Raw genomic sequence first — 111,901 nt, forward strand, 5'->3', positions numbered from 1 at the left:
CCGAGGAGTTGCTCGAGCATGTGTGGGACGAGAACGCGGATCCGTTCACGCAGAGCGTGCGCGTGACCGTCGGGACGCTGCGGCGCAAGCTCACCCAGGAGGGCGAGGACCCCTTGCTGGAAACGGTGATCGGCCGGGGCTACCGGCTACGAGGTGAGACATGAAGCTCTTCCGGCCCGGGATGACGTCGAGGCTGCCCGGTTGGGCGCAGACGATCCGCTTCCGGCTCACGCTGGCGTACTCCGCCGTGCTGATCGCGCTGTCGGCATTGCTGCTCGGGGGCCTGTACTTCGCGCTGTCCGCGTACCTGGATCCCAAGCCGCTCGACCCGATCACGGTCAAGAAGGTCATCTACGACCACGACGAGATCAAGCTCAAGCCCGGGTACGTGATCCAGGCCGCGGAGATCTCCAGCATCCAGTCGGCGGTGAACTACCAGACCCTGCAGACGCTGCGGAACTACTCCGCGGCGGGGATGGGCGTGCTGTTCCTGGTCAGCCTCGGCACCGGCTGGTGGTTGTCGGGTCGCGCGCTGCGGCCGGTCCGCGCGATCACGGCGACCGCGAAGGACATCTCCGCGACCGATCTCTCCCGGCGGATCGCGTTGAGTGGTCCGCGTGACGAGCTGCGCAACCTGGCCGACACGGTCGACGACATGCTGGTCCGGCTGGAGTCGGCGTTCGTCGCCCAGCGGCAGCTCGTCGACGACGCGTCGCACGAGCTGCGCAATCCGCTGGCGGTGATCCAGGCGAACGTCGACGCCGTACTTGCGCACGACGACACGCCTGCTGAGGACCGGGCGCAGGCGACCGCGATCGTGTCGCGCGCGATCCAGCGGATGACGCGGCTCGTCGAGGATCTGCTGGCCTCCGCTCGCCGTTCGTCGCCTGCTTTCGTTGACGCGGACGTAGACCTCGCCGCGATCGCTGGTGAAGCCGCCGAGGAGTACGCGCTGCTCGCTGCTGACCGAGAGATCCACCTCGTACGCCGGCTGGCGCCTGGCCCAATCGCCGCCGGTGACGCGTCGGCGCTGCGCCGAGCCGTCGACAATCTGTTGTCGAACGCCGTCCGCCTCGCCCGAGGCGGCAGCGAGCTGGTCCTGGCCGTAGGCAGCCGCAACGGCTGGGCGTGGATCGCCGTCCGCGACGAAGGCCCCGGTATCGCCGAGGAGGACGCCGACCGAGTCTTCGACCGCTTCTTCCGCTCCGGCCAACGCCAGTCGCCCGCCACAGTCCCGTCGACAGGCCAACGCCGAGCCGGCCTGGGCCTCGCCATCGTCCGCCAGATCGCCGAGTCCCACGGCGGCTCGGTCACCCTCTATTCGGAGGTAGGCGTAGGCAGCACCTTCGTCCTCTGGCTCCCCGAACGCTCCCTCACCAGCGACACCCGCCGTACCCCGACCCCACCCGCCGACGAGGACCCCCTGGGCCCACGGGCCTAGCCGTCACCCTTAGCCGCCTGCGACAGCCGCCGGGCCCCCGTCCCCCGTCCCCCGGCCCCCGTCCGTCCCCCCGGGCCACCCGTCCGTCCCGCCGGCCATTCGTGGGTCAACCCGTGAGGTTGCCCCTTGGCCCACCGAATTTCGGTGGGCCAAGGGGCAATTTGGTGGGTTAACCTACCAAATGCGAGCGGTGCTTTCGGGGGAGCCCTCCACCGCCGGTGGCCGTAGCCGTGCGCGGAGGGTCGGGTCGCGTGTGGTGCGACCTCTTGGTTGCTAGGTTCGGGGGATGCCTGCTCTGACTGTGGATGATGCGCGTGGCCGGGCCGAGGTGGTGGAGGTTCGGGGGTACCAGCTGGACTTCGACTTCACGGGTGGGGACGAGACGTTTCGGGCTGTGTCGACCGTGTGGTTCGCGGCGAAGGGTGGCGCGACCTGGGTGGATGTGAAGGCTCGGGAGGTGCTGTCCGCCAAGCTCAACGGCGTACCGGTTGAGGTGGGGCTGGTAGAGGACGGACGGTTGCCGCTGACCGGGCTGGCGGGGGAGAACGAGCTCGTGGTGGACGCGGTGATGGCGTACGCGCGCGACGGCGAGGGGATGCAGCGGTCGGTGGACGCTGCCGACGGGCGGGTCTATCTGTACGGGATGTCCTCGCTGGAGTCCGCGCCGCGGTACTTCGCGTGCTTCGACCAGCCTGACCTCAAGGCGCCGTACCGGATCACCGCGACCGTCCCGCCGGAGTGGATCGTGCTCGGCAACGGACCGGCCAAGGAGATCGCGCCAGGGCGGTGGGAGATCGCCGAGACCAAGCCGCTGTCGACGTACTTCGTCACGCTGGTCGCCGGCCCGTACCACCTCATCCGTTCCGAGTACGACGGAATCCCGCTCGGCCTCGGCTGCCGCCAGTCGCTCGCGCCGCACCTCGATCGCGACGCCGAGGACCTGTTCACGGTGACCGCGCAGGCCTTCGACGAGTACCACCGGCTGTTCGGCTACCGCTACCCGTTCGGCGAGTACCACCAGGTCTTCGTGCCCGACTTCAACCTCGGCGCGATGGAGAACCCGGGCTGCGTCACGGTCGCCGACACCCTGGTCTTCCGGTCGGCGGTGACCGACGCCGAGCGCAGCACCCGCGCGCGGATCCTCGTGCACGAGCTGGCGCACATGTGGTTCGGCGACCTGGTGACGATGAAGTGGTGGAACGACCTGTGGCTCAACGAGTCGTTCGCGGAGTACATGGCGCACCGCGTCTCGCACGACGTGACCGACCACCGCGGGCACTGGGAGGACTTCGGCTACGTCCGCAAGTGGTGGGGCCTGCAGGCCGACCAGCGTTCGTCGACGCACCCGGTCGCGTCCGATCCGGTCAAGGACGCGCGCGAGACGCTCGAGGACTTCGACGGGATCTCGTACGCCAAGGGCGCGGCGGTGCTGAAGCAGTTGGCGGCGTACCTGGGTGACGACGTGTTCCTGCGCGGCGTGACCGCGCACCTGGCCGCGCACGAGTACGGCAACGCGGACCTGCCGGAGTTCGTCGCGAAGCTCACCGAGGCCGGCGCCGTGGGGCTCGCGGAGTGGTCTGCGCAGTGGCTACGGACGTCGGGCCTGGACACGATCAGCGTCACCCGTACGGCGGACGGCGTCGTACTGCACCGTTCCCGACCGGACGACGCCGAGCGGCCGCACCGGCTGAAGGTCGGCGCGTACGACGAAGCGGGCCGGCCGACGTCGGTCGACGTCCTGCTGGACGCCGACGAGGTCGCCGTTGCGCTGGACCCGTCGGCCGCGCTCGTCGTACCGGACTCCGGCGACGACACCTGGGCGAAGATCCGGCTCGACGCGGCCGGCCTCGAAGCGCTGCCGCGCGTGCTCCCGCTGATTGCCGACGGCACCACCCGGGCGGTGATCTGGAACAGCATCCGCGATTCGGTGGCCGACGGCGACCTGAATCCCCAGCAGGCGTTGGAGATTCTGCTCGCGGCGCTGCCCGCGGAGGACAGCGACATCGCGGTCGGGTCGTTGCTGCGGTGGGCCGAGGACAGCCTGCTCGGCCGGGCCCTTCCGTACGAGCCGTTCCGCGGGCAACTCGCCGACGTGCTGACCGAGCGCCTCGCGACCTGCCCGCCCGGCAGCAGCCTGCAGCTCGCGATCGCGCGCGGCGTGATCGCCACGACGAGCGACGCCGATCTTCTCCAGACCTGGCTCAGCGACTCCTCGAACAGGCCGGGCAACTCTTCAAGTAGGCCGGGCAACTCCTCAAGCAGGCCGGGCAACTCCTCGAGCAGGCCGGGCAACTCCTCAAGTAGGCCGGGCAATTCTTCAAGTAGTCCGGCCGGTCTGGAGGTCGACGCCGATCTCCGCTGGGCCCTCACACTCCAGCTGGTCCGTCTCAACGCCTTCGGCGCCGCCGAGATCGACGCCGAGCTCGCCCGCGATCACTCGACCGAAGGCACGATCCACGCCGCCAAGTGCCACGCCGCGTTGCCGGACGGCAAGGAAGCCGCCTGGAACCGCGTGATGACCGACCCGACGGTCGGCGTCAACGAGCTGTACGCGCTGTGCTCCGGCTTCTGGCACCCGTCGCAGGCCGAGCTGACCGCGCCGTACGTCGACCGCTACTTCGCCGAGATCGCGGGGACCGCGAAGATCCGCGCGGGGATCGCGGTCGGGCTGACCGCGGGCCGGTTCTTCCCGCGGTTCGCGGTGGAAGAGCGGACCGTCGTACGGGCTGAGTCACTTGTTGCCGACGACACCGTCCCGCCCGGCATCCGGCGAGCGGTTGCCGATGCGGCCGACGATCTCAAACGCACGTTTGACGCCTTGAGCCTGTGGACGAACACCTCGCGGTAACAGGCGATCCGGCCTAGTCTTTGGAGCTGTCGCCCCCAGCAGAGGAGCCGTCATGCGCCGGTTCGTTGCCAGTGTTGTCGCAGTACTCGTTGCCGCCCTGATCGGATCTTCGCTCACGCCCGCGGTGGCCTCGGCCGCCGTCCTGGACGACGTCGCCGCGAAGCTCGCGACGATCCCGGGGCTGCGGATCGAGAGCAGCGCCGTGATCAGCGGCAAACCGTTCTTCGTGCTGCGCTACACGCAGCCGGCCGATCACAAGAAGCCGAACGGGGAGAAGTTCGAGCAACGCATCACGTTGTGGCACCGCGACTTCGCCCGCCCAACCGTCCTGCACACCACCGGGTACGGCGGGGTCGGCGGCGCGTTCACGTCGGAGCCGACCCGGCTCGTCGACGGCAACCAGCTGAACGTCGAGCAGCGCTTCTTCAACACCTCGACGCCGGCCAGCCAGGACTGGTCGAAGCTGAACATCTGGCAGGCCGCGACCGACCACCACCGCATCGTCCAGGCGTTCAAGAAGGCCCTGTACGGCGGCAAGTGGGTGTCGACCGGCGCCTCGAAGGGCGGCATGACCTCGGTCTACCACCGCCGCTTCTACCCGAACGACGTCGACGCCACGGTCGCGTACGTCGCCCCGCAGGACGTCATCAACAAGGTCGACTCGTACGTCTCGTTCATCCAGAAGGCCGGGACCGACCCGCAGTGCAACCTCGCTCTGCGCAACATGCAGCGCAACACCCTGCTCCGGCGGCCCGCGATGCTGGCGAAGCTGAAGGAGTACGCCGCCGCGAACAACCTGACCTACGAGAGCACCTTCGGCTCGGCGGACCGGGCGCTGGAGGCCGCCGTACTGGACACGCCGTTCGCCTTCTGGCAGTACGACACGCAGGCGAGCTGCCCTTCCGTCCCGGGGACCGCGGCCGCGACGGATCAGCAGCTGTTCGACTTCATCGACCGGATCTCCGGCTGGTCGTTCTACTCCGACGAGGGCACGGCCGGCTTCCTGCCGTACTACTTCCAGGCGACGCAGCAGCTCAACTGGCCGGACGTCGCGAGCAAGACGACGTGGCTGAAGGGCCTGCTGCGGTACCGCGAGGCCGGTGACGCGCCGGCCGCCGTACCGGACAGCATCGAGCCGCGGCACGAACCGTTCGCGATGCTCGACGTCGACCTCTGGGTGAAGACGCAGGCGCGGCGGATGCTGTTCGTGTACGGCGAGAACGACCCGTGGAGCGCGGAGAAGTTCGCGCCGGGACCGGGGACGCGGGACTCGCACTGGTACACCCAGCCGGCCGGGAACCACGGGTCGAGCATCGGCGGGTTGCCGGACGCCCAGCGGGTGGAGGCGACGACGATCCTGCAGAAGTGGATGGGCGTCGCGGCCCAGCCGGCGGTTCAGCAGACGACGGTGGATCCGGGGGCGCGGCAGTTCAAGGCCCGCTAGACCTGCTTGGCTGACCGGCCGCGGCCGGGGATGACGAGAACCGCCGGCGGGAGACTCCAGCGTCTCCGGCCGGCGGTTCGCCGTACGGGCCCTCAGGCCAGCGTGGCCTCGATGATCGACTGCGAGGACGGGGTGTCGATGATCCGGTCGACGGGGAACCCACCCTCGGCGAGCAGCGTGTACCACTGGTCCGCGGTGCGCTCGCGGCCGCCGAGCAGCGTCATCATGATCATGTCGGTCGTCGCCGCCGGGTGCGTCGTACCGTCTTCCGGCAGCACGGCCTCGAACACGACCAGCCGCGCCTTCGGCGGCGCCGCCTGGGCGATCGTGCGCAGGATCCGCACGCACTGCTCGTCGCTCCAGTCGTGCAGGACGTACGACATCACGTAGAGGTCGGCCGCCGGCACGGACTCGAAGAAGTCACCGCCGACGACCGCGACCCGGTCGGCCAGACCGGCCTCGGCGATCCGCTTGCCGGCCCCGTCGACGACGCCGGGCAGGTCGAAGACGATGCCCTGACGCTCGGGGGAGCGGCCGATCAGCTGCAGCAGGATGTTGCCGTCGGCGCCGCCGATGTCGGCGACCGTGCGGCCCTCGGGCAGGTCGTACGCGTCGAAGGTGCCTTCGCGCAGCGCGTTGCCGTAGCCGGCCATGAAGTTGCTCATCACCTGCATGCGCTCCGGCGACTCGACCACGTGGTCGAAGAACGGCTTGCCGTAGTAGTTGCTATGGGCACCGGTCTTCACGGTGCCGACCAGATCCGACAGCGGCAGGTAGTGGGTGCCGACCCAGAAGCGGGCGATGTCGTAGCCGACGCCGCCCTCGACTATCGTCGTACCGATCTCGTCCAGCTCGATCAGGTCACCCTGGCGGCGGAAGACGCCGACCGGCTCGAGGAACCGGATCACGCGCTCGAGTCGGCCGGCGTCGAGGCCGGTGGCCGCGGCCAGTTGCCCGATGGTCAGCGGACCGGCGGCCAGCGGGGTGGCGATGTTCAGCTCCGCGACGGCGTACAGCGCCTGCGAGACGATGAAGCCCGCGCTCAGGTCCGCGACCCGCTGCGTCAGTTGACGGTCGTTCATGAAGGTCCCCTCCGAGGATTTCCGTACCAGTTGACGGCGAGCTGGTTGAGTTCTGAACCAACTGCTCGCGATGCAAGCTAGTGCGAAAACCGCGCCGGAAAGGCTGTGGAAGAGGTCTGCGGCAAGAAGTCGCCGGGTCAGCGGCTGCCGAGGCGCTGGGCTACTTCCTTGCGGGCCTGGTGGATGCGGGCCTTCACGGTGCCGAGCGGGACCTGGAGTTCTTCGGCGATCTCGGCGTACGTGAGCGCGCCGAGATCGCGCAGTACGAGCGGCTGGACGAGCTGCGGGTGGTGGGACTCGAGCTGCTCCAGCGCCTCCAGCAGATCGAGGCGCGAACCGGCGATCACCGAGGTCGTCCGCGGGTCGATCGACTCCGGCATGACCTCGGCCGACTGCTCGACCGAACGCCGCTTGAGCGTGCGGTAGGTCTGGCGGGCCTGGTTCGTCGCGACGATCGTCAGCCAGCCGGCGAACGTCCCGGTGCCCTTGAAGGTGTGGATCTTGGTGGCGACCGTCATCAGCGTGTCCTGCGCGGCCTCTTCGGCGTCCTCCCGGTGCGGCAGGAACTTGGCCACCCGACGCTGAACCTGCGGCCGGATCGCCTGCAGCAGCTCCGGCAGGGCAGCCTCGTCCCCACCCGCCGCGCGCACCGCCAACTCCTCGAGCTCGTCGTTCATGCTCCCCCAGGTGTTCGCCATGATCCTCTCTGTCACCGACAATAGTCGTGATGGATGCCATCGGAAGGTATCGCCTGCAGTCGAAGGTTGGCGCGGGTGCTTTCGCGACGGTCTGGCGCGGGTACGACGACGACCTCGATGTCGACGTCGCGGTGAAGGTCCTCGCCGACAACTGGGCCTCGCGGGCGGACGTCCGCGAGCGGTTCCTGTCCGAGGCGCGGCTGATGCGCCGGATCGCCAGCGATCGCGTGGTCCGCGTCTTCGACCTTGGCGCGCTCGAGGACGGGCGGCCGTACTTCGTCATGGACTACGTCAGCGGGGGGACCCTGGCCGACGTACTGGCTGCTGGTCCGGTCGATCCGGCGGACGCGCTCTGGTGGGGTGCTGATCTCGCGCGGGCCGTTGCCGCGCTGCATGCCGAGGGGGTCGTGCATCGGGACATCACGCCTGCCAACCTGTTGCTGCGGCCGTCTGGTGGCAAGGAGTCGGGTGGTGGCACGCATCGCATCGTTCTCGCTGATCTGGGCCTCGCCAAGCGTGCGGCCGAGGCCTCCGGGCTGACCGAGGCGGTCGGCACGCCGTCGTACATGGCGCCTGAACAGGGTCGAGGCGACGGCGGTTTCGACGAGCGTGCCGATGTGTACGCCGTGGGCGCTGTCACCTATGCCCTGCTCACCGGGCGCGCTCCCTTCGTGGCGTCGTCGATCACCGATGTCGTCGGGCGAGACCCCGACCAGGATCCGCCGAGCCTCCATCCGTTGCTGCACGACGCCATCGGTCAGGTCGACGAGCTGTTGGCCCGCGCGCTTGCCTACCGCGTGGGTGACCGCTGGCCTCAGGCGCACACGCTTGCCGAGCGGTTGGAAGCGGAGGCCTACCGGTTGGAGCAGGAGGCGCCGCTGCTTGCGTCTCTGCGTACGGCGGCTGGGGACCAGGACGCCATCAGCACCACAGTCGGTTCGCCCAGTACGCCGTCGTCACGCTCAGCCGCCTCCACCGAGTCGGCCACCAACTCATCCACCCAACCTGCCGCCGCATCCACCGGATCAGGCTCTGGGCTGGCCGCCGCTGTCCCGCCGGGTGACGTCGCCGGAACGTCCCGCCGCGGCCGGCGAGGAAAGCGGTGGAGGGGCCTGGCCGTCATGGTGCTGGTGCCGGTGGTGTTCGCGGCAGCTGCCGTGGGGGCTTGGTACGTGGCCGGGCGCTGACCCGCGTCCCGCCGGCTCCGCGTTCGCGGGTGCTGCTGCGAGGCTTGGTACGTGGCTGGGCGTTGAACGGCCGCCCACTGGCTGAGACGGCAGGTCTCAAACCACCGGGTGACTGCTTAGAGTAATCATATGACTACTCTACGGAAGTTCCTTGCTCCCGTGATGGTTGTCGGGTTGGTCTTCGTTCCATTGACTGCACAGGCTGCCGGGGCGGCGGTTAGTTACGCGTGTCGGGCTGACACCAAGTTCGGGCAGCATCAGCTTTCGTTGCGGCAGGGGGCTGAGGCCAAGGCGCCGGGGACTGTGCGGCCTGGGGCTCATTTCTATGTGGTGGTTGATCTCAAGCCGGGCTCGCTGCCGGGTGAGGTCAAGGGGTTCAAGTTGAAGGAGGTTCGGGATCTCTCCCTGCGGATTCCGATTCCGGCCAATGCGCAGTACGTGTCGGCCTGGCTCTCGGGTGGGTCGGGGTTGAACTCCACACCGACCATCCAGGCCTCGAACGGGGTGGCGACGCTGAGGGTGGCCGGGCCGATCGCGGGTGGGGCGTCGTACAAGCTGCCGCAGTTGACCGTGCATCTGAAGGCGGGACGCTCGGGAGTGGTCGAGACCAAGTTGCAGGGGTCGAGCTTCGACAATCCGGGGCTCGAGCTGCAGGCCACGATCAAGTGGAAGTTCGTCACCATCAAGTCGCCGGTGAAGTGCTACCCGGACCCCAACCCGGCACTCACCCGCACGGAGATCCGCTGAGTCAGTAGGTGACGGTGATCCGGCCTGCCGCCGGGTCGACCTCCGCGTGCCCGCCGTACGGGAGGATCAGCTGCGGATCCGTGTGGCCGATGTCGAGGCCGGTGACGACGACGGCGTCGGGGTTGTACTCGGCGATCGTCGTACGCGCGGCCTCGTACTGATCGACCGCGTACGCCGTCGCGACCTCGTCGCTGACCTGGTGATCGAGCGACCACCCCTTCGGCCGGGCCCAGAGCACGGCCTGGAAACGCTCCAGCAGCCCGCGTTCGCCGAAGTTGCGCAGGATGCGGTGGACCTGCTCGGCGCTCGGAACTTCCTCACTGGTTTCGAGGAAGAGAACACCGGAGTACGAATCGACCGGCAGCATCCAGCGACCGACCGCCAACTGCCAGTCCAGGATCTCCAGACACCCGCCCCACAACCGCCCACTGACCGGCGTCGACGGCCCCGACCACTGCCAATCCGTCCCCGCGAACAGCTCCGGCGACGACTCGAAGGACCTCGGATCGGCCCAGTCCCGATCGCGATCCGTCCAACCATCCGCAGCCGTCAACTCGAACGGCCCCGACGAAAAGAGGGCCGCACGCAACGACTTCTCCGTGTCGGCGTGCATCGCGCCGCCGCGCCCGAGCTGCACCATCACGCTGCCGCCGTGGAAGGCCGGAATCCCCAACGAGTACAGGAAGTTCAGCAGGTTCGTGTTGTCGGAGTACCCGAAGAACGGCTTCGGGTCCGCGCGGAAGATCTCCGGGTCGAGATGCTTCAGCACGGTGATCTGGTCGTCCCCGCCGATGCTCGCGAACACCGCGCGGATCGACGGGTCGGCCCAGGCCGCGTGCAGATCGGCGGCACGCTCGGCCGGCGTCGTGGCCAGCCGACGAGTGGTCGGATACTCAACCGGCTCGAGGCCGAGGGATCGGAGCCGCTGCAGGCCGAGCTCGTACGGCGCCGGGAACAGCTCCGGCAGTCCGCGCGACGGCGACACCACCGCGACCTTGTCACCCGGCTTCGGCTTGGCAGCGAAGATCATGGCCCGACCCTAGTGCGACGGATCGGGTCGGCGCACCGAAGTTTCGGTCCAGTACGGCGAAGCGACCACCGCGAAGCCCTTGGCGCCCGACCCCCGCGCGGAATAGGTTGCAGCATGACGGACGCAGGCACGGGCGGCGGCTACGACCCGGCAATCTTCGAGAAACTGTTCGCGCTCGAGGCGAACAGCTTCTGGTACCGCGCACGCAGCGACCTGATCAACTGGGCGCTCGACAAGTACTTCCCCGGCGCAGGCTCGTTCCTGGAGCTCGGCTGCGGCAACGGCTACGTGCTCGACCGCGTGCGTCAGATTCACCCCGACTGGCGACTGGTCGGCACCGAGCTGTTCGAGGAAGGCTTGGTGAACGCCCGGATCCGGATGCCGGACGTCGAGCTGCGGCAGATGGACGCGACGCGCAACCCGTACGACGCGGAGTTCGACGTCGCCGGTGCGTTCGACGTGATCGAGCACATCGAGGACGCACCGCTGGTCCTCAAGGGCATGCTCCAGACCGTCAAGCCCGGCGGCGGAGTCCTCATCACCGTGCCGCAGCACCAGTGGCTCTGGAGCAACGCCGACGTCGCGGCCCACCACGTCAAGCGCTACAGCCGCGGCATGCTGATCGACGAGCTCCGAACCGCCGGCTTCGAGCCGGTCAAGGTGACGTCGTTCGTCTCGCTGCTGCTGCCCGCGATGATGGCCGCCCGCCTGCGCAGCAAGGAAACCGCCGACGTGGAAGGCGAGCTCGGCATGGCGGCCCCGCTGAACAGCGCGTGCTTCGCAGTCATGCGACTGGAAGCCGCGCTGATCCGGGCAGGGGTGCCCATGCCGGCGGGCGGCTCGCTGCTGGCCGTCGCCCGCCGTCCGAGCTGAGTTTCAGACGCCGATCGGGTGCCAGACGGTCTTCAGTTCCAGGTACTGCGTGAGGCGCGACAAGCCGGGAGACTCGAGCCAGTCCTCGTCCGCGGGGCGACGGACGCGCTTGAGGTTCTCGGCGGACGCGGCCTCCAGGTCGCGGGCCTCGTCGGCCGACTCGATGCCGCACAGGTCGATGGCGTTGACGTCCATGTGGGACGCGAGCCAGGGCCCGATCTCGGTCGCTGAACCGGTGAGGATGTTCACGACTCCACCGGGCAGGTCCGACGTGGCCATCACCTCGCCGAGCGTGATCGCGGGGATCGGGCGCTCGAAGGACGTGACCACGACCGCGGTGTTGCCGGACACGATCGCGGGCGCGATGACGCTGGTCAGGCCGAGCAGGCTGGAGTCCTGCGGAGCCAGCAGCGCGACCACACCCGTTGCCTCAGGCACCGAGAAGTCGAAGTACGGGCCCGCCACCGGGTTGCTCGACCCGACGACCTGGGCCAGCTTGTCGGCCCAGCCGGCGTACCAGACCCAGCGGTCGATGGCGGCGTCGACCAGCGGCCGCGCCTTCGCCAGCGACACGCCCTCGGCCGCGGCGACCTCGGCGCTGAACTGGTCGTGTCGGCCTTCCATCACCTCGGCGATCCGGTAGAGCACCTGGCCACGGTTGTACGCCGTACGGGCCGACCATCCGCCGAACGCCTTGCGGGCCGCGACGACCGCGTCCCGGCCGTCCTTGCGGGAGGCCTGCGACGCGTTCGCGAGGAACTTGCCCTTGGCATCGTTCACCACGTACGACCGGCCCGACTCGCTGCGCGGGAAGGCGCCGCCGACGTACAGCTTGTAGGTCTTGCGCACGTCCAGCCGCGCGTCCGACTTAGTGGGCAAGGTAGGCCTCCAGACCGTGGCGGCCGCCCTCGCGGCCGTAGCCCGACTCCTTGTACCCGCCGAACGGCGAGGACGGGTCGAAGCGGTTGAACGTGTTCGCCCAGACCACGCCGGCGCGCAGCTGGTTGGCCATCCACAGGATCCGCGAACCCTTGTCGGTCCAGACGCCCGCGGACAGCCCGAACGGCGTGTTGTTGGCCTTCTCGACGGCCTCTTGCGGGGTGCGGAAGGTGAGCACCGACAGGACCGGCCCGAAGATCTCCTCGCGGGCGATCCGGTGCGCCTGGGAGACGCCGGTGAAGATCGTCGGCGGGAACCAGAACCCCTGCGTGGGCAGCTCGCACTCGGGCGACCAGCGCTCGGCGCCCTCGTCCTCGCCGACCTGCGACAGCTCGCGGATCCGGGCCAGCTGCTCGGCGGAGTTGATCGCGCCGATGTCGGTGTTCTTGTCCAGCGGGTCGCCGACCCGCAGCGTGCCCATCCGGCGCTTCAGCCGCGCCAGCACCTCGTCGTACACGCTCTCCTGGACCAGCAGCCGCGAACCGGCGCAGCAGACGTGGCCCTGGTTGAAGAAGATGCCGTTGACGATGCCCTCGACGGTCTGGTCGATCGGCGCGTCCTCGAAGACGATGTTCGCGGCCTTGCCGCCCAGCTCGAGGGTGACCTTCTTGTCGGTGCCCGCGACCGAGCGGGCGATCGCCCGGCCGACCGCGGTCGAGCCGGTGAACGCGACCTTGTCGACGCCCTCGTGCTCGACCAGCGCCTGCCCGGTCCGGCCGGCGCCGGTGATGATGTTCACGACGCCCGGCGGCAGGTCGGCCTGCTGGCAGATCTCCGCGAACGCCAGCGCGGTCAGCGGCGTCGTCTCGGCGGGCTTCAGTACGACGGTGTTGCCGGCCGCGAGCGCCGGCGCGATCTTCCACGCCAGCATCATCAGCGGGAAGTTCCACGGGATCACCTGCGCGGCGACGCCGAGCGGCTGCGGGTCCTCGCCGGCACCGGCGTACTCGAGCTTGTCGGCCCAGCCGGCGTAGTAGAAGAAGTGCGCGGCCACCAGCGGCAGGTCGACGTCGCGGGACTCGCGGATCGGCTTGCCGTTGTCCAGCGACTCCAGCACGGCCAGCTCGCGCGACCGCTCCTGGATCAGCCGGGCGATCCGGTACAGGTACTTGGCGCGGTCGCGGCCCGCCATCGGGCCCCAGACCTTCTCGTACGCGCGACGTGCCGCGCGGACGGCCTTGTCGACGTCAGCCGGTCCGGCCTCGCTGACCTCGGCCAGCACCTCCTCGGACGCCGGGCTGACGGTCTTGAACGGCTTGCCGTCGGTCGCCTCGGTGAAGCTCCCGTTGATGAACAACCCGTACGACGACTTGATGTCGACGATCGCGCGCGACTCCGGCGCGGGTGCGTACTCGAATCTGCTCATGCCTCAGTCCAGCGTGAAGTAGTCGGGGCCGGGGTAGTGCCCGGTGGCCAGCTTGGTGCGTTGCATCAGCAGGTCGTTCAGCAGACTGGACGCCCCGAAGCGGAACAGCTCGGGGTCCAGCCAGTCCGGTCCGGCCGTCTCGTTGACGGTGACCAGGTACTTGATCGCGTCCTTCGCCGTACGGATGCCGCCCGCGGGCTTGACGCCGATGTGCAGGCCGGTCGCCTCGTGGTAGTCACGGACCGCCTCGAGCATCACCAGCGTGACCGGGAGGGTCGCGGCGGGGGAGACCTTGCCGGTGGAGGTCTTGATGAAGTCGGCGCCGGCCAGCATCGCCAGCCAGGACGCGCGCCGGACGTTGTCGTAGGTGACCAGCTCGCCGGTCTCCAGGATCACCTTCAGGTGCGCGTCGCCGGCGGCCTCGCGGATCGCGGCGATCTCGTCGAAGACCAGGCCGTACCGGCCGGACAGGAACGCGCCCCGGTCGATCACCATGTCGACCTCGTCGGCGCCGGAGGCGACCGCGTCCTTGGTGTCCTGGATCTTGATCGCCAGGCTGGACCGGCCGCTCGGGAACGCCGTCGCGACGCTGGCCACGTTGATGCCGGAGCCGTGCAGCTCGAACTTCGCGGTCGCCACCAGGTCCGGGTAGACACAGACGGCGGCGACCTGCGGCGCCGTCGGATCGGCCGGGTCCGGCCGCTTCGCCTTCGCGCACAGGGCCCGGACCTTGCCCGGGGTGTCCTGACCCTCCAGCGTGGTCAGGTCGATCATCTGGATCGCCAGGTCCAGCGCGTACGCCTTCGCGGTGGTCTTGATCGACCGGGTGCTCAGCGTCGCCGCCCGCGCCTCGGCGCCGACCTGGTCGACCCCCGGCAGACCGAGCAGGAACCGGCGCAACCGGTCCTCGGACGAGGTCACGTCGGCGAGGCTGTCCACCCCTGCGCCGGGGCTGCTGTCGGTAGTCGTCACCTGTCGCAGTCTAGGGCGTGTCGCCCGAACCTGTGTGGTCGCAGGTACTACTCGAAGGTGTAGGTCCCCGAGGCCGGACGCCAGCCTGCGGGCGGGTCCTCGCCGACCCGGCCGTCGACCGCTTCGCGCAGGAGGTCGGCGTGGCCGGTGTGGCGGCCGTACTCCTCCAACCGGTCGAACAGCAGCCGGCGCAGGCTCGCGTGGTTGCCCTCGGGCCAGGCGACGTCGGCGTCCTGGTCCAGACCGCCGTTGGCCAGCGCCTCCGTGACCATCTGACGCGACCGGGCCACGGCGTCGTCCCAGTACGCGTAGAGCTGCTCGGGGGAGTCGTGGGCCGCCGTCTCGAACTCCCAGGTCTCGCTGCCGTCCGCGCCGAGCTCCTCCCACGGCGACCCGAGCTTGCCGCCCAGGAACTTCACCCGCAGCAGGTAGTCCTCGTTCATCGCCAGATGCTTCAGCAGCCCGCCGATGGTCAATGACGACGCCCCGATCCGCAGGTTCAGCCCCTCGGCGTCCAGCCCGTCGGCCTTCCAGCGGAACGTCGCCTGCATCCTGCCCAGCGCTCCCAGCAGGTGCTCGACCTCCGTCCCGGCCATCGGCGGCTCCCACGGGTACTCGGTCGCGTTCCGGTCATCACTCATGCACAGCACGCTAAACCGCTACCCGGACGATCCCCGTCCGCGAAGCCTCCGCTCGTCCGGCTGGGCCCGAGCGGCTACCTTGTCCGGGTGAAACCGAAGGTGACCGAGAACGAGCAGTACCTGTCGGCGTCGAACCGCATCACCGGCGTCGTCGTGATGGTGATCGGCCTGGCCGGGCTGGTCGACATCGTGCTGGAGTGGCGGACGGCGGGCGGCCTGCTGGTCGGTGCCCTGATCGGCATCCTGATCCTCGTCGCGTACGTCGGCCTGGTGCGTCCTTCGGTGACGCTGCGCCCCGACGGACTGCTGATCCGCAACCACGTCCGCGACCACCACGTCCCGTGGCACCAGATCGAGGAGGCCGACGTGACCGACATCCTCCGCGTGCACACCACCGCCGGCAAGATCCGCTGCCCCGGCGTGCAGTTGGTGATGAAGGACCTGCGCAAGAGCCGCGTCGGCGGCCGCAAGCTCGCCGCCGAGAACTCGATCAGCCGCGCCGAGTTCGTCGTCGACCGGATCGACAACCACCGCGAACGCCACGCCGCCACCGCCGAGGGCGAGGTCGTCACCACCTGGGCCGTCCCCGAGCTCGCCGCCATCGCGGTCCTGGCCGTCGTCGCGGTAGTCGCTCAGATCCTGCGCTGACCTGCCAACCACACAGCTGTTGGCGTCGTCTCACCCCGCGTGACCCCACGACTGACGCGCCGCCGCCTGTTGCTGTCCGCCGCGGGCCTCGGCGTCGCCGCGGTCGGCGGCCTGGAGAGCGGGATCGTTCCCGGCCGCACCCGCGTGCACACCGCCCTCGGCCTGACCGGTGACGACGGAGTAGTCCCCGAACTCACCGCCGGTCCCGTGGTCAGCGGTACCTTCCGGTCCGCAGCACGCCGTACGACGGTCGGCTGGTCCGTCATCTATCCGCACGGCCACGCACCGGACGCCAAGCTCCCGGTCGTCGTCGTGATGCACGGCCGCGGCGGAGACCACACCTCGGCGATCAACGATCTCGGCGCCGACAAATACCTCACCCAAGTGGTCCAGTCCGGCACGCCACCCTTCGCGCTCGCCGCCGTCGACGGCGGCCGCGACTCGTACTGGCACCGGCGCTCCACAGGCGAAGACCCGCAGCGCATGGTCACCGCGGAACTCCTTCCCCTGCTGGGGAAACGCGGCCTCCGGACCGACCGGTACGGCGTACTCGGCTGGTCGATGGGCGGGTACGGCGCACTGCTCGCCGCCCGCGACAGCGACGGCCGTGTGGCGGCCGCCGCGGCGATGAGCCCGGCGTTGTGGAGCGCCGCCGACGAGACGGCGCCGGGAGCGTTCGACGGCGCGGACGACTTCGCGACGTACCGGATCAGCGCGGACCGCCTCGGATCAGTTGCCCTGCGCATCGACTGCGGCCGGGACGACCCGTTCGCCGGTGCCGTCCGGAAGCTGCGCCGCGACGTCGTCGCCGAGGGCGGTCTCCAGGCCGGGGCGCACACGGCCGGCTACTGGCGGCGGATGCTGCCGGACCAGCTCCGGTTCCTCGGGAATCGGCTGGCCGGAACCTGACACAGCGCGACGACGGCCTGACGGAACGGAGAAAATCGGCGAAGTGAGGGGAACTTCACGCCCAGATGCTGCGTCCGAACCCGTGTTCAGGCCGGAGTGAACCTCTTGGTGATCCAGGATGGCTCCGGTATGTCCCCCCAGTACTCGAGAGTGGAGCGCATGAACTATCTCTCCAGCAAGAAGCTGCGCGTCCTGGCCGGCGCCGTCGCCGTGGCCAGCTGCGCGGTCCTCGCGATGCCGAACGCGCAGGCGGCGCAGTCCTCGCCGGCCGGCGTTCAGGCCGAACGCCCGGTCCCGGGCGTCATCGACACCCCGGCGAACGTGCCCGACGCCGGTCGCGACGCCGGCTGGAACGCGGCCAGCGCGCTGAAGGCCGTCAAGAACAACAAGCTCTACGCCACCGGCAACATCGCGGCGTCGAAGTGCAAGCGGCCGGCCGTCGCCCTGAACACCGAGGCCAACGTCCGGTACTTCGAGACCGAGCTGGTCCGCTGCCTGTACGCCGCCTGGAAGCCGAACCTGTGGCGGATGGGTGCCCGCTGGGACGTCAAGCCGGCGCTGGTCGTGCACGGGTACAACACCGTGAAGACCATCTGCGGCTCGGTCACCGGCTGGACCTCGTTCTACTGCTCCTACCGCGCGGGCACGATCTACATCCCGTGGCGTCAGCTGGTCACCTGGTACGCGCAGAACCCGACGTACACCGTCGCCTACGCGACCAACACCATCGCGCACGAGTACGGTCACCACATCCAGAACATGACCGGCATCCTGACCGCGTCGCACTGGCGTGGCAGCAACATGACGTACGACGCGTCGCTGGCCGAGAGCCGTCGTCGTGAGCTGCAGGCGTCCTGCCTCGGCTCGGCGTACATCGGCGCCAACAAGGCCTACTACCCGATGAGCGGCGGTCTGCTCACCGAGTGGAAGTACGTCGTCTCGCACTCCGGCGACATGCCGGGCTACCCGCGTGACCACGGGTCGTGGACCAACCACAACTTCTGGTCGCTGGCCGGCTTCACCGGCAACGGGAAGAACACCCACCCGGGCAGCTGCCAGACCTGGTCGGCACCGGCCACCCGGATCGCCTGATCCAGGCATGAGTTCGGTTCGGTGAAGGCTTGGGCCTGAGCCGTAACGAAGGCGCCCGGAGAGCGTTGGCTCTCCGGGCGCCTTCGCGTTTTGCCGACACGTACACGATCTGCGATCGTGTGGTTACCGCGTTTCGGGTCCGCACGCCTTAGAGTCTGGGTCGAACGTCGAACGGCAGGAGTCAAGGACAGTGAACTACGACGAGTTCAACACCGAGTACACCAAGGTGCTGGACAAGATCAAGAGCGGTAAGTGCAGCTGGTCGGAGCTGTCCGGGCATGTCACCCGGCTCCGCCAGTCGACCGCGGGCATCACGGTGCCGGTCGAGCGGAGCCAGATCGACAGCGATCTCGCCGCGCTCAGCCAGATGGTCGACCTGTCGCGCCGCACCAACGACAAGGAGGACGTCTGGACGGTCACGTCCGAGGCGATCCGCCGCGCCAGCAGCCAGGAGGGAACTGTCGCCGACCGCATCGCCCGGATCGAGGCGAGCATCAACGACATCACCGCCCTGGCCAACCGCAACCCCGACGAGCGTGACGCGCTGATGCAGTCCACCAGCACGCTGCGCATCCTCCACTCGTCCCTGCAGAGCTCGCTCCGTTCCGAGCAGGCCGAACAAGAAGCCGCCGCGGTCCGTTAGGACCTCAACCGCAGGGAGTTTCCCGCCAGGTACTCCCTCACCTCGTACACACAAGTTGAAGGGCCCCTCGTTGAGGGGCCCTTCAACTTTTACTTTTTGTTCTTAGATTCCAGCGGCTGCGGCGAGGTCTTGCTTGATGGCAATCAGTTCTTCGGTGGCCTGGGTGCGGGCTGCTGGGACGTCGTCGCCGTCGACGGGGATGACGACCTCCAGGTAGCACTTGAGCTTCGGCTCGGTGCCGGACGGGCGGACGACGACGCGGGCGCCGGCGGAGAGCGTGTAGCGCAGACCGTCCGTGGGTGGCAGGTGTTCGCTGCCCTCACTCAGGTCGTCGATGCGGTCGACGCTGTGGCCGCCGAGTGTCGTCGGCGGGGTCGCCCGCAGGCGATCCATCGCGGCCGCGATCAGGCTGAGGTCCTCGACCCGCGCGGACAGTTGGTCGGTCGCGTGCAGCCCGTACTTCTTCGCTAGATCGTCCAGCAGGTCGAGCAGCGTGCGCCCCTCGGCCTTCGCGCGGGCGCCCAACTCCAGCACACGGACGAGCGTCGAGATGCCGTCCTTGTCCTTCACCGCCGTCGGATCGACGCAGTAGCCGAGCGCTTCCTCGTACCCGAAGACCAGCTCCGGCACCCGGCCGATCCACTTGAAGCCGGTGAGCGTGTCCGTGTACTTCACGTCGTACGCCGCCGCGATCTTGCCCAGCAACGACGACGACACGATCGAGCACGCCGCGACCCCGTCGGGCCTGCTGGAGAGCAGGAACTCGCCGAGCAACGCCCCGAGTTCGTCGCCGCGCAGCATCCGCCAGCCACCGTCGGCCGCAGGATCAGGTACGGCGACCGCGCAGCGGTCCGCGTCGGGATCGTTGGCGACCGCGAGATCGGCGCCCTCGGAGCGCGCCAGGTCCAGCGCCGCGTCGATCGCACCGGGCTCCTCGGGGTTGGGGAACGCGACGGTCGGGAAGTCGGGGTCCGGGTCGGCCTGCGTCGCCACGACAGCGGGAGCGGCGAAACCTGCCCGGCGTACGGCGTCCTCGACGAGCAGCCGGCCGACGCCGTGCAGCGGGGTGTAGGCGACCTTGAGGTCCCGCGGGGCGTCGGCGGGGACGAGCGTGGCGATCCGGTCCAGGTAGGCGTCGAGCAGGTCGTCGCCGGCGGTCTGCCAGTCGTCGCCGCGCGGGACCTCGGCCAACGCGCCGACGGCGTCGATCGCCGCGGCGATCTCGTGGTCGGCCGGGGGGACGATCTGGGAGCCGTCGCCGAGGTACACCTTGTAGCCGTTGTCCTGCGGCGGGTTGTGCGACGCGGTCACGACGACACCCGCGACGGCCTTCAGATGCGGGATCCCGAACGCGACCACCGGGGTCGGCGTCGGGCGATCGAGCAGTACGGCGTCGAGCCCGGCGCCGCGGATCACGGCGGCGGTGTCCTGCGCGAACACGTCGGACTTGTGGCGCGCGTCGTACCCGATCAGCACGGGACCGTCGGTGAGTCCGTTGTCCTTCAGGTACGCCGCCAGCCCCGCGGCGGCGCGGATCACGACGACCCGGTTCATCCGGTTGGGCCCAGCCCCGACAGCACCCCGCAACCCGGCCGTCCCGAACTCGAGCTTCCCACCGAACCGGTCGGCCAGCTCGGCATCAGCCCCAGCATCCAGCAGCCCCCGAAGCTCGGCCCGAGTGTCCTCATCGGGATCCTCAGCCAGCCAGGCCTCAGCAGCAGTACGAATCAGAACGGCGTCGTTGACGGTCACCACCGCACGATACCGCCCGGTACACCGAGCGACAGATCAGTGACCTGAAGACTGGCAAGGGCGGGCGCGGATGTCTGCGACGTAGTCGTCGGGGGCTCCGGCTGCTTCTGCTGCTTCCGCGAGGATGCCCAGGTAGCGCGCTGAGGGGAGGCCGCCCTCGTAGGCGTTCAGGACGTACATCCAGGCGAGCTGGGTGCCGTCGAGGGTTTGGACGCGTACCTGGATCTTGCGGTAGACGCCCTGGTCGATCCACTCCCACTCGTCCAGGCGCTCGACGTCCTTGGGGTGGACGTCGTACAGGGCCACGAAGACCTGGTTGGTCGGGTCGGCGGGGTCCTCGACGACCGTGGCCATCGAGCCCTCCCAGCCGAGCTCCTCCCCACCGAAGGTGAGGCGCCAGCCGACGATCCACCCGGTCCCGCGCAGGGGCGAGTACGGGCACCGGTCGGACATCAGATTCGGGTCCAGATTCGACGCAAACGCGGCGTACAGGGTCACGAGATCACAGGATACGGAACAATGGCCTCTCGTGGCGCGAGTTGTGATCATCGGTGGCGGTCCTGGCGGGTACGAAGCGGCGAGTGCGGCCGCCCAGCTGGGAGCGGAGGTGACGGTTGTCGATTCCGACGGGATCGGCGGTTCAGCCGTGCTCACCGACTGCGTCCCCAGCAAGACTCTGATCGCCACCGCCGAGGTGATGACCGAGGTGGAGGAGGCCGGCGAGCTTGGCCTGCGGGTCGACGACGGCGACGACGACCCGGCCAACTCGGTCAGCGTCGAGTTCACGGTGGTCAACCAGCGCGTCAAGGCGCTCGCGGCCGCCCAGTCCGACGGCATCGCCCGCCGACTCGCCGACGAGAAGATCCGCCTGATCCACGGCCGCGGCAGCCTCGACGGCCCGGAGACGGTCGTGGTCGGCGACGAGCGCCTGGAGGCGGACGTCGTCCTGATCGCCACCGGAGCGAGGCCGCGGATCCTGCCCGGCTCCGAGCCCGACGGCGAGCGGATCCTGACCTGGGAGCAGGTCTACGAGCTGCAGGAGCTGCCCGAGAAGCTGATCGTGGTCGGCTCCGGCGTGACCGGCGCCGAGTTCGCCAGCGCGTACGACGCGCTCGGCAGCGAGGTCGTCCTGGTGTCGTCGCGCGACCGGGTCCTCCCGGGCGAGGACGCCGACGCCGCCGCCGTACTGGAAGACGTTTTCCGCCGCCGTGGCCTGACCGTCCTCGGACGCTCCCGCGCCGAGTCGGTGAAGCGGCAGGGCGACGGGGTCGTCGTGACGCTCACCGACGGCCGGACGGTGCACGGTTCGCACGCGCTGCTGGCGGTCGGTTCGCTGCCGAACACGGAAAACATGGGACTTGTCGAGTCGGGCGTGTCGCTCGACGACGGCGGCTTCATCAAGGTCGACCGGGTGTCGCGGACGTCGAGCCGTGGGGTGTACGCCGCGGGCGACTGCACCGGCGTCCTGATGCTCGCGTCGGTGGCCGCGATGCAGGGCCGGATCGCGATGTCGCACGCGCTCGGCGACGCGGTCGCGCCGCTGGACAAGTCGACGGTCTCGTCGAACGTCTTCACCGCGCCGGAGATCGCGACGGTCGGTCTGACCCAGGCGACGCTGGACGCCGGCGGCAGTACGGCGATGGTCGCGAAGGTCCCGCTGGCCGACAACGCGCGCGCCAAGATGCAGGGCGTGCGCGACGGTTTCGTGAAGCTCTTCTGCCTGCCGAACACCGGCATCGTGGTCGGCGGCGTGGTCGTCGCGCCGCGGGCGTCCGAGCTGATCCACCCGATCTCGCTCGCCGTCGCCGGGCGCCTGACGGTCGACCAGGTGGCGCAGGCTTTCACCGTCTACCCCTCGGTCACCGGCTCGATCGCCGAAGCCGCACGACGGTTGCACCTGCGGTCATGAAGTTCCTCGTGCTCTGGCAGATGGAGCTGAGCCTGCTGTCGCCGGAGATGGCGCGGGCGGTCGGCGCCATGCCGGAGTACGGCGAACGCCTGCAGCGCGAGGGCAAGGTGCTCGCGCGCTACCACGTGGTCGGATCGCACGGCGGGGCGTGGATCTACGACGTCGAGTCGCACGAGGAGTTCGAGCGGCTGCTCGGGCGGGCGCCGGTGTTCAACTTCGCCCGGTACACCGTGCACGCGCTCGCCGAGATGGAAGCGCCTTCGTAGCCGGTCCGCGATTGACGGACTTCCTGACCCGGAGGATGGTGGAACCGACGGGAGGTCCCGCATGTTCGACGACGTGGACGACCCGACCCTGGACCGGCACCTGATCGTCACGCACCGGCTCCGGACCCGGCGGATGCAGCTCGGACTGACCCAGAAGCAGGTTGTCACCCGGCTGGCGCGCCGCGGGATCCGTACGACGAACAAGACCCTGAGCTCCTTCGAGCACGGCGCCGGCGTCGATGTCGTCCGTCTACCTGAGCTCGCGGCGGCCCTTGATTGCACGGTCACCTACCTGCTCGGCCTGACCGAGCACCCGGCCCACTGGGAACCGGACCACCATCCGCCAGTACGCCGTACGCCGGACACCACGACCCCCAGCTGGATCCTCGGCCCCGACATCCCGAACCGGCCGCACCGGCATCTGTAGACCATCCGCCCCGGTCGCCCCCCGCCCCAACCTTGACTTTGAGCACGGGCCAGCCACCCTCACGCCGGTCTGGTGGCTGGCACGTGCTCAAAGTCGGCGATGGGTCTGCGCCCGGGCCGGAGAGGGGCCGGGCCCGGGCGCAGATCAGCCGCGCGACTACGAGGAGGCCGCGCGGCTGGACGGCGCCAACCGGTTGGGGTCAGCTGGGGGTGTTGGCGGAGTTCGCCGTGTTGGTGTCGCCGGGGGTGTTGGCCGAGTCGGCCGTACCCGGGGTGTTGGCGGAGTTGGTGTCGCCCGGGGTGTTGACCGTGTTGGTGTCGCCCGGGGTGTTGGCGGACGCGGCGCCGGCGGGAGTGTTGGCCGATGCCGTGTCGCCGGGGGTGTTCGCCGAGGCGGGCTCGCCCGGGGTGTTAGTGCTGGCGGTCTCGCCGGGGGTGTCGGCGGACTGGACCGCGCCGCTGGTCGGCTGGGCCGTGCTGCCCTGGTTCACGGTCGTGGTCTGGGTCGGCTGCGCCTTGGCGGGATCGTTCAGATCGGCGGGGGCGGCGTACGCCGCGGTTCCGATCCCGATGCCGGAGATGGCGGCGACGGTTCCGACTACGGCCCACTTACGCGTTGCTCTCATGGTGGTTCCTTTCTTCGAGGGGGAGCGCGATGCTCCGGTGAACCCGGTGGGCGGCGTCGTACCAGCGTTCGGCCAGTGCGACCCGCTCCCGGGTGGCTTGCTGCCAATCGGCGTCCTGCACGCGGTGCGGTCCGGTGGCGAGTGAGAGGACGACCGACGCGATCCGCAGCCGTAGCTGGCCGGGATCGACCTGCCGGTCGAAGGTGGACAGGCAGTGCTCGGCCAGTCCGTCGATGGATTCGGTGTGCGCAGGCAGGACCTGCGCGAGCACACTGAGATGCCCGACCAGGCAGGCCAGATCGTCGAGCCGATCACCCGGCCCGGCCGTGTCGACGTCGAGCAGCCCGACGATCGCGCCGGACCGGTCGACGTGCACCTGCGCCTCGTAGAAGTCGCCGTGCACCGGCACCGTCGGCCCGATGATGCCCTCGGCAACAATCGCCGACGACAGGTCGGTCGGCCAACTGCCCAGCTCCGGTACGACGTGCGCGACCGAGCGTGCGTAGTACGCCGTCCGCTCGAGCCACGAAGTACGTCGAGGAGCCTCGAGCAACTCGGCCGGCAACCGATCGAGCATCCGGGTCAACTCAGCCGGATCGGTGCCGACGTGCCCGGACCGCAGCGCCGACCGAAGCGTCCGCCCACCCAGCGCCTCCAGCACCACGAGCCCGTCGTCGGTCCACCCCAGACTCCGCGGAGCCGGTACGCCGGCGCCGTTGAGCAGCCGATGCCGATCGTGCAGCGCTTGCCCTTGGTCAGTCGGAACAACCTTCAGAAACAGCCGTCCGAGCGGCCCGACAGCCTCAACTACAGCCCGCCGCAAGGGCCGGTAAGCCCGCAGCTTCACGGAAACCGGGTGGTCCCCCAACCCACATCGAGCAAAGAGGGAAGAGACAGCAACCGGATCCATTGCAGACCGCAGCCCAGGAAGCCGAGGATCGTTGGCAGCACTCCAGACACCGATCTGTGTCTCAGCGTCTCCGACCACCGTGACACCGGCTGGTACTTGTCCTCCTGCAGTCGCCCCGAACACCTCTTCGCTGACAGCCCCTGCTGAAGAGACAGTGACCCGGTAAGCGACCGTGGCGGTTTCAGCGTGGTGGGCGACCTCGGTGGAGCGCCACTCGATCAGCTCTCCGCCGGCGGCCTCTACCGCGGCGGCGAGGATCTCGCCGGCGGTCGGGCCGGTGAGGAGCTCCAGGGCCTCGCCGTGTTCTGCCATGCCCTGAACACTGCCGGGCCACCATGAGCGACCCGTGAGCCCAATCTGAGAGACCTCTCATCAAGACGCGAACCCTGCGTTGGCGATCGTGAGGTGGTACGACGAGTAGGCGCGCAGCGCGGTGAGCTGCTTGGCCGTGAGTCGGTCGCACACCCACTGCCAGTGCAGCGAGACCCACTCACCGGGGACGAGCGGGGCGAGCAGGTCGTGCCGTCGGACGGTCTCCCGCCGAAGGGGGCCGAGGGCAAGCAGTCGCCCGTTCCAGGTCAGCGGCCGCGACTCGACCACCACCTCCGAGCCGGTATCGGCGACCACCCGCCCCCACCGGATTCGGCACTGGTCGAGCACGTGCAGTGCCTGCACCCCTGCGCGCTCATCGCCAAGCAGCGCGACCCACGGATAGACGCAGAACACCTGGTAGCTGTGGTGCGGCCGCCCACCCGCCTCGAACATCGCACCGAGATCGTCGAGCAGCGGATTGCCGATCCAGTACGCCTCCACCACCTGCTGGTCGAGCGGATCGTTCAGCCCAGCCCCACGTGCGATCAGCTGCAGGCACGGCCAAGCACTCTCGAACTGCCGCGCCAGATCGCGCACCTCGTCCACCGCGCCTCGCACGGACGAGGTCATCAGCGCGCCTATGTCGGTAGGACCGCAGTACCCGAGCAGATTGGGCGCCATCGCGTACCGCACGAACAGCAACGGCCCGGCATCCGTCGCCGCGGTGATCATCACTCGCCGCCGAAGAACGCCAGCGCGTCGGCGGCGCGCTCAGCAGTCATCCGTTCCAGCGCGAACCCACTGTGGATCAAGATGTACTCACCCGGCACGAACGGCCCGTCCAGCAGCGCCAGGTTGATCTCCCGCACCACCCCGGCCACCTCCACCTGCCCGAGGTCGAAGCCCTCGACAGTGCTGACGATCCGGCCCGGAATCCCGAGGCACATTACGGCGACACCCGCTCACCGACGACGAGTTCGGTCACCAACCGCGCCGCGGTCTCCACCGCGCCCTGAACCGCCGGAGTCAACCCGATGCCCGCCTCGAGATCAGCCGGCTCACACCCGACCACCACCACCCGCCCCAACGTCCCACCCAACCGCGGCACCAGCGCCAGCACGGCATCCGGCCCGAGATCGTGCGCGTCCATCGCGACCTCGTCCTCCGGTACGGCGCCTGGCTCGGCCTCCATCACGTACACGGTCCCCGGCACCTCACCCCGCTGGACAGCATCCACCAGTACGACGAGCTCGTACGGCTCCAGCAACTGGTACGCCAGGTGAATCCCGCGGATCCCGAAGTCGCGCACCTCCACCGCGTCGGCCCACGACTGCCGCGCCAGCACCTCGATCACCGACACCCCGAACGCGTCGTCGGTGCAGAACACGTTCCCCAAGCCGGCAATCAGAACAGTCATCCCGCACCCACCAAAGGCTCCAGCTCGTCCGGCGCGAAGTACAGGTACCGCCCGTGCGACCGCTGCACCTCGCCCTCCACGCCGTCCAGCGCCACCGCCACATGCGTCTGCCCGTCGACATCAGCCAGTACGGCGACCACGGTCCCCATCCGATCCGCCAGAAACATGTCCTGCGCGTCAGCCCGCCGGATCCCTGGCCGCAGCCGCACCCGTACGCCGTTGCCCACGGCAACCCCGCCGACCTCGACCGTGTCCGTCTCCGGCGACACCGACGAGTCGTTCCCCGGATCCCACCACGGAACCTCCGTCGGCTCCGGCGCGGTCACCTTCCGGACGTACCGCAACGTCCCGTGCAGCCGGTCGAGCAGCTCCTGCGGCATCGCGTCCACCCGGTCGAGCATCGCCGCCGCCCGCGGATCGGTCCCGCGAACCTCGCGCTTCTCCTCGTCGGTCAGCGTCATCGTCCGCAGGCTGAGGATCTCGTCGATCTCGGTCGCGTCGAACAGATCCCCCTGACTCTCGGGCGCGATCTGCGGGTGGTCGTACAGGATGATCGGCGACGACAGCAGCAGGTCGCCCGCGAGCACCGGGAAGATGCCGACGTTCTCGCACGCCGCGACGTACCCGGTCGCCCACTCCGGCGGTTCGAGCAGCGACAGGAACCGCGCCCCCTCCGCGGCGACCAGCACGTGATGAGCGATCAACGCCCGCTGCAGAGCACCCGCCCGTTCGCGATCGCCCTCGGCACTGGTGTTCTCGACCCGGAGCCGCAGCCGGCACACGCCGTACGGCCCAGGCAGCTCGACCACGCTCAGCTCGACGAACCCGGCCAGCGGTTCACGCGCACGGCGAAGCTGCCCGACGCCCAGGTCCTCGTAGATGCTCCCACCCGGGATCGAGAACGCCTTCCGCAGCGGAAGCTCCGACAGCCGCACCACGAAGTCGACACACTGCTCGACCGCCTCGTCCCACGGCACGTACGTCGCGTCCGCGGTCTCCAACGCCTCGACCTCAACCCCGGAAGCATCCAGAACCGTCCGCCGCTGCGCCTGCAGAAACCGCAGCCGAATCGTCACCTCAGCATCCGAGCCGTCCAGCAGACAGTCGGTCTGCGACCACGACCGCTCCGACGGATCCGCGTACCCCGGCGGCATCAGTACGCCGAACTGCCAGCGCACCCGGTTCTTCCCGTCCGACGCCCGGTACGGGTACAGCACGTACCCCTCGAACAGCAACGCGTCCGCGACCTGCTGCACCGCCTCGAAGCGGCTCATTCCAGCTTCTCCTTCAGCAGCCGCTCGATCGCGTCGTCCCAGCCGGGCAGCGCCTCCCGCGCCCGGTAGTCGTACAGCTTGTCGAAGGTCTCCCGCCGCAACCGCAACCACGCGGCGCCCGGGAAGTGCTGGTCCATCGCCGCCCGCCAGGTCGGCACCGGCAGCGCGTACGACGTCTCCTTCTGCCACGCGACCGGTGTCACCGACAGCGTCCCGGGCCGCCCGGTGAAGATCGTCCCGTTGAAGAGCAGCAGCAGCGGTACGCCGCCCTCGCGCAGCGCGTACAGGTACTTGTGCGCTGCAACATCGAAGTCGTAGCTGCACGGCAGGCCCAGGTCGACCTCGGCCGACCCGGTGAACCCGGGCACCATCTGCGTGACGAACGCCAGCTGCAACGGCTTCAGCGTCTCGCCCCACCGAGCCCGCTCGCCGAACAGGTCCGCGAGCGCCTCGCCCTCCGTGTCGTCGTACCGCCGACGGATCGGCTCGATCCGGATCTGGCAGCGCAGCGCGAGCGCATGCACCGGCGTACCGGTTGTCTCGGTGATCCGCAGGTGCAGCTGGATCGTGGGCGTCGCCGCGTACCGGTCGGCATCGGCGCCCAGGCAGGTGAACTCGAGGTCAACCACGGCACTTCTCCGCGACCCCGGCGAAGAACGCGTCGATCTGCTGCCAGACCTCCTCGCCGCCGGCGAACCCTTCCCAGTACTGCCGGACCAGCCCGACGAGCTCGTAACAGGCGTCGATCGGCACCAGGTAGCAGACGAACCCGTCGTCCAACCGCCGCAGCAGCACAGCCTCGACATCCGGTACGAGCCCTGCCAGCAGGGGATCGCCGGCCACGACCTCGGCCCAGCTCGCCAGATCCAGCAGTGACTCCGTCGCCCCACCGGGACTTGGGTAGAAGGCGACGTGCCGTCCTTGATCGGTCTGGTGGAACATGAACGCCAGGTCGACCGGGATCCCGAGCGATTCCCACTGCACCGAGGTCATCGCGAAGTCCACGTCGTGCCGGTAGTTCTCCGGGACGGCGCGGTAGTGCCCGCGCGACGCCGCCTCGACGTCGAACAGCAGGTAGCACGGCCGGCACGTGCACAACAACCGATGATCCGGTACGTCGGCCACATGCGGGTGCATGGGCCCGATCGGGACCGCGCACATCTCGCACTGCTCACCCGGCGCGAGCTGCGGCCGGACCCCGCCGGTGAACCCGCGGAGGATCGCGACCGGATCCACCACGGGCGGCGGCTTCTCCCGAGCGAGGGCTCGCAGCGTCGAGGACGGCCTCACGCGGGCTGCCTCCCCGGGATCGCGACCTTCCACTCGACCCCGTCCGGCAGCAGCGGCATCGCCTCCAGCGGCGGAGCGCCGACCGGTGCGAGCGCACGACCTGCCAGGCGTACGTCGTACTGGGCTGTGCAGCGCGGGCAGGTGAGCAGATCGCCCTCGAGCAGGCCGTGCTGCAGGACCGATGAGCAGACCGGGCAACTGTTGCGGTAGGCAAAGAATGTCCCGGCCAGGTTGGCGACCAGCAGCTCGAGATCGGCGACCACGAGCTTCTGCAGCTGCCCCGGCGCCGTGACGAGCGCGACCGGGTGCCAGCCTTCGGACTGCGGCCGGAACGGCTCGATCGTCAGCAGCGTCTGCTTCGGCTTCGTCTCGACCATTCCCTCCACCGCGACGGCGACGGCCTCGGGCGCGGCGTCGAGCACCGCGTTCTCCACGGTCAGCCGGACCGTCGCGGTGGAACCGGGACATCCGTCGCAGCTGCCCTGCAGACGCAGCTGGACCACACCGTCGTCGTCGATCCCGAGGTAGTCGATACCGCCGGCATGGGAGCCGAGGTACGGGCGCACGCTGTCCAGCGCGTGCTGGATCCGCGTGGCCACGTCGTCGGGATGGAGGTCGTGCAGCAGCAACATGCCCGCGACCAGGTCGTCCTCGAGCACGGTCCTGACCTGCGGCTCGTCCAGCCGCACCAGTAGTTGCTCGAGGCCCGCACCGTGCAGCGCCAGTACGGCGCGGACCAGCTCCTCGACCTTGGCCGTGATCTCCGGTTCGGCGCGCCGCTGGACCTCGTCCAGCAGCACGTCGATCCGTTCGCTCAGTTCCTGGACGTCACGTCCACTCCCAGTCGACGCCGTCATGTCAGTACGGCTTCACCGCGAGGGTGGGCGAGTGCAGATGGGTCTTCTCCCGCCCGTTGCCGACGAACATGTGCACCCCGCACGGCAGGCACGGGTCGAAGCTGCGGACCGCCCGCATGATGTCGATCCCCTTGAACTTCTCCGGCGGGTTCTCCTCGAAGATCGGCGTGTTCTGGACCGCGTCCTCGTACGGGCCCGGTGTGCCGTAGCTGTCCCGGACGCTGCCGTTCCACGGCGTCGGCGGGTACGGGTGGTAGTTCGCGATCTTGCCGTCGCGGATCACCATGTGGTGCGACAGCACGCCGCGGACCGCCTCGGTGAACCCGCACGAGATCGCGTCGTCCGGGACCTTGAACGGCGTCCAGGTCTCGGTCCGGCCGGCCCGGACCTCGGCCACCGCCTTCTCGCAGAAGTGCAGCGCGAGCGCGGCGGCGTACGCCTGGAAGTAGGTCCGCGCGCGGTTGCGCTCCAGCGCGTTGCTCCACCGCGGGATCTTCCACTCGTACTCCGTGGCCGGCTTCAGCGCCGTCCGCGGCAGCTGGATCTTCACGCTCTGCCCGGTCGCCTGCACGTAGTCGGTGTTGACCAGTCCGGACAGCGCGGTCGACCAGAGCCGGGCGAGCGGGCCGCCGCCGGTGTCGAGCGCGAGGTGGTCGGTGCCGTCGAACCAGCGCGGCGACATCGTCCAGCTGTAGGCGCCGGAGAAGTCGCGCTTCTGCGGCTTGGGGATCGTGTGCTGGTTCCACGGGTGCCGGACGTCGATCGGGTTGCCCAGCGAGTCCTTGTCGACGAACTTCTCGTGGCCGCCGCCGGCCCAGTCGTCGTAGAACGAGCTGCCGAGCAGGATCCGCAGGCCGAGGTTGATGTCCATCAGGCTGTTGGTGACCAGCTTGCCGTCCACGACGATGCCCGGCGTGACGAACATCCGCCTGCCCCAGGCCTCCATGTTCTCGTACTTGAAGTCGCAGATCGCCGGGTCCTGCAGGCTTCCCCAGCAGCCGAGCAGGATCCGCCGCTCGCCGACGTGCTCGTACCCGGGCAGGGCCTCGTAGAAGAAGTCGAACAGGTCGTCGTGCAACGGCACGACCTTCTTCATGAACTCGATGTAGCGCATCAGCCGGGTCAGGTAGTCGGTGAACAGCTGGATCGTCGCGACCGTACCCACCCCGCCGGGGTACAGCGTGGAGGGATGCACGTGCCGGCCCTCCATCAGGCAGAACATCTCCCGCGTGTAGCGGCTGACGTGCAGCGCCTCGCGGTAGAAGTCGCCCTCCAGCGGGTTCAGCGACCGCATGATGTCGCCGATCGTCTTGTACCCGTGGTCGCCCGCGTGCGGCGCCTCGGTCCGGTTCGCCAGCTCGAGTACGCCGGGGTTGGTCTCCTTGACCATCCGCTCGCAGTAGTCCACCCCGACCAGGTTCTCCTGGAAGATGTTGTGGTCGAACATGTACTCCGCGGCCTCGCCGAGGTTGACGATCCACTCGCCGAGATGCGGCGGCGCGACGCCGTACGCCATGTTCTGCGCGTAGACCGAGCAGGTGGCGTGGTTGTCGCCGCAGATGCCGCAGATCCGGCTGGTGATGAAGTGCGCGTCGCGCGGGTCCTTGCCCTTCATGAAGATGCTGTAGCCACGGAAGATCGACGACGTGCTGTGGCACTCCTCGACCGTCTTGGTCTTGAAGTTGACGTTGGCGTAGATGCCGAGGCTGCCGACGATCCGGGTGATCGGGTCCCAGGCCATCTCGACGACGTCGGAGCTCTTGCCCGCGTCCGGTTCCAGGTGCTCGCCGATCTTCGGTTCGGTGGTGGTCATGGCTGCCGCACCTTCTCGTAGCCGGTGGTCAGGTTCGGGCCCGGGTGCCGCCACTTGGGCTCTTTGTTCTTCTGGTGCTGGGAGATCTTGCGCAGCCGCCGGATGACGGTGCCGTAGACCGTGCTGGCCGCGGTCGAGATCCGGGCGCCGGTGGGCTCGTCCATGAACGGCATGAACTTGTCCGGGAAGCCGGGCATCGTGCAGGCGATGCAGATCCCGCCCACGTTCGGGCAGCCGCCGACGCCGTTGATCCAGCCGCGCTTCGGGACGTTGCAGTTGACCACCGGTCCCCAGCAGCCCAGCTTCACCAGGCACTTGGGGGATCCGTACTCCTTGGCGAAGTCGCCCTGCTCGTAGTACCCGGCGCGGTCGCAGCCCTCGTGCACGGTCGCGCCGAACAGCCACTGCGGCCGCAGTTCGGCGTCCAGCGGGATCATCGGCGCCTGGCCGGCCACCTGGTAGAGCAGGTAGACGAGCGTCTCGGACAGGTTGTCGGGATGGATCGGGCAGCCGGGCACGCAGACGATCGGCAGGCCCGCCTTGGACTTCCAGTTCCAGCCCAAGTAGTCCGGGACTCCCATCGCGCCGGTCGGGTTGCCCGCCATCGCGTGGATCCCGCCGTACGCCGCACAGGTGCCGACGGCAACGACCGCGGTGGCCTTCGGCGCCAGCCGGTCCAGCCACTCCGACGTCTTCATCGGCTGGCCGGTCGCCGGGTTGTTGCCGAAGCCGGCCCAGTAGCCCTCGGACTTGATCGCCTCGTTCGGGATCGAGCCCTCGACCACCAGCACGAACGGCTCCAGCTCACCGCGGTCGGCCTTGTGCCACCACTCGATGAAGTTGTCCGCGCCGGTCTCCGGCCCGCACTCGAAGTCGATCAGCGGCCAGTGCACCGCGATCTTCGGAAGTCCCGGCAACGCCCCGAGCACGATCTCCTCGATGCTCGGCTGGGTGGCCGCGGTGAGCGCGACCGAGTCGCCGTCGCAACTGAGCCCACCGTTCATCCAGAGGATGTGCACGACACCCTCGTCGGCCTCCTGCTGCGCCTGCTCGGGTTCCAGGGTCGTCGACATCGTCCGGGCCTCCTCGTCACAGGGAGTTCCCTTCGGAGGCTACGTCGCCACCGCGCACCGGGACAGACACTTGTGTCGGATATTAATGGCACTGTCGGGAAATCCCGGATTCCCCGATTTCCTGACATTCCTTGGTGCTTAGGCAATCCTAATTCACGCGATTTCCACTGGTGCCGGTGCGGGGGCTACGGTTGGGCATCGGACCACCCCTGAGGACCGTGCTGCGATGTCTGAGCTCCCGCCGGGGGACGCCGACCCCGGTCTGTACGTCGCGCCGGTGTTCGTCGTCTCCCACACCTTCCCGGACAGCGGTTCTTTCGTCGTCACGGTGCGGATCTTCCCTGACGGCGTGGAGGTCGAGGTGCTGCACGCAGGAGCGGTGCACCGCCTCGGGACGTCGCCTCGGGTGGGGGACGAACCGTTCGCCGCGTGGCTGGAGAACGTGCTCACCCGGCAGGGGTTGTCGCAGGAGGCGGCCGCGCAGCGGGTCGGGGTGTCGGTCCGGACGATCAGCCGGTGGTTGCACGGCGATACCGAGCCACGGCTGCGCGACCTGCGCCGGGTGCACGCCGTTTTCGGTCCGCCGGCCGCCGGATAACGGACCCCGGTATTCCGGAATTGTTCCGCACTGGTGCCTGTCCGCGTCCGGGTCTACGCTGCGGAAATAGTCCGTCGATGACCGATTTCGCCATCTGCGATCGGCCTGCACCAGGTAATTCCTGACAATTCCATCGGCAGGTGGTGGGTGCCACGGCTGCGCAGGGTTCCCGGCTCCGGGTCCGGATCACCGTGTCCGGCGTGGTCCAGGGCGTCGGCTTCCGGCCGTTCGTGTACGCCCTGGCGCGGGAGCTCGGGCTGTCCGGGCAGGTGGCGAACACGGCGGCCGGCGTGGTCGCCGAGGTCGAGGGCGCGCCGGAGGCGGTGAGAGCCTTCGGGCGCCGGGTCGGGGCGGACGCGCCGCCGTTGGCGGTGGTGGAGTCGGTGGGGTGCGAGGAGGTGCCGGCGCGGGGCGGCACTGTCTTCGTCATCCAGGACTCCACCGGCGGGACCGGCCGGACGCTGGTCTCGCCGGATGTTGCCCAGTGCAACGACTGTGCAGGCGAGCAGGACGATCCGGCCGACCGCCGGTACCGGCACCCGTTCGTCACCTGCACGAACTGCGGGCCGCGCTTCACGATCATCACCGGGCTCCCGTACGACCGGCCGGCCACGACGATGGCCGGGTTCCCGCTCTGCCCGGACTGCGCGCGCGAGTACGCCGATCCGGCCGACCGCCGGTTCCACGCACAGCCGATCGCGTGCCCCGCCTGCGGGCCGCGGCTCAGCTTCCTGCGGCCGGGCGCCGACCCGTCGTACGACGAGAGCGCGCTGGCCGAGGCGCACCGAGTGCTGATCGACGGAGGGATCCTCGCGGTCAAAGGGATCGGGGGGTTCCACCTGGTCTGCGACGCGGGCGACTCGGCGGCTGTGGCAATGCTCCGCAAGCGCAAGGATCGCGGCGACAAGCCGTTCGCGGTGATGGCGGCGGACCTGGAGACCGCGCGGCAGATCGCGATGATCGGGCCGGCCGAGGAGGCGTCGCTCACCGGGCACCAGCGCCCGATCGTCCTGCTCCGCCGTACCGCGTGCCCGGCCGTCACCGTGGAAGTCGCACCGGGCAACCCGGATCTGGGCGTGATGCTGCCGTACACGCCGTTGCACCGGCTGCTCTTCGACCAGCCCGGGCCGACCGTGCTCGTGATGACCAGTGGGAACGTGTCGGGCGAACCGATCGTGATCGACGACGCCGAGGCGCTCGATCGCCTGGCGCCGCTGGCGGACGCGTGGCTCGGGCACGACCGGCCGATCCACGTGCCGTGCGACGACTCCGTCGTACGGGTGGTCGACGAGGTGGAGCTGCCCGTACGACGGTCGCGCGGCTATGCGCCGTTCCCGGTCGCGCTGCCGTTCCCGGTGCGTCCGGTGCTGGCGGTCGGCGGGGATCTGAAGAACACGTTCGCCGTCGCCGACGGGCGCTACGCCTGGTTGTCGGCGCACGTGGGGGACATGGACGATCTCGCGACGTTGGCCGCCTTCGAGCGGGCGGAGCAGCACCTCGAGCAGTTGACCGGCGTACGGCCGGAGATGCTGGTGGCGGACAAGCATCCGGCGTACCGGTCGCGGCAGTGGGCACAGTTGCACGCCGACGGGCGGCCGGTGGTCGGCGTACAGCATCATCACGCGCATCTGGCGTCGGTGCTCGCCGAGCACGGGTACGACGACGGGCCGGTGATCGGCTTCGCCTTCGACGGGACCGGGTACGGGGACGACGGCGCGGTCTGGGGCGGCGAGGTGCTGCTCGCCGACTACGCCGGGTTCGAGCGGTACGGCCACCTGGCCTACGTTCCCTTGCCCGGTGGGGATGCGGGGGTCCGGAATCCCTGCCGGATGGCGCTGGCGCATCTGCACGCGGCCGGCGTCGAATGGGATCCGCGGTTGTCGGCGGTCCAGGCCTGCACGGGGGAGGAACTGGACCGCCTGGCGCTGCAGCTGGATCGGAACCTGGCGTGCGCGCCGACGTCGAGCATGGGCCGGCTGTTCGACGCGGTGTCGTCGCTGGCCGGGGTGTGTCATCGGGCCGGGTACGAGGCGCAGGCCGCGATCGAGCTGGAAGGCGTCGCGCTGGGTGCGCCGTCCGGCAAGGCCTACGGTTTCCGTTGTGGTGAAGGGGTGATCGACCCGGCGCCGGTGCTCGCGGCCGTCGTACGGGATGTTGTCGACGGGCTGCCGCCCGCGGTGATCGGGGCTCGGTTCCATCAGGGGCTGGTCGACGCGATGGTCGAGATCGCCGAGCAGGTCCGGGCCGCGCGCGGGTTGTCGACGGTCGCGCTGTCCGGCGGGGTGTTCGTCAACCAGTTGTTGCTGTCAGCAAGTAGCCGGGCGCTGCACGCGGCCGGCTTCGCCGTACTGCGGCACCGGAAGGTACCGCCGACCGATGCCGGGATCGCGCTCGGTCAGCTGGCCGTCGCGGCCCGCGTTCCCGTACCGAAGGAGGAAGCAGCATGTGTCTAGCGGTTCCGGGACGGGTCGTGGAGATCCGGGAAGAGGACGGCACGCGGATGGGAATGGTGGACTTCGGCGGCGTGCTGAAGGACGTCTGCCTGGCCTACCTGCCCGACCTGGAGGTCGGTGAGTACACGATCGTGCACGTCGGCTTCGCGTTGCAGCGCCTCGACGAGGAGTCGGCGCAGCAGTCGCTGGCGCTGTACCGGCAGCTGGGCGCGCTGGAGGAGGAGTTCGGGGACCACTGGGGACTTGCGGCGCAGCAGGCCGGGGAACGGCGGCCGCCGGGGACAGAGGAGACGATGTCATGAAGTACTTGGCCGAGTTCAGTGATCCGGTGCTGGCGAAGAAGCTGGTCGACCAGATCCACGCCACCGTCACGAAGCCCTGGGCGATGATGGAGGTCTGTGGCGGGCAGACCCACACGATCGTGCGGCACGGGATCGACCAGCTGCTGCCGGACGGCGTCGAGATGATCCACGGGCCGGGCTGCCCGGTCTGCGTGACCCCGCTGGAGATCATCGACAAGGCGCTGGAGATCGCGTCCCAGCCCGGCGTGATCTTCTGCTCGTTCGGCGACATGCTGCGGGTGCCGGGCAGCGGCCGCGACCTGTTCCGGATCAAGAGCGAGGGCGGCGACGTCCGGGTGGTCTACTCACCGCTGGACGCGCTGCGGATCGCGAAGGACAACCCGGACCGCGAGGTGGTGTTCTTCGGGATCGGCTTCGAGACGACGGCGCCGCCGAACGCGATGACGGTGTACCAGGCGAAGAAGCAGGACATCGCGAACTTCAGCCTGCTGGTCTCGCACGTCCGGGTGCCGCCGGCGATCTCGGCGATCATGGAGTCGCCGAACTGCCGGGTGCAGGCGTTCCTCGCGGCCGGGCACGTGTGCAGTGTGATGGGAGTGTCGGAGTACCCGCCGCTCGCCGCGAAGTACCAGGTGCCGATCGTGGTCACCGGGTTCGAGCCGCTGGACATTCTGGCGGGGATCCTGCGCACGGTAACGCAGTTGGAGCGTGGCGAGCACGTGGTCGAGAACGCGTACCGGCGTGCGGTCACCGACGAGGGCAACACGGCCGCTCAGGCGATGCTCGAGGATGTCTTCGAGACGACGGATCGTGCTTGGCGAGGGATCGGGATGATCCCGCAGAGCGGCTGGCGACTGTCCGAGCGGTATCGCGCGTACGACGCGGAGTACCGGTTCCACGTGCGCGACATCGCGACCGAGGAGTCCACTGTCTGCCGCAGCGGCGAGGTGCTGCAGGGGCACATCAAGCCGCACGAGTGCGAGGCGTTCGGGACGCTGTGCACGCCGCGGAACCCGCTGGGCGCGACGATGGTCTCGAGCGAAGGCGCCTGTGCGGCGTACTACCTCTACCGCCGGCTGCAGACGCCCGAGGTGGTGAGCTCCGTTGGCTGAGCAGGTGATGCTTCCGGATCCCGCGATGCCGAACTTCGACGGGTGGACCTGCCCGCTGCCGCTGCGCGACCACCCGGCCGTGGTGATGGGACATGGTGGCGGTGGGCAACTGTCTGCCGAGCTGATCGAGCACCTCTTCGTCCCGGCCTTCGCGAACCCGTTGCTGGAGGGGATGGCCGACTCCGCCGTGGTCACGCTCGGCGGCGCCCGGCTCGCGTTCTCCACCGACTCGTTCGTCGTGCAGCCGTTGTTCTTCCCCGGCGGCAGCATCGGGGACCTCGCGGTCAACGGCACCGTCAATGACCTGGCCATGTCGGGCGCGCAGGCGGCGTACCTGTCCTGCGGGTTCATCCTGGAGGAAGGCGTCGAGCTGTCCGTCGTCGGCCGGATCGCGGAAGACCTCGGTACGGCGGCCCGCCGGGCCGGCGTGATCGTCGCGACCGGCGACACCAAGGTCGTCGACTCCGGCCACGGCGACGGCGTCTACGTGAACACCGCCGGGATCGGTCTGGTCCCCGACGGCGTCGACATCCGCCCGCAGCGCGCCGTACCGGGTGATGTCGTGATCGTCAGCGGGATGATCGGCGTGCACGGAATCGCGATCATGAGCGTGCGGGAGGGCATCTCGTTCGGCACCGAGGTGGTCAGCGACTGCGCCCCGCTGAACGGGCTGGTCGCCGCGATGCTCGACGTCACGCTCGACCTGCACGTCCTGCGCGACCCGACCCGCGGTGGCGTCGCCACGTCCCTCAACGAGATCGCCAAGGCGGCCGGCGTCGGCATCGAGCTGACCGAGAGCCTGCTCCCGATCCCCGAGACCGTCGCCAATGCCTGCGCCTTCCTCGGCCTCGACCCCCTGTACGTCGCCAACGAGGGCAAACTGCTCGCCGTCGTCGCCCCGGAGGACGCCGACGCCGTACTCGCTGCGCTCCAAGCCCACCCGCTGGGTGTCGACGCCGCCGTCATCGGCGAGTGCGTGCCGGACCACCCCGGCATGGTCGTCACCCGCACCACCTTCGGCGCCACCCGCGTCGTCGACACCCCGATCGGAGAACAACTGCCCCGCATCTGCTGAGGTCAGGAGGTCACCCGGTCCGGCGGTATCGTTCGCTGCGTGCGGGGGAACTGGCGGTGGGCTGCGGCTGCGGTCGTGTGTGTTGCCGCGTGCATCGTTCTCCCGCTGCTGTGGCGACACTCGATGGTGGATCTGAAGGTCTACCGGCTCGGCGGCGAGACGCTGCTGGACGACGCTTCCGCCTTGTACGACGTACGGCTGGGCGGGACGCCGTTGCCGTTCACCTACCCGCCCTTCGCGGCCGTAGTGATGGTGCCGTTCGCGCTGGTGCCTTGGCCGGTCGCCGCGGTGGGGTGGACCGCGATCACGTTGGCTGCCCTGGTCGCGGTCTGGCGGCTGTGCGTTCAGGCGCCGTCGGCCCTGCTGCTCGGGCTCGTCGCCGGATCCCTCCTGCTGGAACCGGTCCGGGAAACGCTCGGTTTCGGGCAGATCAACCTGATGCTGTGCGCCCTGATCCTGTACGACGTCCTGAACCGCAAGCACCCCGCACGCGGGATCTGGATCGGTGTTGCCGCAGGCATCAAGCTCACGCCGCTGGTCTTCTTCGGGCTGCTCGTCGTCACCCGCCAGTGGAAGGCGCTGGGGTACGCGACCGCAGGGTTCGCGGCGACCGTGCTGATCGGCTTCGCGGTCACGCCGCACGCGGCCGCGACGTACTGGACCTCGCTGGTCTCCGACGCCACCCGGGTCGGCGGACTTGCCTTCTCCAGCAACCAGTCCTGGAACGGCTTCCTTGTCAGGATCCAGGGCGACCTGGACGGCGGCGGCCCCGTCTGGCTCGTGCTCGTCGCGCTGACCGCCCTCGCCGGTCTGTACTTCTGCCGGGTCCTCTGGGACCAGGGCGACCGGCTCGCGGCCGTCTCCGTCTGCGGACTCCTCGGGCTGCTCTGCTCGCCGGTCTCCTGGAGCCATCACTGGGTCTGGTGCATTCCGCTCGGCGTCGCGCTCCTGCAACGCCTGAACGGTCAGGTAAAAGTTGCCGTCGGCATCTTGTGGTTCACGGTCTTCGCCGTCGCGCCGATCTGGTGGCCGCCGAACCACGAGAACCACGAACTGGAGTGGACATTCGCAGATCAACTGGCCGGTAACGCCTATCTGATAGCCGCGACTCTGGCTGTTGTTGCTCTAGTCACCTATTCGGTGAAAAGTTCCCGACACGCCGTGACATCAAGCTGCCAGTCGGTCTAGCCCGGTCTGACCCTGGCGGGCTGTCACTCTCAACGGGTGAGTACGGGGATCCTGGGGGACCCGGTCAAGCGCCGCTGGTGGCTGACCGTGGGAGTTTGTGTTGCCGTCGGCATCCTTTTGCCGTTCGTCTGGGACCACACCGGTGCGGACCTGAAGGTCTACCGGCTCGGTGGTTCGATGGTGCTCGACGACCCGTCGTCGCTGTACGCGGCGCGGATGCGCGACATCTCGATGCCGTTCACCTACCCGCTGTTCGGCGCGATGGTGATGGTCCCGGTCGCGGTGATGCCCTGGCCGGTCGCGTACGGCCTGTCGATCGCGGTCTCGCTGTTCGCGGTCGTGGTGATCTGGCGGCTGTGCCTGTCCCGCCTCCCGCTGGCGGCATCGTGGGGCCCGGCCGGACTGATCGCCGTCAGCGCCGCGTCGCTGCTGGTCGAACCGGTCCGCGAGACCCTGTCGTACGGACAGATCAACCTGATCCTCTGCGCGCTGATCCTGTACGACGTACTGGAGGTCCGCCGCCGCCCGCGCCGCGGCATCTGGCTCGGCATCGCGGCGGGCATCAAGCTCACGCCGCTCGTCTTCTTCGGGATGCTCGTCGTCACCCGGCAGTGGCGCGCGCTCGCGCACGCGTCGGCGGCGTTCGCCGTGACCGTGCTGGCCGGGTTCCTGATCGCGCCGTCAGCAGCCTGGGAGTACTGGACGAAGCTGCTGTCCGACACCAGCCGGATCGGCGGGCTGGCCTATTCGGGCAACCAGTCCTGGAACGGTTTCCTGATCCGCGTCAGCGGTGACATGGACGGCGGTGGCCTGGCTTGGAAGGTCGTCGTCCTGCTGACGGTCGTCGCCGGTCTCTGGCTGACCCGCGTCTTGTGGTTGCGCGGTGAACGACTCGGCGCCACCGCGGTCGCCGGCATGATCAGCCTGCTCTGCTCACCGGTGTCGTGGAGCCACCACTGGGTCTGGATGATCCCGCTCGGCGTCGCGCTGCTCACCGGCACGCGGGCCGGCCGGCGGTTCCCGGCGTACACGGCCGCGGTCTGGTTCGGGCTGATGATGCTCGCGCCGATCTGGTGGGTCCCGCGACGCGGCAACCGGGAGCTCGACTGGAACATGCTGGAGCAGGTGCTGGGCAACGCCTACCTCTGGCTCGCCCTCACCGCCGGCATCCTGCTGGCCGCCGGCGGCCGACTGAAGAAGGTGCCGTCGGCAACGGTTGTTCGGGAGGAAGTGCCCGGTTAGAGGGCGTCCAGCCAGTCGTACCAGGTCTGCATGCCGGTGCCCTTCGTAGCTGAGACCTGCAGGACTTGCGCGCCGGGGCGGACCTCCTCGATCAGCCGCAGGCAGAGGTCGACGTCGAAATCGACGTACGGGAGCAGATCGACCTTGTTCAGCAGCACGAGGTCGGCGGTGCGGAACATGTACGGGTACTTGGCCGGCTTGTCGGCGCCCTCGGTGACCGAGATGATCACCACCCGCGCGGCCTCGCCCAGATCGAACAGCGCCGGACAGACCAGGTTGCCGACGTTCTCGACGAAGACCAGCGAGCCGTCCGGCGGCTCCAGTCGGGTCAGCCCGGAGGCGAGCATCTGCGCGTCCAGGTGACAGCCCGCGCCGGTGTTGATCTGGACGACCTTGCTGCCGGTCGCGCGGATCCGCTCGGCGTCGTACAGGGTCTCCTGGTCGCCCTCGATCACCAGCGCCTGACGGCGGTCGCCGATCGCGCGGATGGTGTGCTCCAGCACGGTGGTCTTGCCCGAGCCGGGGGAGCTCATCAGGTTGACCGCGGCGATGCCGTGCTCCTGCAGGCGGTGCCGGTTGGCGGCGGCGAGCGCGTCGTTCTTGGCGAGGATGTCCTGCTCCAGCAGGACGGTCCTGGTCTCCGGCGCGGTCAGCTCCTCGACGTGCCCGTGACCGTGGCCATGGCCGTGCCCATGCCCATGACCGTGCTCGTCGTCGTGCTGGTGGTCGTGCACGACGGTCAGGCGGGTCCCGGCGCCGTCCGGTTGGCCGCAACCGCAGGTGCTGCACATGTCAGGGCACCTCCACCGAGATGATTCTCAGTTGCTCGCCACTGAGGATGTCGAGGTCCGCACTGCCGCACGGGCACAGCAGGATCGGCTCGTCGAGGCCGAACTCGTCACCGCACGTTCGACAGTACGCCCGCCCCGACGGCTCGTCGATGTCCAACCGGGCGCCCTGCAGGCCGGTGCCCTGCGCGACCACCTCGAAGCAGAACCGCACCGAGTCGGCCACGATGCCGGACAGCTTGCCGATCTCCAGCCGTACGGCGGCGACCGGTCCGTCGCCGATCTTCTCGACGATCGCATCGACAACGCTCTCCGTAACGGCGAGCTCGTGCATCTCTCGACGCTAGGCGCGTCCACGACCCACGGCAAGACAACGGCCCCCGGGAGCAGTGCTCCCAGGGGCCGTCGGTGCTGCTGAACTCAGAAGTCGAAACCGCCGAAGTCGCCGAAGTCGCCGCCGCCCATGTCGCCGCCGCCCGGGTCCTCGCTGAAGTCGAAGCCGCCGCCGTCGCCACCGTCGCCGCCCATGTCGCCGCCGCCGTCACCGCCGTCGAAACCGCCGCCGGCCATGTCGCCGTACCCGCCGCCGGCGAACATGCCGCCGAGCATCGTGCCGATGAACATGCCGGTCATCACGCCACCCAGCGCACCGAACATGCCCTGCGCGTACGGCGCGTACGCCGGTCCGGCCTGCCAGTACGGGACGCGCTGCGGGCCGACCATCACCTTGCGGATGTCCGGGTCGGCACCGGCGCGGACGCGCTCGGCGTCCGCGGCGCAGGCCGGGACCTCGCGCGGCGCGCCGCCGGCCGGGGACCAGGTGACGTCCTCGACGGACGGGCCGTGCTGCGGGTTGAAGAAGCAGGACGGACGACGCTGCGGGAGCGGCTCGTTGTTGACCCGGGCGCGCACGCAGGCCATCGCGTACCGGCCGTCCTCGAGGATCTCGATCACGTGCTTGATCTGGTCGGCCGCGGTGACCTGGGCGACCGCCGACTTCGCGGACTCGTAGGAGTCCAGCGCGCGCTGGTAGTCCTGCCGGGCGCCGTCGCCGAGGTCCTTGCCCACCATGTCCAGGTCGAGGTCCTGCAGTTCCTCACCGAACTTGGTGATGTCCTCGTCGGCGGTGCGCTTGACCGACTCGAGCTCGGCCGAGGTCACCTCGTCCCGCTGCTTGGTCTGCAGCTGGGTCCGGCGGTAGGAGCGGTAAGCCAGTACTGCGATCACGACCACCGCGATCAGCAGAATCAGTTCCATGACGTGCCTTCCTCGACGTGCCCTCTAAGGGGTGCAGTGGGTCGAGCCTACCGAGTCGGTCCAATTCTCCTGCGTGAACAGGTGTTCACCGCTCGTCGTACCGCTCCCGCATCGCCCGGCTCGCGGCCGGGCCGGAGGTGAACACGTAGCGTGGCCCGTCCACCGGCTGCCCGGTGGCCCGATCGACCAGCACCGGCTCGACCTCTTCACCGGTCTCGGAGTCGATCAGGATCATCGTCCGCTCGGCCGGCGCGAGCCGCTCGTTGCCCCAGGCGGCCAGCGCGACGATCACCGGCCGCAGCGACCGGCCCAGCTCGGTCAGCACGTACTCGTAGCGAGCCGGACGGTCCTGGTACTGCCGCCGTTCCAGCAGCCCGTCGTCCACGAGCGTCTTCAGTCGCGTGGTCAGCATGCTGGAGGAGATCTTCAGGTTCCGCTGGAACTCGTCGAACCGCGTGAACCCGTCGAAGGCGTCGTGCAGGATCAGCAGCGTCCACCACTCGCCGACGTGCCGCGCGGTCGTCGACAACGGGCAGGACAGATCCTCGAGCCGGAACTGGTTCCGCATCCACATCCCCTCACTTCGATTTCCGAAGCCAGTCTAGGACGGCGGCCACCCGACACCTCAGGTCCGGTCGGCGTACCCGGCGGCCGCCAGCAGATCGGCCACCGGGCCGTCCTGCTCCTCGAGCAGTGCGGTCACGAGGTGCGTCGTTCCGATCCGTGGCGCGTTCTCCCCGGATGCGAGCAGTTGAGTTCGCAGCCGGGCCCGCTTGGCCGATCCGTCGGCCGGCAGCGTTGGCCCGAGGGGCTGGGGCGGGTCCACCACCGCGGCGCCGAGCACCGTCTCGAGCTGGATTCCCCGGGCGGCCAGGATCGCGGCGCCGGTGTCCACGGCCGTCGCCTGGTCGCACCTGGCCTGGGTCACCAACCGTTCGAGCGACAGGACCCCGAGCAGCAGGTCGGCCGAGTCGACCGCGGCTCTGCCTCGCCGTACGGCCTGACGCCGGGCCTCCATCCCCACTCCGAACAGCATCGGCGACTCGCGGCCCTTCAGCCGCTTCACCACCCACCTGGTGATCCCGTGGCCGTGGGCGCCGGACCTGCGCAAGACGTCCTGGGCCGCCTCCTGCGGCGAGGTCCCGGCCGCGGGGTCGAGTGCCGCGGCGACGGTGTCGTGGTCGACGCCCCGCAGCCGAAGAGCCTCGGCCGCGCGGGATCCGGGCAGGTCCAGGAGCGCCAGCAGGAAGTGCGACGGCGTCACGACGGGTCCGGCGGCGTGGACGAGCGCCCCGCGCAGGCACTCGCGCAAGGCGGGTGTCGCCGGCGTCGACGCAACCTCCCGCTTCCGCCGCCGCGAGTCCGCTTCGCGCAGTACGGCGGAGACGATGCGATCCGCGGCCGCATCAGGCCTGCCCGCGACACTGTCACTGCTGATCCACTCGGCCGGGTCGAAGGCCGCGATCGTGCCCATCAAGGCGCCGGCGTCGTTCGACCCCGGAGCCAGTGCCTTCGCGGTCGGCGTCTCCGCGTCCAGCAAGGCGAACAGCAGGTGCTCGGTCCCGGTCGCGGGGTGCCCGAGGCGGACCGAACGGGCGAGGGCCTGGGACAGCATGCGGACGGCTTCGGTGGTGTGGTCGATCTCCATGCCACGACGCTAACCAGCCGGTCGCCTGCGCCGCGCCTGCCGATCGGGCTCGTATCATGGCCGATCGGACAGCATCGCGAGCCGATCGGCACTGGTGTCCGGCCGGAGCAGCCGCCAAGAATCGCCTAGGTCAGCCGACCCACCGATGGAGTTCCCATGCCGACGGCCCCGCATCTGGCCGAACTGCGCGACGAGTTGCGCGCCGTGCCGCGAGCGGTCGTCGTGCGCGAGTCCGTACTGGTGGTTCTGGTGGCCGGTGCCGGATTGGTCCCGATCGCCATCGGTGGGCCCGATCCGGTCCTGACCGTGGTCGTGGTGCTGGCCAGCAGCGTGCTGTTGCTGCTGCGGTCCCGCCGGCCGTTGTTCGCCCTGCTCGGCACGGCGCTGCTGTGCTTCCTGCCGGTGTTGTCGCCGGCGCTGAGTGGGTCGTTGATCGCCTTCACCGCCGGCCGCCAGGTCCGTCCGCGGTGGCGTTTGTGGCTTGCCGTCGGGGCGACGGTCGCGATCACTCTGGCCGCCGGTCTGGTGTCCGAGGAACAAACGGACGAGGTCGGGCCGGGCCCGCTGGTCGCCGTCGGGGTGATTTCGGCCCTGTTCCTGATCGCCGTACCGGCACTGGCGGGTGTCCTGCTCGGCCACCGACGGCCGGAGACCCGGCTGCTGCGTGACCGCAACCAGTACCTCGAGCGGTCGCGATCACTGGCGGGCGCGCAGGCGCGGGCGGTCGAGCGGACCCGGATCGCGGGCGAGATGCACGATCTGCTCGGCCACCGGCTCAGCCTGATCTCGCTGCACGCGGGCGCCCTGGAACTTGCCGTCGGCAAGGATGCGCCCCAGCTGACCGGGCAGGCCGAACTGCTCCGCACCACGGCGAGCACCGCGCTCGTCGAGCTGCGGCAGATCCTCGGTCTTCTGCGGGTCTCGTCCTCACCCGCCGGTGACCTGCCCGACGGCCTCGGGTCGCACACCGGGACGCGGGCCGACCTCGCCGTACTGGTGGACGCGTCGCGGCGGGCAGGCATGGAGGCGGAGCTCGTCTGGACCGGCTCGGACCTGACCGAGGCCGATCCCCGCACCCGGTACGCCGTACACCGGGCGGTGCGCGAAGGCCTGACGAACGTCCATCGGCACGCTCCCGGCGCGCACTCCGTGGTCGAGGTGCTCCCGATCGGCGACAGGGTCCGGGTCACGATCTCGAACAGCCCGGGGACGGCGTCGCGGCATGCACCGGGAACCAGGCGCGGCCTGGCCGGACTGGACGAACGCCTTGCCCTGCTGGGCGGTTCTCTCCGAGCAGGTCCCACTCCGGCGGGTGGCTTCGGCCTGATCGTCGAGCTGCCGGTGCATCCCCTCGGCCCGGTGCCGGAACTCGATCTGCCGGCACCTGGCGACGAGCCACCGGTGGTGGACAACGCGGAGATCCTGACGGTGCCGAGGCTGCTGGGAACGGGTTGTCTGGCGCTGCTGCTCGGAGTTCCCGTCGCGGCCTCGCTGGTGCTGGTGGTGATCGCGTTCGTCGTAAGGTAGGCCGGGTGATCCGGGTGCTGCTGGCCGACGACGAGGCGCTGCTGCGCGCCGGCGTCCGGATGATCCTCGAGCACGCGCCCGACGTCGAGGTGGTCGCCGAGGTCGCGGACGGCGTCGCCGCCGTACGGGCCTGTCAGGAGCATGCCGTCGACGTTGCCCTGCTGGACATCCGGATGCCGGGCGGCGACGGTCTCACCGCGGCGGCCGAGCTCGCGCGGCGGTTTCCGGCCACTCACGTGGTGGTGCTGACGACGTTCGGCGAGGACCGGTACGTCGCGGAGGCGCTCGCTGCCGGTGCCGTCGGGTTCCTGCTGAAGGACATCGGACCGGCCGACCTGATCCACGCTGTCCAGGTCGCCGCCCGTGGCGAGTCGGTCCTGGCGCCCTCGATCGTCCGCAGACTGGTCGAACGCCACCTGGTGTCGGCCGAACGCGGCTCCGCGGCCGCGCGGCTGGCGCCCCTCACCCCGGCCGAGCGGGACGTGCTGCGCCAGGTCGGCAGCGGCGCGTCGAATGCCGACATCGCCGCCGCTCTCTACCTCGGTGTCGGCACGGTGAAGGCCCACATCAGCAGGATTCTCACCAAGCTCGACTGCGACAACCGCGTCCAGGCAGCGATCCTCGCGCACGAGGCCGGCCTGCTCACCGAACGGGCCGCGGGCAACTAGGGCGTGCCGCCGGGACACGCCACGCAGGGTGACGGGAATCCCGGAGATCCGATCACTCTTTGCGCATAATCGGACACGGCTGCTCATCAGCGGACAGAACTGCCGGAGGCTCTCCGATGCGTGTGACCACAACCTTGCGCCTGACCCTGACCGCGGTGACGGGGCTTGCCCTGTTCGTTCCGGTGATCAACGTCCCGTGGAACGATCCCGCGCCGGCTGATGCCGCGCCGGCCTCGGCGTACGACGTCGAGCCGTCGTACCGGGAACTGCCGTTGCGGCAGGCGACCGGGACGAAGGTGGCGAGCGCCTCGGCGCAGACGCAGACGTTCGGGATGGTCGGGGTGACCTGGCCGGCCCGGAAGAGCACGGCCGACGTCGAGGTGAAGATCCGCGTCCAGCGCAACGGCACCTGGGCGGCCTGGGAACGGCTGACCGTCGAGGACGAGCACGGCCCGGACGGTGCCGAGGGCAAGCAACGATCCGGCACCGAGCCGATCTGGGTCGGGACGGCGGACGGTGTCGAGGCGGCGGTGACCACCACCGACGGTACGACGGTGCCGGACGCGAAGGTGATCCTGATCCAGCCAGGATTCCGGGCCGCCGACAACGATCCGCCGACCACGCCCGAGCAGCCGATCGAGCCCGAGGCCAGTCGCGCGCCGTACGGAATGCCGCGGATCGTCGGGCGGCCGGGCTGGGGTGCCGACGAGAAGCTGCGGTCGCACAACGGCGCCGCCTGCGCGAAGCCGAAGTACACCAGCACGGTGCAGGCCGCGTTCGTGCACCACACCGCGGACACCAACAACTACACCAGCGCGCAGGTCCCGGCGATGATCCGCGGGATGTACACGTACCACGTGAAGAGCCGCGGCTGGTGCGATCTCGGCTACAACTTCCTGGTCGACAAGTTCGGCCGCGCCTGGGAGGGCCGGTACGGCGGGATGCAGCTGCCGGTGCTCGGCGCGCACACCGGATCGTTCAACGCGAACTCCTTCGGCGTCTCGCTGATCGGCAACTTCGACAAGGTCGCGCCGACCGCCAAGATGATGGAGATGACGGCCCGGATCGTCGCCTGGAAGCTGGACGCGAACTACCGCTCCCCGCTGGCCACGGTGATCCTCGACGGCAGCAAGCTCGGCACGGTCTCCGGTCACCGCGACACCAAGGCGACCGCGTGCCCGGGCAAGAACCTGTACTCCAAACTCGGTTGGCTGAAGCAACGAGTGAACGCGCTGATGGGCAAGAGCGTCTCCACCGAGATCTACCGGCGGGCGCAGCAGCACGGCGGATATCGCGCGATCGGGCAACCATTCTGGGGCGAGCATCCGACGAAGACCGGCAGGGCGACGTACTTCGGTGTCCTCGACATCTACTGGTCCGCGCGCACCGGCGCGTGGTCCGCACGCGGCGGCTTCAAGGCGCAGTTCCGCAAGATCGGGCCGGACGGGTTCCTCGGGATGCCGACCGGTGAGCAGCGCAACGGTCGCGTCAGCGGCAGCCGGTTGCAGCCGTTCCGCAACGGCGGGCTCTACTGGTCGCCGAAGACCGGCATGTTCCCGGTCGCCGGGCTGATCTCCCGCAAGTACGGCGCGCTCGGTGCGGAGGGTTCGCGGCTCGGCCTGCCGACCTCGGGGATCTACAAGGTCAACGGTGGCCAGCAGCAACGGTTCCAGCACGGCAAGCTCACCGCGAGTACTCGCACGCAGAAGGTCTACGTCTCGTGAAACCCCGCATCGGACGACGCAGCATCGTTGTGGCTCTGGTGGCGGCGACCTTGCCGAGTGGAGTGGCGGTCGCGCACGAGGGCGCCGCGCCGCCTGAGGCCGAGGCGACCCAGACGATCACTGGCCGTGGCTTCGGCCACGGTCGCGGCATGTCGCAGTACGGCGCGCAGGGCGCGGCCCTGGCCGGCAAGAACGTCAAGCAGATCCTCGACTTCTACTACCCCGGTACGGCGGTCGGCAAGGCCACCGGGACAGTCCGGATCCGGATCACCGCGGACAACACCGACGGCGTCCGGGTGCACTCGGTCAGCGGGCTCAAGCTGCGCGACCTGAAGACCAACAAGGTCTACACGTTGCCCGTAGCAACCAACCGCAACCAGTGGTCGATCGACCCGCACGGCGAGCACGGCACGCAGGTCCGCTCGTTCGACGCGAAGAAGCGGACCTGGTCGCTGTGGCGGACCTTGAGCGGTACGGCGCAGTTCGAGGGGCCGGCCGTGATCGGGCTCGTCCTGCCGAGCGGAGCCCAGGCCAAGTACCGCGGGGCGATCCGGGCCGCCGATGTCGGTGGCGCGCACCTGGACACGATCAACGTGCTGCCGCTGGAGACCTACCTGCGCGGGGTCGTTCCGCGCGAGGCGATCACCAGCTGGCGGCCGGCCGCGTTGCAGGCCCAGTCCGTTGCCGCGCGCACCTATGCGGCGTACCACCGCAAGCGCGCTGGGAGCCGGGTCTACGACCTGTGCGACACGATCTCCTGCCAGGTGTACGGCGGCTACTCGTCGGAGAAGACGTCGACCAACGCGGCGATCGCGGCCACGGCCGGGCAGATCCGGCTGTACCGGAACACCCCGATCATCGCGGAGTTCTCGTCCTCGAACGGCGGCGCGACGACGGCCGGCACGGTCGCGTACCAACTGGCCAAGGCGGACAGCTGGGACGCGTACCCGGGCAACAAGAACCCGAACGTCACCTGGTCGACGACGCGGACGGCCGCGCAGCTGCAGGCCGCCTTCGGGGTCGGCAAGCTGAAGGGCGTCTCGATCAGCCGGCGGACCGGGCTCGGGCCGAACGGCGGCCGGGTGACCCGGGTGGTCGCGACCGGCGCGGCCGGGACGCGTGCGTTCACCGGCGATCAGGTGCGGGCGAACCTGCATCTGAAGTCGGCCTGGTTCGTCTTCGGCAGTTGATATACCAATAACCGACCTCTTGACGCTGTGCTCCCGCGCCGGTTAGAACGTGACATCGATGTCAGTCGCAGCCGCCCCTGAAGGAGTGCTCGATGCGCAGAAGAATTGGTATATCAACTAAAGCCTTCTCCGGCCTGCTGGCGGTGGCGCTGGTCAGCGCCCTGCACGCACCCGGCGCCGAGGCTGCCCCGGCAGGCGAGCAGACGGGTGGACATCCCGGCAGCGCCGCGGCGCGCGCCAACACGTCGTACCAGGCTCTGAACAAGTACTTCGCTGCCGGACCGGGGCTGCTGCTGGAGGAGTACCCGAACGAGCAGCAGAACCCGTACTCGTACGTCTGGCCGTACTCGCAGGGCGCGGTCGCGGCGGAGAACCTCGCGGGCATCCCCGGCTCGGGCCGGAAGGCGGCCGCGGAGGCGGAGCGGCGACTGGACGGGTACAAGCCGTACTGGAACGCCGGTACGACGCCGAAGGGCTACGACTCCTACCTGCGGCCGCCGCTCGGCCAGGGCGGCGACAAGTTCTACGACGACAACGAGTGGATCGGGCTGAACCTGATCCAGCACTACCAGCGGACTGGTGACCGCTCGTCGTTGAGTCGGGCGAAGGAGATCTTCGGTCTCGTCGTGCACGGCTGGGACACGGACCCGGCGCACCCGTGCGCGGGCGGCGTCTACTGGACCCAGGCACCGTGGAGCCAGGACCGGAACACGATCTCGAACGGCCCGGGCGCGGAGCTCGGCGCGCACCTGTACCTGCTGACGCGGGACACGTCGTACCTGACCTGGGCGAAGAAGATGTACGAGTGGGCGCGGACCTGCATGCTCGCGCCGAACGGTCTGTACTGGGACCACATCGACCTGGCCGGCACCGTCGAGAAGACCCAGTGGAGCTACAACCAGGGCGTGATGCTCGGCGCCGGAACCCTGCTGTACAAGGCGACCGGGCAGAAGCGCTACCTGAACGAGGCGAAGGCGTTGGCGAACGCGTCGCTGGCCTTCTACGGCAGCGAGGACCGGCTCTGGAAGCAGCCGACCCGCTTCAACGCGATCTGGTTCAAGAACCTGCTGATCCTGGACTCGGTCTCCTACGACCCGCGCTACACCGCGGTGATGAAGGCCTACTCGGCCCGCGCCTGGTCCGAGGTTCGTGACCCCGCCACCGGCCTGTTCCACTTCGCCGACGGCCCGGTCCAGCTCCTCGAGCAAGCCGGCATGGTCCAGGTCGACTCCCTGCTCGCCTGGCCCCGCAGCCGCTACAACAAGCTGGCCTGACGAAGGCAGCCCCTGGGTCCGCCTTGCGGCGGGCCCAGGGGCTGAGTTCTGTTCGGGGCTAGTTCTTCGACGCCGTGACGGCGGCGGTGATCTTGACCTCGGTGGCGGGCTTGCCGTCGCCGGGGGCGCTGTCCTGGCTCGGGACGACGCCGGCGTTGGCGACCTTGTCGACGGCCTTCAGGCCGGCGGCGTCGAGGGTGCCGAAGGCCGTGTACGCCGGGTCGAGGCCGGAGCCGTCGCCGTACACGATGAAGAACTGGCTGCCGTTGGTGTTCGCGCCGGAGTTGGCCATCGCGAGCGTGCCGCGGCCGTACTTCAGCTCGGGGAAGACCTCGTCCTTGAAGCTGTAGCCGGGACCGCCGCGACCGTCGCCGCCCGGGTCGCCGCACTGCAGGACCTGCAGGCCCTCGCCGACGGTGAGCCGGTGGCAGACGGTGTTGTCGAAGTACTTCTGGTTCACCAGGCTGACGAAGCTGTTGACCGTGCAGGGCGCGAGCGCGCTGTCCAGGGTCAGTCCGAGGTCGCCGACGCTGGTCTTGAGCGTGACGTCCGTCGTACCGCTGGCCTTGACCTTGCCGTTGGCCGGCGCGTTCACCTTCTTCGCCGCCGGACCGCCCTTGGTGTAGCTGCAGTCCACCTCGGCCGGCAGCGCGGTCGGCCGCTTCAGCGGCGCCGCGAGCGCGGTCGGGATCGAGACCGGCTTGTTGCCCGGACCGGCGTCCGACGGCAGCGAGGTCGGGGCCGTGTCGCCCGCGACCGGAGTCTCCTTGCTACCGGTGTTCGCCGCGATCAGGACGACACCGACGATCACGACGACGACAGACACGATCGCCGCGATGGTGATGCCGAGCATCCGCCGCTGCTTGGCCCGCTCGGCTGCCCGCTCCGCCTGCCGCTGCGCCTTGCGCGCCGCGAGCTGCTGCTCGTGGGTCTTCTTGGACATCGCACTCCTCACCTGGAACGGGCCAACGCTGCAGGGAACCTACAACCAAACCCTGAGAAACACCTGTTAACTGCGCGGGTCGTACGCCTCGGGGCCGCCGTTGGCGTTCACGTAGAGGGAGTAGAGCGACGTCGTCGCGGTCAGGAACAGGCGGTTGCGCTTGGCACCGCCGAAGCAGAGGTTGGAGACGATCTCGGGCACGAGCAGCTTGCCGAGCAGGGTCGCGTCGGCGTCGTACACGTGGACGCCGTCGGCGGCCGCGCCCCAGACCCGGCCGGCGGTGTCGAGGCGGATCCCGTCGAAGGCGCCGTTGCCGCACTCGGCGAAGACCTCGCCGCCGGACAGCGCCGTACCGTCGTTCACCACGTCGAAGACCCGGATCGTGGCCTCCTCGGTGTCGGAGATGTACAGCTTCGAGCCGTCGGCGGAGAAGACCAGCCCGTTCGGCCGGTCGAAGTCGTCGGCGACCTTGGTGATCGCGCCGTCCGGAGCGATCCGGTAGACGTGGCAGCCCTCGGTCTCGATCTCCGCCTGGTGGCCTTCGTAGTCACTGTCGATCCCGTACGCCGGGTCGGTGAACCAGACCGAGCCGTCGGGCCGGACCACCACGTCGTTCGGGCTGTTCAGCCGGTGCCCTTCGTAGCCGTCGGCAAGGACGCGGACGGACCCGTCGTGCTCGGTCAGGGTGACCCGGCGGTTACCGTGCTCGCAGCTGACCAGACGGCCTTCCTGGTCGCGGGTGTGCCCGTTGGTGTTGCCGGCCGGCTCGCGGTAGGCCGAGACCTGGTATGACGTCTCGTCCCAGCGCAGGATCCGGTCGTTGGGGATGTCGCTGAACAGCACGTACCGGCCCTGCGGCGAGTAGACCGGTCCCTCCAGCCAGCGCCCGCCGGTCCACAGGCGCTCAAGGTGTTTGTCCCCCAGCGGACCGTTCCACCGATCGTCGAGCTTCTCCCAGACAGCGGGAACAGTTCCGGCCAGCGGCTCGAGCAGGGACATCCGCACTCCTCACGATCGGGTGACAGCGTGGTCACCCGTGATCGTACGGCGGTCGCGCCCCGTCCGTCGTGATCAGCCAGGACCAGACCGAGGTCGTCGCGGTGACGAACAGCCGGTTCCGCTTCGGGCCGCCGAAGCAGAGGTTGGACACGATGTCGGGCAGCAGCAGCTTGCCGAGCAGCGTGCCGTCCGGGTCGAACACGTGCACGCCCTCGTGGGTGGCGGCCCAGACCCGGCCCTCGGCGTCCAGCCGGATCCCGTCGAACATCCCCGCCGTGCAGGGCGCGAACACGTCGCCGCCGGTCAGCCCGTCGTCCTTCACGTCGAACCGGCGGATGTGCTTCTCCGGGGTGTCCACGACGTACAGCTGCGTCTCGTCGCGCGAGAAGGCCAGGCCGTTCGGCCGGACGAAGTCGTCGGCGACCACGGTCAGCTCGCCGTTGGGGGAGATGCGGTAGACGTGGCAGCCGTCGAGCTCCTGCTCGGCGCGGTGGCCCTCGTAGTTCGAGGTGATGCCGTACGGCGGGTCGGTGAACCAGATCGAGCCGTCGCGCTTCACCACCACGTCGTTCGGGCTGTTCAGTCGTCGGCCGTCGAGGTGTGACGCGAGGACCGTCAGCGAGCCGTCGTGCTCGGTCCGGACGACCTGGCGGTTGCCCTGGGAGCAGCTGATCAGCCGGCCCTGGGCGTCGAGGGTGTTGCCGTTGACGTAGCCGGACGGCTGGCGGAAGACGCTGACCTGGCCGGACTGCTCGTCCCAGCGCAGCATCCGGTCGTTGGGGATGTCGCTGAACACCAGACTGCGCCAAGCGGGCACGTAGACGGGCCCCTCCAGCCAGCGGCCGGCGTCGTACAGGCGTTCCAGGTACTCGTCGCCGGCGATCTTGGTGAACCGCTCGTCGAGCGTGACTAGCTCTGCTTTCATTGAATGGCCTCCTGCTAAAGTTCTAATCGACAGGATCAGATTCGGCAAGGGGCTTCGATGACTGTAGATGATGTCGACCGGCGGTTGCTCGGGCTGCTGCAGGAGGATGCGACGCAGTCGTACGCCGTACTGGGTGAAGCTGTCGGGCTGTCCGCGGGAGCCGCGCACGAACGGGTGCGGAAGCTGAAGGCGGCCGGGGTGATTCGGCGGACGACGGTCGAGGTGGATCCGGCGGCGCTCGGACATGGGGTTCTGGCGTACGTGATGCTCGACAGCAACGCCTGGATGGGCGACCAGCAGGCCGCGCTGGAGGCGATCCCTGAAGTCGAAGAGGCGCACATCGTCGCCGGCCCGGCATCCGTGCTGGTCAAAGTGCGCACCGGAAGCACGGAAGCGCTCCAGGCCACCCTGCGTGCTCTCCACCAGGTGGACGGTGTGACCAGCACTCAGACAGTCGTCGTGCTGGAGTCCTTCTTCGAGCGCCCTCCTGCCGTGGTGTGACCCACAAACCGCCCTCCCGGTGAGTAACTTCGTCCTACACTCAGGCGACGCCGAGAGGAGCTGCGCTGTGCCGAACAGCAACAAGATCACCAAGGTCCTGGTCGCGAACAGAGGCGAGATCGCCGTCCGGGTCGTGCGCGCTGCCGCCGACGCCGGGCTGGGCAGCGTCGCCGTGTACGCCGAACCGGACCGCGACGCGCTGTTCGTCCGGCTCGCCGACGAGGCGTACTCGCTGGACGGCGCCACACCGGCCGACTCCTACCTGAACATCGCCAAGATCCTGGACGTCGCGGCCCGCTCCGGCGCCGACGCGGTGCACCCGGGCTACGGCTTCCTGGCCGAGAACGCCGAGTTCGCCCAGGCCGTGATCGACGCCGGGCTGATCTGGATCGGCCCGCCGCCGTCCGCGATCGACTCGCTCGGCGACAAGGTCAAGGCGCGGCACATCGCCGAGAAGGTCGGCGCCCCGCAGGTCCCCGGGACGCCGGACCCGGTCGCCGGCGCCGACGAGGTCACCGCCTTCGCGCAGGAGTTCGGGCTGCCGATCGCGATCAAGGCGGCGTACGGCGGTGGTGGCCGCGGGATGAAGGTCGCGCGGTCGCTGGAGGAGATCCCCGAGCTGTTCGAGTCCGCGACCCGCGAGGCGATCAGCGCGTTCGGCCGTGGCGAGTGCTTCGTCGAGCGGTACCTGGACAAGCCGCGGCACGTCGAGACCCAGTGCCTGGCCGATGCCCACGGCAACGTTGTCGTGGTGTCGACGCGCGACTGCTCGCTGCAGCGCCGGTACCAGAAGCTGGTCGAGGAAGCGCCCGCGCCGTTCCTGAGCGACGAGCAGATGGAGATCCTGTACCGGTCGTCCAAGGCGATCCTGCGCGAGGCCGGGTACGTCGGTGCCGGCACGTGCGAGTTCCTGGTCGGTCAGGACGGGCTGATCTCGTTCCTCGAGGTGAACACCCGCTTGCAGGTCGAGCACCCGGTCTCCGAGGAGGTCACCGGGCTGGACCTGGTCCGCGAGATGTTCCGGATCGCCGACGGCGAGGAGCTCGGGTACGACGACCCGGCCGTGTCCGGGCACTCGATCGAGTTCCGGATCAACGCCGAGGACGGCGGCCGCGGCTTCCTGCCGGCACCGGGCACGCTGACCCGCTGGCACCCGCCGTCCGGACCGGGCGTCCGGCTCGACGGTGGGTACGACGAGGGCGAGACCGTTCCGGGGTCGTTCGACTCGCTGGTGGCCAAGCTGATCGTCACCGGACGCGACCGCAAGCAGGCGCTGGAGCGCTCGCGGCGCGCGCTGAAGGAGTTCGTCGTCGAGGGCATGCCGACGGTGATCCCGTTCCACGCGACGGTCGTCAGCGACCCGGCGTTCGTCGGGGACGACGGGTTCAAGGTGCACACGCGGTGGATCGAGACCGAGTACGACAACCAGCTCACGCCGTACGACGGTCCTGCCGCGACCGTCGACGAGGGCGAGCGGGAGAAGGTCACGGTCGAGGTCGGTGGGAAGCGGCTCGAGGTCGTCCTGCCTGCTGGGCTTGGTGCTTCGGCCGTTGGTGTTGGCGCTGGCGCCGGTGCGAAGAAGAAGCCGGCCAAACGTGCTGGGGGTAGTGGGAAGTCTGCCGCGTCGGGGGACTCGTTGACGTCGCCGATGCAGGGGACGATCGTCAAGATCGCCGTCGAGGAAGGCGCGACGGTGGCCGAAGGCGACCTGGTCGTCGTGCTGGAGGCGATGAAGATGGAGCAGCCGCTGAACGCGCACAAGGCGGGGACGGTCACGGGGTTGTCGGCCGAGGTCGGCGCCACGGTTGCCGCGGGTGCAGCAATCTGCGAGATCAAGGACTGAACAACCCGCGCGAGCACCGGGCGTCGCCCCGCCAACTCTGACAAGCACCGCCCTTGACGCACCATCTCTTTCAAGTACCGGCCCCCGATCGGGGGCCGGTACTTGTTTGGTGTTGGGGGGGTAGGGCTGGTTGCGAACGTCAGAAGTTCTTCTTCACCTGGTCGATGATCGTGAACACCGCCAGCGCGCCGAACGCCAGGAAGGCGAAGGCCAGGACGGCGGTCCGTACCGCGCTGATCCGGATCGGGGCCGGCAGGGCCCGGGAGTTCATCCACCACAGCAGGCCGGAGTAGACGAACATCATCGTGCCCGCCGTACAGGCCGAGATCACCAGCAGCACCAGCGGCTGGTCGAGCCCGGCCAGCAGCACGATGATGCCGAAGGCAACCAGTCCCCAGACCAGCCAGAAGTACAGCTTGGACTCGGTCACCGTGGAGGTGCGCAGGTAGCGGGACTTGATCATGTCCGCCGACAGCCGGGAGGTGTAGTCGACGATGCCGGCCGCGGCCGCGAACAGGCTGAACGCGCCGATCGCCCAGAACAGGTAGCCGAACCAGCCGCCGACCAGCGCCTGCAGGTTGACGCCCTCGATCTTCAGGAAGCTGATGTTGTTCTTGACCGACGCGTCACCGAACAGGGTCGCGTGCGCGAGCATCGAGGTGAACAGGATCGTCAGCACGGTGATCAGGACGAAGGTCAGCGCCTGCTCGAGGTTGGCGAACTTCCACCAGCGCTTCCAGCGGGCCAGGTTCTCCTCGTTCGGCGGGAAGGTGTAGCCGTTGGCGTGCGGGTCGGCCTGCTTCTCACCGGTCACCGGCGACGTCAGCCGCGGCACGTGCAGGCCCATCCCGAAGCCCTTGTCCCGGATCCAGTTGCTCTGGCACAGGTTCTGCCCGCCGCCGGCCCCGGCGTACGCGATCGCGCCCATCATCAGCGCGAAGCCGAGCTGGTCGACCGGGAACTCCGGCGCGGTGACGGCCTCGCCGAGCGCGCTGTAGGTCTTGGCGCGGATCGCGAAGATCAGGGCCAGTACGACGAGCAGCGCGACCGCCGCGATCTTCACGAAGATCAGCCGTTCGAGCATCACGTAGACCACCGGCGCGAGCGTCAGGATCAGGCCGATCACGACCAGGATCCCGATCGCGATCCAGCGTGGGTCGCCGGCGCCGAACAGGTAGGTCAGCATCGCCGCCGAACTGGTCGCCCAGCCGGGCCAGAGGTTCGCGAAGTACGTCATGATCGCGAAGAACAGGCCCCAGTGCTTGCCGTACCGGTTGAAGCCGGTCAACGCTGTCTCACCGGTGGCCAGCGTGTACCGCTCGATCTCCATGTTCAGGAACCACTGGATCGCGACCCCGACGACGGCGCCCCACAGGAAGACCAGGCCGACCTGTGACGAGATGTAGGGCCAGAGGATGAACTCGCCGGAGGCCAGTCCGACCCCGGCACCGACCATGCCCGGGCCGACGATCCGCCAGGTGTTCGTCGGTGGTTCGGGCAGGTCTTTGACCTGCGGCGCGGGCAGGTTCTTGGTGAGCAGGTTGAAGCGGTGTGGTGTTGACGTGGTGTCTGCCATGGGCTCCTCGCTCCCGGTCGACCCCCGTTCATCCGGACAGTAGCGAAGGTTGGGCGCACGGGCGACCCGACACCGCCGAGCGGTACGGTCGGGTCGCCGAGCGGTCGTCCGGTACCGGTCAGGGGCGTCCGGTGCCGGGGACATCGACCCGCTGCGTGAGCACCTGACCGTTGCGCGGACCGTTGGTCAGCCGGTCGAGGTTGTCGGCGATCGGTTCGTCCGCGTGCCACTCGGCGGTGAGGACGAAGAGGGTACGGCGATCAGCCCCGCCGAGCGCCAGCGCGAACGGCGCCCGGTGCTCGTCCAGCTCGATGCGCTCGAGGACCTCGCCGCCTTCGGCCACCCGTACGACGCCAGAACCGCCCGTGGACACCCAGATCGCGCCCTCGACGTCCGTGCAGATCCCGTCCGGACCGAGGCCTCCGGCAAACACCCGGCGGTTGCTCAGACCGCCGTCGGCCTCGATGTCGAACGCGGTCAGCCGCCCGACGAACGACTCCGAGATCACCAGCGTCTTCTCGTCCGGCGTGATCACCATCCCGTTCGGGAACTGGATGTCGTCGGCAACCTCCCGGACGGCGCCGTCGGGTGTGATCAGCTTGATGTAGCCGGGCGTGAACTCCTCGCCCCCGGCGAAGTCGAAGTCGGCGCCGTTCACGTACGCGTTCCCCCGGCTGTCCACGACCAGTTCGTTGCCGTCCTGCTCGGCGTGCACGACGAACGACCCGTCGGCCCGCTGCCGCAGCAGGTTGTCACCGGTGGTCACCAGACTCCCGTCCGGCAGCCAGTCGATCGACCAGCCCATCAGCCGCTTCGCCGGCGCCGGCGTGGTCTCGACCGTCCCGTCCACGTCGACGGCAACGATCTGGTTCTCGATCCAGTTCGCGAACCACAACCGCCCGTCGTGCCACCGCGGAGACTCCGGAATCCCCAGCCCGCTCAGCAAGACCTCCATGACCGCCACCTCGTTCTCGTAGGTTTTACCCCTACACGAACGGCCGCGGCCCAGATCGACAGTCAGCCCCGCAGCATTTCCAGCGCCTTCGCGATGCGCCGTCCGCGGGTCTCCGGCTTTTTGGCGTCCAGTACGGCGTTGACGTGCTCGCGGCGGTGCGAGTAGCTCAGCCGATCGAAAGTTTCGCGGAGGCCGGCCTCGGCCAGGGCCGTGGCCAGGTCTTCGGGGACGTCGACCGTGCGTTCGGTGGTGTCCCGGGCGACGGTGACCGTCACCGTGTCGCCGGGAGCCTTCGACAGCGTCGTACGGACGCCCTTGAGTACGCCGAGGGCTTGGCAGCCGCCCATGGAGACGATCGAGCCCTGGTACGGGACGGTGTCGAAGGTGGCCTGGACGGGGATGCGGGCGCCGCCGCCGAGGGCGGTGAGCACGTCAGCGGGGATCTCGACGTACGCGCCACCGCCTCCGGCGTCCTGGATCACTGCTTCGAAGGTCTCCATGCGGTCAAGCCTGCTCCGGCTGGTCGGCCTTGGCCAGCTTGCTGGGCCACCAGATGCGGCGGCCGATGTCGTGGGACAGGGCCGGGACGAGCAGGGAGCGGACGACGGTGGTGTCGAGCAGGACGCCGAAGGCGACCATGAAGGCGATCTGGGCCAGGAACAGGATCGGCAGGACGGCCAGGGCCGAGAAGGTCGCCGCGAGGACGACGCCGGCCGACGTGATGACGCCACCGGTGACGGCCAGAGCGACGAGGATTCCCGGTCTGGTGCCTTGCTCGATCGACTCCTCCCTGACGCGGGTCATCAGGAAGATCGAGTAGTCGATGCCCAAGGCCACCAGGAAGACGAACGCGTAGAGCGGGATCGACGGATCGGCACCGGGGAAGTCGAAGACGTGGTTGAAGAACAGCGCGCTGACGCCGACGGTCGCACCGAACGACAGCACGTTGCAGATCACCAGCAGCAGCGCGGCGGCGACCGAGCGGAGCAGCAGCATCAGGACGACGAAGATCACCGCCAGGATGGTCGGGATGATCACCTTCAGGTCGCGTTCGCTGGAGTTCAGGACGTCGAGGTTGATGGCCGTGTTGCCGCCGACCAGGATGTCCGGGCTGACCGTGTCCAGCTCGCTGCGCAGGTGCTCGACCACCTTGGTCGCCTCGGGCGAGTCCGCCGCGACCTTGAGCGTCGCCTGGACCAGAACCTTGCCCTCGACAACCTTCGGCGGCACGCCCGGCGCGACCGACGCCGAGGCGGTGGCGACGCCGTCGACCTTCATCGCGGTCTCGACGACCTTGGCCGCCTGGTCCTCCCGCGCGAGGATCTGCACCGGCGTACCGGCACCGGCGTCGAAGTGCTTGGCCAGTTCCTCCTGGCCGGTGACCGACTCGACCTTGTCCAGGAACAGCTCCTCCTGGGAGATGCCGGAGGCCTTGAACGTCGGCAGGAACGCGCCGCAGATCAGCAGCGCCAGCGCGCTCAGCGCCCACACCTTGCGCGGGCTGCGGCCGACCAGCCCGGAGACCCGGCCCCACAGCTTGCGGCCGCCGACCTGGTCGCGCGCGTGCACGTGGTCGACCCGCGGGATCGACGGCCAGAAGATCCGTCGGCCGAAGGCGAGCAGCAGCGCGGGCAGGAAGGTCATCGCCGAGATCAGCGCGCCCGCGATGCCGATGGCACCGACCGGGCCGAGGCCCTTGGTGCTCCCGAGCTCGGACAGCAGCAGGCAGAGCAGGCCGAGGATGACGGTCGCGGCGCTGGCGGCGATCGGCTCGATCGACGCCCGCCAGGCGACCTTCATCGCGTCGAACTTGTTCTCGAAGTCGTGCAGTTCCTCCTTGTACCGGGAGACCAGCAGCAGCGAGTAGTCGGTCGCGGCACCGACGACGAGGATGAACAGGATGCCCTGGCTCTGGCCGTTCAGCTCGATCACGTCGGCCTTGGCCAGCGGGTACACCACCAGCGCGGCCAGTGCGAGGCCGAAGACAGCAGTCAGCAGTACGGCGATCGGCAGCACCGGGCTGCGGTAGACGATCAGCAGGATGAGGAAGACGACGGCCAGCGCGACGCCGAGCAGGATCCCGTCGATCCCGCCGAAGGCGACCACGAAGTCGGCGAACACCCCGCCCGGACCGGTCACGTAGACCTGCAGCCCGGTCGGGGTCAGCGACTCCTTGATCTCGCCCCGCATCTTGTCGGCGACCGCGAACAGCACGGTCTCGCCTTCCTTGACCACCTCGTCGGCCTGGTCGCCGTTCAGCTCGACGGTGACCAGCAGCGCCTTCTTGTCCTCGGACGGGATCACTGTCTTCACCGGCGCGGCGAGGTACTCGCCGATGGTCTTGCCGTTGCCGAGGTCAAGCTTCGGGACCTGCGCCAGGAACGCGTTGGTCTTGGCCAGGTCCTCCGGCGTGATCCCGCTGTCGCGCTCGATCAGCACGAAGTACGGCAGCGCCTTGGAGTCGACGAACTTGGCGGACTGGTCGGCGACCAGCGTCGACTCGGCCTGCTTGGGCAGGAAGTTCGCGTTGTCGTTCTCCTGCACCTCGCTCAGCCGGCCGACCGTCGGTCCGCCGAGCGATCCGACCAGCAGCCAGGCCACCAGTACGGCGGCGATCGCCGCCCGCCAGATCCACCGGCCGCCCTTGCGCGGCGCCGCGTGCTCGGCGTGGTGGTGCTCCGAATCCCCCGTACCGTCCTGCTGGTTCACCCGTGGTCCCCTCATCGGTCTGCCGCCGGCTGTCTGACCCGCACAGTACCCAGCGCAGGGGACCGAAACGGCCGGCCCTCGCCGTGACATCTCCCACCCGCCGCCTGGCTCCTGTCACCCGTCTTCTCTCACCACCCGCCGGGCAGTGTGCGGAGGCCGTTTCGGCGGCGTAACAACGAGATGACTACTCGGAAACACCCCGGTCATAGGTTCCTGGCCTAATCAGTGAGGTCGGATGATCGGAGACGAACGATGACGCTCGAGGCACGACCGGACACGGTCACCGTGCGCGAACGCGCTGGTGCGGTGGGTACTGTCGAGGCGCCGCGGCGTGGGCGCTGGATCGACGTCTGGGACCCCGAGGACGGCGCGTTCTGGGCCGAGAAGGGGCGCCGGGTGGCCCGGCGCAACCTGTGGCCCTCGATCTTCGCCGAGTTCCTGGGATTCTCGGTCTGGCAGCTGTGGAGCATCGTCGTGGTCTCCCTGCCGGCCGCCGGGTTCGGCTACAGCACCGACCAGATGTTCTGGCTGGTCGCGCTGCCGAGCCTGGTCGGCGCGACGCTGCGCCTGCCGTACACGTTCGCCGTACCGAAGTTCGGCGGCCGGAACTGGACGATCGTGTCCGCGCTCCTGCTGCTGATCCCGACCTGCGGCCTGGCGTACTTCGTCAGCCGGCCGGACACGCCGTTCTGGCTGATGGCGCTGGTCGCGGCGACCGCGGGCGCCGGCGGCGGCAACTTCGCGAGCTCGATGACCAACATCTCCTTCTTCTTCCCCGAGCGCGACAAGGGGTTCGCGCTCGGCCTGAACGCGGCCGGCGGCAACCTCGGCGTCGCGGTCGTCCAGCTCGTCGTACCGGCCGTGATCGTGATCGGTGCCGGGCTGTCGCTCGAGCGCGCCGGTCTGATCTGGCTGCCGCTCATCGCCCTGGCCGCGGTCCTGGCCTGGAAGACGATGGACAACCTGTCCGCCGCGACCTCGTCGTTCCGGGCCTCGATCACCGCGGCGAAGCGGCCGCACACCTGGGTGATCTCGTTCCTCTACATCGGGACGTTCGGCTCGTTCATCGGGTTCTCGGCGGCGTTCCCGCTGCTGATCAAGACCACCTTCCCGGAGGTCGCGGGCGTGCAGCTCGCGTTCCTCGGCGCGCTGGTCGGCTCGGTCTCGCGACCGTTCGGCGGCAAGCTGGCCGACCTGGTCGGCGGTGCCTGGGTGACGGTCTGCGCGTTCGTGGTGATGGGCGTCGGCATCCTGTCGGCGATCGCCTCGCTGAACGCGGGCAGCTTCGCCGGGTTCCTGATCAGCTTCCTGGTGCTGTTCGTGGCCAGCGGCGCGGGCAACGGTTCGACGTACCGGATGATCCCGGCGGTGTTCCGTTCGACGACGCGCGACCTGGACGGCGGCGTCGACCTGGTCCGCGCTCGGCGTGAGGCGGCGGCGTGCATCGGGATCGCCTCGGCGATCGGCGCGTACGGCGGGTTCCTGGTGCCGCGCGGCTTCGCGATGTCGAGCGGCGCGTACGGATCGCTGGTGCCGGCGCTGTACTGCTTCTGCGGGTTCTACGTCGTCTGCCTGCTGGTCACGTACTTCTGCTACCTGCGCAAGGGTGGTCCACTCAGCGGGGTGCGCGTGTGACCGCCACCCACTGCCCGTACTGCGCGCTGCAGTGCGCCATGACACTGACACCGTCACTGTCCCCGGCGCCGGCGCCGGTGACGGTCACGCCGCGGGAGTTCCCGACCAACCGCGGCGGGCTGTGCCGGAAGGGCTGGACGTCGGCGGCGGTGCTGACGGTGCCGGACCGGCTGACGGCTCCGCTGGTGCGGGACGCGGACGGCGTACTGGTGGAGACAACCTGGGATCACGCGCTGGATGTGGTCGCGGACCGGATCAAGGCGTTGCAGGCGTCGTACGGCGATGACTCGGTGGCCGTGTTCGGTGGTGGTGGGCTGACCAACGAGAAGGCCTATGCACTGGGCAAGTTCGCACGGGTTGCTCTGCGTACTGCGAACGTGGACTACAACGGCCGGTTCTGCATGTCCTCGGCCGCTGCGGCTGTCAATCGCTCGCTGGGAGTCGATCGCGGGCTGCCGTTCCCGCTGACGGATCTCGGTGGGGCTCAGGCGATCCTGCTGGTGGGAAGCAATCTGGCCGAGACGATGCCGCCGGCTGTCGCGCATCTGGCGGCAGCGCGCGACGCGGGTGGGCTTCTGGTCGTCGACCCGCGTCGCTCGGCCACTGCGCAGCTGGGCCTTCACCTGCAGGCCACGCCGGGTAGCGACTTGGCACTGGTGCTGGCGCTGACTCATGTGGTGCTGCAGGAGGGCCTGGCGGACACTTCCTACCTGCTCGAGCGGACCGACGACCCGGATGCGCTGTACCGGTCGACGGCGGCCTGGTGGCCCGAGCGGGCTGAGCGGGTGACCGGCGTACCGGCTGGAGTCATTCGGCAGGCTGCGCGAGTGCTGGCGGCTGCTGCGCCGGTGCACGGCGGTGCTGGGGCGTTCGTGCTGACTGGGCGTGGGGCTGAGCAGCACAGCAAGGGGACCGACACGGTCACGGCCTGCATCAACCTGGCGCTGGCGCTCGGACTGCCTGGGCGGGTTGGTAGTGGCTACGGGTGCATCACTGGCCAGGGCAACGGGCAGGGTGGGCGGGAGCACGGGCAGAAGGCTGACCAGCTGCCGGGCTACCGGAGCATTGCTGATCCGGCGGCTCGGGCGCACGTTGCTGGGGTTTGGGGTGTTGACCCTTCGGCGTTGCCTGGGCCTGGGAAGAGTGCTGTCGAGCTGATCAACGCGCTGGGGACCGACGGTGGGCCGCGGGCGTTGCTGGTGCACGGGAGCAACCTGGTGGTGTCGGCGCCACGGCTGGCGTCGGTGCGGGAGCGGCTGGCTTCGCTGGACCTGCTGGTGGTTGCGGACGTCGTACCGTCCGAGACGGCGTTGCTGGCGGACGTGGTGTTCCCGGTGACGCAGTGGGCCGAGGAAGACGGCACGATGACGTCGCTGGAGGGGCGGGTGCTACGGCGGCGTGCTGCGGTTGCGCCGCCTGGTGACGCTCGGAGCGATCTGGCGGTGTTTGCCGGGTTGGCTTCGCGGTTGGGGTGCTCGGCTTCGTTCCCTGTCGACCAGGCGGAGGTGTTCGAGGAGCTGCGGCTGGCGAGTGCTGGTGGCGTGGCGGACTACTCGGGGATCTCGTGGGAGCGGCTGGATGCCGGCGAGGCGTTGTACTGGCCGGTGCCTTCGGCTGATCATCCGGGGACGCCTCGGCTGTTCGCCGATTCGTTCGGTACGCCGTCTGGTCTGGCTCGGGTCGTTGCTGTTGAGCACCAGGCGGTTGCGGACGATCTGCGGTCGGATGCGCCGCTGTACTTGGTGACTGGGCGGCTGCTGGAGCACTACCAGAGTGGGGCGCAGACGCGGCGCGTGCCGGAGTTGCTGGAGGCGGAGCCGGAGGTGTTCGCGGAGATCCATCCTCGGGTGGCGGCTTCGCTCGGAGTTGCTGACGGCGGGTTGCTGCGGTTGCGGACTGCGCGGGGCTCGTTGGTGTGCCCGGCGCGGGTAACCGGGGATGTTCGGCCGGACACGATCTTCGTGCCGTTCCACTTTCCTGGAGTGAACGAGCTGACGAACGACGCACTCGACCCGATCTCGAAGATGCCGGAGTTCAAGGCGTGTGCGGTCGAGGCGTCGGCCGTCGTACGGGCTGAGGTGTCGGCATGAAGATCGTCATCATCGGCGCGGGGATGGCTGGGACCCGGTTGGCGGAACTGCTTGGCTCGCACGAGGTCACGGTGTTGGGGGACGAGCCGTACTACCAGCGGCACCGGTTGACCGAGTACGTCGCCGGGCGGGCGGCGGAACCCCTTGTGGAGGGGGAGGTTCTCGCTGCTGCGCGAGTCGACCGTCGTCGTCGGGTGGTGGTGGACAGCGCCGGTGGGGAGCACTCGTACGACCACCTGGTGTTTGCGACCGGGGCTACGCCTGCTGAAGCGGGTGGGCTGGTGTTGCGGACGGCCGGTGATGCTCGGCGGGTTGTCGAGGCGGCCGTTGGTGCTCGGCGGGTGGTGGTGTTGGGCGGCGGTGTGCTGGGCGTCGAGACGGCGTGTGCCCTGCGAGAGCGGGGGATTGCGGTGACGCTGGTGCACGACGGCGAGGCGTTGCTCGACAGCCGAGCGCGGGCGACGGCTGGGCGGCAGGTCACGCGGATGGTCCGCAGGCTGGGGATCGAGGTGGTGCTGCAGGCGCGGGTGCAGTCGACCGAGACTCGGGACGGGCGATTCCGGGCGCTGGTCTTGGCGAGTGGGCAGACCGTCTTTGGTGACTTGCTGGTGAGTGCTTGTGGCGTGCAGCCTCGGGTCGAGCTGGCTGCCGGGCTGGCGATCGGGACTGCCGGCGGGATTGCTGTCGACGCGTCGCTGACGACGGCGGATCCGAGGGTGCATGCGATCGGGGACTGCGCCGAGGTCGACGGAGTGGTCTCCGGGACGGTCGGGGCGGCGTGGGATCAGGCCGAGGTGCTGGCGGATCTCCTGAACGAGCAGCCGGTGCGCGAGCTGGCGCCGGAGGTGCTGCGGCTGACCGCCGGTGGGCTGGACGTGATGGTCCTCGGCGACCGCGAGGCCGACGGGCACGTCGTACGGCTGGCTGATGGTGAGCGGTACGTACGCGCCGTGCTGGTCGACGGGGTCGTGCAGGCGGCCGTGGCGGTGAACGCGCCGGAGGTCGCGGCCGAGCTGGTGCTGCTGGCGGACCGGCGTACGGCGGTGGTCCCGGAGATGTTGCTGGGGGCAACGGAGACGCCGAGGCAGGCGAAGCCGGTGTGCCGGTGCAACGGGGTGACGCGGGCCGTGATCGAGGCGGCGTGGAAGGCCGGTGCCGACAGTGTCGACGGCATCGCGGCACAGACCAGAGCGACCACCGGGTGCGGCAGCTGCACCGGCGCGGTGGGTGAGCTTCTCGAGCGATTTCGGCGCGGTGAGACCGATCCCGTCCCGACCAGGAGGGCAACGATGACAGAGCTCGGCAAGGCGAAACACCTGGTGGTGGTCGGTGGCGGCATGGTCGCGCACCGGCTGGTCGAGGCGCTGCGCTCGCGCGACACCGGTGTCGAGTGGCGGATCACCGTGCTGGCCGAGGAGCCTCGGCTGCCGTACGACCGGGTCGCGCTGACCAGCTACTTCTCGGGTCGCGATCCGCACGATCTGAGCCTGGGGGAGCCGGAGCTCTGGGACGATCCGGCGGTCACGCTGCGGAAGGGTGTGGCGGTTGCGTCCTTGGATGTCGAGGCGAAGACGGTACGGACTACGCGCGACGAGGTGATCGCGTACGACGAACTGGTGCTGGCGACGGGGTCGAGTGCGTTCGTGCCGCCGGTGAAGAACAGCGATGCGCAGGGATGCTTCGTCTACCGGACGATCGACGACGTTGCTGCGCTGCGGACGTACGTCGAACGCTTGCGGACCGAGCGTGAAGCGCAGGGAGAGGCGCCACTCCGGCTGGGACTTGGTGGCCAGGCGGGGCGCGAGCCTCGGCCTGTCCATGGGGTCGTGGTCGGCGGTGGTTTGCTCGGGCTCGAGGCAGCGGGTGCGTTGCGAGCGCTTGGTGCTGTCACCGAGGTCGTCGAGTTCGCGCCGCGGTTGATGCCGTTGCAGGTCGATGAGGGTGGCGGTAGTGCGTTGGCTCGGCTGATTCGGGGGCTTGATGTCGGCGTCCGCACGTCGACTCAGACGACTCGGGTCAAGCTCACCTCGCAAGGGTCGGCGCGGGCGATGGCCGTTGCCGACGGCCCTGATCTGCCGGCTGATGTGGTGGTGTTCGCGACCGGTGTGCGGCCGCGGGACGAGCTGGCTCGGGCGGCTGGGCTGGCTGTTGGTGAGCGTGGCGGTGTGGTCGTCGACGACTCGTGCCGTACGTCGGTGCCGGGTGTCTGGGCGATCGGTGAGGTCGCGTGCATCGAGGGGCGCGTGTGGGGTCTGGTCGCGCCGGGGTACGCGATGGCGGAGATCGTCGCCGACCGGCTGCTCGGTGGCGCGGCGACGTTCCCGGGCGCGGACTCGTCGACCAAGCTGAAGCTGCTCGGCGTCGACGTGGCGAGCTTCGGCGACGCGTTCGGGGCGACCGAGGGCGCGCTCGACATCGTGTACGCCGACCCGGTGGCGGGTGTGTACAAGAAGCTGGTGCTGTCCGACGACGCGCGCACGCTGCTCGGCGGGATCCTGGTCGGCGACGCTTCGGCGTACGCGGCTCTGCGGCCGATGGTGGGCCGCGAGCTCGGCACCGACCCCGCGTCGTACCTGCTGCCCGAAGGTGCGCAGCCGGTCAAGCTGGAGCTGCCGGACGACGCGCCGGTCTGCTCGTGCAACAACGTTGCCGCGGGCACCATTCGGTGTGCTGTGCGGGAGGAGGGGTGCGGCGATCTGAAGTCGCTGTGCTCCAAGACACGTGCGGGGACGAGCTGTGGCTCGTGCCTGCCGATCGTGAAGAACCTGCTCAACGCCGAGCTCGCGGCGGCCGGTGTCGAGGTGAGCAAGGCGCTGTGCGAGCACTTCGCGCTGTCGCGGGCCGAGCTGTTCGACGTCGTACGGGTGACCGAGCTGCGGACGTTCAGCGAGATCGTCGAGCGGCACGGGACCGGCCGCGGCTGCGACATCTGCAAGCCGGTGGTCGCGTCGATCCTGGCCAGTGTGGACCCGGGCGGGCACGTGCTCGAGGGCGAGCGCGCGACGCTGCAGGACACCAACGACCACGTGATGGCCAACATCCAGAAGGACGGCACGTACTCGGTCGTCCCACGGATCCCCGGCGGCGAGGTGACGCCGGAGGGGCTGATCGTGATCGGCGAGGTCGCGCGCGATTTCGGGCTGTACACCAAGATCACCGGCGGTCAGCGGGTCGACCTGTTCGGCGCGCGGATCGAGCAGCTGCCGGCGATCTGGGCACGGCTCGTCGACGCCGGGTTCGAGTCCGGGCACGCGTACGGCAAGGCGTTGCGGACGGTGAAGTCGTGCGTCGGCTCGACGTGGTGCCGGTACGGCGTACAGGACTCGGTCGGGATGGCGATCGCGCTGGAGCTGCGGTACCGCGGGCTGCGCTCGCCGCACAAGCTCAAGCTCGGGGTCTCCGGGTGCGCGCGCGAGTGTGCCGAGGCGCGCGGCAAGGACGTCGGGATCATCGCGACCGAGTCCGGCTGGAACCTGTACGTCGGCGGCAACGGCGGCATGACGCCGCGGCACGCGCAGCTGCTGGCGTCCGACCTGACCGACGAACAGTTGCTGCAGGCAATCGACCGGTTCCTGATGTACTACATCCGGACCGGCGACCGGCTGCAGAGGACGGCTGTGTGGATCAACGAGATCGACGGCGGGTTGGACCACGTGCGCGACGTCGTACTGAACGACAGCCTGGGGATCGCGGCCGATCTCGACGCGGCGATGGCGGCGCACGTGGACTCGTACGTCGACGAGTGGCGGGCGACGCTGGACGATCCGGCGAAGCTGGCGCGGTTTGTGTCGTTCGTGAACGCGCCGGACCAGCCGGACGCCGACCTGCGGTACGTGGTGGAGCGCAGCCAACCCCGGCCGGCCACGGCTGACGAACGCGGAACGCTGGAACCGGTCCTGCTGGCCGGTCCCCGACTGGAGGTACGCCGATGACCGTCCCGACCACCACCGCCGCCGTGGCGGTGTGCGCCTACGAGGCGCTGCTGCCCGAGCGTGGCGTCGCCGCCCTGATCGGCGACCGGCAGGTCGCGTTGTTCCGGACCTACGCCGGCGACGTGTACGCGCTGGCCAACACCGACCCGTTCAGCGGGGCGAACGTGCTGTCGCGGGGGATCGTGGGGAGCCGGGGGGACGTGCCGACGGTGGCGTCCCCGATGTTCAAGCAGGTCTTCGATCTGCGGACCGGGGTGTGTTTGGACGATCCTTCGGTGGCTGTTCCGGCGTACGCGGTGGAGGTCGTGGACGGGCAGGTGCTGGTGGGTCTGGGCGCGGCTGGGCTCGAGCTTGGCGGTGGGTCCGGCGGGGCTGTCCGTGGTGGTCTCGGTGAAGGCTAAGCCGGGGCCGCTCAGCGGGTGCACGATCGCGGTGACCGCGCACCGGCGGGCCGACGACCTGATCGCGTCGTTCGAGCGGCGCGGGGCGAAGATCCTGCACGCGCCGACGCTGCAGATCGTGCCCGCGCCGGACGACCAGGCGCTGATCGAGGCGACCCGGCGGGTGATCGCGAACCCGCCGGACGACGTCGTGGTGACCACTGCGGTGGGCTTCCGCGGGTGGGTCGAGGCGGCCGATACGGCGGGGCTGGCGGCTGATCTGCTCGGGACGTTGGAGCAGTCGCGGCTGCTGGCGCGTGGGCCGAAGGCGCGGGGGGCGATCCGGGCTGCTGGGTTGGTGGAGCACTGGTCGGCTCGCTCGGAGACGACCGCCGAGGTGGTCGAGTGGTTGCGGGATCAGGGCGTGAGTGGCCGGAAGATCGTCGTACAGCTGCATGGTTTGTCGGACCCTGGGCTGCAGGATGCTCTGCGGCAGGCGGGGGCGTCTGTGCGCGGGCTGGAGGTGTATCGATGGGGGCCGGCGCCGGACCCCGCGGCTGTCGAGCGGGTGATCGGGCAGATCATCGGCGGGGCTGTTGACGCTGTGGTCCACACTTCGGCTCCGGCTGCCCAGGCGATGCTGGATGCTTCGGCGTTGCATGGTCAGTACGACGCTTTGGTTGCTGCGCTGCGTACTGGGCGAGTGCTCAATGCTTGTGTGGGGCCTGTGACGGCGGGTCCGTTTGTTGCTTTGGGGTTGGATCCGTTGGTGCCTGACCGGTATCGGTTGGGCGCGTTGATCCGCAGCGTCACCGATCGGCTCACTGACGACAACGCTCGCTCGATCGAGACCGCCTTTGGTCAGTTGGTCATCCGGGGTGGTGCTGCTGTGCTCGACGGTGTCGTGCTGCCGCTCGGGCCCGGGCCGCGGGCTGTGCTGTCCGCGTTGGTCGATGCCGGGGGTGATGTGGTCTCGCGGCCGGAGCTTCTGGCTGTCCTGCCGGGGGCCGAGGACGTTCACGCGGTGGAGGTCACGGTCAATCGGTTGCGTACTGCTGTCGGGCGCCCGGAGTTGGTCCGCACCGTCGTACGCCGTGGTTACCGCCTGGCCGTCGAGCCCGCGGCGGTCCCGACATGAACGACGGCGAGTACTGCTTGATCCGCGCCAGCCGGCCGGATGTGCCGACTGGCCCGCGCCCTTTCAAGTACCCACCCTCGGAGGTCTGCCGATGACCGACCTCATCGCCGCGGCCCACGGCACCGCCGACCCGCGTGGGATCCAGGTGATCCACGCCCTCACCCGCGAGATCGCACGTCAGCGTCCCACCGTCCCCGTCTCCCTCGGCTTCGTCGACGTAGACATGCCCGCTCTCCCGTCGCTGGTCGAGCGAGTAGTTGCCGACAGCAACCAGGCGGTCATCGTCCCACTGCTGCTGAGCTCCGGCTACCACGTCACCACCGACATCAACGCCGAAGCCCACCGCCGTCCGCACCGAGTCACCGCGGCCGAACCGCTAGGTCCCCATGCCGTCCTCGCCCAGATCCTCGCCGACCGCCTGGCTGACCAACCCGTCAGCCGTGGCGCGGACGGCCTGCGCGGCGTCGACAGCGTTGTGCTGGCAGCGGCTGGGTCGTCTGATCATCGGGCGCTACTCGACTGCTCCAGCGTTGCTGCGGACCTGTCTGAAGTGATCGACCGGCCGGTCGAGGTCGGCTACGTCTCCGGCGCGGGCGAGCGCCTGCCCGCCGTACTGGCTCGCACGTCCGGTCGGGTTGCCGTTGCGACCTATCTGCTGGCACCTGGCTTCTTCGCTGACCGCGTCGCCGCTGTCGCCGGCGCTGCGGGTGCCCTGGTGTCCGCACCGCTCGGTGCCGACCCGCGCCTGGCGACCTTGGCCCTCCATCGGTACGACGAGGCCCTCACCCGAACTGTCCAAAGAGTCTCCTGAATCCCTTGTCTACAACGCCCTAGGGCCCCTTCGTTCGGGTGGGTCAGCCGAGTCGGATTTCGCTCAGCATGGTTTCGAAAGCCGCGAAATAGGTGGTGGCTTCGGGGTCGTTCTGGTCGGTTCTCGCCCAGGCGAGCAGCGTGCGGGTCCCTACTGGGATCACTGCGATTCGCAGCGAGAAGTCGGGCTGCAGGCCGAAGCAGACATCGATCGGCGTTTGTGAGTCGGGGCAGCCGAGTGTGCCGTCCAAGGAGGTGGACGTGTTGGCGGTGAGCAAGGTCGCCGGGCGGCCGTCGACTGTGGTGGTGGTCTGGTTCGTGAACGTCGCACCGGCGCGGGTCAGCCCGCGGAGGTAGGCCAGGTACGCCGTCGGAGGTGGTTTCGGAGTACTGCTTCCGGGCTGGTGCAGCACGATCGGCAGGAGCACCCGGATGTACCGCTCCCCACGACCGCGGACCAGGACACGAAGGTCCGCGTGTTCTCGGTCGGCGCCGACCCGAACGAGGGACTGCCAGAGCTGAGTCCGTTTCGGTGGATTCCCTTGGCCGGTAGGAATGTTCCTCTGCGTCAGGCGTAGCGGATCGGGGCGGGGAGTGCCAGGGTGATCGGTGGGGGCTGGTATGAGAAAGACACCACATCTACGGACCATGGCGTGCGCGCTGACGCTGGTCGTCACCGCGACGGCCTGCAGCGGCAAGGCGACCGACACCGACACGGTCGACACGGCGGCACCGGTGACGTTACGACTCGGCACGGCCGACGACGACGCGAAACCGGGCGGACTCGCGATCGTCCAGTTCGTCCAGCAGGTCAGGACGCTGTCGGGCGGCAAACTGTTGATCTACCCGGTCTGGGAAGCGTCCGGCTCCGACGTACGGCAGTGGGACCAGCTTGTCGTGCGGATGCTGAAGAACAGGCAGCTCGACCTCGCGATGATTCCCGCCCGGACCTGGGACACCGAGGGGGTCACGAGTCTGCGGGCCCTGAACGCGCCGTTCCTCGTGACGTCGGACGCGCTGGCCGACAAGATCGTCACGAGCCCGGAGCTGTCGGACGAACTGCTGGCGGGCCTGGATCAGGGCGGTGCCACGGGGCTCGCGTTGATGCCTGAAGGGCTGCGTCATCCGTTCGGCTTCAAGCGCGCACTCGTCTCGCCGGCGGCCTTCGCCGGCGCGGGGATCCGGGCCGCGAAATCGAACCTCGGTGACGCGACCATCCGTGCCCTTGGTGGCAAACCGGACGACGCAGTCGGGGAGTCGTACGGCGCCGGGATCCGCTCAGGAGTCCTGGGCGGCGCCGAGACCGGCTTCGTCCTGTCCGACCTGCTCCCGGTCGCCGGGATCGCGGCGGCCAACGTCACCTTCACCACCAAGGTGAACACGCTCGTCGCGAACTCGGCGGTGCTGAACGGGCTGTCGCCCGACAACCAGAAGATCCTGCGGTCGGCCGCCACGGCGACCCGCGAGTGGGCGCTCGGTCACCGGGTGACGGAGTCCGCCACCGCTGCTGCGTACTGCAACCGCGGCGGCAAGGTCGTCAACGCCACCCCGGCCGAGCTGCGTGCGCTGGACCAGGCCGTCCGACCCCTGTATGCCGAACTGGAACGGGACCAGAAGACCAAGGCGATGATCGATCGCATCCGTACGCTGAAGCAGTCCGTCCAAGTGCCGTCCACTGGTGTCGCGGCCCTGTGCTGAGTCCGGCCGGTCGCCGTACGCGAGGTACCGGCCTCTCTGGTCTGGCGCCCGTCTGAAGCATCGAGCTGATCCGCAGTGCGGTCGCTGCGGAGGTTGTCGGTGCGGTCTGGTTACGCTTCGCGGGTGGGGATCTTCGACAAGTTCAAGCGCCGCCCGAGCGCCGACGCCGACCGGCAGGCGGCCGGAAGCGTACCGGCGAGCGGCGAGCAGCCGGTCGCCGTACCGGCTCTTGATGCTGATCAGCAGGTTGCTGATTTGCGGGAGCAGGTTGAGCTTTGGGTGCGGCCGGGGTTTCTCAGCCGCGCGGACGTGCTGGAGTATGCGCGGGAGTTTCGGGATGACGATGAGGTGCCGGTTGACGACGAGCAGTTGACGCGGCTGGTGGAGGATGTCTGGCAGGCTCGCCTCGCCGAGGAGGTCTCTTGGCCGGCGTACACGGATGCCGATCGCGTTGCCGCGGCCTTCGCCGAGCTCGACGCGAACGGTGTGGTCGCGCGGATGAACTTCACGTGTTGCCAGAACTGCGGGGTCACCGAGATCGACGACGAGCGGCCGACTGATCGGCCGTCGAGTGGCTATGTGTTCTTCCACCAGCAGGACGCCGAGCGTTTGGCCGAGGAGCCGGCTCAGCTGTACCTGGCGTTCGGGACGCTCGAACCGGAGCAGGGCCGTGTCGCTGAGCAGGACCAGGCGGTTGGCGAGCAGATCCGCGCTGCGCTGCTCGCCCAGGAGCTGCCGGTGGAGTGGGACGGCTCCGCGGCTCAGCGGATCTCAGTCGGTCCCATCACCTGGCACCGCCGACTGCTCTAGCCCGTCCGCGAGGTCGAGGGCGACGACCTGGATGAGGCGTGAGGTGCCGTCCTGGTAGGCCTGGAACGCCGGGTCGCGGCGCGCTTGTTCGGCGTACAGGCGATCGCGTTCGGGGCCGGTGAGCTCGGTGGCGGTGGCTTCGATGCGGGTGGTGCCGAGTTCGACGGTGACGGTCGGGTGGGCGCGCAGGTTGTGCAGCCAGGCGGGCGCGGTCGAGCTGCCGGCGTTGGTGGCGAACACGATCAGGCGACCGGCGTCCTCGGCGTACACGGCAGGAGTGGTGTGCGGCCGACCCGAGCGGGCGCCGGTGGTGGTCAGCAGGAGCAGCGGCGCGCCCTCGAACATGCCGCCCACCTGCCCGCCGTTGGCACGGAACTCGTCGATGACCGGGCGGTTGTAGTCGCTCACGGGGATACCCTCACGGTGGCAGGAGTGTTAGCTTTGCAAGCAAAATAGTTTTGAGGACAAAGGTATGTCAAGCGTCGACGAGAGCATCCGCACGCTGCTGCTGCTGATGCCGCGCGTGATCGGCCGGGCCAAGCGGACGAAGATCCCCGACGAGCTCGCCGGGATGAACCTCGCGCCCCGGCACCTGTCGCTGTTCGCCTACCTGCTGTTCGACGGCCCGCTGGGCGTCAACGATCTGGCCGAACGCCTGGAGGTCACGCCGGCCACGGTCAGCCTGATGGTCGGCGACCTCACCCGCCAGGGCATCCTCGACCGCCGCGAACACCCCGACGACCGCCGCCGCGCCATCGTCACCCTCGCCGATTCCCACCGCGAAGCCATCGACACCTGGCTCGCCCAAAGCGCCAAAGCCTGGCGCCAGGCCCTGGAGCCCCTCACCGACGCCGAACGCCACCTCTTCGTGCAGACCCTGAGGGCCTACGAGGATGCGATCTGAGTGGACCGATGCCTGGGTAGCGTCGGGTTGTGAAGTACTGCTGCGACTACGCCTACTCGTGCCCGGAGCGTGGCGCGGTGGCTTGCTATGCGCACGGTGGGTCTGACCCGTGCTGTGGTGATGAGCAGGCGCACGAGTGCTTGCGGGACATGTACGGCAGCGAGGATGGGTTGACGTATGGCGATGGGTTCTTCTGTCGCCGGTGCGGGAACTACGAGCTGACCGGGCTGGAGCACGAGCGGGCCAAGGAGCCTGGGTTTCCGGCGAAGTACGCGCCGGGCTGGTCGGCCGAGGGGTCTAAGGCCGGTCCAGTGGTGTTCCTGGTCGAGGACGTGTTCGACATCGCCTCGCGGGGCGGGGTGCTGGTGTCCGGGCGCCTGTACGGCGGAGTGGTGGCGGCGGGGTCGACGCTGTTCACCTACGACCGGCGGCCGGTGCGCGTGATGACCATCGAGTTGGTCCGCGGGAAGACCGACGACGCGGTGACGCTGCTGGTCGAGCGCGCGGAGGAGCTGCGCGTCGTACCGAAGATGTATCTGCGCAGCTGATCAGGCGCCGCGGAGGTTTTTGAGGTCTGCGTGGCAGCGGGCTTCTACTTCGGCGAGGTCGTGGAGGGTTTCTTCGATGTCGTGGCGGCGTTGTTCTAGGTCGGCTCTGCGTCGGGTGATCTGGTTGAGGAGGTAGACGAGCTGGCCCTCCTCGCCCGGTTCGGCGTCGTACATGTCGACGATGGTGGCGATCTCGTCTAGGGAGAAACCCAGGCGTTTGCCGCGGAGGATGAGGGCCAGGCGGACGCGGTCGCGGGGGTGGTAGACGCGGGTGGTGCCGCGGCGTTCGGGGGTGAGTAGGCCGCGGTCCTCGTAGAAGCGGATCGTGCGCAGCGTGACGTCGTACTCGGACGCCAGCTCGGTGATCGTCCAGGTCCCTGACTCGGCACTCACCGGAATATTGTGCACCTACGGCATCGTGCTTTACGTTTACGTAAGCGTCAACCAGCAGCCGGGAGCAGAGATGTCGTTCGAGTTGTCCGAGGAGCACCGCGAGTTCCGTGCCAGCGTGCGCGACTTCGCGCAGGCCGAGATCACGCCGTACGCCGCCGAGTGGGACCGCAAGCACCACTTCCCGGTCGAGACCGTGCAGAAGATGGGCCAGCTCGGCCTGTTCGGGCTGACCGCGCCGGAGCAGTACGGCGGCGCCGGCGGCGACTTCACCAGCCTGTGCGTCGCGATCGAGGAGATCTCCCGCGCCGACCAGTCGATGGGCATCACGCTCGAGGCGGCGGTCGGGCTCGGGATCAACCCGATCCTGACCTACGGCACCGACGAGCAGAAGCAGACCTGGCTGCCGGACCTGGTCGCCGGGCGCACGCTGGCCGGGTTCGGGCTGACCGAGCCGGAGTCGGGGTCGGACGCCGGCGCGACCAAGACCCGCGCGGTGCTCGACGGCGACGAATGGGTGATCGACGGCTCGAAGCAGTTCATCACCAACTCGGGTTCGGCGATCACGTCGCTGGTCACGGTGACCGCGCGGACCGGCGACCGTCCCGACGGACGCCCGGAGATCTCCACGATCATCGTCCCGACCGGTACGCCGGGGTTCGTCGCCGAGGCGCAGTACGACAAGCTCGGCTGGCACGCTTCCGACACCCACCCGCTGTCGTTCGCGGGCTGCCGGGTGCCGCAGGAGAACCTGCTCGGCGAGCGCGGGCGCGGCTTCGCGCAGTTCCTGGCGACGCTCGACGACGGCCGGGTCGCGATCGGCGCGGTCGCGCTGGGCTGCATCAAGGCCTGCCTGGAGATGTCGGTCCAGTACGCCGGGGAGCGCAAGACCTTCGGCGTACCGATCGGGCAGAAGCAGGGGGTGGCGTTCCAGATCTCCGACCTGAAGGTGATGGCCGACGCGGCCGAGCTGCTGGTCTACCGCGCGGCGGCGTTGAAGGACGCCGGTGCGCCGTACAAGGAGTTCAAGCAGGCGGCGGCGGTCGCGAAGCTGTACTCGAGCGAGGCGGCGGTGACCGCGACGCGGATCGCGACGCAGGTGTTCGGTGGCTACGGCTTCATGGAGGAGTACCCGGTGACCCGGTTCTACCGCGACGCCAAGATCCTGGAGATCGGCGAGGGTACGTCGGAGGTGCAGCGGATGCTGATCGCCCGCGGCCTCGGCCTTCCTGTCGAGTGAAGCCCGCCCAGCTGAGTGACAGGATGACTGCATGAGCAGGGATCACTGGACCGAGGTCAAGGTCGCCCGTGAGGCGACCCTGGCGCCGTCCGAGAAGGCCAAGGCCAAGCTCGACTCCCAGAACAAGCTGTACGTGCGCGACCGGATCGCCCTGCTCGTCGACGAGGGCAGCTTCGTCGAGGACGCCCAGCTGGCGAACGCGCTCAACCCGGGCCTGCCCGCGGACGGCGTCGTCACCGGGCGGGCGCTCGTCGACGGCCGGCCGGCGCTGCTGGTCGCGAACGACCCGACTGTGAAGGCCGGGTCGTGGGGTGCGCGCACGGTCGAGAAGATCGTCCGGATCACCGAGGTCGCGCTGCGCGACGAGCTGCCGATCTTCTGGCTGATCGACTCCGCGGGCGCCCGGATCACCGACCAGGTCGACCTCTTCCCTGGTCGACGTGGCGCGGGCCGGATCTTCCACAACCAGGTCGCGCTGTCCGGCAAGGTGCCGCAGATCTGCTGCCTGTTCGGCCCGTCGGCGGCCGGCGGCGCGTACATCCCGGCGTTCTGCGACCTGGTGATCATGGTCGACGGCAACGCCTCGATGTACCTCGGGTCGCCCCGGATGGCCGAGATGGTCGTCGGCGAGAAGGTGACGCTGGAGGAGATGGGCGGCGCGCGGATGCACACGTCCGTCTCCGGCTGTGGTGATCTGCTCGCGAGTGACGACGCCGAGGCGATCGAGCTGGCGAAGCAGTACTTCTCGTACCTGCCGGGTTCGTGGCAGGTCCGTCCGCCGTCGTACGACGCCTCGGAGCCGGGACGCGATTTCACTCGCGACCTGGTGCCGGCCGAGGAGTCGGTCGGGTTCGACATCCACGACGTGATCGACGCGCTGCTCGACGCGGACACGTTCTTCGAGATCAAGCCGGCGTACGCGCCTGAGCTTGTGGTCGGGTTCGGGCTGCTGGCCGGGCAAGTGGTCGGGATCGTCGCGAACCAGCCGGCGGTCAAGGGTGGCGTGCTGTTCGTCGACTCCGCGGACAAGGCGGCCCGGTTCATCTGGTTGTGCGACGCGTTCAACGTGCCGCTGGTGTACCTGTGCGACGTCCCGGGGTTCATGATCGGGTCCGAGGTCGAGCGGGCCGGGATCATCCGGCACGGCGCGAAGATGATCACCGCGGTCTCCGAGGCGACCGTGCCGACGGTGTCGGTGATCGTCCGGAAGGCTTACGGGGCCGGGCTGTACGCGATGTGCGGCCCGGGGTTCTCGCCGGACGCGTGCGTCGCGCTGCCGACGGCGAAGATCGCGGTGATGGGGCCGGAGGCGGCGATCAACGCGGTCTACTACAACAAGATCCAGGAGATCGCCGAGGAGACCGAGCGGGTCGAGTACGTCGCGAAGCTGCGCGAGGAGTACGAGACCGACATCGACATCCTGCGGCTGGCCGCGGACCTGGTGATCGACGCGATCGTCGAGCCGGAGAACCTGCGCGAGGACCTGATCGCGCGACTGGCCGCGGCGCAGACGAAGAACCGCCACTTCAGCACGAAGCGCCACGGGGTACCGCCGGTCTGAGTCCGGGGGCTACCGCAGGAGTTCAGGCAGATTCGACAGGTAGGCCTGTAGGCCCGACCGCCAGCTCTTCGCCTTGGAGCGGCGGTCGGGGTCGAGGGTGTCGTCGGCGATCCAGTCGTCGAGCCAGCCTTCGGCCAGCCAGCCGATGGCGCCGGTGATGCGGTGCAGCGCGGTGGTCTCGGGGCGTTCGCCGTACGACGCGTAGAAGGCGGGCGGGACTTCGGCGCCGAGCAGGTAGACATGTTCCTCGAAGGCGGCGATCTCGATTCCGGGGTCGCCGACCTGGGGCGAGTCCCAGTCGATCAGGGTCGTGCGGTCGGGGCCGACGATCACGTTCGCGGGGTAGATGTCGCGGTGCAGCAACGCGGTCGGGGTTTCGCGGAGCTGGCCGGCGTACTGGTCGATCAGGGCGTGGAGCTTCAGCAGGTGATCGGCGACGAGGTCGAGGCCGGCTTGGTCGACGAGGTCGTGCTGGGTCTGGACGGGGTCGGTGAAGTGCAGGTCGAAGGTGCCGTTGCCGAAGGCGCCGGTCAGACCTTTGGGGAAGCGGACGGCGTGGAGGCTTTTGAACGCCGTACCGACTGAGCGCCAGGACTTGTCGGTCATGCGGTCCTGGTCGATGAGGGTCAGGAGCATGTCGCCGGGGGCGAACTCGTAGAGGCTGGCTTCGTCGGTTGCCGCGAGCAAGGCGGGGGCGGGGATTTCGTGGGCGGCGAGGAACTCCGCGCGGCGGAACAGCGCCTGCGCGGAAGTGGCGTCGGTGGGATCGGGGCGCTGCCGGAGAACTACCTCGCGGCCGTCGGTCAGTACGGCGTGGTGGATGTTGTGGTCGAAGCCGTGGCCGGTGAGGGGTGTGCTGGTGGCGACCGGCGGGAGGCCGGCGGCGGCGACGAGTTGGTGCAGGAGGTTCGGCGTACTGGGCATGGCCGGAATTGTGGTGGTGGTTGGTTTGGGCGGCCAGCGGTTTTACGCTCGGGGGTATGAAGGCTCCTGAGCGTGGGGCGTTGCCGTTGTGGCCTGCTACGACGCTGGGCCGGGCCTACGGGCGGGTGACCGAGGTCGTCCAAGGGCTGTCCGACGCGGATTTCGCGCGGGCGACGCGGTGCCCGGGGATGGCGGTCGGGCCGCTGCTGGTGCATCTGCTGTACGACGCGGAGCGGGCGCTCGCGACGTTCGCGACGCCGTCGGTGGACGAGCCGGACCGCGACTTCGTGTCGTACTGGAAGGACTTTCCGCCGGGGGACGGTGACGACACGTCGTTCGTGCAGGTGGTTGCCTCGGCGTACGAACGGCCCTCGGTCGGGCTGGTCGGGCACTGGCGGGAGCTGTCGGAGGCGGCGGTGCGGGCGGCGGCGTTCGGGCTGGTGGAGAAGGGCAAGCGGGTCCAGACGCAGGGGCATGTGATGGCGGCGAAGGACTTCGTGGCGACGCTGATCCTCGAGGCGACGGTGCATCACCTGGACCTGATCGTCGAGCTGCCGGACGCGCCGGAGCCGGATCCGGAGGCGCTGCAGGTGACCGCGCGGACGCTCGACGGGCTGTTCGGGCCGGAGGCCTGGGACGTGATCGGGTGGGACACCACGACGTACGTGCTGAAGGCAACCGGCCGGCTGCCGCTCGACTCCGCGGATCGGGAGATGCTCGGGGCGCATGCGGAGCGGTTGCCGCTGATCGGGTAGCTCGTACGGCGCGGTGTCCGGAAGCGGTCGGGCGGTGTGCGGGTTTGTTCGGGTTGATCGGGTAGAACAGCCGGGTGACCAACTTTGCTGCTCGTCTTCGTGCCCGGGAACAACTGGTCGGCTACTGGGTGGTGCTCGACGCGCCGCCGTCGACGGAACGGATCGCCCGGGTCGGGTACGACTACGTGGTGCTGGACGCCCAGCACGGGCTGCTGAGCACGCGTGGGATTCTCGACGGGCTGATGGCGATCGACGCGGCCGGTGGGGCGTCGGTTGGGCTGGTGCGTGTGGAGGCGAACAACGCGACGCCGATCGGGCGGGCGCTCGACGCGGGGGCGACCGGGGTGATCGTGCCGCTGGTGGACAGCGGTGAGGACGCGGCGTACGCCGTACGGGCGGCCAAGTACCCGCCGAGCGGGATCCGGTCGTACGGACCGACCCGCGCGGGGCTGCGGATCGGGCCGGTGCCGGCCGAGTCGGACGCGGCGACCGTCGTACTGGCGATGATCGAGACCGCGTCCGGCCTGGAGAACGTCGAGGAGATCTGCGCGACGCCGGGCCTGGACGGGATCTACGTCGGGCCGTCGGACCTGTGCCTGGCGATCGGCGGGAAGTTCCCGGGTGATCCGGACGTGGCCGACGAGTTCGAGGCCGCGATCAAGCACATCGCCGAGGTCGCCGCGGCCGCGGGTGTTGCCGCCGGCATCCACAACCGCGACGGCGCGACGGCGAAGGCGCGGCTCACCGAGGGGTACACGTACGCGACGGTCTCGTCGGACATCGACCACCTCCACGGCGTCGCCGCGGAGCACCTGGCGGTCGTGAAGGGCTAGAGGACCCCGGCGAAGGGGTCTTCGAGGGACTGCCAGTCGAGGGTGGCCAGTTCGGACTCGGTGAGGAGGCAGGCATCGAGGACGGATTGGAGGCGGGCGGGGTCGAGGCCTACGCCGGTGGCGACCACGGTGCACTCGGCGAGGTGGTTGGTGTCGGACCATTCGCCGAGGGTGCCCAGGGAGGCGCTGTAGCCGGCGGATTCCCAGCGGACTCGTTGGGTGGGGCGGTTGGCCAGCCAGACGACGCCTCGGCTGCGGACCACGCCGTTGACGATGTCCTCCAGGGCGTCGTTGAGGCGGGCCGGGTGGAGTGGGCGGGTCGAGCGCCACAACACCGTCGTGACGCCGTCGCCGCTGGGTTGGAGGCGGTCGCCGTCGGCGAAGTCGCCGGCCCACGCCTCGGCGGCGGTGAAGTCGAAGAGGCCCGTGCGGGCGACCGGAGCGGCCGGTACGCCGGCAGGGTCGGCGGCGACGACCGTCGTCCGCGGGTTGAGGTGGAGCAGGAGGTTCTGCAGACGCTCGGGAGCCTGGCTGCGGTGGGCGTTGACGAGGACGCAGACGTCGGCGTACTCGATCTGCCGTGCGGTCAGCTCGGCGACGTTGCGCCGGTCGGGTGGGCCGAGGGCGAGGCCGCGTTCGTCGAGGAGTTCGTCGCCGGAGAGCTGCTCGACCAGCAGTACGGCGTCGACGACGCAGGTGACGGTGTCGACCTCGATCTCCGGCATCGTCGCGACGAGCGCGCTGGCGAGCGGCCGGGCCTCCATCGCGGGCGGGGTCGCGAGCACGATGTGTTGCCAGTGGCCGCGCGCGACGAGCGTCTCCAGCAGCGGGAGCAGCGACTCGATCAGCTGGCAGGCACCGCAGTCGTCGTCGACGGTGAACTCACCGGCGTCGATCCGGCCGCCGGCGTCGACGACCTGCCAGGTCAGGACGCCGCGGCTGCGCAGCTCGTCCTGGTCCACCACGATCGCCACGGTGGTCGCGTCGACGACGGCGTCCAGGACGGGCCCGCGGAGGGTCGTCGAGAGCCCTACGAGCAAGGACAGCGGGGTCTTCCGGTGGGCGGCCATGACCTGAGTATATGAAAACGGTTTTCATCAGTCTAGAGGCTGACGCGCCAGACTTTCCCGGAAGGGCGGGAAATTTCCGCGGTACGGCGCGGAATCGCGGTCGCCGAGCTGTTAAGTGTTAAGCCGGTCACGCTCAAGCCCGCAGCAGGCCGAGGCTTCCCCGCGCCGCTGGCTGCGGGCTAGCCTCCAGGGGAGAGGCATGGTCGCCGGAGTGAGCAGGCCGCGCCGGGCCCGGGCGGGGCGTGCGTCCGCCGGGCAATGCCCTCGTAGGGCGCGATGGTCGACCTGAGGAGGCACCGTGCCGGATCGGTCGGAGGCGGCGGCGGACGAGTTCGCAGGCGTGCTGCGGGCCGCGATCCGAGCGCGCGGGCTCGGGTTGGAGCGGATCCGCGACCGGCTGCGGGCGCAGGGCGTGACGGTCAGCCTCGCGACGCTCAGCTACTGGCAATCCGGCCGATCGCGGCCCGAGCGACGGGACTCGCTGGTCGCTGTCGCGCTGCTGGAGTCCGTACTGGAGGTCCCGGCCGGCACGCTGTCGTCCTCACTCGGTCCACCGCGCCGGCGTGGTCGCTGGCTGAGCACGGTGCCGTCGTCGGAAGTGGCCGCCTTCTGGGCCGAGCCCGACCCGGTCGAGGACGCGGTCAGCGAGGTCGACATCCGCTGGGACGAGCGGCTGACGCGGATCAGCCAGCACGATCGCGTGTACGTCGGGGCGGAGGGCGGCGAGCTGGCCTACCACTCGCGCCAAGTACTGCGCGCCGAGGCGGACGGCCCGGACCGCTGGGTCGTGATCATGCACCTCGACGAGCACGACCGGCCGCTGCCGGCGATCCGCCCGCTCAGGCACTGCCACCTCGGACGGGTCGTCTCGCGTCCGGCCGACGGGCTGCTGGTCGCGGAGCTGCTGTTCGATCGCCCCCTCCGCAAGGGCGAAACGGTGATCACCGAGCACGAGCTGGTGAACTCCCCGCCGTACCCGCCGGCCGACAACTACGAACGCAAGTTCCGGCTGCCGGTGCGTGAGTACGTTCTCGAGATCTCCTTCGAGCAGCCGCCGGCCTGGTGCGAGCAGTACTCGCAGCTCGACGACGACGCCGAGCAGGCTCGTGCGGTCGACCCCAGCTCCGCCGTCCATGGCGTGGCCCTCAACTTCGGCCCCGGCCGGTACGGCTTCCGCTGGACGTTCTGACCGGCTCAGCTGTGAAGTGTTGAGGCGTTTTGTTAAGTGTGAAAGGGATCTGGGCGATTTCCGTCGCCGTTGTTCGCTCCTAGGGTCGGGCCACCCCTCCCGGATGAACAAGGAGCAAACGCATGAAACGGCGCAGAACGATGATGATCGGTGGATCGGCGGTGGTGGGCCTGATGGCCGGCCTGGTGGCGATCGGTGGGCCGGCGACGGCGGCTCAGCCTTCCCCGGTGGGTCCGCAGCAGGTCAGCCCGCAGCAGGTGTCCGAGCGGTTGCCCAAGGCATCTGATCTGGCCGGGCGGTGGATCGCGGACGACGGGAAGCTGCACGTCGCGGTGACCGGCGCGGCCGCGGCTGACCGGGTTCGGCAGGCGGGCGGTACGCCGAAGCTGGTGGCGCGTAGCCAGCGGCAGCTGGACGAGCTGCTGGCGAAGGTGGACAAGGTCGTGCGGGCCGACCGGCCTGCGGGACTGCAGAGCTGGGGCATCGATCCGGTGTCCAACAAGGTGGTCGTCAAGGTGCGTGGCGCGTACGGCGCGCTGAACGGGCTCGGCGACGGCGTACAGGTCGTTCAGACCAAGAGCGACTTCCGGCAGCAGGCCGGCGACGTCCACCCGGGTGACCCGTGGTGGCCGGGCAGCGAGAGCAACTGCTCGGTCGGGTTCCCGGCGACCGATGCTCAGGGCAACAAGCACTTCCTGACCGCCGGGCACTGCACGAACGATGCGAACCAGGCAGCGTACGGCGCGAGCAGCCAGCAGAACCGGCTCGGGACGTCGAACGTCGGTGGTAGTCGCAGCATCAACGCTCGCGAAGGTGACATGGGCGTCGTCGCGGTGACCGAGGCCGGGTGGAACATCTCGCCGGAGGTGAACACGTGGGGGCAGCCTGCGATCACCGTCACGGGTTCGGCCGAGGCGATCGTGGGAGACACGGTGTGCCACTCGGGGAACACTGCGCCGAAGTTCGAGTGCGGCAAGGTGCGCGCGGTGAACCAGTCGATCGACTACGGCAGCGTGGTGATCGACGGGCTGACCACCACGGACGCGTGCTCGCAGGGTGGTGACTCCGGCGGGGCCTGGCTGCGTGCGGACAAGGCGGTCGGGCTGCACTCCGGTGGTAACTCGAGCTGTGTGTCGAACGACGACAACTCGATCTTCCAGCCGGTCAACGAGGCGCTGGCCAAGTGGAACCTCACGCTGCTCATCGGCGACGGCGGACCGGGCGACCCGGACGACACGCAGGCGCCGACCGCACCGGGCAACGTGCGCTCGACCGGTACGACGAGCAACTCGGTCTCACTCGCCTGGAACGCTGCCAGCGACAACGTCGGGGTCACGGGGTACGACGTCTACAACGGCAGCACACTGGCCACCTCTGTCGCCGGCACCTCGGCGACTGTCAGCGGACTGAGCGCAGACACGGCGTACTCGTTCACCGTGCAGGCGAAGGACGCTGCGGGCAACAAGTCGCCGCAGAGCGCTGCCGCGTCGGCGCGGACGCAGCCGGGGAGCAGTGGGGGCCGGACGTTCAGCAACGGCACCGACTACCCGATCCGCGACTACCAGACCGTCGTCAGCGCGGTCAGCTCGACGGCGACCGGCCGGGCGACCAGTCCGGTCAAGGTGACGGTCGAGGGCAGCCACACCTGCCTGGAGGACCTCAACATCAGCCTGGTCTCGCCGAGCGGCCGCTGGTACTACCTGCAGCGCTACGGCGGCAGCACCTGCCACCCGCTGCCCGCCAGCAAGACCTACTCGGTCCCCACGACGGAGAACGCCCCCGGCACCTGGACCCTCCGCATCGGCGACAACGGCCCGGGTGACACAGGCACGCTGACCAACTGGTCCATCACCCTCTGACCAACCCAACCCCAAGGGGTGGGGGTGGGAGGGCCGGTCGCCCCGGGCCCTGGCGGCTGCGCCGCCGGGCAACCCGGAACCGGCCCTCTGACCATCAGCTGGGTTGGGGTGTCGTGGGGACATGCTCCGGCCTGCCGGCCATCGCTTCTGAAAGTCGGGGGCGGTGGCCGGGTGGTTCTGGTAGGCAGGGGCCATGACGAACGTGATCGGGCGGTACGACGGTGAGTGGGACGAGCTGGTTCGGCTGTTGAACCTCGGCTTTGCTGAGCCTTGGAGCGACGCGCAGCTGGCAGCTGAGCGGAAGATGTGGGAGTCGGCGCGGAGCATCGTGGCGCGGGAGGACAAGGAGCTCACCGGGCACACCACCTCGTTCGGGATGACGATGACGGTGCCGGGCGGGCAGTTGCCGGTGGCGGGGGTGAGCATGGTGTGCGTCAGTCCGACGCACACCCGCCGCGGGATCCTGCGGGAGCTGATGCTGGCCCAGCTGACCGAGCTGCACGCGACCGGGGTCGAGCCGGTCGCCGTACTGACTGCCAGCGAGCCGGTGATCTACGGCCGCTTCGGCTACGGCCTGGGGTCGGACCACCAGAGCATCACCGTGCCGAAGGCGTCCCGCGCGCTGCGCCCGGTCGCGGGGGTCGAGGACGTCAGGATCCGGTACGCCGACCCGGTGGAGGCCCGGCCGCTGACGACGAAGCTCCACAACGACGAGGCGCTCGCCCGGCCTGGGATGTTCCAGCACGACGAGCGGTGGGAGGACTACGCCGGCGGCGAGAACGTCGTGACCGACACGAGCGGCGCCTCACCGCTGCGCTGCGTGCTGGCCTCGGTCGACGGCGAGGTGACCGGGTACGCGTACTTCCGCACCCGCCGTACGACGAAGGGCTTCGTCGACGTCTCCCGGGTGCATGCGCGCGACCTGGCCTCGCACGCGGCGCTCTGGCAGTTCCTGCTGAACCAGGACCTGCTGAGCGAGACGACGTACAAGCAGCTGCCGTCCGACGACCCGCTGCTGGCGCTGCTGGTCGACCCGCGCGCGCCGAAGCCGATCACGGCCGACGGCCTGTGGGTGCGGCTCGCCGAAGTCGGCAAGGCACTCGCTGGACGCACGTACGCCGAGGAGATCGACGTGGTGCTCGGTGTCACCGACGAGTTCCTGCCGTGGAACGCCGGGCAATGGCACCTGGTCGGTGGGCCAGCTGGTGCGACCTGTGAGCAGACGGACCGGCCGGCCGACGTACTGGTCGACGTACGGGAGCTGGGCGCGGTGTACCTCGGTAGGCCGTCGCTGGAGCTGCTGGGAGCGGCTGGACTGGTCGAGGAGCGGACCGCGGGGGCACTTGCTGCAACCTCCAGGGCATTCCTCGGAAAACGCCTACCCTGGCTCGACACAGGCTTCTGATTCGGAGCTACTCTTCCCGGATGCAGCCGACGCGACGCAGTGTGCTGGCAGTGGCTGCTGCCCTCGTCCTGGGGGTTGCGGCCGTTGTGTTGGTGGTGTTCGCGTCGGCCGGCGGCAGTGTGCAGCCGCTGAGCGAGAGCACGCGGACGGCCGCCCCGCGGACTCCGCCGACGTTCAGCGTGACCCAGTCGGTGCCGGAGCAGACGGCCGGCCCGACGCCGTCGCCCAAGGAAGTGAAGCCGGTCGAGTTCCCCGACTGGCTCAAGGCGTTGTGGATGGCCTTGGTGTACGCCGCTGGGGTGCTGCTCGTGCTGTTCCTGCTGCGGCTGGTCTACCGGATCTTGCGGAAGGTGGAGCTGCCGCAGGCCGAGGACAGCGACACGGACTGGGAGCGAGTGAAGGTGGACCGGCTCGCTGAGGCTGTGGAGTCCGGTCTGTCGGCGATGGACTCCGGTACGGCGACCGACGCGGTGATCGCGTGCTGGGTCGCGCTGGAGGAGGCCGCTGCGTCAGCTGGTGTCGCAAGGGAGCCGTCGGAGACGCCGGCCGAGTTCACCGTGCGGGTGCTCGGTGTGGGCGGGATCTCCGAGCCGGAGCTGCTTCGGCTCGGCCAGCTGTACCGGGAGGCGCGCTACTCCACGCACGGCTCCACCGAAGAGGCCCGTACGCAGGCGCGGGCGGCGCTGCTCAGTCTGCGGGTCGAGCTCGCTGCTGCGGTGGCGGCCCGATGAGCACGTGGCCCACCGAGGAGACGACTCCCACCAGCCCACCGCCCGCCCGGCGCCGCCCGGCTGATCGAGCCCGCGCGCTGAACAGGGTCCTGCTGCGGCACCTGTCGATCTGTGTCGTTGCTGCGCTGCTGCTGATCGCGGCCTTCGGGATCGCCGGTACGTCGCCGAGGCCGATGTGGTTCGTCGGACTCGCGCTGGCGATCGGGTTCGTGTCGGTGGCGGTGCGGCTGGTGTTCCCGCAGATCATCGAGACCACGTGGCCGTCGCGGTTCGACGAGAAGTGGGCCGAGCTGCGGAGCCGGAGCAACGACAACCGGACGCAGTTCCTGGCCACCTGGGTGCTGGAGTCCTCGCGGCAGCGGCGGGCCGGTGAGGGGTCGATGACCTTCACCCGGCGGATCCGGCCGATGCTGCTGGAGCTGACCACCGACCGGCTGGTGAACCGGCACGGCATCGACCCGCAGCTGGAGCCGGACCGCGCCCGCGCGCTGGTCGGCGACCAGGTGTGGAACCTGATCACCGGGACCGAGGCGGCGACGGCGTCGTTCGCCGAGCTCGAGCACGCTGTCCAGACCATCGAGAAGCTGTGAGGAACCGTGACTGACTCCGTAGAAGCCCCAGGTGCAGGCCCCGGAGCTGGGCTGACGCCCGACGACGTGTCGGAGCTGAGCCGGCGGGTGCTGGAGCGGGTCGGTGAGGCCGTGGTCGGCAAGGGCGAGGCACTGGAGCTGGTGCTGGCCGGGATCCTGGCCGGTGGCCACGTGCTGCTGGAGGACTACCCGGGCCTCGCGAAGACGCTGGCCGCGCGGTCGTTCGCGCAGGCGCTCGGGCTGGAGTTCCGGCGGGTCCAGTTCACGCCGGACCTGCTGCCCTCCGACGTCACCGGCGCGTTCGTGTACGACCAGAAGAACGGCGAGTTCGTCTTCCGGCCCGGACCGATCTTCACCGGCCTGCTGCTCGCCGACGAGATCAACCGGACGCCTCCGAAGACCCAGGCCGCGCTGCTGGAGTCGATGCAGGAGCACCAGGTCACCGTCGAGGGCGAGACCTTCCCCCTGCCGGTGCCGTTCCACGTGCTGGCCACGGCGAACCCGGTCGAGTACGAGGGCACCTACCCGCTGCCGGAGGCCCAGCTCGACAGGTTCATGCTGCGGATCGGCTTCGGCTACCCCAGCGCCGACGAGGAGTGGCAGGTACTCCAGCGCCGGATGGCACGCCGTCAGGAGGACCAGCACGTCGAGCCGGTCACCGACGCGGCCGGTCTGCTCGCCGCACAGCGTGCTGTCGAGACGGTGACCGTCGACGACACCGTCGGCCGGTACTGCGTGGAGCTGGCCGCCGCTACCCGGCGGGACTCGCAGGTGCTCGTCGGTGCGTCGCCGCGTGGCTCGCTGGCGCTGCTGCTGACCGCCAGGTCGTACGCCGTGATTCAGGGCCGCGACTACGTCGTACCGGAGGACGTGAAGGCTGTGGCCGTGGCTGCGCTCGCCCACCGGATCACTGTGCGGCCGGAGCTGTGGCTGCACGACGTGACCGGTGCGAGCGTCGTACGGGCTGTGCTCGCGCAGGTGCCGGCGCCGCCGACCGTCGTGGGCGCCCGGCAGTGACCTGGCGGCCGACCCACGCGCAGGTCCGGGTGGTCTGCGTGGCCGCCGGACTGCTGGTGGTCGCGGTCGTCGCCCGCCGGCCGGACCTGGCCGTGCTCGGGATGCCGCTGGCCTTCGTCGCGGTCTGGGGACGGTTCTTCCGGCCGCGGACGGTTCCGCAGGTGGCGACCGAGCTGGACGCGGACGTGCTGTTCGAGGGGCAGGCGACGACATACCGGGTGCTGGTGCCGGGCACTGTCGACCCGGACATCGACCTGGTCGTTGCCGCGGTGCCGCGGACGCAGTGGTTCCGGTACGACCCGCCGCAGGCCGCAGTGGCCGAGTCGGCGGCTGACGGGACGGTGTCGGTGGAGGTCGGCGTACGGTCCGAGCGGTGGGGGCTGCGGCGGCTGGAGCGGCCGCAGGTGATCGCCACGTCGGACCTGGGGTCGTACCGGGTGCAGCTGCCGGATGCTGAGGCGCACAGCGTCTCCACGCTGCCGTTGCGGGAGGGCTTCGAGGCTGTTGACGCCGTACCGCGTCCTGCTGGGCTGGTCGGCCTGCACCGGTCGCGGCGGCCGGGTGAGGGCACCGAGCTGTCGGGTGTCCGGCCGTTCCGGACCGGTGACCGGCTGCGGCGGATCAACTGGTCGGTGTCGGCCCGGACGCGTGAGCTGCACGTGACGTCGACCTGGTCGGACCGCGACACCGAGGTCGTCATCCTCCTGGACACCAGCGGTGAGGTCGGGATCAGTGAGGGGATCGACGGGCGGTCCAGCAGCCTGGACACGGCAGTGCGGGCTGCTGCTTCGATTGCCGAGCACTACTTGCGGCACGGCGACCGGGTGCGCTTGGTGGACACCGGTACGGCGGTTGGTGGCGTGCGGGCCGGGAGCGGTCGGGCGCACCTACGGCGGATCCTCGATGTGTTGGTGCATGCGGGTCAGAAGGGGCGCCAGCAGGACGAGCACTCGCTGGCGCGGCGGCACCGGATCCGGTCCGACAGCCTGGTGCTGGTGCTCAGTCCGCTGCTGCGGCCGGCTGTGCTCGGGTACGTGGTGACGCTGGTGCACTCGGGGTGCACGGTGATTGCTGTGGACACGTTGCCTGATGACGTGGCGGACGTGATCGACCTGGACCAGCACGACTCCCAGACGTGGCCGCTGGCGTGGCGCCTTCGTTTGCTGGAGAGGCGTCGGGAGCTGGACCGCCTGGGTGACCTGGGCGTGCCTACCGTGCGCTGGCGGGGTGCGGGCACGCTGGACGAGGTACTGCGGGATGCGGCCCGCGTAGCTGCGGCACCGAGGATGCGCTCATGAGCATCGCGGATCGGTTGACTCGGTGGTTGGGGGAGCTGCGCGCCTTCGGGCGTGGGCCGTTGATTGCTCGGCTGCTGATCGGGCTGGGCGGAGCGATCGCTCTGGCGGTGCCTGCTCTGGAGCCGTGGGATCAGATGGATGCGGTGTGGGTCGCCGGGATCCCTTTGCTGCTGGCCTGCTTGGTGCTGCCCGATTCGGCGGCCGGGTTGCTGTTTTTGGTCGTCGTACTGGCCGGGTGGTTGCTCAGGGCGCCGGGAGACGTGGGCTGGTCAACGGTGCTCACTGCGCTCGGGTTGCTCCTGCTGCACCTGGCGTCGGCGTACGCGGCGCAGTTGCCGTCGTACGCGAAGGTCGGGCCGCGGTCCCTGCGCAGGTGGTTGCTTCCGGCAAGTATTGCCGCGCTGCTCGCGCCGCTGGTCGCGGTCGGGGGAGCTGTCGTGCGCGGTGCTGACGTGCCGGGCTCACTGGTCGTCACCGTCGCCGCGCTGGCGGCCGCGACGGCGGCGGTCTGGTTCGCCTCCGGTCAGTCGGTGAACGACTAGAGGTTCTCCAGCAGGTCGGTCGCCCAGTTGCAGGCGACCGGGTTCGGGCCGACGACCTGCATGGCGGCCATCACCGTCAGCAGCATGCCGGTCGCCATGAACTCGCGGGTCTCCTCGGGCGTCGCGCCGGTGAGGTCGCGGACGGTCCGGTAGATCTGGCCGAAGCGCTCGCGGGACGCCTTGCCGATCGCCGGCTCGGCGCTCGCGGCGAACCCGTGCAGCAGCACGACCAGCAGCTCCCGCCTCTCGAGCAGCTGGTTGAACGCGTCCCCGAGCGACGCGAGGTCGGCCTGCTTCTCGGCGGCCGCGCGGAAGGCCTGCTCGATCTGGTCGCAGACCCGCTCCAGCGTCGCCAGGAACAGCTGCTGCTTGGTGCCGAACAGCCGGATCACGTACGGCTGCGAGACGCCCGCGAGCCGGGCGATCTCGTCGGTCTTCGTCCCGGCGTACCCGGACTCGCCGAACGCGATGATCGCTGCCTCCAGCACCTCTTCGCCGCGCTCGGCCGCGGTCAGCCTGGTTCTGGTCATGGTTGCAATGTTATCAGTCAATGCATACAGTGCTTGTTATCAGTCGATAACAACTAAGGATGCGCTATGACATCGACCGTCCTCGAGCCCGAGGTCCGAGCGACCCGCTCGCTCGGCACCGTGCTGGCCGTGGTGGGCATTCCCGTCTTCATGGTCACGCTCGACAACCTGGTGGTCACCACGGCGCTGCCGGTGATCAAGCACGACCTGGGCGCCTCGCTGACCGACCTGCAGTGGTTCGTGAACGCCTACACGCTGTCCTTCGCCGCGCTCCTGCTGACCGCCTCGGCGATCGGGGACCGGCTCGGCCGCCGGCGGATCTTCCTGGCCGGACTGGCTCTGTTCACGGTCGCGTCGGCGGCCTGCGCGCTCGCGACCGAGCCGTGGATGCTGATCGGTGCCCGCGCGATCCAGGGCGTCGGTGCGGCCGCGGTGATGCCGTTGTCGCTCACGTTGCTGTCGGCCGCCGTACCGGCTGACAAGCGGAGCGCCGCGATCGGGATCTGGGGTGGGATCTCCGGGCTCGGCGTCGCGGTCGGGCCGGTGGTGGGCGGCGCGGTAGTCGACGGTCTCAACTGGCAGTGGATCTTCTGGCTGAACGTGCCGATCGGCGTACTCGCGCTGCCGTTCGTTGCGCGGGTGCTGACCGAGTCGTACGGCGGTAGCCGGCGGTTCGACGTGGTCGGGCTGGTGCTGTCGGCGGCCGGTCTGCTGGGCGTCGTCTGGGGTGTTGTGCACGGAGCTGACGACGGGTGGACGTCCGCACCGGTGCTCGGCGGGCTCGTCGGTGGCGTTGCTCTGCTGATCGCGTTCCTGGTGTGGGAAAGCCGGTCGCCGGCGCCGATGCTGCCGCTGCGGCTGTTCCGGATCCGGGCGATCAGCGTGGTGAACGCGACGTCGTTCACGTTCTCGCTGGGGGTGTTCGGGGCGGTGTTCCTGCTGGCGCAGTTCTTCCAGGTCGTGCAGGGGTACTCGCCGCTGGACTCGGGGCTGCGGACGCTGCCGTGGACGGCGGCGCCGATGGTGGTCGCGCCGATCGCCGGTCTGATCGTGGATCGGGTTGGTGCGCGGGTGCTGATCGCAAGTGGTCAGGCGCTGCTCGCCGTGGCGCTCGGGTGGATGGCTGTGGTGACGACGGTCGACGTCACGTACGGCTCGTACGTCGTACCGTTCTTGCTGGCCGGGGTCGGGATGGGACTGACCTTCGCGCCGACCGCGAGCGTGGTGATGGGGGCTGCGGCGGAGAACGACCGGGGCGTTGCGTCGGGGACGAACAACACGGTCCGCGAGGTCGGCGTGGCGATGGGGGTCGCGGTGCTGGCGTCGGTGTTCGCCTCGGCTGGTGGGTACGAGTCGCCCGCTCAGTTCGTTGACGGCCTGGTCCCGGCGGTCTGGGTCGGCGCCGCGGTGGTCGCTGTCGGTGCTTTCGTTGCCCTGCTCATCCCGGGACCGAGCAAGACCCGCTGAGTGTCCCCGACGTACGGCAGGATGGTCCCCTCGCAGTGCGAGGGGACTGTTCTGCTTGGGAGGACTGCAGGGTGCTGAGTGCGGATGATGTTCGTCGGGTTGCTTTGTCGTTGCCGGGGACGGTGGAGAAGCAGCGGTGGAACCATCCGACGTTCGACGTCGGTGGGCGGATGTTTCTGACCGTGCCGGACGATCAGACGTCGTTCGCGGTGCGGTGTCCTCGGCTGGAGCGGGACGAGTTGATCGCGGCTGAGCCGGAGAAGTTCTGGGTGCCGCCGCACGAGGCCGGTTCGGCGTGGGTCCGGGCTCGGCTGTCGGCGCTGGAGGGCACCGACGAGCTGTACGACATCGTGCTCGACTCCTGGAAGCAGACCGCGCCGGACGGGCTGGAGGCCTAGTCCTCCTCGCCCTTGAAGCGGGACTCCTTGAACCACAGGGACTGGTCGATTCGGCGCTCCAGCTCGGCGACCACCTTCTTGCCGCCGCGGTAGAGGTCCCCGGAGACCGGGAACACGCACCCGTCCGCCCCGAACACCACCGTCGTACCGTCGCCGGCCCGCATCACCCCAGCGACGTCGTCCCACGGCAGGTGGTGCACGCCGTCCTCGTCCCGGACCGCCAGCTCGTCCGGCGCCAGGACGAGCGTCATCTCCCGCGCCTCCCGCATGAACAGGCGCGCCACCCGCGGCGGCCGGAACTCCTCCCCAGCAGCCAGTTCCCCGCCGACCGGGCAGAGCGGCACCTCGGTGAACCCGTGCTTGGTCCACTGCTCGACCGCATCCTCCGCGGCGTACCCGATCGCGGTCGGCAGGGCAGCACGCAGTACGGCGGCCAGGTCGTCCGGTCGCACAGCCCGCACCTGCTCAGGGTCGAGCGGCTCGCCCACCGGCTCGTCGAACATCTCCCGGCGCAGCACAGCGAACTCGGTGCTCAGCTCGGCGTCGCTGGTCGCGAGTTGCTCCTCGAACCGGTCCAGCGCGAACCGGAGCTCCTCCTCCGACGGGCCGTTCGCTGCCAGGTCGGTGAGCGCCTCGACCACAGCCAGCGAGACCGCCTCCTCGGTGCCCTCGCGCGCCTCGGCGTACAGGACCCAGTCGGTCGTGCCGTCGGGCTGCTGCACGGAGTCGTAGTCGACGACGTAGCTGTGGCCGCCCGCGTGCCGGGCGCTCTCCTCGATGCGCTGCTGCAGCACGTCGGTCGCCAGCGAGGCGATCCGGGCCGCGTCACCGTCGGGTAGCGAGAGCAGTACGGCGGCACCGGGGATGCCGTAGCCGACGACCGACGGGCCGGGGAACCGCCGGGCGGGGTAGTGCCCGTGCCGCGGCCGGGTGCCGGCCTGCGGCCTGGCGGCCTCGGCGCTCACCGACTCAGCGCCAGCGGGCTGCGCGTCGGCCCACTCAGCACTGGCGGGCAGGGGCAGCTTCAGGTCGGCCGGGATCGGCCCGGTGATCTGCAGGACGGCGTTGTCGGCGGTGAACCACTGGCGGGCGAAGGCGTTCACGTGCTCGGCGGTGATCCCGTCCGGACCAGGCCCGTCGAGCCAGTCGAGTCCGGCGCCGCGGGCGCCGTACCGGACGTAGTAGAGCAGCGCGGCCATCGGGTGAGTTACCCAGCCGTCCTCAGCAGCCAGTACGCCGGCCTCCACCTCCAGCCGCTCGACCGGTGGAGCGGAAAGCGCCGCGCAGACCCCGGTCAAGAATTCGCCGACGCGTTCCGGCGTACCGGACGCCACGAAGCTGGTGACGGTCGTGGAGACCGTGGCGTCGATCTGGATCGGCAGGCGGCGGACCGTGCTCATCACCAGGTGCTCCAGCGCGTGCGCGACGCCGACCGTGGGCAGTGTCTCGTCGCGGGCGCCGACGGCGAAGGTGAGGGTGGCATCGGTGGTGGACTGCGGCTCCTGGTGGTGCAGCAGACGAACACCGTCGAGGTACTGAGGCATCGGACGTCCTGTCGGAAGAGGAAGTGCTGAGGCTACCGACAGGTCACCGCGGAGTCGGTGGGAGAGCGCGGGGTGGCGGGGGAAATGGGCGGGATCGGCGGAGCGGGGGCAGGTAGGGTCGTGGCGTGACGGACGCGACCACACCGAACAGCCCGATCGACCAGGTTTCCGAGCGGTTCCTCGAGCAGTACCTCGAGCTGATGCCGACCGCGGCGACCTTCATGGGAGTCGAGGGCCACGACCACGAACTGCCGGACTTCTCGCCGAACGGGTTCGAGGGCCTGCTCGAGCTGCACCGCCGGGCCCTGGCCGAGGCGCGCGCGATCGCGCCGGGTAGCCCGCGCGAGGAGGTCGCCCAGGACGCGTTCGTGGAACGGCTCGGGCTCGAGGTGGAGAACCTCGAGGCCGGCGTACCGCAGGCGCAGCTGAACGCGCTGACCTCGATCCCGGCCGAGATCCGCCAGGTGTTCGACCTGATGCCGACCGCGTCGGAGTCGGACTGGGAGCGGATCGCGATCCGGCTCAACCAGGTCGGTACGGCGCTCGACGGATACCGCGACACCGTGCTCGAGCAGGCCGGCCAGGGCCGCGTGTCCGCCGTACGGCAGCTGAACGACCTGGCCACCCGGATCGCCAGCTGGACCGGCGCCGAGGGCGACGACTTCTTCGCCGGCCTGGCCGCACGGGCGCCGGAAGGACCGGTGAAGGCGTCGGTCGAGGCCGCGGCCGCGTCGGCGCGCAAGGCGTACGACCAGTTCGGGCAGTGGGTGACCGCCGAGGTGGTGCCGCAGGGCCGGGCCCGGGACGCGGTCGGCCGGGAGATCTACGAGCTTGCCTCGCGCAACTTCCTCGGTGCGGCCGTCGACCTCGACGAGACCTACGCCTGGGGCTGGCAGGAGCTGGCGCGGATCGACGCCGAGATGCAGACCATCGCGGCCTCGCTGAACGGCGGCGATCGCAGCATCAACGCGGCCGCCGAGCTGCTCGACAACGACCCGGCGCGCAAGATCCACGGCAAGGAGGCGTTCCGGGACTGGATGCAGCAGCTCGCCGACGCCGCCGTCAACGAGCTGGCCGGCGAGCACTTCGACATCCCGGACGCGATCAAGAAGATCGAGTGCATGATCGCGCCGACCTCCGACGGGTCGATCTACTACACGGGGCCGAGTGAGGACCTCACCACGCGCCCGGGCCGGATGTGGTGGGCGGTGCCGAACGGCATCGAGGACTTCGCCACGTGGCGTGAGGTGACCACGGTCTACCACGAGGGCGTGCCGGGCCATCACCTGCAGGTCGCGCAGACGATGCTGCGCGGCGAGACGCTGAACCGCTGGCAGCGGATCGGCTGCTGGGTCTCCGGGCACGGCGAGGGCTGGGCCCTGTACGCCGAGCGGCTGATGGAAGAGCTCGGGTACCTGGAGGAGCCGGGCGCCCGGCTCGGGATGCTCGACGCGCAAGGCTTCCGGGCCGCGCGGGTGATCGTTGACATCGGCATGCACCTGGAGCTGGAGATCCCGCGGGACAACCCGCTCGGGTTCCGGCCGGGGGAGCGGTGGAACGCGGAGCTCGGGTTCGAGTTCCTGCGGGCGTACTCGCGGATGGAGACCGAGTTCCTGCGCTCGGAGCTGAACCGGTACCTCGGGTGGCCGGGGCAGGCGCCGTCGTACAAGGTGGGTGAGCGGATCTGGCTGCAGGCCCGCGAGGAGGTCCGCGCGCGGCGCGGCGCCTCGTTCGACCTGCGCAGCTTCCACCGGGAGGCCCTCGACCTCGGCTCGATCGGGCTCGACCCGCTGCGTCGCGCCCTCGCCCGCCTGTGAGCGCGAACACGGGGGATCAGGTGACGCAGAGTTCGGTAGCTCCGCGGCCGCGGTTCGTGCTGGCCTCGCAGTCGCCGGCGCGGTTGAAGACGCTGCGCAACGCGGGCGTCGAGCCGGAGGTCATCGTCTCGGGCGTCGACGAGGACAACGTCACCGCCGAGAACCCTGGGGAACTGGCACGGCTCCTTGCGTGCTTGAAGGCACGGGCTGTTGTCGCGACGCTGGACGACCACGCGACGGTGCTCGGCTGCGACTCGGTGCTGGAGATCGACGGTGTTGCCTACGGCAAGCCCGGTACGCCGGAGATCGCGCGCGAACGCCTGCGGATGATGCGCGGGCGGAGCGGCGTACTGCACACCGGGCACTGCCTCTTCGACACCAACAGCAAGCAGGAACTCCGCGAGCTGGCGTCCACCAAGGTCTTCTTCGCCGACCTCACCGACGCGGAGATCGACGCGTACGTCGCGACCGGCGAGCCGTTGGTTGTTGCCGGTTCCTTCACCGTCGACGGCATCGGCGGGCCTTTCGTCACGGGCATCGAGGGCGACTACCACAACGTCGTCGGCCTCTCGCTGCCGTTGCTCCGCCGCATGCTGGCGGACGTAGGCATCCCATGGCCGTCCCTGTGGCAGGCCCCCCACTTCGCGTACGACGAAGCAGAAGCCGCGATCTACGACGAAACCCGCGGAGGGGAGAGCCGAGCGAAGGCCGCGGCTCAGGCGGTCCACCAGCTGTTGCCTGCGGACACTTCCCGCGTACTCGAACTTGCTGTAGGGACTGGGTTTGTCGGGGCGGAGCTTGTTGCTCTTGGCAATCTTGTGCACGGGGTGGATCTGTCGCCGGCGATGTTGAAGCATGCTCGGTACCGGTTGCCGGGGCATGTGGCGGCGGCTGATGCGGCGCGGTTGCCGGTGGCGGATCGGCGGTGTGATGCGGTGGTGGCGATCTGGCTGCTGCATCTGCTGGACGACACCGAAGGGGTGATTGCCGAGGCGGCGCGGGTGCTGCGGCCGGGCGGGGTGTTCATCACCACGACGGAGAAGTCCGACGCGAGCCGGTACGCCGCTGGGCGGTCGCCTAAGGAGACTCGCTCCGGCGACGCGCTGTCCCACCTGGTCGCGCGGGGCGCCGAGCACGGGTTGGTGCTCGACGGCGCGACAACCTTCGAGGGTCCGGCTCACGGTGGTCCCGCCGCGCCGGTCTATCCGTTGGTGCGCTTCCGCAAGCTGTAGAGGGCCAGTTCGTTCACTTGATGCCGGCCTTGGCGTCCAGGAGTTGCAGGAGTTCGTGTGCTGCGAGCTCCACGTCCTTGTGGCGCCATTCTGCTGCGCGGTAGACGCAGGCGATCAGACCGGTCCGGTGCACGCGGCGGAAGTCGCCGTACACAAAGGCGTGCCGGGCCTTGGTCTCGTCGTTGGCGCCGTCGGTCAGCCCGAGATGCCAGGCGCCGTACTCGTCCCAACCGTGCCCGTTCAGATAGTCGTTCTGCGCCTCGGCATCCGGCTGCGACTGACCCCAGTCGCTGTCCAGCACGTACTGCCGCCCGTCGATCAACTTCCGCGCGTACTCGACCGCCGCAGGGTTCACCTCGTACTTGGCCATATCCCCAGTGTTGACGGGTGAGCGTTTGCGCGCCACCTGGTGGCCGTTGACCGTGCGGAGGTGGAATCCTGCTCGCATGCGATTCGACGAGTTCTCCGCCGAGCGGGCCAAGGTCGTCGGCGTGGCGGACGACGTACCCGCGTTCAAGGCCGGAGTGGAGCGGTTGCGTGGGCTGGCGGCGACGGTGGACGACGATCCGGCGAAGGCCCAGCGGTACCTGGAGGCCACCGAACGCATGTTGCTGGAGCTGATCGCGCCGCAGAGCGAGACGGTGGACCTGGCGTTCGAAGCGATGCTGCGGGCCAGGCAGGTTCCCGCCGGTACGGCGGTGGAGCAGTGCGCCCACGTCGAGGCCGGGATCGCCGAGATCGCCAGGATCGCGTCCGCGGCGCCGACCGATGGTGAGCGGGACGCCGCGTTGGAGATGAACGCGGCGCTGCTCAGAGTGCTGGAGCGGATCGAGCGGCGGTGATACGCCGCGATCCGGCCAGCGAGGTCCCCGACTTCGACGGCCTGTGGGATCGCATCGCGGCCGACGTGATCAGCTACCAGCGCGCCGAGGCGTCTCTGTGGAACGGCCGGGTCGACTACCTGCCGGCCGATCGCGAGCACTCCGTCAGAGGCCAGGCCACCGCGGACGGACGGTTGCTGCTCAGCCGTCCGCTGGTCGTCGAGCCGCTGCAACGCCTGTACGCCGAGGGCCCGCGGGCGTTGGCCGACCCGAAGTTCGCGCAGCTGTGCTGGCGGGTCTCAAGACCGCCGCTCACGAGTTCGGGCACCTGACCGCACCGGGCGACTGGACCCTGGCGGACCGGATCCGCGACCTCGACCGCGAGGAGCAGGACCCTGCGGAGGAGGGCTTCATCGAGGCGCTCACGCAGGTGGAGCTGCCCGGAATGGTCAGCCGGGTCCTGCCGGCTGAGCTCGCCGTACCGATGGCTCGTGCTGTCGAGGCCGGGCCGAAGGCGCTGCCGTCCTATCCGGGCTGGACGAGTGCGACCGGCATGTTCGCCGCGGAGCTCGCGGCGGAGTTCGAGGGCCTGCGAGCTGTCGACGTACTGCGTGCCGGTGCGCGCGAATCGGCGTCCCGCCGGCCGGACGCGCTGGCGGGGTTGATCATCGCCCAGACCCAGTTGCCCGAGCTGTTGCAGGACCCTCGACGCGCGGCCGCCCTCCGCGCGGACCTGGGCCGCGCCATCGGAGCGGACTTCGCGCGACTCGGAGACATTCCGACCGCCCGCTCGGCCGGGGCGCAACGCGGCCAGGAGGTCGCCACGGGAGCGATCGAGAAGGTCCGCACCGGGGAGCGGTTCTTCGCCCAGATGGCGGACGTCGGCGGCCTCGTGTTCGACCGCGGCATCGCACCCGCGACAGGCCCCGCGCCCGTAGTGGACGCTGCCCCTGGCCAGGACCAGCCGAGGCCGGCCGATCGCTCACGCGGGCCCAGGGACGAACCCGGCGGCCGGAGCTGAAGCGGGCGACCCACGAGTGGCCGGTACGACGGGTGCTCAGACCTCGTCGTCGAAATGGATCCGAATGCGCCGCGGCCTGAGCTCCGCCCCGAGGAGGAGCCGGAAGCCTTCCAGCCGCTGCCGGCGAACTCGTCCGGACTCAGCCCGAACGACCACAGGCTGTCCGAAGCAATCGCCTCCAGCGCGGGCGTCACGTCGTACTCGAGTGTGCAGCTCAGCTGGCTGATCGCGTCCGCCGTACTGATGAACTGCCGGGTGAAGTCCAGCGCGAAGTGCCGGCCGGCGTCGTCGCCGAAGTCGACCACGCCGTACTGAACGAGCAGCCCGTCGCCGTCGTCCTCCGGGCCGAGAACGCCCTTGGCCGGGACGGCGCCGAAGCCGAGGAACGCCTTCCACACAAGGCGGATGGACGGCTGGGAGAGATCGACGCCTCCGGCGAGCAGTTGCTGCCGGAGCGCCTTCGCCGAGTGCTTCGGAGTCACGGGTGGGCGCTGGCGCGCCACCTGTTGGGGCCTGCGTGGAGGGGGCGTTTGGCGTGGCGCCAGTACGTTGCCCAGTCGCTGGCTCGTTCGGGGTCGGCGGGGGCCGGTACGGCGGCGGCGCGGGCGGCGACCACGGCGACGAGGGCGGCGAGTTCCTCGGGGGTGGGGTCGCCCTTCACCACGCGGAGGACCGGGGCTTCGGCTGGGGTGTCGGTCATGGAAGGGGCTCCCGTCACAGGGGGATGTTGCCGTGCTTCTTCGGGGGCAGCGTGTCGCGCTTGGTGCGCAGCAGACGCAGGGCGCGGACGATCTCGGCGCGGGTCTCGCTCGGCTTGATGACCGCGTCGATGTAGCCGCGTTCGGCGGCGATGTACGGGTTGGCGAGGTGGTCCTCGTACTCCGTGATCAGCTGCTGGCGGCGGGTCTCGACGTCCTCGGCGGCGGCGAGCTCGCGGCGGTGCAGGATGTTGACGGCGCCCTGCGCGCCCATCACCGCGATCTGCGCGGTCGGCCAGGCGATGTTCATGTCGGCGCCGAGGTGCTTGGAGCCCATCACGTCGTACGCGCCGCCGTACGCCTTGCGGGTGATCACGGTGATCATCGGGACGGTCGCCTCGGCGTACGCGTAGATCAGCTTGGCGCCGCGGCGAATGATGCCGTTCCACTCCTGGTCGGTGCCGGGCAGGAAGCCGGGCACGTCGACGAAGGTCAGGATCGGCACGTTGAACGCGTCGCAGGTGCGGACGAACCGGGCCGCCTTCTCGGAGGCGTCGATGTCGAGCGTGCCGGCGTACTGCATCGGCTGGTTCGCGACCACGCCGACCGGGCGGCCCTCGACCCGGCCGAAGCCGACGATGATGTTCGGCGCGAACAGCGTCTGCACCTCGAGGAAGTCGCCGTCGTCGACGACGGTCTCGATCACCGTGTGCATGTCGTACGGCTGGTTCGGCGAGTCCGGGACGAGCGTGTCGAGCGCCGCGTCGAGGTCGTTCACCTCCAGGTCGGCCGGGGCGTCGTACACCGGCGGGTCCTCGAGGTTGTTCTGCGGCAGGTGCGAGACCAGGGCCTTCACCCAGTCGATCGCATCCTCCTCGTCGCTGCCCAGGTAGTGCGCGTTGCCGGACTTGGTGTTGTGCGTCCGGGCGCCGCCGAGCTCCTCCTGGGTGACGTCCTCGCCGGTGACGGTCTTGATCACGTCCGGGCCGGTGATGAACATGTACGACGACTCGTCCACCATCACGGTGAAGTCCGTGACGGCCGGCGAGTAGACCGCGCCGCCGGCGCACGGGCCCATGATCAGCGAGATCTGCGGGATCACCCCGGACGCGCGGACGTTGCGGCGGAAGATCTCGCCGTACAGGCCGAGCGAGACCACGCCCTCCTGGATCCGGGCGCCGCCGGAGTCGTTGATGCCGATCAGCGGGCAGCCGATCTTCATCGCCAGGTCCATCACCTTGACGATCTTCTCGCCGAACACCTCACCCAGCGAGCCGCCGAAGACGGTGAAGTCCTGCGCGAACACGCACACCTGGCGGCCGTCGATGGTGCCGAACCCGGTCACCACGCCGTCGCCGTACGGGCGGTTCGCGTCCAGCCCGAACGACGTCGACCGGTGCCGGGCGAACTCGTCGAGCTCGGAGAACGACCCCTCGTCCAGCAGCAGCGCGATCCGCTCCCGCGCGGTCTTCTTGCCCCGCGCGTGCTGCTTCTCCACCGCGCGCTCGGACCCGGCGTGCACGGCCTCGTCCAGCCGCTGCTCCAGGTCCGCGAGCTTCCCGGCGGTGGTGTGGACGTTCACGGTCTCTCCCATAGTCGGGCAGCCTAACTGGCTAGTAGCACTTTGGCCTGTGACCTCTGCCGCAGCGCAGCGCTGAACCGGTCCGACGCTAGGTTTCCGCCGTGGCTGACGAAGCGGTCGACAACCTGATCGTCCTGATGAACCGAGCCGTCGTCGAGCACACCGGTGGTGTCCCGTCGGTGTACGGACGGGAGGTGCTGGAGGTCACGCCGGAGCTGCGGGCGGCGATCGAACCGATCGCCGACAACCTCGACGTCCCAGCCAGGCTCGCACCGAACCTGCGGGCCGTGCTCGCCCACCGCGATGGGCGAGTGGTCGACGAACGCCAGTACCTGCACGAGCAGCTGACGACGCTGGTGGCGACGTGCGCGGGCGCGTTGGAGCCCGACGACCGGCTGCCGGGCACGCCCGAGTCCCCGGAGCGCGACAGGCTGGCGGCAGCGGTCAACAAGGCCTACGCACTCGAGGCCACACCCGCGCTGGTGCCGAAGATCATCGAGAACGGCCGGCCCGACGACCTGGGGACGTTCAGGTGGCGTGTTCCGGAAGGCGACGTGGTCGCCGCGCGGGCGATGGCAGTGGCGATCGGCGCGCGGACCGGGCGGCAGTACCCGGACGTGCTGACCGCAATGGCGGCCGCGGGGAAGGGCGGTGCGGCTCCGGCGGCTGCCGAGATGCTGCTGAACAAGCAGGGGACGGCGTACGGGAGTCTGCCGCAGCCGGAGAAGGACGCGCTGCTGACGCAGGTCGCTCGTGGGCTGGAGACCGGGTTCGCCCAGCGTGATCTGCGCGGGGCGGCGAGCCGGGAGTTGACCACGGTGGTGGAGGCGCGGCAGATCGACGTACGGGGTGGGGTGACGCCGGTTGATCAGGCGAGCGCTGGTGCTGCCGCGGAGGTTCGGTCGCTGCACGATTTTCTGGACAGGCTTCCGGAGTGGCACGCCGTTCAGCGGGCGGTGGGGGGTGATCCGGCGGTTCCGCCGTTGACTGCTGTTACCCGTTCGGGCGGCGGGGGGTCGCTCAGCCGGTCGGGGGGAAGGTGGGGGGAGCAAGGGAAGGAAAGGACCGACAGGGGGGAGGGGCGGGGATAGGTGTTGTGCGCCTGGCGGGGGTGACTACTTGCTAGGCGAACGGCGGTGCTGACTGCTTGTACGGCGTTAGTGGGGGCCTACGGCGAAGATCTTGGTGAGGCGGGCGGCCAACGCCAGGTCGCCTCGGACTGAGAGGCGTTGTTTGAGGACGGCGGTGACGGGGTCCTCGTTGCCGGTGACGATCTTCAGCAGGGTGGCTGGGTCCGTGCGGACGGAGATCTGGGCCGGGCCGGTGTGACCGGGCAGCAGTTCGCAGCGGCCGTCGGTGATCTGGATGTGGTACTCGTCGACGCCCTCGCCGTGCACGCCGCCAGCCGCACCCGTGATCTGCCAGGTGACGACCGCGTCGAAGCCGCTGGCCCGGGCCGGCCGGAGGTACTCCGGCATCCGGCGAAAGATCTCGCGCAACGCGACCTCTCGCACACCCCCGATGAGTCGATGCCGAAGCTCCCGTTCCGACGTCCGGTCCACCAGCCGGGCCAGCTCGCCCAGTTCGAGCCCTGACCAGTCGCGGGACTCCAACCAGTGCGCACCACCACGCTCGGTCAAGCAGACCTCCCCGTGGCAGTTCCTACTAGACCGTAGGAATTTCCTACGACCTGGTAGGTTTGTCAAGTGGTCAGCCCCGACGAGCCGGTTGCGGAACCTCGCCGCCGGGCCGCGCACCTCGGTCCGGAACGCCGGCGGCCGATGATCCTCGAGGCCGCCCTGGGCGTCTTCTCCGAGCGCGGTTACGCCGGTACGACGATGCAGTCGGTCGCCGACGCGGCCGGAGTCACCAAGCCGGTCGTCTACGCCTCGTTCGCCAACCGCGACGAGCTGCTGCTGGCGCTGCTGGCCCGCGAGGAGCAGCACCTGGTCCTCTCGATCATGGCCGCGCTGCCCGCCGATCCGACCGTCGGGACGCCGCAGGACCACGTCCTCGAAGGCCTGACCGCGTTCCTGGAGACCGCGGCGAAGAATCCCCAGTCCTGGCGGATCGTCTTCGGAGCCCAGTACGGCGCGGCGCCGGCCGTCGCAGACCGGGTCCGGGCGGCGCGCGCGTTCCTCGTCGAGGGCCTGCGGCTGACCCTGGTGCAATCGTTGCCGGGTGTCACCGCGCCGGACGCGAACCTGCCCGTCCTGGCCGAGATGCTCGCCTCGATGACCGAGTCCTGCGCCCGGATGCTCGTCGTCGACGGCACCGACCGCACGCCGGCCGAGCTGGCCCAGGTGGTCTCCCAGGTCGTCGGCGGCGGCTTCGGTTCTGTCTGAGCTGTCCGTCGTGCCACCATCACGCTCGGTCACGATCTGCGTTCACTGGCCGGACCATGCGGCAAGAGAGCGCGGCCACAGATATCGTGGGCGAACGTGACCGAGACCGGCAGTCAGGCGAACGCCCGCACCCGTACCCGCGCACGTTTCGAAGTCCCCGAGGAGCTGCGGGCCGATGTCCGCCTGCTCGGCGAGATCCTGGGCCGCATCCTGGTCGAGTACGCCGGGCAGCCGCTGCTGGACGACGTGGAGAAGCTGCGGGAGCTGACCATCGCCGGTGACGGCGAGGCGGCCGAGCGGCTGGTCGCGACCTGGCCGCACGAGCGCGCCGAGGACGTGGCCCGCGCGTTCACCTGCTACTTCCACCTCACCAACCTGAGCGAGGAGCTGCACCGCGCCCGCGTCCTGCGCGAGCGCGACCGCTCCGGCGACGCCCCCGCGGTGTCCGAGCTGGCCCAGGCGGTCGAGCAGATCTCCACCGATGCCGGCGAGCAGCAGGCCCGCGCGCTGCTGAACGGGCTGGAGTTCCGCCCGGTCCTGACCGCGCACCCGACCGAGGCCCGGCGCCGCGCCGTACTGGCGACCATCCGGCGGATCTCGTCGCTGCTGGAGGAGCGCAACGACCCGCGCGCCGGTGACGCCGAGCTGGCCGAGAACCGGCGTGGCCTGGTCGAGCAGGTCGACATCCTCTGGCGGACGGGGCAGCTGCGGACCAGCCGGCCGACGCCGCTGGACGAGGTGCGCTCGGCGATGGCGGTCTTCGAGGAGACCCTGTTCGATGTCGTCGGCAACGTCTACCGCCGGCTCGACGACGCGCTGGCCGGCGACGCGGCCGGGACGCGCCCGCCGGTGGTCGCGCCGTTCGTCCGGCTCGGTTCCTGGATCGGCGGCGATCGCGACGGCAACCCGAACGTCACCGCCGCGATCACCCGCGAGGCGATGCAGATCCAGGCCGACCACGTCTTGCGTGCGCTCGAGCAGGCCACCGACCAGCTCGGCCGGTCGCTGACGCTGGACGCGGCGACCACTCCGCCGTCCGCGCCGGTCCGCCGGATCCTGGAGGACGCCCGCGCGGTCAACCCGGAGCTGATCGCCGACATCGAGACCCGCTCGCCGTCCGAGCCGCACCGGCAGCTCCTGCTGCTGGCAGCGCGCCGACTGGCCGCCACCCGCGGCCGGGACGCCGACTTCGGCTACCCGCGGGCCAGCGACTTCGCCCACGAGCTGAAGGTCCTGCAGGACTCGCTGGTCTCGGCCGGCGCACCCCGCCAGGCGTTCGGGCAGCTGCAGCAGCTCATCTGGCAGGTCAGCTCGTTCGGCTTCCACCTGGCCGAGCTGGAGGTCCGCCAGCACTCGTCGGTGCACGCCAAGGCGCTGGAGGAGGTCCTGGGCGGCGGTGAGCTGTCCGACCAGACCGAGGAGGTGCTGGCGACCCTCCGGGTGATCGGCCAGATCCAGCAGCGCTTCGGCCCCGAGGCGTGCCGCCGGTACGTCGTGTCGTTCACCCGCAACGCGGGTGACCTCGCCGCGGTCTACGAGCTGGCCGACGCGGCGCTGGACGGTCGGCCGATCGAGCTGGACGTCGTACCGCTGTTCGAGACCGGCGAGGACCTGCAGAACTCCGTCGAGGTGCTGGACAACGCGATCCAGCTGACCCGGGTCCGGCACCGCCTGACGGCGAACGACCGCCGCTTCGAGGTCATGCTCGGCTACTCCGACTCCGCCAAGGACGTCGGCCCGGTCTCGGCCACGCTCGCCCTGTACGACGCGCAGGCGCGGATCACCGCCTGGGCCCAGCGCAACGCGGTCCGGCTGACCCTGTTCCACGGCCGCGGCGGTGCACTCGGCCGTGGCGGAGGCCCCGCCAACCGTGCGGTGCTCGCGCAGGCGCCTGGCTCGGTCGCGGGCCGGTTCAAGCTGACCGAGCAGGGCGAGGCCATCCCGGCCCGGTACGGCAACGCCGCGATCGCGCAGCGGCACATCGAGCAGGTCACCGCCGCCACGCTGCTGGCGTCCACCCCGGCGATCGAGGAGCGGGCCACGGCGGCAGCCGACCGGTTCGGCGAGATCGAGAAGGTGCTCGACGAGGCGGCGCGTACGGCGTACCACCAGCTGGTGAAGGCCGACGGGTTCGCGGAGTGGTTCGGCCGGGTCACCCCGCTGGAGGAGCTCGGCCAGCTGCCGCTCGGGTCGCGTCCGGCCCGTCGGGGCGTGGCGGTGTCCTCGCTGGAGGACCTGCGGGCCATCCCGTGGGTGTTCGCCTGGTCGCAGGCCCGCGTGAACGCGCCGGGCTGGTACGGCCTGGGCTCCGCGCTCGCGGCGGTCGGCGACGTCGCCGCGCTGCAGGACGCGAACAAGAACTGGCCGCTGTTCCAGGTGATGCTGGAGAACGCGGAGATGTCGCTGGCCAAGACGGACCGGCGCATCCTCGGCCGCTACCTGGAGCTGGGCGACCGCGACGACCTGACCCAGCTGATGCTGGACGAGCACGAGCTGACCACCGAGTGGGTGCTCAAGGTGCTCGGCGGTGACCGCCTGCTGGCCGGACGCCGTGTGCTGGGCCGTGCGGTCGAGCTGCGCAACCCCTACGTCGACGCGCTCAGCTACCTGCAGCTGCGAGCGCTGCGGACCCTGCGGACGGACGACTCACTCGACGAGGAGCAGATCGTGCGCACGCGCCGACTGCTGCTGCTGACCGTGTCGGGCGTTGCCGCCGGCCTGCAGAACACCGGCTGATGTTCGGTGACCTGGAGCGGCCCCCGTTGGACGAGAAGTTCCTGCGGGCCCGCTTGCTGCGTCCTGGTGGGTTGTGGACGCAGATCGACGTACTGACCGAGACGCCGTCCACCAACGCCGTCCTGGCCGCCGCTGCACGCACCGGAGCCCCTGAGGGTCTGGTGGCGACAGCGGAGTACCAGTCGTCCGGACGTGGACGACTGGGCCGTACCTGGACCACTCCGCCGCGCTCTGCGCTCCTGACGTCGGTCCTGCTGCGTCCGACTGCGGTCCCTGCTGCCCGCTGGCCGTGGCTGGGCCTGCTGGTCTCGCTGGCCGTCACCTCCGCCGTACGGCGGGTTGCTGAGGTCCCGGCGCTGGTGAAGTGGCCGAACGACGTACTGATCGAGGACCGGAAGCTCGCGGGCATCCTGCTCGAGCGGGTCGAGGGCCCGGCGGCGATCGTCGGCATGGGCATCAACGTCACGCTGCGCGCCGACGAGCGGCCGCTGCCGACGGCGACGTCACTGGCGCTGGAAGGCGCGGCAACGACGGACCGGGTGACCGTGCTGTCCGCCGTACTGCGGGAGCTGGCCACGCGTTATCAGGAGTGGGTGGCCGCGGCGGGTGATCCGGCGGTGATCCTGCCGGACTACCAGGAGCTGTCGGCGACGATCGGGCGGTCTGTCCGGGTCGAACTGCCGGACGGGAAGTTCCTGGAGGGCAAGGCCGTCGGGCTGGACACCGACGGACGGCTACTGGTCGACACCGCCGACGGCCAACGAGCGCTGGCCGCCGGCGACGTGACGCACCTTCGTACTAGTTAGTGAAGAGCTTCGCTGCGGTGATGAGCGTCTGGATGACGCCGTAGCCGAGCAGTACGGCGACGAGCGCCCAGGAGACGACTAGGCGAGGAGTCTGGTTCATGACGCGGCCTCCGATGCTGCGGTGCTGGACTTCTCGTGGAACCGCTCGGCGACCGGGCGGATCAGCAGGTTGGCGATGAATCCGATCGCCAGCACGCCGACCATCGTGAACAGAGCGGGCCGGTAGGCCACCTCGGTCAGCGTGCCCGGCTTGCCCTCACGGTCGAGGAAGCCGTTGATGATGAGCGGTCCGGCCACACCCGCCACCGACCACGCGGTCAGCAGCCGGCCGTGGATCGCGCCGACCTGGTACGTGCCGAACAGATCCCGCAGGTACGCCGGTACGGTCGCGAACCCGCCGCCGTAGAAGGACAGGATGACCGCGGCCAGCAGGACGAACAGCGCCGTGCTGTTGTGGCCGACGGTCGCCAGCAGGAAGTACGCGACGATCCCGACGCCGAGGTAGAGCGCGTAGATCGGCTTGCGGCCGATCACGTCGGACGTCGTCGACCAGCCGAACCGGCCGGCCATGTTGAAGATCGACAGCACGCCGACGAACCCGGCCGCCGCGGCGACCGCGACCGAGGACTTGCCGTCCGCGCCGCGGAAGAAGTCCTGGATCATCGGGCTGGCCTGCTCCAGGATGCCGATGCCGGCGGTCACGTTGCAGAGCAGCACCACCCACAACAGCCAGAACTGCGGGGTCTTGATCGCGTTCGCGGCCGAGACGTTCGAGGTCGTGACGAGCGCCTTCTGCTTGACCGTCGACGGGTCGAAACCGTCCGGCTTCCAGCCCTCGGCGGGAACGCGGATGTTGAAGACGCCGAACATCATGATCACGAAGTAGCCGAGGCCGAGCGTGACGAACAGCGCGACCAGCGCACTGCCGCCGGCCACCGACGCCGAGTTGTTCGGGTCGTAGCCGTCGTCGTACAGGCTGAGCAGCTGGCGCGACAGCGGGCTGGCGACCAGCGCGCCGCCGCCGAAGCCCATGATCGCCAGTCCGGTGGCCAGGCCCGGGCGGTCCGGGAACCACTTGATCAGCGTCGAGACCGGCGAGATGTAGCCGATGCCCAGACCGATGCCGCCGATCACGCCGTACCCGAGGTAGACGAGCCAGAGCTGACCGGTACCGATGCCCAGGGCACCGACCAGGAAGCCGGTCGCCCAGAAGCACGCCGAGACGAACATCGCCTTGCGCGGCCCGTTGCGCTCGACCCAGGTGCCGCCGACCGCGGCGGACAGCCCCAGCATCACGATCGCGATGCTGAAGATCACGCCGATCGAGGTCTGGCTGGCGTCGAAGTGCTTCACCATCGACGTCTTGTAGACCGAGGTCGCGTAGGCCTGACCGATGCACAGGTGGACCGCCAGCGCGGCCGGCGGGATCAGCCAGCGGCTGTAGCCCGGGGGTGCGACGCTGTGCTCCCGGTCGAGGACCGACAAGATGCCCATCAGAACTGACTCCTTAACAGGTAGCCCCCTGGCGCATACTGTCTCGCTGTATGCATTCTGTAAAGCATTAAATCATTTTGTTCTCCTGCTGTATCTCGTCTCGTGATTGACTGATCTCATGGCGATCTCGGCGAAGTTGTTGGGCGAGGACGAGTACGTCGTCGTCAGCACGCGGACGCACTGGAAGGCGCTGATCTTCCCGGTGTTCCTGCTGCTCGTGGTGGCGGGCGGCGGTGGGTTCCTGGCCGCGGTGGTGCCGTCGGGCGGCCTGCAGACCCCGGCCCGGATCGCGATCGGCGTGGTCGGGCTGCTGGTCCTGGTGGTGTTCGGGGCCAAGCCGTTCCTGAACTGGTTCTTCTCGACGTACACGCTGACCAACCGGCGACTGATCACCCGGCACGGCATCCTGACCCGGACCGGCCGCGACATCCCGCTGATGCGGATCAACGACGTCTCGTACGAGCACGGCCTGATCGACCGGATGCTCGGCTGCGGCACGCTGGCCATCGAGTCGGCCGGTGAGCGCGGTCAGGTGATCCTGCCGGACGTCCCGCACGTCGAGCACATGCACCTGCAGATGTCCGACCTGCTCTTCGGCGGGCCCGAGGGCAAGCCCGGCGACGGGATCCTGGACGACGAGGCGCCGCCGGAGCAGCTCCGCCGCCGGCCTTCCGAGGCCGCGCCGCAGCCTCCGCGAGAAGACCCGGACGCGGAGACGCTGTTCAGCTCCGAGGACAACGACCGGCGCTGATCTGCCCCGCGATCTGCCCCGGGGTGCCCTGCTGCGCGGACCCGGCGCGCGATAGCCTCGGCGTACGGACCGTGACGGGTCAAGCACCTGTCCCGAACGTCAAGAAATGAAAGGGTTTCGGCAATGATCGATGCAGTCGGTGACGACCAGAACGAGCCGCCGCTGACCATCGACGTGACCAAACCCAGCGTCGCGCGGGTCTACGACCTGCTGCTCGGCGGCAAGGACAACTACGAGTCCGACCGCGTGATCTACCGCCAGATCATGGAGGTCGCGCCCGACCTGCCGGTCTGGGCCCGGGAGAACCGGCGCTGGCTGCAGCGCGCCGTCAGCTGGCTGACCCGCGAGCATCGGATCACCCAGTTCCTCGACCTCGGCGCCGGCCTGCCGACCGCGCAGAACACTCACCAGATCGCCCAGGGCATCAACCCGGTCGCCAAGGTCGTGTACGTCGACAACGACCCGTCGGTGATCGCGCACGGGCGCGCCTTGCTGCTCGACAACGAGTACACCGACTTCACCGCGGCCGACTTCACGCGACCGCACCAGGTGCTGTCCGACGAGGCCGTCGTGGTCGGCCTGGACACGGCCCGCCCGATCGGCCTGATCGAGGCGCTGGTGCTGCACCACGTGCCCGACCTCGACCACGCCCGCGAGATCCAGGCGGCGTACCTGGACAAGCTGCCGTCCGGCTCCTTCGTCGCGATCAGTCACGCCTGCAACCCGCGCGACGGCAGCGAGACCGCCCAGATCGCCGAAGCCTTCGAGAACAAGCTCGCGCCGAGCTTCCCCGACCTGCGCTTCCGGACGCCGGAGGAGATCCTGTCCCTGTTCGGCGACCTGAAGGTGCTCTCCCCGGGCCTGGTCCGGCTGTCGGACTGGAACCCGTACGGCGAAGCCGACCTCGAGGCACCGGACATCGACGACGCCAGCAACTTCCTGTACTGCGCGGTCGCCCGCAAACCCTGAGCCCGCTCGCTCCTGGGGCTGTCCGCCGGAATACGCTGATCACCATGAACCGCGTGGTGGAAGCAGCCGAGAACGTCTTCCTGGTCAACGGATCGGCGGTCAACTGGATCCTGCTGCGTGACGGCACGGACCTCACCCTCGTCGACGGCGGCTACCCCGGCGACGTGGACGACGTCGAGGCCTCGATCCGCTCGATCGGCCGCCGCCCCGAGGACGTCCGGGCGATCCTGGTCACTCACGCGCACGCCGACCACCTCGGCGCGGTGAACCCGTTCCACGCCCGGTACGGCACTCCGGCGTACTTCGACCCCGTCGAGGTCGCCCACGCCCACCGCGACTACCTGGAGCAGCTCACCCCGCCGACGCTGCTCGCCAACCTCTGGCGCCCCCGCGTCCTGCCCTGGGCCATCCACATCCTCCGCAACGGCGCGACCTCCGACGTCGCCGCCCCACACGCCCAGCCCTTCCCCACCGCCGGAGCCCTCGACCTCCCCGGCGCGCCCGTCCCCGTCCCCACCCACGGCCACACTTCCGGCCACACGGCCTTCCACCTCCCGGCCGTCGGCGCGGTCATCACCGGAGACGCCCTCGTCACCGGCCACCCGCTCTCGCCAACCACCGGCCCGCAGTTGCTCCCCGCGATGTTCGCCCACACCAGCCGCACTGACCTACTGGCCGCCCTCACGCCGTTGGAGTCCCTGGACGCCAACCTCATCCTCCCCGGCCACGGGCCTCTGCACCACGGCCCCATCGCGGACGCCGTGGTCACGGTCCGCTCCTGACTCCTCCGACCGAAGACTGCGTTCAGGGCGATCCTCAGTCGAGGCGCTTGAGCGATTGGCGGGCCATGACGATGCACTGGACTTGGTTGGTGACTTCGTAACTTTGGGGGTAAAGGTCCGCTGAACTGCCTAGCAGGTCATGAGCGACACACAGATGACGCCGCCAGACCGCACACCGTCGCCACCCGTGTGCAAGGTCCCAATGCGCCTGGCCGACAACCCAGCGCAGCGCTCGGCAATGGACACGAATAACGGCCAAGCGCCGTTCGAGAAGGTGATCATCCTGGCCGCGATGGGGCACCTCCTGGACATCAACCAGCGCCACCTGGATCACCTGCGTCGCGAGGACCCGACCTCTCCCTGGGCGTGATTGTCTGGCGCCTCCGGTAGAACCCGGCAATCGTCCATCGCTGGCTCGAGGGCCCGTCTCACACGGGGTGGCTCAAAAGCCGTCAAGTCCGAGCCGTCGGCATCCCAGACCGGAGGCCTACGCGTGGTGCAAGCGGTCGCGGCGGCGCCCAGCGCCGCGCTAAGCCCCCGGAGCTGTACGTTCTGCGAGGAGTCGCAACTGCCTACG

At 69.6% G+C, this 111,901-nt stretch carries 111 protein-coding genes (1 of these 111 only partly in view); 66 read left to right on the plus strand and 45 right to left on the minus strand.

Annotated features, from left to right (window positions below):
* From ACYVIO_RS13720 to ACYVIO_RS13735, 4 genes are all read left to right on the plus strand, one after another.
* Nucleotides 1-164 carry the end of a response regulator transcription factor gene (locus ACYVIO_RS13720; protein WP_460651108.1) on the plus strand. The gene continues 529 nt to the left of window position 1, outside the view, so 164 of the gene's 693 nt are visible here — the last part of the coding sequence; the start codon falls outside the window, past its left edge; its stop codon occupies nt 162-164.
* Entirely contained in the window at nt 161-1,441 is a 1,281-nt protein-coding gene (locus tag ACYVIO_RS13725; protein ID WP_460651109.1) for a sensor histidine kinase, read from the plus strand. The genes ACYVIO_RS13720 and ACYVIO_RS13725 overlap by 4 nt, the downstream gene beginning before the upstream one ends.
* A 286-nt stretch (nt 1,442-1,727) precedes the next feature.
* Nucleotides 1,728-4,289: an aminopeptidase N gene (gene pepN, locus ACYVIO_RS13730; RefSeq protein ID WP_460651110.1), complete on the plus strand. Its 2,562-nt coding sequence runs from the start codon at nt 1,728-1,730 to the stop codon at nt 4,287-4,289.
* Between the two features lie 52 nt (nt 4,290-4,341).
* Nucleotides 4,342-5,733, plus strand: coding sequence for a S28 family serine protease (locus tag ACYVIO_RS13735; protein WP_460651111.1), 1,392 nt, complete (start codon nt 4,342-4,344; stop codon nt 5,731-5,733).
* A gap of 92 nt (nt 5,734-5,825) precedes the next feature.
* Here the strand turns inward: ACYVIO_RS13735 and ACYVIO_RS13740 are convergent, their stop codons facing one another.
* Complete coding sequence (locus ACYVIO_RS13740; protein WP_460651112.1) at nt 5,826-6,815, minus strand: methyltransferase; 990 nt, start codon at nt 6,813-6,815, stop codon at nt 5,826-5,828.
* Nucleotides 6,816-6,952: 137 nt separating this feature from the next.
* On the minus strand, nt 6,953-7,528 hold the full coding sequence (locus tag ACYVIO_RS13745) for an RNA polymerase sigma factor (RefSeq protein WP_460651113.1): 576 nt from the start codon (nt 7,526-7,528) through the stop codon (nt 6,953-6,955).
* A gap of 14 nt (nt 7,529-7,542) precedes the next feature.
* On the opposite strand from ACYVIO_RS13745, the gene ACYVIO_RS13750 reads away from it, so the two are divergent.
* Nucleotides 7,543-8,700, plus strand: coding sequence for a serine/threonine-protein kinase (locus ACYVIO_RS13750; protein WP_460651114.1), 1,158 nt, complete (start codon nt 7,543-7,545; stop codon nt 8,698-8,700).
* Between the two features lie 330 nt (nt 8,701-9,030).
* Nucleotides 9,031-9,447: a hypothetical protein gene (locus ACYVIO_RS13755; RefSeq protein WP_460651115.1), complete on the plus strand. Its 417-nt coding sequence runs from the start codon at nt 9,031-9,033 to the stop codon at nt 9,445-9,447.
* Nucleotide 9,448: 1 nt separating this feature from the next.
* On the opposite strand, the gene ACYVIO_RS13760 is transcribed toward ACYVIO_RS13755, so the two are convergent.
* Nucleotides 9,449-10,477: a S66 family peptidase gene (locus ACYVIO_RS13760; protein ID WP_460651116.1), complete on the minus strand. Its 1,029-nt coding sequence runs from the start codon at nt 10,475-10,477 to the stop codon at nt 9,449-9,451.
* A 114-nt stretch (nt 10,478-10,591) separates the two neighbouring features.
* Between ACYVIO_RS13760 and ACYVIO_RS13765 the strand changes: the two genes are divergently transcribed.
* Nucleotides 10,592-11,350 (plus strand): class I SAM-dependent methyltransferase, encoded by a 759-nt coding sequence (locus tag ACYVIO_RS13765; protein ID WP_460651117.1) that lies wholly within the window; start codon nt 10,592-10,594, stop codon nt 11,348-11,350.
* Nucleotides 11,351-11,353: 3 nt separating this feature from the next.
* On the opposite strand, the gene ACYVIO_RS13770 is transcribed toward ACYVIO_RS13765, so the two are convergent.
* The 4 genes from ACYVIO_RS13770 to ACYVIO_RS13785 are packed head-to-tail and all read right to left on the minus strand — an operon-like array spanning nt 11,354 to nt 15,268.
* Nucleotides 11,354-12,229 carry an aldehyde dehydrogenase family protein gene (locus tag ACYVIO_RS13770; protein WP_460651118.1) on the minus strand — a complete coding sequence of 292 codons (876 nt, stop codon included), beginning with the start codon at nt 12,227-12,229 and terminating at the stop codon, nt 11,354-11,356.
* Nucleotides 12,219-13,655 (minus strand): aldehyde dehydrogenase family protein, encoded by a 1,437-nt coding sequence (locus ACYVIO_RS13775; RefSeq protein ID WP_460651119.1) that lies wholly within the window; start codon nt 13,653-13,655, stop codon nt 12,219-12,221. The genes ACYVIO_RS13770 and ACYVIO_RS13775 overlap by 11 nt, the downstream gene beginning before the upstream one ends.
* 3 nt (nt 13,656-13,658) lie before the next feature.
* On the minus strand, nt 13,659-14,627 hold the full coding sequence (gene deoC / locus ACYVIO_RS13780) for a deoxyribose-phosphate aldolase (protein WP_460651120.1): 969 nt from the start codon (nt 14,625-14,627) through the stop codon (nt 13,659-13,661).
* Between the two features lie 47 nt (nt 14,628-14,674).
* Nucleotides 14,675-15,268 carry a mycothiol transferase gene (locus tag ACYVIO_RS13785; protein WP_460651121.1) on the minus strand — a complete coding sequence of 198 codons (594 nt, stop codon included), beginning with the start codon at nt 15,266-15,268 and terminating at the stop codon, nt 14,675-14,677.
* A gap of 87 nt (nt 15,269-15,355) precedes the next feature.
* On the opposite strand from ACYVIO_RS13785, the gene ACYVIO_RS13790 reads away from it, so the two are divergent.
* The 4 genes from ACYVIO_RS13790 to ACYVIO_RS13805 all read left to right on the plus strand — a co-directional run bounded on the left by ACYVIO_RS13790 (nt 15,356) and on the right by ACYVIO_RS13805 (nt 18,560).
* Nucleotides 15,356-15,916, plus strand: a complete 561-nt coding sequence (locus ACYVIO_RS13790) for a PH domain-containing protein (protein ID WP_460651122.1) — start codon at nt 15,356-15,358, stop codon at nt 15,914-15,916.
* Nucleotides 15,917-15,955: 39 nt separating this feature from the next.
* Nucleotides 15,956-16,825, plus strand: a complete 870-nt coding sequence (locus tag ACYVIO_RS13795) for an alpha/beta hydrolase (RefSeq protein WP_460651123.1) — start codon at nt 15,956-15,958, stop codon at nt 16,823-16,825.
* A gap of 159 nt (nt 16,826-16,984) precedes the next feature.
* Entirely contained in the window at nt 16,985-17,917 is a 933-nt protein-coding gene (locus ACYVIO_RS13800; RefSeq protein WP_460651124.1) for a neutral zinc metallopeptidase, read from the plus strand.
* Between the two features lie 190 nt (nt 17,918-18,107).
* On the plus strand, nt 18,108-18,560 hold the full coding sequence (locus tag ACYVIO_RS13805; protein ID WP_460651125.1) for a hypothetical protein: 453 nt from the start codon (nt 18,108-18,110) through the stop codon (nt 18,558-18,560).
* Between the two features lie 102 nt (nt 18,561-18,662).
* On the opposite strand, the gene ACYVIO_RS13810 is transcribed toward ACYVIO_RS13805, so the two are convergent.
* Together ACYVIO_RS13810 and ACYVIO_RS13815 are read right to left on the minus strand one after the other, a co-directional pair.
* Nucleotides 18,663-20,315 (minus strand): phospho-sugar mutase, encoded by a 1,653-nt coding sequence (locus ACYVIO_RS13810; protein ID WP_460651126.1) that lies wholly within the window; start codon nt 20,313-20,315, stop codon nt 18,663-18,665.
* Nucleotides 20,316-20,348: 33 nt separating this feature from the next.
* A complete protein-coding gene (locus ACYVIO_RS13815) occupies nt 20,349-20,810 on the minus strand; it encodes a gamma-glutamylcyclotransferase (protein WP_184803597.1) in 462 nt (153 codons plus the stop codon).
* 31 nt (nt 20,811-20,841) lie between these two features.
* Here ACYVIO_RS13815 and ACYVIO_RS13820 point away from each other — a divergent pair, with 31 nt between their 5' ends.
* From ACYVIO_RS13820 to ACYVIO_RS13830, 3 genes are all read left to right on the plus strand, one after another.
* Nucleotides 20,842-22,221, plus strand: a complete 1,380-nt coding sequence (locus ACYVIO_RS13820) for an NAD(P)H-quinone dehydrogenase (RefSeq protein WP_460651127.1) — start codon at nt 20,842-20,844, stop codon at nt 22,219-22,221.
* Entirely contained in the window at nt 22,218-22,487 is a 270-nt protein-coding gene (locus ACYVIO_RS13825; protein WP_460651128.1) for a muconolactone Delta-isomerase family protein, read from the plus strand. Before ACYVIO_RS13820 ends, ACYVIO_RS13825 begins: the two co-directional genes overlap by 4 nt.
* Before the next feature lie 61 nt (nt 22,488-22,548).
* Nucleotides 22,549-22,914: a helix-turn-helix domain-containing protein gene (locus ACYVIO_RS13830; RefSeq protein ID WP_460651129.1), complete on the plus strand. Its 366-nt coding sequence runs from the start codon at nt 22,549-22,551 to the stop codon at nt 22,912-22,914.
* A 199-nt stretch (nt 22,915-23,113) separates the two neighbouring features.
* On the opposite strand, the gene ACYVIO_RS13835 is transcribed toward ACYVIO_RS13830, so the two are convergent.
* From ACYVIO_RS13835 to ACYVIO_RS13885, 11 genes are all read right to left on the minus strand, one after another.
* Nucleotides 23,114-23,539: a hypothetical protein gene (locus ACYVIO_RS13835; protein WP_460651130.1), complete on the minus strand. Its 426-nt coding sequence runs from the start codon at nt 23,537-23,539 to the stop codon at nt 23,114-23,116.
* Nucleotides 23,523-24,386, minus strand: a complete 864-nt coding sequence (locus tag ACYVIO_RS13840) for an aminoglycoside phosphotransferase family protein (RefSeq protein ID WP_460651131.1) — start codon at nt 24,384-24,386, stop codon at nt 23,523-23,525. The genes ACYVIO_RS13835 and ACYVIO_RS13840 overlap by 17 nt, the downstream gene beginning before the upstream one ends.
* A 435-nt stretch (nt 24,387-24,821) precedes the next feature.
* Entirely contained in the window at nt 24,822-25,493 is a 672-nt protein-coding gene (locus tag ACYVIO_RS13845; RefSeq protein WP_460651132.1) for a DUF6390 family protein, read from the minus strand.
* Nucleotides 25,493-25,708, minus strand: coding sequence for a HypC/HybG/HupF family hydrogenase formation chaperone (locus ACYVIO_RS13850; protein WP_460651133.1), 216 nt, complete (start codon nt 25,706-25,708; stop codon nt 25,493-25,495). Before ACYVIO_RS13850 ends, ACYVIO_RS13845 begins: the two co-directional genes overlap by 1 nt.
* On the minus strand, nt 25,708-26,178 hold the full coding sequence (locus ACYVIO_RS13855) for a hydrogenase maturation protease (RefSeq protein WP_460651134.1): 471 nt from the start codon (nt 26,176-26,178) through the stop codon (nt 25,708-25,710). The genes ACYVIO_RS13850 and ACYVIO_RS13855 overlap by 1 nt, the downstream gene beginning before the upstream one ends.
* A complete protein-coding gene (locus ACYVIO_RS13860; RefSeq protein ID WP_460651135.1) occupies nt 26,175-27,452 on the minus strand; it encodes a hypothetical protein in 1,278 nt (425 codons plus the stop codon). Before ACYVIO_RS13860 ends, ACYVIO_RS13855 begins: the two co-directional genes overlap by 4 nt.
* The gene (locus ACYVIO_RS13865; protein ID WP_460651136.1) at nt 27,449-28,081 is read right to left on the minus strand and encodes a DUF6084 family protein; all 633 of its coding nucleotides are present in this window, start codon (nt 28,079-28,081) and stop codon (nt 27,449-27,451) included. The genes ACYVIO_RS13860 and ACYVIO_RS13865 overlap by 4 nt, the downstream gene beginning before the upstream one ends.
* Entirely contained in the window at nt 28,074-28,742 is a 669-nt protein-coding gene (locus tag ACYVIO_RS13870; RefSeq protein ID WP_460651137.1) for a DUF5947 family protein, read from the minus strand. Before ACYVIO_RS13870 ends, ACYVIO_RS13865 begins: the two co-directional genes overlap by 8 nt.
* On the minus strand, nt 28,739-29,599 hold the full coding sequence (locus ACYVIO_RS13875; RefSeq protein ID WP_460651138.1) for a NifU family protein: 861 nt from the start codon (nt 29,597-29,599) through the stop codon (nt 28,739-28,741). Before ACYVIO_RS13875 ends, ACYVIO_RS13870 begins: the two co-directional genes overlap by 4 nt.
* A 1-nt stretch (nt 29,600) precedes the next feature.
* On the minus strand, nt 29,601-31,412 hold the full coding sequence (locus ACYVIO_RS13880; RefSeq protein ID WP_460651139.1) for a nickel-dependent hydrogenase large subunit: 1,812 nt from the start codon (nt 31,410-31,412) through the stop codon (nt 29,601-29,603).
* Nucleotides 31,409-32,485, minus strand: a complete 1,077-nt coding sequence (locus tag ACYVIO_RS13885; RefSeq protein ID WP_460651140.1) for an NADH-quinone oxidoreductase subunit B family protein — start codon at nt 32,483-32,485, stop codon at nt 31,409-31,411. Before ACYVIO_RS13885 ends, ACYVIO_RS13880 begins: the two co-directional genes overlap by 4 nt.
* Before the next feature lie 226 nt (nt 32,486-32,711).
* Between ACYVIO_RS13885 and ACYVIO_RS13890 the strand changes: the two genes are divergently transcribed.
* From ACYVIO_RS13890 to ACYVIO_RS13920, 7 genes are all read left to right on the plus strand, one after another.
* Nucleotides 32,712-33,083 (plus strand): helix-turn-helix domain-containing protein, encoded by a 372-nt coding sequence (locus ACYVIO_RS13890; protein ID WP_460651141.1) that lies wholly within the window; start codon nt 32,712-32,714, stop codon nt 33,081-33,083.
* Between the two features lie 140 nt (nt 33,084-33,223).
* Nucleotides 33,224-35,536, plus strand: a complete 2,313-nt coding sequence (hypF, locus tag ACYVIO_RS13895; RefSeq protein ID WP_460651142.1) for a carbamoyltransferase HypF — start codon at nt 33,224-33,226, stop codon at nt 35,534-35,536.
* Complete coding sequence (locus ACYVIO_RS13900) at nt 35,527-35,838, plus strand: HypC/HybG/HupF family hydrogenase formation chaperone (RefSeq protein ID WP_460651143.1); 312 nt, start codon at nt 35,527-35,529, stop codon at nt 35,836-35,838. Before hypF ends, ACYVIO_RS13900 begins: the two co-directional genes overlap by 10 nt.
* Nucleotides 35,835-36,950, plus strand: a complete 1,116-nt coding sequence (gene hypD, locus ACYVIO_RS13905) for a hydrogenase formation protein HypD (protein WP_460651144.1) — start codon at nt 35,835-35,837, stop codon at nt 36,948-36,950. Before ACYVIO_RS13900 ends, hypD begins: the two co-directional genes overlap by 4 nt.
* Entirely contained in the window at nt 36,943-38,025 is a 1,083-nt protein-coding gene (hypE, locus tag ACYVIO_RS13910; protein WP_460651145.1) for a hydrogenase expression/formation protein HypE, read from the plus strand. Before hypD ends, hypE begins: the two co-directional genes overlap by 8 nt.
* 39 nt (nt 38,026-38,064) lie before the next feature.
* Nucleotides 38,065-39,213: a glycosyltransferase 87 family protein gene (locus ACYVIO_RS13915; RefSeq protein ID WP_460651146.1), complete on the plus strand. Its 1,149-nt coding sequence runs from the start codon at nt 38,065-38,067 to the stop codon at nt 39,211-39,213.
* A gap of 36 nt (nt 39,214-39,249) precedes the next feature.
* Entirely contained in the window at nt 39,250-40,455 is a 1,206-nt protein-coding gene (locus ACYVIO_RS13920; RefSeq protein WP_460651147.1) for a glycosyltransferase 87 family protein, read from the plus strand.
* Here ACYVIO_RS13920 and hypB read toward each other — a convergent pair.
* The 5 genes from hypB to ACYVIO_RS13945 form a co-directional block, all read right to left on the minus strand.
* Nucleotides 40,452-41,246 (minus strand): hydrogenase nickel incorporation protein HypB, encoded by a 795-nt coding sequence (gene hypB, locus ACYVIO_RS13925; protein WP_460651148.1) that lies wholly within the window; start codon nt 41,244-41,246, stop codon nt 40,452-40,454. The genes ACYVIO_RS13920 and hypB overlap by 4 nt on opposite strands.
* Nucleotide 41,247: 1 nt before the next feature.
* Nucleotides 41,248-41,577, minus strand: coding sequence for a hydrogenase maturation nickel metallochaperone HypA/HybF (locus ACYVIO_RS13930; RefSeq protein ID WP_460651149.1), 330 nt, complete (start codon nt 41,575-41,577; stop codon nt 41,248-41,250).
* 86 nt (nt 41,578-41,663) lie between these two features.
* Nucleotides 41,664-42,500, minus strand: a complete 837-nt coding sequence (locus tag ACYVIO_RS13935; RefSeq protein ID WP_460651150.1) for a hypothetical protein — start codon at nt 42,498-42,500, stop codon at nt 41,664-41,666.
* A gap of 85 nt (nt 42,501-42,585) precedes the next feature.
* Nucleotides 42,586-43,068 carry a winged helix-turn-helix transcriptional regulator gene (locus tag ACYVIO_RS13940; RefSeq protein ID WP_460651151.1) on the minus strand — a complete coding sequence of 161 codons (483 nt, stop codon included), beginning with the start codon at nt 43,066-43,068 and terminating at the stop codon, nt 42,586-42,588.
* A gap of 57 nt (nt 43,069-43,125) precedes the next feature.
* The gene (locus ACYVIO_RS13945) at nt 43,126-44,148 is read right to left on the minus strand and encodes a Clp protease N-terminal domain-containing protein (RefSeq protein WP_460651152.1); all 1,023 of its coding nucleotides are present in this window, start codon (nt 44,146-44,148) and stop codon (nt 43,126-43,128) included.
* A gap of 156 nt (nt 44,149-44,304) precedes the next feature.
* On the opposite strand from ACYVIO_RS13945, the gene ACYVIO_RS13950 reads away from it, so the two are divergent.
* The 5 genes from ACYVIO_RS13950 (at nt 44,305) to ACYVIO_RS13970 (ending at nt 50,531) form a co-directional block, all read left to right on the plus strand.
* On the plus strand, nt 44,305-45,675 hold the full coding sequence (locus ACYVIO_RS13950) for a sensor histidine kinase (protein WP_460651153.1): 1,371 nt from the start codon (nt 44,305-44,307) through the stop codon (nt 45,673-45,675).
* A 5-nt stretch (nt 45,676-45,680) separates the two neighbouring features.
* Complete coding sequence (locus ACYVIO_RS13955; RefSeq protein ID WP_460651154.1) at nt 45,681-46,343, plus strand: response regulator transcription factor; 663 nt, start codon at nt 45,681-45,683, stop codon at nt 46,341-46,343.
* A gap of 116 nt (nt 46,344-46,459) precedes the next feature.
* Nucleotides 46,460-48,067 (plus strand): N-acetylmuramoyl-L-alanine amidase, encoded by a 1,608-nt coding sequence (locus tag ACYVIO_RS13960; protein WP_460651155.1) that lies wholly within the window; start codon nt 46,460-46,462, stop codon nt 48,065-48,067.
* Nucleotides 48,064-49,257: a SpoIID/LytB domain-containing protein gene (locus tag ACYVIO_RS13965; protein WP_460651156.1), complete on the plus strand. Its 1,194-nt coding sequence runs from the start codon at nt 48,064-48,066 to the stop codon at nt 49,255-49,257. The genes ACYVIO_RS13960 and ACYVIO_RS13965 overlap by 4 nt, the downstream gene beginning before the upstream one ends.
* A 92-nt stretch (nt 49,258-49,349) precedes the next feature.
* Complete coding sequence (locus tag ACYVIO_RS13970; RefSeq protein WP_460651157.1) at nt 49,350-50,531, plus strand: glycoside hydrolase family 76 protein; 1,182 nt, start codon at nt 49,350-49,352, stop codon at nt 50,529-50,531.
* Between the two features lie 58 nt (nt 50,532-50,589).
* Here the strand turns inward: ACYVIO_RS13970 and ACYVIO_RS13975 are convergent, their stop codons facing one another.
* The 3 genes from ACYVIO_RS13975 to ACYVIO_RS13985 form a co-directional block, all read right to left on the minus strand.
* Nucleotides 50,590-51,474 (minus strand): peptidylprolyl isomerase, encoded by an 885-nt coding sequence (locus ACYVIO_RS13975; RefSeq protein WP_460651158.1) that lies wholly within the window; start codon nt 51,472-51,474, stop codon nt 50,590-50,592.
* Between the two features lie 66 nt (nt 51,475-51,540).
* Nucleotides 51,541-52,473 (minus strand): SMP-30/gluconolactonase/LRE family protein, encoded by a 933-nt coding sequence (locus tag ACYVIO_RS13980; protein ID WP_460651159.1) that lies wholly within the window; start codon nt 52,471-52,473, stop codon nt 51,541-51,543.
* Nucleotides 52,474-52,504: 31 nt separating this feature from the next.
* Complete coding sequence (locus ACYVIO_RS13985) at nt 52,505-53,398, minus strand: SMP-30/gluconolactonase/LRE family protein (RefSeq protein WP_460651160.1); 894 nt, start codon at nt 53,396-53,398, stop codon at nt 52,505-52,507.
* A gap of 57 nt (nt 53,399-53,455) precedes the next feature.
* Between ACYVIO_RS13985 and ACYVIO_RS13990 the strand changes: the two genes are divergently transcribed.
* Both ACYVIO_RS13990 and ACYVIO_RS13995 read left to right on the plus strand, forming a co-directional pair.
* Nucleotides 53,456-53,899 (plus strand): Lrp/AsnC family transcriptional regulator, encoded by a 444-nt coding sequence (locus tag ACYVIO_RS13990; RefSeq protein WP_460651161.1) that lies wholly within the window; start codon nt 53,456-53,458, stop codon nt 53,897-53,899.
* Between the two features lie 67 nt (nt 53,900-53,966).
* The gene (locus ACYVIO_RS13995) at nt 53,967-55,742 is read left to right on the plus strand and encodes an acetyl/propionyl/methylcrotonyl-CoA carboxylase subunit alpha (RefSeq protein ID WP_460651162.1); all 1,776 of its coding nucleotides are present in this window, start codon (nt 53,967-53,969) and stop codon (nt 55,740-55,742) included.
* Nucleotides 55,743-55,881: 139 nt separating this feature from the next.
* Here the strand turns inward: ACYVIO_RS13995 and ACYVIO_RS14000 are convergent, their stop codons facing one another.
* The 4 genes from ACYVIO_RS14000 to ACYVIO_RS14015 all read right to left on the minus strand — a co-directional run bounded on the left by ACYVIO_RS14000 (nt 55,882) and on the right by ACYVIO_RS14015 (nt 60,982).
* On the minus strand, nt 55,882-57,318 hold the full coding sequence (locus tag ACYVIO_RS14000; protein ID WP_460651163.1) for an Nramp family divalent metal transporter: 1,437 nt from the start codon (nt 57,316-57,318) through the stop codon (nt 55,882-55,884).
* 118 nt (nt 57,319-57,436) lie between these two features.
* On the minus strand, nt 57,437-58,273 hold the full coding sequence (locus ACYVIO_RS14005) for an SMP-30/gluconolactonase/LRE family protein (RefSeq protein ID WP_460651164.1): 837 nt from the start codon (nt 58,271-58,273) through the stop codon (nt 57,437-57,439).
* A gap of 62 nt (nt 58,274-58,335) precedes the next feature.
* Nucleotides 58,336-58,773 (minus strand): YdeI/OmpD-associated family protein, encoded by a 438-nt coding sequence (locus ACYVIO_RS14010; protein WP_460651165.1) that lies wholly within the window; start codon nt 58,771-58,773, stop codon nt 58,336-58,338.
* Nucleotides 58,774-58,777: 4 nt separating this feature from the next.
* On the minus strand, nt 58,778-60,982 hold the full coding sequence (locus tag ACYVIO_RS14015) for an MMPL family transporter (protein WP_460651166.1): 2,205 nt from the start codon (nt 60,980-60,982) through the stop codon (nt 58,778-58,780).
* Nucleotides 60,983-61,234: 252 nt separating this feature from the next.
* Here ACYVIO_RS14015 and ACYVIO_RS14020 point away from each other — a divergent pair, with 252 nt between their 5' ends.
* The 6 genes from ACYVIO_RS14020 (at nt 61,235) to ACYVIO_RS14045 (ending at nt 70,968) form a co-directional block, all read left to right on the plus strand.
* Entirely contained in the window at nt 61,235-62,617 is a 1,383-nt protein-coding gene (locus tag ACYVIO_RS14020; protein ID WP_460651167.1) for an MFS transporter, read from the plus strand.
* A 38-nt stretch (nt 62,618-62,655) separates the two neighbouring features.
* Entirely contained in the window at nt 62,656-64,707 is a 2,052-nt protein-coding gene (locus tag ACYVIO_RS14025) for a molybdopterin oxidoreductase family protein (protein ID WP_460651168.1), read from the plus strand.
* Nucleotides 64,704-68,639 carry a nitrite reductase large subunit NirB gene (nirB, locus tag ACYVIO_RS14030; RefSeq protein WP_460651169.1) on the plus strand — a complete coding sequence of 1,312 codons (3,936 nt, stop codon included), beginning with the start codon at nt 64,704-64,706 and terminating at the stop codon, nt 68,637-68,639. Before ACYVIO_RS14025 ends, nirB begins: the two co-directional genes overlap by 4 nt.
* Nucleotides 68,636-69,040 (plus strand): nitrite reductase small subunit NirD, encoded by a 405-nt coding sequence (gene nirD / locus ACYVIO_RS14035; protein WP_460651170.1) that lies wholly within the window; start codon nt 68,636-68,638, stop codon nt 69,038-69,040. The genes nirB and nirD overlap by 4 nt, the downstream gene beginning before the upstream one ends.
* Nucleotides 69,030-70,157 carry a uroporphyrinogen-III synthase gene (locus tag ACYVIO_RS14040; RefSeq protein ID WP_460651171.1) on the plus strand — a complete coding sequence of 376 codons (1,128 nt, stop codon included), beginning with the start codon at nt 69,030-69,032 and terminating at the stop codon, nt 70,155-70,157. The genes nirD and ACYVIO_RS14040 overlap by 11 nt, the downstream gene beginning before the upstream one ends.
* Nucleotides 70,158-70,248: 91 nt before the next feature.
* Nucleotides 70,249-70,968 (plus strand): sirohydrochlorin chelatase, encoded by a 720-nt coding sequence (locus ACYVIO_RS14045; RefSeq protein ID WP_460651172.1) that lies wholly within the window; start codon nt 70,249-70,251, stop codon nt 70,966-70,968.
* Between the two features lie 43 nt (nt 70,969-71,011).
* Here ACYVIO_RS14045 and ACYVIO_RS14050 read toward each other — a convergent pair whose 3' ends face one another.
* Nucleotides 71,012-71,395, minus strand: a complete 384-nt coding sequence (locus ACYVIO_RS14050; protein WP_460651173.1) for a hypothetical protein — start codon at nt 71,393-71,395, stop codon at nt 71,012-71,014.
* A gap of 193 nt (nt 71,396-71,588) precedes the next feature.
* On the opposite strand from ACYVIO_RS14050, the gene ACYVIO_RS14055 reads away from it, so the two are divergent.
* Entirely contained in the window at nt 71,589-72,665 is a 1,077-nt protein-coding gene (locus ACYVIO_RS14055; RefSeq protein WP_460651174.1) for a TRAP transporter substrate-binding protein, read from the plus strand.
* Nucleotides 72,666-72,788: 123 nt separating this feature from the next.
* Nucleotides 72,789-73,475, plus strand: coding sequence for a DUF6891 domain-containing protein (locus ACYVIO_RS14060; RefSeq protein ID WP_460651175.1), 687 nt, complete (start codon nt 72,789-72,791; stop codon nt 73,473-73,475).
* Here the strand turns inward: ACYVIO_RS14060 and ACYVIO_RS14065 are convergent.
* Nucleotides 73,437-73,883, minus strand: a complete 447-nt coding sequence (locus tag ACYVIO_RS14065) for a nitroreductase family deazaflavin-dependent oxidoreductase (RefSeq protein WP_460651176.1) — start codon at nt 73,881-73,883, stop codon at nt 73,437-73,439. The genes ACYVIO_RS14060 and ACYVIO_RS14065 overlap by 39 nt on opposite strands.
* A 64-nt stretch (nt 73,884-73,947) precedes the next feature.
* Here ACYVIO_RS14065 and ACYVIO_RS14070 point away from each other — a divergent pair, with 64 nt between their 5' ends.
* Both ACYVIO_RS14070 and ACYVIO_RS14075 read left to right on the plus strand, forming a co-directional pair.
* Nucleotides 73,948-74,379, plus strand: coding sequence for a MarR family winged helix-turn-helix transcriptional regulator (locus ACYVIO_RS14070; RefSeq protein WP_460651177.1), 432 nt, complete (start codon nt 73,948-73,950; stop codon nt 74,377-74,379).
* A 29-nt stretch (nt 74,380-74,408) separates the two neighbouring features.
* Entirely contained in the window at nt 74,409-74,927 is a 519-nt protein-coding gene (locus tag ACYVIO_RS14075; RefSeq protein WP_460651178.1) for a hypothetical protein, read from the plus strand.
* On the opposite strand, the gene ACYVIO_RS14080 is transcribed toward ACYVIO_RS14075, so the two are convergent.
* Nucleotides 74,928-75,320, minus strand: coding sequence for a MerR family transcriptional regulator (locus ACYVIO_RS14080; RefSeq protein WP_460651179.1), 393 nt, complete (start codon nt 75,318-75,320; stop codon nt 74,928-74,930). It abuts the gene before it with no gap.
* A gap of 70 nt (nt 75,321-75,390) precedes the next feature.
* Here ACYVIO_RS14080 and ACYVIO_RS14085 point away from each other — a divergent pair, with 70 nt between their 5' ends.
* Entirely contained in the window at nt 75,391-76,557 is a 1,167-nt protein-coding gene (locus ACYVIO_RS14085; RefSeq protein WP_460651180.1) for an acyl-CoA dehydrogenase family protein, read from the plus strand.
* Nucleotides 76,558-76,588: 31 nt separating this feature from the next.
* Nucleotides 76,589-78,118 (plus strand): acyl-CoA carboxylase subunit beta, encoded by a 1,530-nt coding sequence (locus ACYVIO_RS14090; protein WP_460651181.1) that lies wholly within the window; start codon nt 76,589-76,591, stop codon nt 78,116-78,118.
* Between the two features lie 9 nt (nt 78,119-78,127).
* On the opposite strand, the gene ACYVIO_RS14095 is transcribed toward ACYVIO_RS14090, so the two are convergent.
* Nucleotides 78,128-79,042, minus strand: coding sequence for a phosphotransferase family protein (locus tag ACYVIO_RS14095; RefSeq protein ID WP_460651182.1), 915 nt, complete (start codon nt 79,040-79,042; stop codon nt 78,128-78,130).
* A 56-nt stretch (nt 79,043-79,098) separates the two neighbouring features.
* Between ACYVIO_RS14095 and ACYVIO_RS14100 the strand changes: the two genes are divergently transcribed.
* Both ACYVIO_RS14100 and ACYVIO_RS14105 read left to right on the plus strand, forming a co-directional pair.
* On the plus strand, nt 79,099-79,797 hold the full coding sequence (locus ACYVIO_RS14100; RefSeq protein WP_460651183.1) for a maleylpyruvate isomerase N-terminal domain-containing protein: 699 nt from the start codon (nt 79,099-79,101) through the stop codon (nt 79,795-79,797).
* 74 nt (nt 79,798-79,871) lie between these two features.
* Nucleotides 79,872-80,630: an HpcH/HpaI aldolase family protein gene (locus ACYVIO_RS14105; protein WP_460651184.1), complete on the plus strand. Its 759-nt coding sequence runs from the start codon at nt 79,872-79,874 to the stop codon at nt 80,628-80,630.
* On the opposite strand, the gene ACYVIO_RS14110 is transcribed toward ACYVIO_RS14105, so the two are convergent.
* The gene (locus ACYVIO_RS14110) at nt 80,627-81,700 is read right to left on the minus strand and encodes a CobW family GTP-binding protein (protein WP_460651185.1); all 1,074 of its coding nucleotides are present in this window, start codon (nt 81,698-81,700) and stop codon (nt 80,627-80,629) included. The genes ACYVIO_RS14105 and ACYVIO_RS14110 overlap by 4 nt on opposite strands.
* 298 nt (nt 81,701-81,998) lie before the next feature.
* Here ACYVIO_RS14110 and ACYVIO_RS14115 point away from each other — a divergent pair, with 298 nt between their 5' ends.
* The 8 genes from ACYVIO_RS14115 (at nt 81,999) to ACYVIO_RS14150 (ending at nt 90,331) form a co-directional block, all read left to right on the plus strand.
* Nucleotides 81,999-82,889, plus strand: coding sequence for an XRE family transcriptional regulator (locus ACYVIO_RS14115; RefSeq protein WP_460651186.1), 891 nt, complete (start codon nt 81,999-82,001; stop codon nt 82,887-82,889).
* Nucleotides 82,890-83,011: 122 nt separating this feature from the next.
* Nucleotides 83,012-84,748 (plus strand): proprotein convertase P-domain-containing protein, encoded by a 1,737-nt coding sequence (locus ACYVIO_RS14120; protein WP_460651187.1) that lies wholly within the window; start codon nt 83,012-83,014, stop codon nt 84,746-84,748.
* Between the two features lie 193 nt (nt 84,749-84,941).
* On the plus strand, nt 84,942-86,153 hold the full coding sequence (locus tag ACYVIO_RS14125; protein ID WP_460651188.1) for a GNAT family N-acetyltransferase: 1,212 nt from the start codon (nt 84,942-84,944) through the stop codon (nt 86,151-86,153).
* Between the two features lie 20 nt (nt 86,154-86,173).
* Nucleotides 86,174-86,884 carry a DUF4129 domain-containing protein gene (locus tag ACYVIO_RS14130; RefSeq protein WP_460651189.1) on the plus strand — a complete coding sequence of 237 codons (711 nt, stop codon included), beginning with the start codon at nt 86,174-86,176 and terminating at the stop codon, nt 86,882-86,884.
* Complete coding sequence (locus ACYVIO_RS14135) at nt 86,881-87,474, plus strand: hypothetical protein (protein WP_460651190.1); 594 nt, start codon at nt 86,881-86,883, stop codon at nt 87,472-87,474. Before ACYVIO_RS14130 ends, ACYVIO_RS14135 begins: the two co-directional genes overlap by 4 nt.
* 6 nt (nt 87,475-87,480) lie before the next feature.
* Nucleotides 87,481-88,491 (plus strand): AAA family ATPase, encoded by a 1,011-nt coding sequence (locus ACYVIO_RS14140; RefSeq protein WP_460651191.1) that lies wholly within the window; start codon nt 87,481-87,483, stop codon nt 88,489-88,491.
* The gene (locus ACYVIO_RS14145; RefSeq protein WP_460651192.1) at nt 88,488-89,789 is read left to right on the plus strand and encodes a DUF58 domain-containing protein; all 1,302 of its coding nucleotides are present in this window, start codon (nt 88,488-88,490) and stop codon (nt 89,787-89,789) included. Before ACYVIO_RS14140 ends, ACYVIO_RS14145 begins: the two co-directional genes overlap by 4 nt.
* Nucleotides 89,786-90,331, plus strand: coding sequence for a hypothetical protein (locus tag ACYVIO_RS14150; RefSeq protein ID WP_460651193.1), 546 nt, complete (start codon nt 89,786-89,788; stop codon nt 90,329-90,331). Before ACYVIO_RS14145 ends, ACYVIO_RS14150 begins: the two co-directional genes overlap by 4 nt.
* On the opposite strand, the gene ACYVIO_RS14155 is transcribed toward ACYVIO_RS14150, so the two are convergent.
* Nucleotides 90,328-90,861 carry a TetR/AcrR family transcriptional regulator gene (locus ACYVIO_RS14155; RefSeq protein WP_460651194.1) on the minus strand — a complete coding sequence of 178 codons (534 nt, stop codon included), beginning with the start codon at nt 90,859-90,861 and terminating at the stop codon, nt 90,328-90,330. The two genes, ACYVIO_RS14150 and ACYVIO_RS14155, sit on opposite strands and share 4 nt — an antisense overlap.
* A gap of 66 nt (nt 90,862-90,927) precedes the next feature.
* Here ACYVIO_RS14155 and ACYVIO_RS14160 point away from each other — a divergent pair, with 66 nt between their 5' ends.
* The gene (locus ACYVIO_RS14160; RefSeq protein WP_460651195.1) at nt 90,928-92,328 is read left to right on the plus strand and encodes an MFS transporter; all 1,401 of its coding nucleotides are present in this window, start codon (nt 90,928-90,930) and stop codon (nt 92,326-92,328) included.
* Nucleotides 92,329-92,399: 71 nt separating this feature from the next.
* Entirely contained in the window at nt 92,400-92,726 is a 327-nt protein-coding gene (locus ACYVIO_RS14165) for an MmcQ/YjbR family DNA-binding protein (protein WP_460651196.1), read from the plus strand.
* On the opposite strand, the gene ACYVIO_RS14170 is transcribed toward ACYVIO_RS14165, so the two are convergent.
* A complete protein-coding gene (locus ACYVIO_RS14170; protein WP_460651197.1) occupies nt 92,723-94,270 on the minus strand; it encodes a peptidase M16 family protein in 1,548 nt (515 codons plus the stop codon). The two genes, ACYVIO_RS14165 and ACYVIO_RS14170, sit on opposite strands and share 4 nt — an antisense overlap.
* A 125-nt stretch (nt 94,271-94,395) precedes the next feature.
* Here ACYVIO_RS14170 and ACYVIO_RS14175 point away from each other — a divergent pair, with 125 nt between their 5' ends.
* Complete coding sequence (locus tag ACYVIO_RS14175) at nt 94,396-96,087, plus strand: DUF885 domain-containing protein (RefSeq protein WP_460651198.1); 1,692 nt, start codon at nt 94,396-94,398, stop codon at nt 96,085-96,087.
* 20 nt (nt 96,088-96,107) lie between these two features.
* Entirely contained in the window at nt 96,108-97,319 is a 1,212-nt protein-coding gene (locus ACYVIO_RS14180) for a Maf family nucleotide pyrophosphatase (protein ID WP_460651199.1), read from the plus strand.
* A 13-nt stretch (nt 97,320-97,332) separates the two neighbouring features.
* Here the strand turns inward: ACYVIO_RS14180 and ACYVIO_RS14185 are convergent, their stop codons facing one another.
* The gene (locus tag ACYVIO_RS14185; protein WP_460651200.1) at nt 97,333-97,689 is read right to left on the minus strand and encodes a hypothetical protein; all 357 of its coding nucleotides are present in this window, start codon (nt 97,687-97,689) and stop codon (nt 97,333-97,335) included.
* A gap of 76 nt (nt 97,690-97,765) precedes the next feature.
* Between ACYVIO_RS14185 and ACYVIO_RS14190 the strand changes: the two genes are divergently transcribed.
* The 4 genes from ACYVIO_RS14190 to ACYVIO_RS14205 are packed head-to-tail and all read left to right on the plus strand — an operon-like array spanning nt 97,766 to nt 99,476.
* On the plus strand, nt 97,766-98,161 hold the full coding sequence (locus ACYVIO_RS14190) for a hypothetical protein (RefSeq protein ID WP_460651201.1): 396 nt from the start codon (nt 97,766-97,768) through the stop codon (nt 98,159-98,161).
* Complete coding sequence (locus tag ACYVIO_RS14195; RefSeq protein WP_460651202.1) at nt 98,158-98,472, plus strand: hypothetical protein; 315 nt, start codon at nt 98,158-98,160, stop codon at nt 98,470-98,472. The genes ACYVIO_RS14190 and ACYVIO_RS14195 overlap by 4 nt, the downstream gene beginning before the upstream one ends.
* Nucleotides 98,427-99,161, plus strand: coding sequence for a hypothetical protein (locus tag ACYVIO_RS14200; protein ID WP_460651203.1), 735 nt, complete (start codon nt 98,427-98,429; stop codon nt 99,159-99,161). Before ACYVIO_RS14195 ends, ACYVIO_RS14200 begins: the two co-directional genes overlap by 46 nt.
* Before the next feature lie 54 nt (nt 99,162-99,215).
* Nucleotides 99,216-99,476, plus strand: a complete 261-nt coding sequence (locus tag ACYVIO_RS14205; protein WP_460651204.1) for a hypothetical protein — start codon at nt 99,216-99,218, stop codon at nt 99,474-99,476.
* Between the two features lie 163 nt (nt 99,477-99,639).
* Here ACYVIO_RS14205 and ACYVIO_RS14210 read toward each other — a convergent pair whose 3' ends face one another.
* Both ACYVIO_RS14210 and ACYVIO_RS14215 read right to left on the minus strand, forming a co-directional pair.
* Nucleotides 99,640-99,861 carry an acyl-CoA carboxylase epsilon subunit gene (locus tag ACYVIO_RS14210; RefSeq protein WP_460651205.1) on the minus strand — a complete coding sequence of 74 codons (222 nt, stop codon included), beginning with the start codon at nt 99,859-99,861 and terminating at the stop codon, nt 99,640-99,642.
* A 14-nt stretch (nt 99,862-99,875) separates the two neighbouring features.
* Nucleotides 99,876-101,453 (minus strand): acyl-CoA carboxylase subunit beta, encoded by a 1,578-nt coding sequence (locus ACYVIO_RS14215; RefSeq protein WP_460651206.1) that lies wholly within the window; start codon nt 101,451-101,453, stop codon nt 99,876-99,878.
* 89 nt (nt 101,454-101,542) lie between these two features.
* Between ACYVIO_RS14215 and ACYVIO_RS14220 the strand changes: the two genes are divergently transcribed.
* On the plus strand, nt 101,543-102,532 hold the full coding sequence (locus tag ACYVIO_RS14220) for a hypothetical protein (RefSeq protein WP_460651207.1): 990 nt from the start codon (nt 101,543-101,545) through the stop codon (nt 102,530-102,532).
* 66 nt (nt 102,533-102,598) lie between these two features.
* Here ACYVIO_RS14220 and ACYVIO_RS14225 read toward each other — a convergent pair whose 3' ends face one another.
* Nucleotides 102,599-103,081, minus strand: a complete 483-nt coding sequence (locus tag ACYVIO_RS14225; protein WP_460651208.1) for an SCP2 sterol-binding domain-containing protein — start codon at nt 103,079-103,081, stop codon at nt 102,599-102,601.
* 66 nt (nt 103,082-103,147) lie between these two features.
* On the opposite strand from ACYVIO_RS14225, the gene ACYVIO_RS14230 reads away from it, so the two are divergent.
* The 3 genes from ACYVIO_RS14230 (at nt 103,148) to ACYVIO_RS14240 (ending at nt 107,328) form a co-directional block, all read left to right on the plus strand.
* Nucleotides 103,148-103,786: a TetR/AcrR family transcriptional regulator gene (locus ACYVIO_RS14230; RefSeq protein WP_460651209.1), complete on the plus strand. Its 639-nt coding sequence runs from the start codon at nt 103,148-103,150 to the stop codon at nt 103,784-103,786.
* Between the two features lie 96 nt (nt 103,787-103,882).
* Entirely contained in the window at nt 103,883-106,522 is a 2,640-nt protein-coding gene (locus tag ACYVIO_RS14235; RefSeq protein WP_460651210.1) for a phosphoenolpyruvate carboxylase, read from the plus strand.
* A complete protein-coding gene (locus ACYVIO_RS14240; RefSeq protein ID WP_460651211.1) occupies nt 106,522-107,328 on the plus strand; it encodes a biotin--[acetyl-CoA-carboxylase] ligase in 807 nt (268 codons plus the stop codon). The genes ACYVIO_RS14235 and ACYVIO_RS14240 overlap by 1 nt, the downstream gene beginning before the upstream one ends.
* Here the strand turns inward: ACYVIO_RS14240 and ACYVIO_RS14245 are convergent.
* Both ACYVIO_RS14245 and ACYVIO_RS14250 read right to left on the minus strand, forming a co-directional pair.
* On the minus strand, nt 107,321-107,428 hold the full coding sequence (locus ACYVIO_RS14245; protein WP_460651212.1) for an MFS transporter small subunit: 108 nt from the start codon (nt 107,426-107,428) through the stop codon (nt 107,321-107,323). The genes ACYVIO_RS14240 and ACYVIO_RS14245 overlap by 8 nt on opposite strands.
* The gene (locus ACYVIO_RS14250; protein WP_460651213.1) at nt 107,425-108,822 is read right to left on the minus strand and encodes an OFA family MFS transporter; all 1,398 of its coding nucleotides are present in this window, start codon (nt 108,820-108,822) and stop codon (nt 107,425-107,427) included. Before ACYVIO_RS14250 ends, ACYVIO_RS14245 begins: the two co-directional genes overlap by 4 nt.
* A 118-nt stretch (nt 108,823-108,940) precedes the next feature.
* On the opposite strand from ACYVIO_RS14250, the gene ACYVIO_RS14255 reads away from it, so the two are divergent.
* The 4 genes from ACYVIO_RS14255 to ACYVIO_RS14270 all read left to right on the plus strand — a co-directional run bounded on the left by ACYVIO_RS14255 (nt 108,941) and on the right by ACYVIO_RS14270 (nt 111,694).
* Entirely contained in the window at nt 108,941-109,573 is a 633-nt protein-coding gene (locus ACYVIO_RS14255; RefSeq protein ID WP_460651214.1) for a PH domain-containing protein, read from the plus strand.
* Between the two features lie 123 nt (nt 109,574-109,696).
* A complete protein-coding gene (locus tag ACYVIO_RS14260; RefSeq protein ID WP_460651215.1) occupies nt 109,697-110,542 on the plus strand; it encodes an SAM-dependent methyltransferase in 846 nt (281 codons plus the stop codon).
* 44 nt (nt 110,543-110,586) lie between these two features.
* Entirely contained in the window at nt 110,587-111,324 is a 738-nt protein-coding gene (locus tag ACYVIO_RS14265; RefSeq protein ID WP_460651216.1) for an MBL fold metallo-hydrolase, read from the plus strand.
* A 238-nt stretch (nt 111,325-111,562) separates the two neighbouring features.
* On the plus strand, nt 111,563-111,694 hold the full coding sequence (locus ACYVIO_RS14270) for a hypothetical protein (protein ID WP_460651217.1): 132 nt from the start codon (nt 111,563-111,565) through the stop codon (nt 111,692-111,694).
* Nucleotides 111,695-111,901 lie beyond the last annotated feature (207 nt).

It is taken from the genome of Kribbella endophytica (genome assembly GCF_054781295.1).

Excerpts from the sequence above, each read along its gene's own strand:
- ACYVIO_RS13975 (WP_460651158.1), bottom strand. The coding sequence starts at position 51,474 with ATGTCCAAGAAGACCCACGAGCAGCAGCTCGCGGCGCGCAAGGCGCAG.
- ACYVIO_RS13775 (WP_460651119.1), bottom strand. The coding sequence starts at position 13,655 with ATGAGCAGATTCGAGTACGCACCCGCGCCGGAGTCGCGCGCGATCGTC.
- ACYVIO_RS14125 (WP_460651188.1), top strand. The coding sequence starts at position 84,942 with ATGACGAACGTGATCGGGCGGTACGACGGTGAGTGGGACGAGCTGGTT.
- ACYVIO_RS14025 (WP_460651168.1), top strand. The coding sequence starts at position 62,656 with ATGACACTGACACCGTCACTGTCCCCGGCGCCGGCGCCGGTGACGGTC.
- ACYVIO_RS13800 (WP_460651124.1), top strand. The coding sequence starts at position 16,985 with ATGAACTATCTCTCCAGCAAGAAGCTGCGCGTCCTGGCCGGCGCCGTC.
- ACYVIO_RS14045 (WP_460651172.1), top strand. The coding sequence starts at position 70,249 with ATGACCGACCTCATCGCCGCGGCCCACGGCACCGCCGACCCGCGTGGG.
- ACYVIO_RS13750 (WP_460651114.1), top strand. The coding sequence starts at position 7,543 with ATGGATGCCATCGGAAGGTATCGCCTGCAGTCGAAGGTTGGCGCGGGT.
- ACYVIO_RS14100 (WP_460651183.1), top strand. The coding sequence starts at position 79,099 with ATGAAGGCTCCTGAGCGTGGGGCGTTGCCGTTGTGGCCTGCTACGACG.
- ACYVIO_RS13835 (WP_460651130.1), bottom strand. The coding sequence starts at position 23,539 with ATGAGAGCAACGCGTAAGTGGGCCGTAGTCGGAACCGTCGCCGCCATC.
- ACYVIO_RS14130 (WP_460651189.1), top strand. The coding sequence starts at position 86,174 with ATGCAGCCGACGCGACGCAGTGTGCTGGCAGTGGCTGCTGCCCTCGTC.
- ACYVIO_RS14210 (WP_460651205.1), bottom strand. The coding sequence starts at position 99,861 with ATGACCGACACCCCAGCCGAAGCCCCGGTCCTCCGCGTGGTGAAGGGC.
- ACYVIO_RS13860 (WP_460651135.1), bottom strand. The coding sequence starts at position 27,452 with ATGAGCCGCTTCGAGGCGGTGCAGCAGGTCGCGGACGCGTTGCTGTTC.
- ACYVIO_RS13850 (WP_460651133.1), bottom strand. The coding sequence starts at position 25,708 with ATGTGCCTCGGGATTCCGGGCCGGATCGTCAGCACTGTCGAGGGCTTC.
- ACYVIO_RS14250 (WP_460651213.1), bottom strand. The coding sequence starts at position 108,822 with ATGGGCATCTTGTCGGTCCTCGACCGGGAGCACAGCGTCGCACCCCCG.
- ACYVIO_RS14215 (WP_460651206.1), bottom strand. The coding sequence starts at position 101,453 with ATGGGAGAGACCGTGAACGTCCACACCACCGCCGGGAAGCTCGCGGAC.
- ACYVIO_RS14205 (WP_460651204.1), top strand. The coding sequence starts at position 99,216 with ATGGATCCGAATGCGCCGCGGCCTGAGCTCCGCCCCGAGGAGGAGCCG.
- ACYVIO_RS13740 (WP_460651112.1), bottom strand. The coding sequence starts at position 6,815 with ATGAACGACCGTCAACTGACGCAGCGGGTCGCGGACCTGAGCGCGGGC.
- ACYVIO_RS14055 (WP_460651174.1), top strand. The coding sequence starts at position 71,589 with ATGAGAAAGACACCACATCTACGGACCATGGCGTGCGCGCTGACGCTG.
- ACYVIO_RS14150 (WP_460651193.1), top strand. The coding sequence starts at position 89,786 with ATGAGCATCGCGGATCGGTTGACTCGGTGGTTGGGGGAGCTGCGCGCC.
- ACYVIO_RS14155 (WP_460651194.1), bottom strand. The coding sequence starts at position 90,861 with ATGACCAGAACCAGGCTGACCGCGGCCGAGCGCGGCGAAGAGGTGCTG.
- ACYVIO_RS13950 (WP_460651153.1), top strand. The coding sequence starts at position 44,305 with ATGCCGACGGCCCCGCATCTGGCCGAACTGCGCGACGAGTTGCGCGCC.
- nirD (WP_460651170.1), top strand. The coding sequence starts at position 68,636 with ATGACCGTCCCGACCACCACCGCCGCCGTGGCGGTGTGCGCCTACGAG.
- nirB (WP_460651169.1), top strand. The coding sequence starts at position 64,704 with ATGAAGATCGTCATCATCGGCGCGGGGATGGCTGGGACCCGGTTGGCG.
- ACYVIO_RS14095 (WP_460651182.1), bottom strand. The coding sequence starts at position 79,042 with ATGCCCAGTACGCCGAACCTCCTGCACCAACTCGTCGCCGCCGCCGGC.
- ACYVIO_RS14000 (WP_460651163.1), bottom strand. The coding sequence starts at position 57,318 with ATGGCAGACACCACGTCAACACCACACCGCTTCAACCTGCTCACCAAG.
- ACYVIO_RS13830 (WP_460651129.1), top strand. The coding sequence starts at position 22,549 with ATGTTCGACGACGTGGACGACCCGACCCTGGACCGGCACCTGATCGTC.
- ACYVIO_RS14185 (WP_460651200.1), bottom strand. The coding sequence starts at position 97,689 with ATGGCCAAGTACGAGGTGAACCCTGCGGCGGTCGAGTACGCGCGGAAG.
- ACYVIO_RS13980 (WP_460651159.1), bottom strand. The coding sequence starts at position 52,473 with ATGTCCCTGCTCGAGCCGCTGGCCGGAACTGTTCCCGCTGTCTGGGAG.
- ACYVIO_RS13825 (WP_460651128.1), top strand. The coding sequence starts at position 22,218 with ATGAAGTTCCTCGTGCTCTGGCAGATGGAGCTGAGCCTGCTGTCGCCG.
- ACYVIO_RS14240 (WP_460651211.1), top strand. The coding sequence starts at position 106,522 with ATGTTCGGTGACCTGGAGCGGCCCCCGTTGGACGAGAAGTTCCTGCGG.
- ACYVIO_RS14135 (WP_460651190.1), top strand. The coding sequence starts at position 86,881 with ATGAGCACGTGGCCCACCGAGGAGACGACTCCCACCAGCCCACCGCCC.
- ACYVIO_RS13970 (WP_460651157.1), top strand. The coding sequence starts at position 49,350 with ATGCGCAGAAGAATTGGTATATCAACTAAAGCCTTCTCCGGCCTGCTG.
- ACYVIO_RS13945 (WP_460651152.1), bottom strand. The coding sequence starts at position 44,148 with ATGGAGATCGACCACACCACCGAAGCCGTCCGCATGCTGTCCCAGGCC.
- ACYVIO_RS13760 (WP_460651116.1), bottom strand. The coding sequence starts at position 10,477 with ATGATCTTCGCTGCCAAGCCGAAGCCGGGTGACAAGGTCGCGGTGGTG.
- ACYVIO_RS14020 (WP_460651167.1), top strand. The coding sequence starts at position 61,235 with ATGACGCTCGAGGCACGACCGGACACGGTCACCGTGCGCGAACGCGCT.
- ACYVIO_RS13735 (WP_460651111.1), top strand. The coding sequence starts at position 4,342 with ATGCGCCGGTTCGTTGCCAGTGTTGTCGCAGTACTCGTTGCCGCCCTG.
- ACYVIO_RS14085 (WP_460651180.1), top strand. The coding sequence starts at position 75,391 with ATGTCGTTCGAGTTGTCCGAGGAGCACCGCGAGTTCCGTGCCAGCGTG.
- ACYVIO_RS14265 (WP_460651216.1), top strand. The coding sequence starts at position 110,587 with ATGAACCGCGTGGTGGAAGCAGCCGAGAACGTCTTCCTGGTCAACGGA.
- ACYVIO_RS14170 (WP_460651197.1), bottom strand. The coding sequence starts at position 94,270 with ATGCCTCAGTACCTCGACGGTGTTCGTCTGCTGCACCACCAGGAGCCG.
- ACYVIO_RS13985 (WP_460651160.1), bottom strand. The coding sequence starts at position 53,398 with ATGAAAGCAGAGCTAGTCACGCTCGACGAGCGGTTCACCAAGATCGCC.
- ACYVIO_RS13885 (WP_460651140.1), bottom strand. The coding sequence starts at position 32,485 with ATGTCGACGACCCTGGAACCCGAGCAGGCGCAGCAGGAGGCCGACGAG.
- ACYVIO_RS13935 (WP_460651150.1), bottom strand. The coding sequence starts at position 42,500 with ATGGAACTGATTCTGCTGATCGCGGTGGTCGTGATCGCAGTACTGGCT.
- ACYVIO_RS13875 (WP_460651138.1), bottom strand. The coding sequence starts at position 29,599 with ATGACGGCGTCGACTGGGAGTGGACGTGACGTCCAGGAACTGAGCGAA.
- hypD (WP_460651144.1), top strand. The coding sequence starts at position 35,835 with ATGAAGTACTTGGCCGAGTTCAGTGATCCGGTGCTGGCGAAGAAGCTG.
- ACYVIO_RS13990 (WP_460651161.1), top strand. The coding sequence starts at position 53,456 with ATGACTGTAGATGATGTCGACCGGCGGTTGCTCGGGCTGCTGCAGGAG.
- ACYVIO_RS14070 (WP_460651177.1), top strand. The coding sequence starts at position 73,948 with ATGTCAAGCGTCGACGAGAGCATCCGCACGCTGCTGCTGCTGATGCCG.
- ACYVIO_RS13880 (WP_460651139.1), bottom strand. The coding sequence starts at position 31,412 with ATGACCACCACCGAACCGAAGATCGGCGAGCACCTGGAACCGGACGCG.
- ACYVIO_RS13930 (WP_460651149.1), bottom strand. The coding sequence starts at position 41,577 with ATGCACGAGCTCGCCGTTACGGAGAGCGTTGTCGATGCGATCGTCGAG.
- ACYVIO_RS13855 (WP_460651134.1), bottom strand. The coding sequence starts at position 26,178 with ATGACTGTTCTGATTGCCGGCTTGGGGAACGTGTTCTGCACCGACGAC.
- ACYVIO_RS14090 (WP_460651181.1), top strand. The coding sequence starts at position 76,589 with ATGAGCAGGGATCACTGGACCGAGGTCAAGGTCGCCCGTGAGGCGACC.
- ACYVIO_RS14010 (WP_460651165.1), bottom strand. The coding sequence starts at position 58,773 with ATGGAGACCTTCGAAGCAGTGATCCAGGACGCCGGAGGCGGTGGCGCG.
- ACYVIO_RS13725 (WP_460651109.1), top strand. The coding sequence starts at position 161 with ATGAAGCTCTTCCGGCCCGGGATGACGTCGAGGCTGCCCGGTTGGGCG.
- ACYVIO_RS14120 (WP_460651187.1), top strand. The coding sequence starts at position 83,012 with ATGAAACGGCGCAGAACGATGATGATCGGTGGATCGGCGGTGGTGGGC.
- ACYVIO_RS14005 (WP_460651164.1), bottom strand. The coding sequence starts at position 58,273 with ATGGAGGTCTTGCTGAGCGGGCTGGGGATTCCGGAGTCTCCGCGGTGG.
- ACYVIO_RS13765 (WP_460651117.1), top strand. The coding sequence starts at position 10,592 with ATGACGGACGCAGGCACGGGCGGCGGCTACGACCCGGCAATCTTCGAG.
- ACYVIO_RS13785 (WP_460651121.1), bottom strand. The coding sequence starts at position 15,268 with ATGAGTGATGACCGGAACGCGACCGAGTACCCGTGGGAGCCGCCGATG.
- hypB (WP_460651148.1), bottom strand. The coding sequence starts at position 41,246 with ATGTGCAGCACCTGCGGTTGCGGCCAACCGGACGGCGCCGGGACCCGC.
- ACYVIO_RS13845 (WP_460651132.1), bottom strand. The coding sequence starts at position 25,493 with ATGATCACCGCGGCGACGGATGCCGGGCCGTTGCTGTTCGTGCGGTAC.
- ACYVIO_RS14190 (WP_460651201.1), top strand. The coding sequence starts at position 97,766 with ATGCGATTCGACGAGTTCTCCGCCGAGCGGGCCAAGGTCGTCGGCGTG.
- ACYVIO_RS14255 (WP_460651214.1), top strand. The coding sequence starts at position 108,941 with ATGGCGATCTCGGCGAAGTTGTTGGGCGAGGACGAGTACGTCGTCGTC.
- ACYVIO_RS14260 (WP_460651215.1), top strand. The coding sequence starts at position 109,697 with ATGATCGATGCAGTCGGTGACGACCAGAACGAGCCGCCGCTGACCATC.
- ACYVIO_RS13940 (WP_460651151.1), bottom strand. The coding sequence starts at position 43,068 with ATGCGGAACCAGTTCCGGCTCGAGGATCTGTCCTGCCCGTTGTCGACG.
- pepN (WP_460651110.1), top strand. The coding sequence starts at position 1,728 with ATGCCTGCTCTGACTGTGGATGATGCGCGTGGCCGGGCCGAGGTGGTG.
- ACYVIO_RS13890 (WP_460651141.1), top strand. The coding sequence starts at position 32,712 with ATGTCTGAGCTCCCGCCGGGGGACGCCGACCCCGGTCTGTACGTCGCG.
- ACYVIO_RS14110 (WP_460651185.1), bottom strand. The coding sequence starts at position 81,700 with ATGGCCGCCCACCGGAAGACCCCGCTGTCCTTGCTCGTAGGGCTCTCG.
- ACYVIO_RS13960 (WP_460651155.1), top strand. The coding sequence starts at position 46,460 with ATGCGTGTGACCACAACCTTGCGCCTGACCCTGACCGCGGTGACGGGG.
- ACYVIO_RS14270 (WP_460651217.1), top strand. The coding sequence starts at position 111,563 with ATGGACACGAATAACGGCCAAGCGCCGTTCGAGAAGGTGATCATCCTG.
- ACYVIO_RS14245 (WP_460651212.1), bottom strand. The coding sequence starts at position 107,428 with ATGAACCAGACTCCTCGCCTAGTCGTCTCCTGGGCGCTCGTCGCCGTA.
- ACYVIO_RS14160 (WP_460651195.1), top strand. The coding sequence starts at position 90,928 with ATGACATCGACCGTCCTCGAGCCCGAGGTCCGAGCGACCCGCTCGCTC.
- ACYVIO_RS13900 (WP_460651143.1), top strand. The coding sequence starts at position 35,527 with ATGTGTCTAGCGGTTCCGGGACGGGTCGTGGAGATCCGGGAAGAGGAC.